Source organism: Chitinophaga solisilvae (assembly GCF_009928525.1).
Classification (GTDB): domain Bacteria; phylum Bacteroidota; class Bacteroidia; order Chitinophagales; family Chitinophagaceae; genus Chitinophaga; species Chitinophaga solisilvae.
This window is the reverse complement of record NZ_JAABOK010000011.1, coordinates 1-115,343: the sequence shown is the minus strand read 5'-3', so window position 1 is coordinate 115,343 and position 115,343 is coordinate 1. Positions and strand designations below refer to the sequence as shown.

The 115,343-nt window shown below is 49.1% G+C and carries 107 protein-coding genes and 1 tRNA gene (1 of these 108 running past the window's edge); 57 read left to right on the top strand and 51 right to left on the bottom strand.

Features of this window, described 5'->3' with window-relative positions; all coding sequences use genetic code 11:
* The 4 genes from GWG06_RS21960 to GWG06_RS21945 form a co-directional block, all read right to left on the bottom strand.
* On the bottom strand, positions 1-816 hold the beginning of the coding sequence (locus GWG06_RS21960; RefSeq protein ID WP_160716014.1) for a glycosyltransferase family 117 protein. The gene continues 2,412 nt to the left of window position 1, outside the view; only the first 816 of its 3,228 coding nucleotides appear in the window; its start codon is at positions 814-816; its stop codon lies off the left edge, out of view.
* 215 nt (positions 817-1,031) lie between these two features.
* Entirely contained in the window at positions 1,032-1,325 is a 294-nt protein-coding gene (locus GWG06_RS21955; RefSeq protein WP_160716012.1) for a putative quinol monooxygenase, read from the bottom strand.
* Entirely contained in the window at positions 1,322-2,149 is an 828-nt protein-coding gene (locus GWG06_RS21950) for an SAM hydrolase/SAM-dependent halogenase family protein (protein ID WP_127044316.1), read from the bottom strand. The genes GWG06_RS21955 and GWG06_RS21950 overlap by 4 nt, the downstream gene beginning before the upstream one ends.
* 255 nt (positions 2,150-2,404) lie before the next feature.
* Positions 2,405-3,217, bottom strand: coding sequence for an SDR family oxidoreductase (locus tag GWG06_RS21945; RefSeq protein WP_173962652.1), 813 nt, complete (start codon positions 3,215-3,217; stop codon positions 2,405-2,407).
* 221 nt (positions 3,218-3,438) lie between these two features.
* Here GWG06_RS21945 and GWG06_RS21940 point away from each other — a divergent pair.
* From GWG06_RS21940 to GWG06_RS21905, 8 genes are all read left to right on the top strand, one after another.
* Positions 3,439-3,511 (top strand) — tRNA-Lys (locus tag GWG06_RS21940).
* Between the two features lie 324 nt (positions 3,512-3,835).
* Complete coding sequence (locus tag GWG06_RS21935; RefSeq protein WP_160716010.1) at positions 3,836-6,952, top strand: RHS repeat domain-containing protein; 3,117 nt, start codon at positions 3,836-3,838, stop codon at positions 6,950-6,952.
* Between the two features lie 27 nt (positions 6,953-6,979).
* Positions 6,980-11,380 (top strand): DUF6443 domain-containing protein, encoded by a 4,401-nt coding sequence (locus tag GWG06_RS21930; RefSeq protein WP_160716008.1) that lies wholly within the window; start codon positions 6,980-6,982, stop codon positions 11,378-11,380.
* Between the two features lie 16 nt (positions 11,381-11,396).
* Positions 11,397-11,810 (top strand): hypothetical protein, encoded by a 414-nt coding sequence (locus tag GWG06_RS21925; RefSeq protein ID WP_160716006.1) that lies wholly within the window; start codon positions 11,397-11,399, stop codon positions 11,808-11,810.
* A gap of 71 nt (positions 11,811-11,881) precedes the next feature.
* Complete coding sequence (locus tag GWG06_RS21920) at positions 11,882-12,076, top strand: hypothetical protein (protein ID WP_160716004.1); 195 nt, start codon at positions 11,882-11,884, stop codon at positions 12,074-12,076.
* 251 nt (positions 12,077-12,327) lie between these two features.
* Positions 12,328-13,095, top strand: coding sequence for an RHS repeat-associated core domain-containing protein (locus tag GWG06_RS21915; RefSeq protein ID WP_160716002.1), 768 nt, complete (start codon positions 12,328-12,330; stop codon positions 13,093-13,095).
* Between the two features lie 85 nt (positions 13,096-13,180).
* Positions 13,181-13,597, top strand: a complete 417-nt coding sequence (locus GWG06_RS21910) for a hypothetical protein (RefSeq protein ID WP_160716000.1) — start codon at positions 13,181-13,183, stop codon at positions 13,595-13,597.
* A gap of 365 nt (positions 13,598-13,962) precedes the next feature.
* On the top strand, positions 13,963-14,550 hold the full coding sequence (locus GWG06_RS21905) for a hypothetical protein (protein WP_160715998.1): 588 nt from the start codon (positions 13,963-13,965) through the stop codon (positions 14,548-14,550).
* Positions 14,551-14,637: 87 nt separating this feature from the next.
* Here GWG06_RS21905 and GWG06_RS21900 read toward each other — a convergent pair whose 3' ends face one another.
* Positions 14,638-15,486 (bottom strand): CPBP family intramembrane glutamic endopeptidase, encoded by an 849-nt coding sequence (locus GWG06_RS21900; RefSeq protein ID WP_160715996.1) that lies wholly within the window; start codon positions 15,484-15,486, stop codon positions 14,638-14,640.
* 379 nt (positions 15,487-15,865) lie between these two features.
* Between GWG06_RS21900 and GWG06_RS21895 the strand changes: the two genes are divergently transcribed.
* Positions 15,866-16,687, top strand: a complete 822-nt coding sequence (locus GWG06_RS21895) for a helix-turn-helix domain-containing protein (protein ID WP_160715994.1) — start codon at positions 15,866-15,868, stop codon at positions 16,685-16,687.
* Positions 16,688-16,727: 40 nt separating this feature from the next.
* Positions 16,728-18,302 (top strand): FAD-dependent monooxygenase, encoded by a 1,575-nt coding sequence (locus tag GWG06_RS21890; protein WP_160715992.1) that lies wholly within the window; start codon positions 16,728-16,730, stop codon positions 18,300-18,302.
* Between the two features lie 24 nt (positions 18,303-18,326).
* On the opposite strand, the gene GWG06_RS21885 is transcribed toward GWG06_RS21890, so the two are convergent.
* A complete protein-coding gene (locus tag GWG06_RS21885) occupies positions 18,327-19,259 on the bottom strand; it encodes a LysR family transcriptional regulator (RefSeq protein ID WP_160715990.1) in 933 nt (310 codons plus the stop codon).
* Positions 19,260-19,356: 97 nt separating this feature from the next.
* Here GWG06_RS21885 and GWG06_RS21880 point away from each other — a divergent pair, with 97 nt between their 5' ends.
* From GWG06_RS21880 to GWG06_RS21865, 4 genes are read left to right on the top strand one after another with little or no spacing between them, the layout of a single operon-like run.
* Complete coding sequence (locus GWG06_RS21880) at positions 19,357-19,968, top strand: NAD(P)H-dependent oxidoreductase (protein WP_160715988.1); 612 nt, start codon at positions 19,357-19,359, stop codon at positions 19,966-19,968.
* Positions 19,965-20,252 carry a putative quinol monooxygenase gene (locus GWG06_RS21875; RefSeq protein WP_127041906.1) on the top strand — a complete coding sequence of 96 codons (288 nt, stop codon included), beginning with the start codon at positions 19,965-19,967 and terminating at the stop codon, positions 20,250-20,252. Before GWG06_RS21880 ends, GWG06_RS21875 begins: the two co-directional genes overlap by 4 nt.
* Positions 20,253-20,257: 5 nt before the next feature.
* Positions 20,258-21,241, top strand: a complete 984-nt coding sequence (locus GWG06_RS21870) for an aldo/keto reductase (RefSeq protein WP_160715986.1) — start codon at positions 20,258-20,260, stop codon at positions 21,239-21,241.
* A 4-nt stretch (positions 21,242-21,245) separates the two neighbouring features.
* Positions 21,246-22,223, top strand: a complete 978-nt coding sequence (locus GWG06_RS21865; RefSeq protein WP_127041910.1) for a cyclase family protein — start codon at positions 21,246-21,248, stop codon at positions 22,221-22,223.
* Between the two features lie 157 nt (positions 22,224-22,380).
* Here the strand turns inward: GWG06_RS21865 and GWG06_RS21860 are convergent, their stop codons facing one another.
* The gene (locus GWG06_RS21860; protein ID WP_160715984.1) at positions 22,381-22,530 is read right to left on the bottom strand and encodes a hypothetical protein; all 150 of its coding nucleotides are present in this window, start codon (positions 22,528-22,530) and stop codon (positions 22,381-22,383) included.
* Positions 22,531-22,738: 208 nt separating this feature from the next.
* Here GWG06_RS21860 and GWG06_RS21855 point away from each other — a divergent pair, with 208 nt between their 5' ends.
* From GWG06_RS21855 to GWG06_RS21840, 4 genes are all read left to right on the top strand, one after another.
* Positions 22,739-23,149, top strand: coding sequence for a hypothetical protein (locus GWG06_RS21855; RefSeq protein WP_160715982.1), 411 nt, complete (start codon positions 22,739-22,741; stop codon positions 23,147-23,149).
* Between the two features lie 510 nt (positions 23,150-23,659).
* Entirely contained in the window at positions 23,660-25,066 is a 1,407-nt protein-coding gene (locus GWG06_RS21850) for a TolC family protein (protein WP_160715980.1), read from the top strand.
* 46 nt (positions 25,067-25,112) lie between these two features.
* Entirely contained in the window at positions 25,113-26,069 is a 957-nt protein-coding gene (locus tag GWG06_RS21845) for an HlyD family secretion protein (RefSeq protein ID WP_127041916.1), read from the top strand.
* A 6-nt stretch (positions 26,070-26,075) separates the two neighbouring features.
* Positions 26,076-27,233: an ABC transporter permease gene (locus tag GWG06_RS21840; protein ID WP_160715978.1), complete on the top strand. Its 1,158-nt coding sequence runs from the start codon at positions 26,076-26,078 to the stop codon at positions 27,231-27,233.
* Positions 27,234-27,386: 153 nt separating this feature from the next.
* Here GWG06_RS21840 and GWG06_RS21835 read toward each other — a convergent pair whose 3' ends face one another.
* Complete coding sequence (locus GWG06_RS21835; RefSeq protein WP_160715976.1) at positions 27,387-27,779, bottom strand: cytidine deaminase family protein; 393 nt, start codon at positions 27,777-27,779, stop codon at positions 27,387-27,389.
* Between the two features lie 23 nt (positions 27,780-27,802).
* Positions 27,803-28,711: a GNAT family N-acetyltransferase gene (locus tag GWG06_RS21830; RefSeq protein ID WP_160715974.1), complete on the bottom strand. Its 909-nt coding sequence runs from the start codon at positions 28,709-28,711 to the stop codon at positions 27,803-27,805.
* A gap of 247 nt (positions 28,712-28,958) precedes the next feature.
* On the opposite strand from GWG06_RS21830, the gene GWG06_RS21825 reads away from it, so the two are divergent.
* Positions 28,959-30,536: a Na+/H+ antiporter gene (locus GWG06_RS21825; protein WP_160715972.1), complete on the top strand. Its 1,578-nt coding sequence runs from the start codon at positions 28,959-28,961 to the stop codon at positions 30,534-30,536.
* Positions 30,536-31,579, top strand: a complete 1,044-nt coding sequence (locus GWG06_RS21820) for an MBL fold metallo-hydrolase (RefSeq protein ID WP_160715971.1) — start codon at positions 30,536-30,538, stop codon at positions 31,577-31,579. Before GWG06_RS21825 ends, GWG06_RS21820 begins: the two co-directional genes overlap by 1 nt.
* Before the next feature lie 125 nt (positions 31,580-31,704).
* On the opposite strand, the gene GWG06_RS21815 is transcribed toward GWG06_RS21820, so the two are convergent.
* The 3 genes from GWG06_RS21815 to GWG06_RS21805 form a co-directional block, all read right to left on the bottom strand.
* Positions 31,705-34,137: an ABC transporter permease gene (locus tag GWG06_RS21815; protein ID WP_160715970.1), complete on the bottom strand. Its 2,433-nt coding sequence runs from the start codon at positions 34,135-34,137 to the stop codon at positions 31,705-31,707.
* A 266-nt stretch (positions 34,138-34,403) separates the two neighbouring features.
* On the bottom strand, positions 34,404-34,796 hold the full coding sequence (locus GWG06_RS21810; protein WP_160715969.1) for a RidA family protein: 393 nt from the start codon (positions 34,794-34,796) through the stop codon (positions 34,404-34,406).
* Positions 34,797-34,939: 143 nt separating this feature from the next.
* Positions 34,940-35,506, bottom strand: a complete 567-nt coding sequence (locus tag GWG06_RS21805; RefSeq protein ID WP_160715968.1) for a Crp/Fnr family transcriptional regulator — start codon at positions 35,504-35,506, stop codon at positions 34,940-34,942.
* A 163-nt stretch (positions 35,507-35,669) separates the two neighbouring features.
* On the opposite strand from GWG06_RS21805, the gene GWG06_RS21800 reads away from it, so the two are divergent.
* Positions 35,670-36,644: a DUF2268 domain-containing putative Zn-dependent protease gene (locus GWG06_RS21800; protein WP_160715967.1), complete on the top strand. Its 975-nt coding sequence runs from the start codon at positions 35,670-35,672 to the stop codon at positions 36,642-36,644.
* A gap of 148 nt (positions 36,645-36,792) precedes the next feature.
* On the opposite strand, the gene GWG06_RS21795 is transcribed toward GWG06_RS21800, so the two are convergent.
* Positions 36,793-36,987: a hypothetical protein gene (locus GWG06_RS21795; RefSeq protein ID WP_160715966.1), complete on the bottom strand. Its 195-nt coding sequence runs from the start codon at positions 36,985-36,987 to the stop codon at positions 36,793-36,795.
* A 337-nt stretch (positions 36,988-37,324) separates the two neighbouring features.
* Here GWG06_RS21795 and GWG06_RS21790 point away from each other — a divergent pair, with 337 nt between their 5' ends.
* From GWG06_RS21790 to GWG06_RS21780, 3 genes are all read left to right on the top strand, one after another.
* Positions 37,325-37,681, top strand: coding sequence for a DUF4180 domain-containing protein (locus tag GWG06_RS21790; RefSeq protein WP_160715965.1), 357 nt, complete (start codon positions 37,325-37,327; stop codon positions 37,679-37,681).
* 71 nt (positions 37,682-37,752) lie between these two features.
* Positions 37,753-37,968 (top strand): dodecin family protein, encoded by a 216-nt coding sequence (locus GWG06_RS21785; RefSeq protein WP_127041679.1) that lies wholly within the window; start codon positions 37,753-37,755, stop codon positions 37,966-37,968.
* Positions 37,969-38,117: 149 nt separating this feature from the next.
* Positions 38,118-38,783 carry an NAD-dependent epimerase/dehydratase family protein gene (locus tag GWG06_RS21780; RefSeq protein ID WP_160715964.1) on the top strand — a complete coding sequence of 222 codons (666 nt, stop codon included), beginning with the start codon at positions 38,118-38,120 and terminating at the stop codon, positions 38,781-38,783.
* A 1-nt stretch (position 38,784) separates the two neighbouring features.
* Here GWG06_RS21780 and GWG06_RS21775 read toward each other — a convergent pair whose 3' ends face one another.
* The 3 genes from GWG06_RS21775 to GWG06_RS30870 form a co-directional block, all read right to left on the bottom strand.
* Positions 38,785-39,921: a hypothetical protein gene (locus GWG06_RS21775; RefSeq protein ID WP_160715963.1), complete on the bottom strand. Its 1,137-nt coding sequence runs from the start codon at positions 39,919-39,921 to the stop codon at positions 38,785-38,787.
* Positions 39,922-39,985: 64 nt separating this feature from the next.
* On the bottom strand, positions 39,986-40,825 hold the full coding sequence (locus GWG06_RS21770; protein ID WP_160715962.1) for a glycoside hydrolase family 16 protein: 840 nt from the start codon (positions 40,823-40,825) through the stop codon (positions 39,986-39,988).
* A gap of 213 nt (positions 40,826-41,038) precedes the next feature.
* Complete coding sequence (locus GWG06_RS30870) at positions 41,039-41,206, bottom strand: class I lanthipeptide (RefSeq protein WP_202183089.1); 168 nt, start codon at positions 41,204-41,206, stop codon at positions 41,039-41,041.
* A 213-nt stretch (positions 41,207-41,419) separates the two neighbouring features.
* Here GWG06_RS30870 and GWG06_RS21765 point away from each other — a divergent pair, with 213 nt between their 5' ends.
* The 3 genes from GWG06_RS21765 to GWG06_RS21755 are packed head-to-tail and all read left to right on the top strand — an operon-like array spanning position 41,420 to position 42,827.
* Positions 41,420-41,755 (top strand): ArsR/SmtB family transcription factor, encoded by a 336-nt coding sequence (locus tag GWG06_RS21765; protein WP_338076701.1) that lies wholly within the window; start codon positions 41,420-41,422, stop codon positions 41,753-41,755.
* Positions 41,752-42,264 carry an SRPBCC family protein gene (locus GWG06_RS21760; RefSeq protein WP_127041669.1) on the top strand — a complete coding sequence of 171 codons (513 nt, stop codon included), beginning with the start codon at positions 41,752-41,754 and terminating at the stop codon, positions 42,262-42,264. Before GWG06_RS21765 ends, GWG06_RS21760 begins: the two co-directional genes overlap by 4 nt.
* Positions 42,261-42,827, top strand: a complete 567-nt coding sequence (locus tag GWG06_RS21755; RefSeq protein ID WP_160715958.1) for a dihydrofolate reductase family protein — start codon at positions 42,261-42,263, stop codon at positions 42,825-42,827. The genes GWG06_RS21760 and GWG06_RS21755 overlap by 4 nt, the downstream gene beginning before the upstream one ends.
* A gap of 178 nt (positions 42,828-43,005) precedes the next feature.
* Here the strand turns inward: GWG06_RS21755 and GWG06_RS21750 are convergent, their stop codons facing one another.
* Positions 43,006-43,554: a GNAT family N-acetyltransferase gene (locus tag GWG06_RS21750; RefSeq protein ID WP_127041665.1), complete on the bottom strand. Its 549-nt coding sequence runs from the start codon at positions 43,552-43,554 to the stop codon at positions 43,006-43,008.
* A 380-nt stretch (positions 43,555-43,934) separates the two neighbouring features.
* On the opposite strand from GWG06_RS21750, the gene GWG06_RS21745 reads away from it, so the two are divergent.
* On the top strand, positions 43,935-44,258 hold the full coding sequence (locus tag GWG06_RS21745) for a S24 family peptidase (RefSeq protein ID WP_127041663.1): 324 nt from the start codon (positions 43,935-43,937) through the stop codon (positions 44,256-44,258).
* Between the two features lie 21 nt (positions 44,259-44,279).
* Here GWG06_RS21745 and GWG06_RS21740 read toward each other — a convergent pair whose 3' ends face one another.
* From GWG06_RS21740 to GWG06_RS21730, 3 genes are all read right to left on the bottom strand, one after another.
* Positions 44,280-45,086: a helix-turn-helix domain-containing protein gene (locus GWG06_RS21740; protein WP_160715956.1), complete on the bottom strand. Its 807-nt coding sequence runs from the start codon at positions 45,084-45,086 to the stop codon at positions 44,280-44,282.
* A gap of 60 nt (positions 45,087-45,146) precedes the next feature.
* Positions 45,147-45,974, bottom strand: coding sequence for an oxidoreductase (locus GWG06_RS21735; protein ID WP_160715954.1), 828 nt, complete (start codon positions 45,972-45,974; stop codon positions 45,147-45,149).
* Positions 45,975-46,148: 174 nt separating this feature from the next.
* Positions 46,149-46,487: a YciI family protein gene (locus GWG06_RS21730; RefSeq protein ID WP_160715952.1), complete on the bottom strand. Its 339-nt coding sequence runs from the start codon at positions 46,485-46,487 to the stop codon at positions 46,149-46,151.
* A 120-nt stretch (positions 46,488-46,607) separates the two neighbouring features.
* Between GWG06_RS21730 and GWG06_RS21725 the strand changes: the two genes are divergently transcribed.
* Positions 46,608-46,988 (top strand): PH domain-containing protein, encoded by a 381-nt coding sequence (locus GWG06_RS21725; RefSeq protein WP_127041655.1) that lies wholly within the window; start codon positions 46,608-46,610, stop codon positions 46,986-46,988.
* On the opposite strand, the gene GWG06_RS21720 is transcribed toward GWG06_RS21725, so the two are convergent.
* Complete coding sequence (locus GWG06_RS21720) at positions 46,980-47,336, bottom strand: hypothetical protein (RefSeq protein ID WP_160715950.1); 357 nt, start codon at positions 47,334-47,336, stop codon at positions 46,980-46,982. The genes GWG06_RS21725 and GWG06_RS21720 overlap by 9 nt on opposite strands.
* 140 nt (positions 47,337-47,476) lie before the next feature.
* Here GWG06_RS21720 and GWG06_RS21715 point away from each other — a divergent pair, with 140 nt between their 5' ends.
* On the top strand, positions 47,477-47,743 hold the full coding sequence (locus GWG06_RS21715) for a hypothetical protein (protein WP_127041651.1): 267 nt from the start codon (positions 47,477-47,479) through the stop codon (positions 47,741-47,743).
* Between the two features lie 131 nt (positions 47,744-47,874).
* Positions 47,875-48,150, top strand: coding sequence for a hypothetical protein (locus GWG06_RS21710; RefSeq protein ID WP_127041649.1), 276 nt, complete (start codon positions 47,875-47,877; stop codon positions 48,148-48,150).
* A gap of 141 nt (positions 48,151-48,291) precedes the next feature.
* Here GWG06_RS21710 and GWG06_RS21705 read toward each other — a convergent pair whose 3' ends face one another.
* The gene (locus GWG06_RS21705; protein ID WP_160715948.1) at positions 48,292-49,179 is read right to left on the bottom strand and encodes an NmrA family NAD(P)-binding protein; all 888 of its coding nucleotides are present in this window, start codon (positions 49,177-49,179) and stop codon (positions 48,292-48,294) included.
* 82 nt (positions 49,180-49,261) lie between these two features.
* Here GWG06_RS21705 and GWG06_RS21700 point away from each other — a divergent pair, with 82 nt between their 5' ends.
* From GWG06_RS21700 to GWG06_RS21685, 4 genes are all read left to right on the top strand, one after another.
* Entirely contained in the window at positions 49,262-49,663 is a 402-nt protein-coding gene (locus tag GWG06_RS21700) for a winged helix-turn-helix transcriptional regulator (RefSeq protein ID WP_160715946.1), read from the top strand.
* 16 nt (positions 49,664-49,679) lie between these two features.
* The gene (locus GWG06_RS21695) at positions 49,680-50,162 is read left to right on the top strand and encodes a hypothetical protein (protein WP_160715944.1); all 483 of its coding nucleotides are present in this window, start codon (positions 49,680-49,682) and stop codon (positions 50,160-50,162) included.
* Positions 50,163-50,239: 77 nt separating this feature from the next.
* Positions 50,240-51,229, top strand: coding sequence for an energy transducer TonB (locus GWG06_RS21690; RefSeq protein WP_160715942.1), 990 nt, complete (start codon positions 50,240-50,242; stop codon positions 51,227-51,229).
* Positions 51,230-51,268: 39 nt separating this feature from the next.
* Positions 51,269-51,841 carry a Crp/Fnr family transcriptional regulator gene (locus GWG06_RS21685; protein ID WP_160715940.1) on the top strand — a complete coding sequence of 191 codons (573 nt, stop codon included), beginning with the start codon at positions 51,269-51,271 and terminating at the stop codon, positions 51,839-51,841.
* A gap of 23 nt (positions 51,842-51,864) precedes the next feature.
* On the opposite strand, the gene GWG06_RS21680 is transcribed toward GWG06_RS21685, so the two are convergent.
* Together GWG06_RS21680 and GWG06_RS21675 are read right to left on the bottom strand one after the other, a co-directional pair.
* A complete protein-coding gene (locus tag GWG06_RS21680) occupies positions 51,865-52,677 on the bottom strand; it encodes an SDR family NAD(P)-dependent oxidoreductase (RefSeq protein ID WP_160715938.1) in 813 nt (270 codons plus the stop codon).
* Positions 52,678-52,892: 215 nt separating this feature from the next.
* On the bottom strand, positions 52,893-53,651 hold the full coding sequence (locus GWG06_RS21675; protein WP_160715936.1) for an SDR family NAD(P)-dependent oxidoreductase: 759 nt from the start codon (positions 53,649-53,651) through the stop codon (positions 52,893-52,895).
* Between the two features lie 255 nt (positions 53,652-53,906).
* Between GWG06_RS21675 and GWG06_RS21670 the strand changes: the two genes are divergently transcribed.
* Positions 53,907-55,235, top strand: a complete 1,329-nt coding sequence (locus GWG06_RS21670; protein WP_160715934.1) for an amidohydrolase family protein — start codon at positions 53,907-53,909, stop codon at positions 55,233-55,235.
* Positions 55,236-55,256: 21 nt separating this feature from the next.
* Positions 55,257-55,940, top strand: a complete 684-nt coding sequence (locus tag GWG06_RS21665; protein ID WP_160715932.1) for a GNAT family N-acetyltransferase — start codon at positions 55,257-55,259, stop codon at positions 55,938-55,940.
* Between the two features lie 101 nt (positions 55,941-56,041).
* Here GWG06_RS21665 and GWG06_RS21660 read toward each other — a convergent pair whose 3' ends face one another.
* Positions 56,042-57,610 carry a discoidin domain-containing protein gene (locus tag GWG06_RS21660; RefSeq protein WP_160715930.1) on the bottom strand — a complete coding sequence of 523 codons (1,569 nt, stop codon included), beginning with the start codon at positions 57,608-57,610 and terminating at the stop codon, positions 56,042-56,044.
* Positions 57,611-57,929: 319 nt separating this feature from the next.
* Here GWG06_RS21660 and GWG06_RS21655 point away from each other — a divergent pair, with 319 nt between their 5' ends.
* Positions 57,930-60,323, top strand: a complete 2,394-nt coding sequence (locus tag GWG06_RS21655; RefSeq protein ID WP_160715928.1) for a glycoside hydrolase family 2 protein — start codon at positions 57,930-57,932, stop codon at positions 60,321-60,323.
* A gap of 141 nt (positions 60,324-60,464) precedes the next feature.
* Here the strand turns inward: GWG06_RS21655 and GWG06_RS21650 are convergent, their stop codons facing one another.
* Positions 60,465-60,974 (bottom strand): VOC family protein, encoded by a 510-nt coding sequence (locus GWG06_RS21650; RefSeq protein ID WP_160715926.1) that lies wholly within the window; start codon positions 60,972-60,974, stop codon positions 60,465-60,467.
* Between the two features lie 99 nt (positions 60,975-61,073).
* Positions 61,074-61,457 (bottom strand): winged helix-turn-helix transcriptional regulator, encoded by a 384-nt coding sequence (locus GWG06_RS21645; RefSeq protein WP_127042046.1) that lies wholly within the window; start codon positions 61,455-61,457, stop codon positions 61,074-61,076.
* Between the two features lie 246 nt (positions 61,458-61,703).
* Here GWG06_RS21645 and GWG06_RS21640 point away from each other — a divergent pair, with 246 nt between their 5' ends.
* Complete coding sequence (locus GWG06_RS21640; RefSeq protein WP_160715924.1) at positions 61,704-62,087, top strand: DoxX family protein; 384 nt, start codon at positions 61,704-61,706, stop codon at positions 62,085-62,087.
* 1 nt (position 62,088) lies between these two features.
* Here GWG06_RS21640 and GWG06_RS21635 read toward each other — a convergent pair whose 3' ends face one another.
* From GWG06_RS21635 to GWG06_RS21620, 4 genes are all read right to left on the bottom strand, one after another.
* Positions 62,089-63,150, bottom strand: coding sequence for a DUF5700 domain-containing putative Zn-dependent protease (locus GWG06_RS21635; RefSeq protein WP_160715922.1), 1,062 nt, complete (start codon positions 63,148-63,150; stop codon positions 62,089-62,091).
* Positions 63,151-63,206: 56 nt separating this feature from the next.
* On the bottom strand, positions 63,207-63,953 hold the full coding sequence (locus tag GWG06_RS21630; protein WP_160715920.1) for a DUF1223 domain-containing protein: 747 nt from the start codon (positions 63,951-63,953) through the stop codon (positions 63,207-63,209).
* Between the two features lie 345 nt (positions 63,954-64,298).
* Positions 64,299-64,949 (bottom strand): carboxypeptidase-like regulatory domain-containing protein, encoded by a 651-nt coding sequence (locus GWG06_RS21625; protein ID WP_160715918.1) that lies wholly within the window; start codon positions 64,947-64,949, stop codon positions 64,299-64,301.
* A gap of 155 nt (positions 64,950-65,104) precedes the next feature.
* The gene (locus tag GWG06_RS21620) at positions 65,105-65,815 is read right to left on the bottom strand and encodes a carboxypeptidase-like regulatory domain-containing protein (RefSeq protein ID WP_160715916.1); all 711 of its coding nucleotides are present in this window, start codon (positions 65,813-65,815) and stop codon (positions 65,105-65,107) included.
* A 102-nt stretch (positions 65,816-65,917) separates the two neighbouring features.
* On the opposite strand from GWG06_RS21620, the gene GWG06_RS21615 reads away from it, so the two are divergent.
* Both GWG06_RS21615 and GWG06_RS21610 read left to right on the top strand, forming a co-directional pair.
* Positions 65,918-66,475 carry a GNAT family N-acetyltransferase gene (locus tag GWG06_RS21615; protein WP_160715914.1) on the top strand — a complete coding sequence of 186 codons (558 nt, stop codon included), beginning with the start codon at positions 65,918-65,920 and terminating at the stop codon, positions 66,473-66,475.
* 3 nt (positions 66,476-66,478) lie between these two features.
* Positions 66,479-67,249 carry a nucleotidyltransferase family protein gene (locus GWG06_RS21610; protein ID WP_160715912.1) on the top strand — a complete coding sequence of 257 codons (771 nt, stop codon included), beginning with the start codon at positions 66,479-66,481 and terminating at the stop codon, positions 67,247-67,249.
* On the opposite strand, the gene GWG06_RS21605 is transcribed toward GWG06_RS21610, so the two are convergent.
* The 3 genes from GWG06_RS21605 to GWG06_RS21595 are packed head-to-tail and all read right to left on the bottom strand — an operon-like array spanning position 67,224 to position 69,122.
* On the bottom strand, positions 67,224-67,937 hold the full coding sequence (locus GWG06_RS21605; protein WP_160715910.1) for an alpha/beta fold hydrolase: 714 nt from the start codon (positions 67,935-67,937) through the stop codon (positions 67,224-67,226). The two genes, GWG06_RS21610 and GWG06_RS21605, sit on opposite strands and share 26 nt — an antisense overlap.
* Positions 67,938-67,985: 48 nt before the next feature.
* Positions 67,986-68,597, bottom strand: coding sequence for a Crp/Fnr family transcriptional regulator (locus GWG06_RS21600; RefSeq protein ID WP_202183088.1), 612 nt, complete (start codon positions 68,595-68,597; stop codon positions 67,986-67,988).
* Between the two features lie 45 nt (positions 68,598-68,642).
* Complete coding sequence (locus tag GWG06_RS21595; protein WP_160715908.1) at positions 68,643-69,122, bottom strand: nuclear transport factor 2 family protein; 480 nt, start codon at positions 69,120-69,122, stop codon at positions 68,643-68,645.
* 278 nt (positions 69,123-69,400) lie between these two features.
* Here GWG06_RS21595 and GWG06_RS21590 point away from each other — a divergent pair, with 278 nt between their 5' ends.
* Entirely contained in the window at positions 69,401-69,751 is a 351-nt protein-coding gene (locus GWG06_RS21590; RefSeq protein ID WP_160715906.1) for a DHCW motif cupin fold protein, read from the top strand.
* Positions 69,752-69,756: 5 nt separating this feature from the next.
* The gene (locus GWG06_RS21585) at positions 69,757-70,890 is read left to right on the top strand and encodes a lactonase family protein (RefSeq protein ID WP_160715904.1); all 1,134 of its coding nucleotides are present in this window, start codon (positions 69,757-69,759) and stop codon (positions 70,888-70,890) included.
* Here the strand turns inward: GWG06_RS21585 and GWG06_RS21580 are convergent.
* The 15 genes from GWG06_RS21580 to GWG06_RS21510 form a co-directional block, all read right to left on the bottom strand.
* A complete protein-coding gene (locus GWG06_RS21580) occupies positions 70,880-71,647 on the bottom strand; it encodes a 3-oxo-5-alpha-steroid 4-dehydrogenase (RefSeq protein ID WP_158631575.1) in 768 nt (255 codons plus the stop codon). The two genes, GWG06_RS21585 and GWG06_RS21580, sit on opposite strands and share 11 nt — an antisense overlap.
* The gene (locus GWG06_RS21575) at positions 71,644-72,618 is read right to left on the bottom strand and encodes an NAD-dependent epimerase/dehydratase family protein (RefSeq protein ID WP_160715902.1); all 975 of its coding nucleotides are present in this window, start codon (positions 72,616-72,618) and stop codon (positions 71,644-71,646) included. Before GWG06_RS21575 ends, GWG06_RS21580 begins: the two co-directional genes overlap by 4 nt.
* A 166-nt stretch (positions 72,619-72,784) precedes the next feature.
* Complete coding sequence (locus tag GWG06_RS21570; protein WP_160715900.1) at positions 72,785-74,938, bottom strand: multicopper oxidase domain-containing protein; 2,154 nt, start codon at positions 74,936-74,938, stop codon at positions 72,785-72,787.
* A gap of 87 nt (positions 74,939-75,025) precedes the next feature.
* Entirely contained in the window at positions 75,026-75,511 is a 486-nt protein-coding gene (locus GWG06_RS21565; RefSeq protein ID WP_127042076.1) for a DUF3347 domain-containing protein, read from the bottom strand.
* Between the two features lie 12 nt (positions 75,512-75,523).
* On the bottom strand, positions 75,524-75,736 hold the full coding sequence (locus tag GWG06_RS21560) for a heavy-metal-associated domain-containing protein (RefSeq protein ID WP_127042078.1): 213 nt from the start codon (positions 75,734-75,736) through the stop codon (positions 75,524-75,526).
* A gap of 108 nt (positions 75,737-75,844) precedes the next feature.
* Entirely contained in the window at positions 75,845-76,897 is a 1,053-nt protein-coding gene (locus tag GWG06_RS21555; protein ID WP_160715898.1) for a flavin reductase family protein, read from the bottom strand.
* A gap of 4 nt (positions 76,898-76,901) precedes the next feature.
* Positions 76,902-79,169, bottom strand: coding sequence for a heavy metal translocating P-type ATPase (locus GWG06_RS21550; protein ID WP_160715896.1), 2,268 nt, complete (start codon positions 79,167-79,169; stop codon positions 76,902-76,904).
* Positions 79,170-79,252: 83 nt separating this feature from the next.
* A complete protein-coding gene (locus GWG06_RS21545) occupies positions 79,253-79,633 on the bottom strand; it encodes a helix-turn-helix domain-containing protein (protein ID WP_127042084.1) in 381 nt (126 codons plus the stop codon).
* A 239-nt stretch (positions 79,634-79,872) separates the two neighbouring features.
* Positions 79,873-80,877, bottom strand: coding sequence for a c-type cytochrome (locus GWG06_RS21540; RefSeq protein WP_160715894.1), 1,005 nt, complete (start codon positions 80,875-80,877; stop codon positions 79,873-79,875).
* Positions 80,878-80,886: 9 nt separating this feature from the next.
* Positions 80,887-82,017: an aryl-sulfate sulfotransferase gene (locus GWG06_RS21535; protein WP_160715892.1), complete on the bottom strand. Its 1,131-nt coding sequence runs from the start codon at positions 82,015-82,017 to the stop codon at positions 80,887-80,889.
* A 139-nt stretch (positions 82,018-82,156) separates the two neighbouring features.
* Positions 82,157-83,797, bottom strand: coding sequence for a RagB/SusD family nutrient uptake outer membrane protein (locus GWG06_RS21530; protein ID WP_160715890.1), 1,641 nt, complete (start codon positions 83,795-83,797; stop codon positions 82,157-82,159).
* A gap of 21 nt (positions 83,798-83,818) precedes the next feature.
* Entirely contained in the window at positions 83,819-87,082 is a 3,264-nt protein-coding gene (locus GWG06_RS21525; RefSeq protein ID WP_160715888.1) for a TonB-dependent receptor, read from the bottom strand.
* A gap of 206 nt (positions 87,083-87,288) precedes the next feature.
* Complete coding sequence (locus tag GWG06_RS21520; RefSeq protein ID WP_160715886.1) at positions 87,289-88,470, bottom strand: FecR family protein; 1,182 nt, start codon at positions 88,468-88,470, stop codon at positions 87,289-87,291.
* 188 nt (positions 88,471-88,658) lie between these two features.
* Positions 88,659-89,249 carry an RNA polymerase sigma factor gene (locus GWG06_RS21515; protein WP_127041941.1) on the bottom strand — a complete coding sequence of 197 codons (591 nt, stop codon included), beginning with the start codon at positions 89,247-89,249 and terminating at the stop codon, positions 88,659-88,661.
* 208 nt (positions 89,250-89,457) lie between these two features.
* Positions 89,458-89,949: a hypothetical protein gene (locus GWG06_RS21510; protein WP_127041939.1), complete on the bottom strand. Its 492-nt coding sequence runs from the start codon at positions 89,947-89,949 to the stop codon at positions 89,458-89,460.
* Positions 89,950-90,034: 85 nt separating this feature from the next.
* On the opposite strand from GWG06_RS21510, the gene GWG06_RS21505 reads away from it, so the two are divergent.
* On the top strand, positions 90,035-90,958 hold the full coding sequence (locus tag GWG06_RS21505) for an alpha/beta fold hydrolase (protein WP_160715884.1): 924 nt from the start codon (positions 90,035-90,037) through the stop codon (positions 90,956-90,958).
* 140 nt (positions 90,959-91,098) lie between these two features.
* Here GWG06_RS21505 and GWG06_RS21500 read toward each other — a convergent pair whose 3' ends face one another.
* Positions 91,099-91,314, bottom strand: coding sequence for a hypothetical protein (locus GWG06_RS21500; protein WP_160715882.1), 216 nt, complete (start codon positions 91,312-91,314; stop codon positions 91,099-91,101).
* A gap of 675 nt (positions 91,315-91,989) precedes the next feature.
* Here GWG06_RS21500 and GWG06_RS21495 point away from each other — a divergent pair.
* Genes GWG06_RS21495 through GWG06_RS21485 form a run of 3 tightly spaced genes read left to right on the top strand, consistent with a single transcriptional unit; the run spans position 91,990 to position 98,661 of the window.
* The gene (locus tag GWG06_RS21495) at positions 91,990-95,247 is read left to right on the top strand and encodes a SusC/RagA family TonB-linked outer membrane protein (protein ID WP_160715880.1); all 3,258 of its coding nucleotides are present in this window, start codon (positions 91,990-91,992) and stop codon (positions 95,245-95,247) included.
* A 10-nt stretch (positions 95,248-95,257) separates the two neighbouring features.
* Positions 95,258-96,742: a RagB/SusD family nutrient uptake outer membrane protein gene (locus GWG06_RS21490; RefSeq protein ID WP_160715878.1), complete on the top strand. Its 1,485-nt coding sequence runs from the start codon at positions 95,258-95,260 to the stop codon at positions 96,740-96,742.
* Positions 96,743-96,762: 20 nt separating this feature from the next.
* On the top strand, positions 96,763-98,661 hold the full coding sequence (locus GWG06_RS21485; RefSeq protein ID WP_160715876.1) for a CocE/NonD family hydrolase: 1,899 nt from the start codon (positions 96,763-96,765) through the stop codon (positions 98,659-98,661).
* A 9-nt stretch (positions 98,662-98,670) separates the two neighbouring features.
* Here GWG06_RS21485 and GWG06_RS21480 read toward each other — a convergent pair whose 3' ends face one another.
* Entirely contained in the window at positions 98,671-99,186 is a 516-nt protein-coding gene (locus GWG06_RS21480; protein ID WP_160715874.1) for a GNAT family N-acetyltransferase, read from the bottom strand.
* A 204-nt stretch (positions 99,187-99,390) separates the two neighbouring features.
* Between GWG06_RS21480 and GWG06_RS21475 the strand changes: the two genes are divergently transcribed.
* From GWG06_RS21475 to GWG06_RS21430, 10 genes are all read left to right on the top strand, one after another.
* A complete protein-coding gene (locus GWG06_RS21475; protein ID WP_160715872.1) occupies positions 99,391-99,942 on the top strand; it encodes an RNA polymerase sigma-70 factor in 552 nt (183 codons plus the stop codon).
* An 84-nt stretch (positions 99,943-100,026) separates the two neighbouring features.
* A complete protein-coding gene (locus tag GWG06_RS21470; RefSeq protein WP_160715870.1) occupies positions 100,027-101,031 on the top strand; it encodes a FecR family protein in 1,005 nt (334 codons plus the stop codon).
* Positions 101,032-101,264: 233 nt separating this feature from the next.
* Positions 101,265-104,438 (top strand): TonB-dependent receptor, encoded by a 3,174-nt coding sequence (locus GWG06_RS21465; protein WP_160715868.1) that lies wholly within the window; start codon positions 101,265-101,267, stop codon positions 104,436-104,438.
* A 7-nt stretch (positions 104,439-104,445) separates the two neighbouring features.
* The gene (locus tag GWG06_RS21460; protein WP_160715866.1) at positions 104,446-105,942 is read left to right on the top strand and encodes a RagB/SusD family nutrient uptake outer membrane protein; all 1,497 of its coding nucleotides are present in this window, start codon (positions 104,446-104,448) and stop codon (positions 105,940-105,942) included.
* 222 nt (positions 105,943-106,164) lie between these two features.
* Positions 106,165-106,848 (top strand): hypothetical protein, encoded by a 684-nt coding sequence (locus GWG06_RS21455; RefSeq protein WP_160715864.1) that lies wholly within the window; start codon positions 106,165-106,167, stop codon positions 106,846-106,848.
* Positions 106,849-106,957: 109 nt separating this feature from the next.
* Positions 106,958-108,658 (top strand): aspartate-alanine antiporter, encoded by a 1,701-nt coding sequence (gene aspT / locus GWG06_RS21450; protein WP_160715862.1) that lies wholly within the window; start codon positions 106,958-106,960, stop codon positions 108,656-108,658.
* A gap of 49 nt (positions 108,659-108,707) precedes the next feature.
* Complete coding sequence (aspD, locus tag GWG06_RS21445) at positions 108,708-110,339, top strand: aspartate 4-decarboxylase (RefSeq protein WP_160715860.1); 1,632 nt, start codon at positions 108,708-108,710, stop codon at positions 110,337-110,339.
* A 30-nt stretch (positions 110,340-110,369) separates the two neighbouring features.
* Positions 110,370-111,419, top strand: a complete 1,050-nt coding sequence (locus GWG06_RS21440) for a type II asparaginase (RefSeq protein ID WP_127043097.1) — start codon at positions 110,370-110,372, stop codon at positions 111,417-111,419.
* Positions 111,420-111,543: 124 nt separating this feature from the next.
* The gene (locus GWG06_RS21435) at positions 111,544-113,919 is read left to right on the top strand and encodes an ABC transporter permease (protein ID WP_160715858.1); all 2,376 of its coding nucleotides are present in this window, start codon (positions 111,544-111,546) and stop codon (positions 113,917-113,919) included.
* Between the two features lie 63 nt (positions 113,920-113,982).
* Positions 113,983-115,131 (top strand): putative sensor domain DACNV-containing protein, encoded by a 1,149-nt coding sequence (locus tag GWG06_RS21430; protein WP_127043101.1) that lies wholly within the window; start codon positions 113,983-113,985, stop codon positions 115,129-115,131.
* The last annotated feature ends 212 nt before the right edge of the window (positions 115,132-115,343 follow it).

Below are 115,343 nucleotides of genomic sequence, written 5' to 3'. Positions count from 1 at the left end.
GACCAGTATCGCGATGATAGCAGCGAAATAGAAGATAAATCCGGAGAAATAGCCCATGCCGAGGTTATTCACGAAAAGCACGTCCATATAGCCGGATGCTTTAACGGTGTCCTGGATAAGATATTTCTGGATCATGCCGGTGAGGGCGCAGCCGATGAGGAAAGCCCAGAAGGTGCCCCAGCCGGTAACTTTGAAGCGGCGGAAGTAGTACACCATTACCATGGCCGGGATGGTAAGGAGGTTGAGCAGGTGCACGCCGATGGAGAGACCGAGCAGGTAGGCGATCAGTACAATCCAGCGGTCGGCGTAGGGTTCATCCGCTTCATGTTCCCATTTGAGGATGGCCCAGAATACGATAGCGGTGAAGAAGGAAGACATGCCATATACTTCACCTTCCACAGCAGAGAACCAGAATGAATCAGAAAAGGTATAGGCCAGTGCACCCACGGCGCCTGCGCCCATAATAGCGATCATTTTTTCACGGGAGATCTCTTCACCGGCTTTTACCATCAGACGACGGGCAAAGTGCGTAATTGTCCAGAAGAGGAACAGGATGGTGAAACCACTGGCCAGGGCGGTCATGGTATTTACGCCCAATGCAGCCTGAGATGGTGACAGGAACATGCTGAAGAGTCTTCCGAGCAAAACGAACAATGGTGCTCCGGGAGGGTGGGGGACCTGTACTTTATAAGCACTTGAAATAAACTCGCCGCAGTCCCATAAACTGCCCGTAGCCTCCATAGTCATGATGTAAACAAAGCAGGCTATGATGCAGATCACCCAGCCAACGATGTTGTTGGTCCTTTTAAAATTCATAAGGTTGTTTTAAGGTCCGACAAAAATATAAAAAGTAGCAAATTATGCTAATCTGTCGAACAGTTTTAACTTTTCGTAAATATCTTTTGTGTTGTCAGCTAACCCGCTGTTGTTCAATGGCCTGCCGGCGCGGGGTTTCCGGCCGGGGTGGTGAGGCGGCCTGCATCGAAAGTTTAATCTTTTTTTAATCTGGCAGGGCGCTATGGGCGCGGGTTTCAAAGGCTGGCGGCTACGTTGACCGACCAGGCTTCGGGTTTAGCGTTGAACAGTACTTTGGTGGCGGCCCAGGTTTCGCGGAACAGGTCTGAGTGCCGGTATATTTCCAGTTCTTCAGCCGTATTCCACTGGCTGAAGGTGAAGAAGGTATTTCCGGAGGCCGGGTGTTCCCACAGTTCGAGGTGGAGGCATCCGGGGAATTGCCTGATCTGCTGTTTTTGTTGGGCAAAGAGTTCCCTGAAGGAATTTACCTTGTCGGGGTGGAATTCCATTTTGACGAGTCGGTTGATCATTGAAAGATGATTCTTACAGTTTGGTAGTATGAAAGTTGCTGGTAGCCGGTGGGCTGGGTAAGTTGGTCCCGGCGGAATCCCTGGAGGCCAAAGAGTCCGGCAGCATTACCTTTATTGATAGCTATTTCCAGGTATCCGGCGGCGTTGAAGAGGGCCAGTTTCTGTCCTTCGGGCACATCGGCGTAGGTTTCGCTGATCTGGCTGATAACTTCGTTGCGGCGGAAGAATATCTGGAAGCGGCGGTTTTTGCACTGGGCATTGAACTGCTCGCGGGTGATGTTGACCACTACGTTTTCGAAGCTGTCTATATGGATGATCTGTCCTTCGATGAAATCGTCGCCTACGAGTGGCTGCAGGTTATTTTTCACATGGATCTGCTGCGTGAGGGGCGCAATTTCGCCGAGGGCTTTCCCGCGGCTAAGTTCGCGGGCGGCTCCTGCCAGCAGTTGTATCATGGTGAAGGTGTTTTTTGGTGCATCTTTCGGCAGTGATATTTTCACGACCTTTTCGGGCATTCCTCCGGCGATCATGGTGAGCAGGCCATTATCGGCGCAGCCGATGTATTGTCCGTTGTGTTCTGCTACCAGCACATGTTCCGGCTTGCGGTCAAATAAATTGATCAGTACAAAGTGGAAGGTGCCGAGCGGGAAGTAAGCGAAGGCGCTTTTACAGATATAGGTTGCCTGCGGCAGGTTGAAAGGGCTGATGTGATGGGTTATGTCCGTAACATGACATTCCGGGCAGTAATGCCAGAGCTGCCCTTTGATGGCACCTACCAGGTAATCCTGCATCCCTATGTCTGATGTTAATGTTATAATGGACATGCCAGAAAATCTAAATCCAAATCCCAATGCACTTAATACACATTTCAAATCCCATATGCGCTAACAGTTCCCGGTATCACATTCAAATGGCAAATTCATTGTTGTCGCTTTCCTTTCAAAAAAGATGCCATGGGGGTCAGCAATGCAATCTCATTGCAAATAAAGACAAAAATACCGATGGGATAGTAAATTAGGCGGAATTTTTTATTATCCTGTCATACTAACGTTAACGGCTAAGGCGAAACGATTGTTTAATCATCTGAGCGGAGATCCGGGTTCTTTTTTAAAGTGATTGTAAGCGATATGGTCCAGCCATGCCGGGAAAAGCTTGCTGAGTAATACAGTGAGTCTGCCTTGCCTCGTAAGCACCAGCGTACGTTTTCGGTTGACGATGGCTTTCACGATAGCAGCAGCGGCAGTTTCCGCGCTCATGAGTTTATCTTCATTCAGAGGTGTTTCACTCTGAGGGTGTCCGTGCGGATCCAGTGCGGTATTTCTGATATTGGAGGTGGTGAAGCCGGGGCATACCCACATCACGTTAACGCCTGTGTGCAGATTTTCTGTGCGCAGGGCTTCCAGAAATCCCTGCATGGCGAACTTGGAGGCAGAATAGCCGGTACGTGCGGGCAGTCCCCTGTATCCGGCAATGGAAGATATGCCGGCAATAGTGCCTTTGTTTGCCAGGATAGAGGCATATGCATACCTGGTGCAGTAGACAGTGCCCCAGAAATTGATATCCATCACGGATTTCACCACGCTCAGCTCCACCTCACTGAAAAGGGCGCGCATCGAAATACCTGCATTGTTGATCAGGATATCTATCTTGCCGAAACGGGCAATAACATTTTCAATAAAGGTTTTGCAGTCGCTTTCCACGCTTACATCCGCCGCTTCGATATACAGGGAGGGATGATTGATTTCATTTTTCAGTGCTTCCAGCGCAGGCAGCCTGCGGCCGCATACGGCGACAATGGCGCCCCGCCGCAGTATCTCTGTTACAAGCGCTTTCCCGATACCCGACGAGCCTCCGGTAATGACTACCGTTTTATGTTGCAGATCAGTTTTCATGGATGAAATTTATGCCCTGCAAAAATAGGTCAGAACAGGATAGTAACAGCAAATTATTATAGTACAGATACAGATGTGTATGGAGGTGTAAAGAAAAAATTTCCGCTGGAATGCTTTGTGGTGTTGGTTTTTATTAATGTGGTTTTCTTTTTTTGAATAAAAACTTGTTTAAAAATAAAATATTCCTATTTTTGCACCCGCTTAACAGCAATACAGTAAAGGATTCCGTAGCTCAGTTGGTAGAGCAATACACTTTTAATGTATGGGTCCTGGGTTCGAGTCCCAGCGGGATCACAAGGTGGGACAAGTCTTCGACAAGGCTTGTCCCATTTTTTTTTGAATAAATCTGAACTGTTAGAAGAGATGTTGCGGACAATCCGGCGATGGATAACCATGTACCTGTCAGGATAAGATCCGAAGCAGTAAATAATGAAATCTGATATTTTTTAAGTTACTTACATGTCAGAGAACAGCAATTGATTTAACCCGTTTTTATTATCACCTTACCGTATGAAAATTTTTCTTTCAAAAAGACGTAGTGTAGCTTTTTTTTGTTTGTTGTTGTTATGTAATGTTTTAAATTCCTTCGCACAGGCTGATCAGAAAAGTGACCTTCCGGTGTTTGTGCCACCATCACCCAATGCCGCTGCATTAGGGAAGTATGGAGATATTCCTGTTGGCTTATATACTGGCATTCCCAATATCAGCATCCCCCTTCATAGTATTAATGTGGGGAAATTCTCCATGCCGCTTTCTCTCAGCTATCATTCCAGCGGATTGAAGGTAGAAGAACTGGCCAGTAACGTAGGACTGGGCTGGTCAATGAATGCTGGAGGTGTTATTACACGTACGGTTCAGGGAAAACCGGATGAGTCTTCCATGGGATATTGGAAATATGGGAACCTGGATCCCAGAACACAGACAAGTTTCAACGTTCTTCTGTTCTGCAATGGCATATATGATACACAACCGGATATGTTTTATTTCAACTTCTGCGGACGCAGCGGGAAATTTGTGATAGACATGACACCTGAACACAAGGCACATATTATACCATTTCAGGATTTGCTGATTGAGCACGATCCTACCCTGAAAACATTCCAGGTGACAGATGAGAACGGAGTGAAGTATATTTTTGATCAGTCAGAAAGCACGATGGTGGAACCTGGCGGCCAGTCTGTCTATAACTACAAATCCAGCTGGTATCTGTCGAAGATTATTACCCAATCCGGCACTATTGAACTGAAATACGACCCTACGGAGGATTTAACTACTGTTGAACAGGAGTCAGCTGTAGATTATATACGTGACGCCGGGAATATTGGCAGATGTACTCCCCTTGAGAGAAGCAGCAGTACAACCGTTATCACTACCGGAAGTAAGGTGCTGACAGGTATTACTACTCCTCTTGAGAATGTTCGTTTCTTTTCATCCAGGAACAGACGGGATATTACTATGGCATCAAAGCTGGATTCGGTTGTTGTTTCAGACTACAACGGACAGGTGAAAAAGCGCTATAGACTTGCATACAGCTATTTTGGGAACAATATTGATGTATTCAGACTGAAGCTGGACACCGTTGCCCAACTTTCTGTAAAGAATAACAGCGCATTGCCATATATACTGGAGTACTACACGCCGGATAAAGTACCGGCCGTTAAATCATATTCGCAGGATTACTGGGGATTTTATAACGGAAAGTACAATACCAACCTGTTGCCGGAAGTTGATCCCCGGATATGGGGCAGAGGTTTTGATGCAAGCGGGGCGGATCGTGAGCCTGATCCGCAGGAAGCGCTGAGCGGTATGTTAGGAAAGATCAGGTATCCTACTGGCGGAACATCTGCTTTTATATACGAAGGGAATGATTATGGTTATAACCAGAGCGCACCATTGAATGAGAGGGCAGTATTGAATTTAACTGCCGCGACCTCCGCTTCAGCCATTTCAAAACGTAATACCCGACCATTTAAGATAGAATATAATCAGTCTGTAATTGCATTCACAAGCGGGGATTACAGCGGACCAGCTTCTCCGGAGGATGGCCCTTCTGTGTATCTGTCAAAAATCAATAATGATAGCAGCAGAACCGTTATCTTCTCAAGAGTGATGATAAAATCGAATGCCAAAACTTTATTAGAGCTTGATGCAGGCGATTATGAAATTACTGCTGCTGTAGATGGCGCCGGACAAAAATCAGGTATAACTATTGATTATACCGCCTTCAGGAATATTGGTGATGGAAAGGATTCTGTTAAATCCCTGCCGGCATGCGGGCTGAGAATAAAGCGTATCATTAATAGTGACAGCGTAACCAATATACATACCGTAAAGGAATTTATTTATAAAGATCTGGAAGACGCTATGAGGTCTTCCGGTAACCGGGTTTCTGCCTACAAATTTGTGGAATGGAAAGAAACGCATAGCAGGGATTGTAAATTTGTGCAACGGACCAGTTATTCCAGTAATTATCTGGGCGCCACACAGGGAAGCCCGATCGGGTATTCCCAGGTTACAGAACGTATTACGGGTACCACAAATGGTACAAAGACTTCCTATTTCACTAAATCTTCTAACACAGATGCCCAGTTGTACGCCATAGGCCCTCCCAATAGTGAAGGGTTATCAAATGTAAGGCTGAATGGAAGAACGGCTAAAGCGGTGACTGACATGGATATTTACAGGGGATATTTATCGGGGGAGAAATATTTTGACAGTAATAATAAGCTGGTGAAAGAAATAGCTACCGGCTATAATTTTGGTAGTGGTCCCGGGAAACCCAATTATTATGAACTGAATGTAAAACAACCTTTTTCATTCTACGTTTGCGGTAAGTTCTGTGGTAATTGCGATCCTACAGCTCCTCCCGGCTCTCTTCCCTGTGATGGCTGGACACTGAATAATTATTCCTTTGCAGAAAGCCGTATTATTTGCCCTTGGGTTTATAAATTATGGACAATGGAAACAACCTATGGTCCGGCGCAAGCTGATTTCATACAGAAAAGGGATACTTTTTATTATGATAATCCGCAACATGGACTCCCTACCCGTATTGTTACCACTTCCAGTACCGGGGATACACTGCTGACCCTGACCAGGTATCCGCAGGATAGTATTCCTGAACTGGAGCCATCCGCTATGGCTGCCAGGTATAAACTGGCTCAGTTACACTTTTCTGCTACCCTGCTGAAGCAGGCGTCTTACAGGAATAGCCGGCTGCTGCGTGAAACTTATACCAATTATAAAATATGGCCGTCAGCATTAATACTACCGGAAAATGTGGCGTCGCATGACCTTAATTATCCATTGGAGAAACGGTTGGTTTTTTCCGCTTACGATACCCTGGGGAATACATTGCAGCAAGCTAAGCATAACGATGTGCAGGAGGTCTACCTATGGGGGTATAAAGGACAGTATCCGGTTGCCAGGATAGTTGGGAGCGATTATAATACGGTAGTGTCAAAAATTAATACAGCAATACTTGACAACCCATCCGGAGATCAGGTGGTTCGTGATGAAATTAATAAGCTGCGTAATGCTTTTAAAGGAACGGAAGTATTAGTGAGTACTTTTACCTACTCTCCTTTGACAAGTGTAACCAGTGAAACAGATCCTGCGGGTAAAGTTACATACTATGAGTATGACGACTTTGGCAGATTATCAGTCATACGCGATACGAATGGCAAGATATTGAAATTGATTTCCTATAACTATCAGGTTCCACCGGCGCAATAAATGAGAACTTTTGTCAATCAGTATTGTATGTATATCCATCCCTATATAAAAAACGGCGTACTGTTAATCCTCGGCGCTTTTACCGCGCTGCACACTTCAGCACAGCTCAAACCTGATGGCAGTAGCATTCCTGCAGCTACCGCAGTGCCATTGCCAGCAGGCTATAATTCCCCGCAGATAAACTACATCCGTATATTTGAGCCATCGATGCCTGCAGCCGATCCGACGGCAGTTTCCGCTGCTACCGATGTGAAGGCCGTAAAACAAACCACACAGTATTTTGATGGACTGGGTCGTCTGATACAGACGGTGAACAAGGGCGCCAGCGGCGGCAGTACGTCGCGTGACCTGGTGACACCGGTGGTCTATGACAGCCTGGGGCAGGAACGGTATAAATACCTGCCGTATGTTTCTTCTGCTGCAGATGGAAAATTCAAGCAGCAGCCTTTTACGGAGCTGAATACTTTTGCCGGCAGCCAGTATCCCGGAGAGAAAATATTTTACTCAGAAACGGTATTTGAGGCTTCCCCGCTGAACAGGGTGTTGAAAACCATGGCTCCTGGCAACAGCTGGGCAGGCAACGGGCGGGGCGTTTCCAGCGATTATCAGATTAATACAACGGCAGATGCAGTGGTCATCTGGTCGGTACCTGTCAACGGTATTATTCCTGTTAAATCAGGCATGTATGCTGCCGGGCAACTGTTTAAAAATATCACGACAGATGAAACCGGCAACCGGGTCGTTGAGTTCAAGGATAAAGAAGGACTGATAGTACTCAAGAAGGTGGAACTTCTGTCCGGCTCCGCGGATGGGCATAATGGCTGGCTCTGTACCTATTATGTGTATGACGATTTAAACCTGCTGCGTTTTGTGATTCCACCTAAAGCCGTGGAGCTGATGAAGTCTAACTGGGTTGTTTCCCAGCAGATCGCTGATGAACTGTGTTTCCAGTATCAGTATGACGGCCGCAGGAGAATGATCACCAAAAGCGTTCCCGGCGCCCGTTACGCCACAGAGATGGTATACGACTTGCGTGACCGCCTGGTATTTACCCGTGATGCCAATCTCCGGACGCAGCAGCAACCACAATGGCTGGCTACCTTCTATGATAACCTGAACCGGCCGGTAATGACTGCGCTGTATAACTCCGCAGTTACCCGCGATGCGCTGCAGACAAGCATGAACGGCAGCACCGGCACACAGCAGGTGGCATATACTTTTCCCGGAACTGCAGATTTATATCTCAATCAGCATGATGGCAGCCCGGAATACAAGGCCACCAACAGCGTAAATCTGGAAGATGGCTTTGATACCGGTGCTTCCGGAACGACCGATGTGTTTACGGCGCCTGCGGCCAATGCCGGCAGTACTACTATTGCCGCTACTAATGCGCTGCCTGGCATTACCCCTTCCCAACTTACGCCGCTGACCTATACTTTTTACGACAAGTATAATTATACGGGGGCCCTTCCTGCGGTGATAGCTGATTTTTCAAAGCTGCAGGCAGGTAATAATCCGTATGCAGAACCGGTAAGCGCGGTGAGCAGCGCCACTACGGGACTGGTTACCGGTAATAAGGTACGTGTGCTGAATACAGACATCTGGCTGACGACCAGTATTTATTACGATGATAAAGGCCGCACTATACAGCTTGTCTCCGATAAAATGAATACTGGTAAGGAAGTTGTTTCCACGCTGTATGATTTTAACGGAAAAGCACTTAGCACCTATCAGTCTATCAATAATCCGAAAAGCAAGGTGGCAGCTGTCACCAGCCTGCTGACCGTAACGGACTACGATGCGATGGGCAGGGTGACCGGTATCCGCAAATCCCTGAATGGCACCCCGCTAAAGGACATGGTGCAGAACAGTTACGATGACCTGGGGCAGTTAAAAACAAAGACACTTAGTAATATAGAATCGTTGGATTATGATTATAACATCCGCGGGTGGCTGAAAGGGATCAACAAGGAGTTTGCAAAGGCCGGTGGGCAGGGGCATTTCTTCGGTACGGAACTGCATTACGATTACGGCTACACGCAATCGCAGTTCAACGGCAACATCTCCGGCATTACCTGGAGAAGTAAGAGCGACCAGCAGTGGCGTTCCTATGGCTACCGTTACGATGCGGCCAACCGCTTGCTGAAAGCAGATTTCACCCAGAACAACAGTGGCTGGAACACCAGCGCCGGCTATGATTTTACCGTTACCATGGGAGATGGCGCTACTGCAACATCTGCCTATGATGCTAATGGTAACATCCTTGCCATGATGCAGAAGGGAAGGAAAGGCGCAGGCAGCGCTGATATAGACAGATTGAGTTATACCTATCTGCCCAACAGCAACAAACTACAGGGTGTTATTGATAATGCAAATGATCCTTCCTCTGCACTAGGAGATTTTAAAGAGATCAATGGTCAGGGTAGCAATGACTACAATTACGACGACAACGGCAACCTCACACAGGATGATAACAAGAACATCAAAGCAGGCGGGATTAGTTACAACCATCTGAATCTGCCCAGGCAGGTAGCTATCAAGGGAAAAGGAACTATTGCCTATCAGTATGATGCTGCAGGGAACAAGTTGCGTAAAACAGTTACAGACAGCACTGCTTCCACACCCAAAGTGACAGTAACAGATTACATCAGCGGCCTGGTGTATCAGAATGATACATTGCAATTCATTCCTCATGAGGAGGGCCGTATCCGGGCTTTTGCGAAAGCAAATCAGCCGGTGACTTATTTCTATGATTACTTCGTAAAAGATCACCTGGGTAACGTGCGGATGGTGTTAACCGATCAGCAGGATACCAGCATTTATAGGGCTTCCATGGAAACCGCTGCTGCACCTGTAGAAAATGCCTTGTTCAGCAATGTGGACAACACCCGTTTCAACAAACCGGTAGGCTACCCCGCAGATCAGTCTTCCGAGCCTAATGAATTTGTAGCTAAGCTCAATGCAAAATCCGGCGGTCAGAAAATAGGTCCCTCTCTGGTACTGCGTGTAATGGCAGGGGATACCGTCTCCATCAACACGCAGGCGTTTTACAAATCCACCAGCCCTCAGCAGAACAACAAGTACCCGCTGGCAGAAGACATGGTTGCCGATCTGGCGCGGGCCTTCAGCAGTCCCGGTACTGATAACAGCGCCCACGGTATTACAGATGCAACCGGAACAACACCATTCAATACCAACTTCTACAACAATGATTACCGGAAATTACAGGAGAAGAACCAGGACCAGCCACAGGCAGATAAACCGAAGGCGTACCTGAATTTTGTTTTATTCGACGATCAGTTTAAATTAGTAGAAGAGAACAGTGGGGTGAAACAGGTGAAAGCCACTCCTGATGAACTGCAGCAGTTAGGCACGGAGAAAATGACAGTGGCGAAGAGCGGCTTCCTGTACGTATATACTAGCAATGAAACTCCGCAGGATGTGTTCTTTGATAACCTGGTAGTAGTGCAGAATGCAGGGCGGATGCTGGAGGAGACGCATTATTATCCGTTTGGGCTGACGATGGCGGAGATTAGTTCGAATGCGTTGAAGGGGAGTAACTATGCTGAAAACCGTTTGAAATACAATGGTAAAGAACTACAGTCAAAGGAGTTCGGAGATAATTCGGGGCTAGAATGGTATGACTATGGAGCGAGGATGTATGATCAGCAGTTAGGGCGGTTTGGTAAGATTGATAGATATGCAAGGCTGGCGGAAGATTTTTCTCCCTATCATTATGCTAATAATAATCCTCTTCTGTACATTGATATTAATGGTGATTCTACTGTACCGGTTAATCAGGTTAACTGGCCTAATTTTGATACCAAAAATAATGAGATTGGATTAAGTACGGTTACGATTACACCTAACTCCGGATCAGATCAGTCAAGTAGTAATACAACAAGCACTACGGCTTCTTCTTCAAATTCGAGTTGGTATACATGGGGTGGCAGGGGGAATTATGTGTATGGAAACACCACTTCTGTATTGGAAACGCTACCGGGTACATTTAGAATTACTAATGGCGTTCAAAGGCAATTTAGCCCTAAATATTATAATAGTGGTTGGATAGGAGGCAGTAAAGCAGGTATTAGAACCTATAAGGTAGCTAGGTGGGCAAAAGTAGGAGGAGTACTAAGTTTGGCAATAGGGACGGCTATGGATATTAAAGCTGTTAATAATTATTATAAGAAAGGAGCAGATGATCCGAACACAACACACCCTGCGAAAGCGGGATTGAATTTAGGTATGGGAGTTTATGGATTATATTATAATCCTCTGGCCGCAGGAGTTTATTTTGGTATGGATTCTTTTTATCCTGGTGGTTGGCCCGGTTATGCAAATGATTATGAACAGTTGCAGAATGCGAATCAGCAGATATTAGGAGACGGGTTTATAACAGCTCCGTTTGGAGCGTTAAAGCAATAATGGTTAATTTGAGTTTATGATGTTAAAAAAGGGGTATAGATATTTTTTTTATAAGATGTATAGATTTGCTGAAAATGCACCATCCAGATGGTGGAGTGAGTGGAAGGCAATGTTATCTGTAATTGTCCTTGAGATAATGCTTCTTATGACACTGGAAGGATATTTTTCAATTATATTTAAGCATGATATTGTTCCTGGATATGATAATTTAGTAACAATTATACAAGCAGTTGCAATTACAATTTTCAACTACTTTTTTTTTCTGCATAAAAACAAATGGAAGTTTTATATTAAAGAATTTGATAAGCAATCTAGAAAACAGCAGCTTATAGGAGGATTAGTTGTTTGGTCGCTAGTATTTTTAATTTTTATGAATTTGATTTTTATGTTTTATCTAATGAGTAGAATAGATTGGTCTTTGTATAGATAGGGCCATATAGTTTGCTGTAAAGCGTACTTATAAAGCCGCAGGTGTTCAGCACTTGCAGCTTTATAGATTATATGCTTTATGCGCTTTGTAATCGCGTAAGTAGGTATGCAAAAAGCGGTGGTCAGAAAATAGGTCCCTCTCTGGTACTGCGTGTAATGGCGGGGGATACCGTCTCCATCAACACGCAGGCGTTTTACAAATCCACCAGCCCTCAGCAGAACAACAAATCTCCGCTGGCAGAAGACATGGTTGCCGATCAGCGTTAGTACTATCGCACTTCCGTCCGGGGATAGTGGGGGAGGGCAGAACATAGGCTGAGCGATAGAACTATGGCCAAAATAAGAATATAAATTAGCATCAGTAACACATCAGCTATCCTCGGACGGTGACCTCGTTTTATGACCGGTTAGATTTTTTTTCTTTCATATGAAAAAGTAAAATCCATTATTTTTCGTGGGTAGAAGTTCTTTGAGCCCGTTGCTGGAAGAGGCACTATTATTATCCGTTTGGGTTAACAATGGCGGGGATTAGTTCGAATGCGCTCAAAGGGACGAATTACCCTACCAATAAGAATAAGTTCAATGCCATTGAACTAAATAGCGATCTGGATTTATATTCTTATGAGGCACACTACCGGAATTTAGATCCTCAATTGGGTAGATGGTGGCAAATAGATCCCAAGCCCAATGACGCAATATCACCTTATGCAGCTATGGAAAATAATCCGATTCGTTTTAGTGATTTTTTAGGTGACACTATTATATTTGATAAATCCACGACGAAAGAGTTTCAGCAAAATTTTAATAAAGCAATTGCCTTTCTTAAAGAGAATGGAGTTGGAGACTTTTATGACCAATTATCCTCTTCCAGTAAGATATATAGAGTAAAGGAGTTTGAAGGTACGAATGGCTCATTTCAAGGAGACTATACACGTGATGAATCTGGTAATATTGTAGGAGGAGGGAATGGTGGTACAATATCTTGGAATCCTTATAATGGGAAACAAACAGAAACGGATGCTTTTATCTCGCCTGCAACTGTACTTAATCATGAATTAGATCATGCGGCAGGATACGACACAAACCCTATGGAACAGCGGAATAATGTTAAAACACAAGATGCTGAATATGGTAATAAAGAAGAGAGAAGAGTGATAACCGGTAGTGAGCAGAAGACAGCAAAGGCGTTAGGAGAAACGAAACCAGGGCAGGTTACGGGAAAAGTCACCAGTTTAAAAATCAAATTATGGTGTCTGATCCAACTTCAAATAAGGGGCCAATTATAAGCCCTTACTATAATCTGGGCGGAGTAAATGTGACAGCACCAGCCATTAAGAAAAAGAAAAAAGACTAAAATCAAAATATAATAATATGCAGAATATAGTTATAAGTACAATTTTGATGATTTTTTTAAATACTTTTTTTACTATTTATGGTTACGGTCAATCTCAAAAGACGGTTACTGGAGCATTTATAGAGTATGAGGATTTTGGAACTAGTACTGTTGAGGATGTACATTGTGAGTTTTTTAAGGCAGCATTCACCGGAACAATTAGGCGCGTAGATGTAAAGGATAGCTTTGATCTTAAACGGCTTGCTGGTTACGTTAATAAATTTAAGGTGGCTAAACCCAGGTCTATAGATGTTCGGGTGTTATTTACCTTTTGCTATACAGGAACAAAAGAAGAGTATTGTATGGATCGTTGGGGGCTTTTTGTGAGTAAGAAAACAGGTAAGTATTATAATAATAAATTATTGACAGATTTTATCTTGAAAAGATGTCAATAGAGGAGTTTTACAAACGCAGAACAGCCGCAGGTATAGATCTGTGGCTTTCTTATTGCAATACATTTTTGATTTTTCTATTAGCAATGAAGAATCGAGGAGCTCATACACGAATATACAAAACCGATCTTCCAGGAAAAGAATTAGTTTTTTGACTTTACGACAAAGAATGCTAATGGATTGAACTATTCAAGATTTTTAGTTTTTTATAAAGGGAGGAAAGCTGGTATTTTAGAATTGCATAATAAAGTTGATCAGAGGTCGTTTTTGAAAATATCTAATCCAATTACAGCGTCTTTGGATTATTGAGATAAAAATGCGGGTAATAGAGGAGGTCCTTATATCAACTTAAGTAATTAATAAAAGTGATGTTAAGATTAGTAATAATTGCCATTTTGGTAGTAAGTTGTGGCAACCCATCTGCCAGTAATTGGCTTAAACTGCAAATGGGAGATAGAGATACATTATTATCTGATACTTTTAAGCGAAAAGAAGTTATTGCCTGCAGCTTAGTTACTGAAGAAGATTCTTTGTATAAGAATAGTATTTATTCTTATAAAGATATTATTGATAATAAAGTCCGGATATTAAGAAAGATAAATAAAAGGCTTGAAGGTTCTTCCGAAGCCGGAGAAGCTGTACTTTATCTGTCAGGAAAGGATACATTGAAAATGAATATTACCTTTTATGGTGAAACAGGGAAAAGTATATATGTATTTTATCTTAGAGATGGACATCCAGTTCTTTATATCGGCACTACAAACGTTTATAATGAGCCAGTCAATATATCTAAGGATGTAAAAGTAGACAGTACTACTATTGATAAAATAGCCCTTCGTAATAATGTTATTGTTAGCTGGATTCAAAATGGAAAAAAGGTTAATGATAACAACGAAGATAAAGGAAAAGAGGTAAGAGATCTTTATAACGAAATCAAAAATCTTCTGAGGCCATAGAATTTTTTACCGACACACTTTATGTAATACTACCCAGGCTGATATTCTACCGATCTCACTTATTCTCACCATAACAGATAACTTACATTACCGCTGCTCTGATAACTGCAATGGCGCCGCAGACCGCCGCTTCACTAACCGCTGCAGCAACCAGATCATAAACAGAATAACCACTACACTCACCGACTGTTTAACAATAAAGTAAAACCAGCTGCCGGAATCATAGGTAGTGATGTACAATGTTTTTTCGCCGGCAGTTTTACCAAAGATGAAAATGTCTGTCCAGTTCCATCCCAGGTGGATGCCCAGGGAAAGATACATGGAACCGCTGCGCAGCAGCGCTGTAGAGAACAGGAGATGTCCGAGGGTGATATAAACCAGGAAGATCATCATGACTACAGGCTGACCAAAAAGGTTTTTATTGACCCAGTGATATACTACAAAGAGGAGTGCGAATATGATCTGCGCTGTTCTGACATTGGTAATGGCTTTCGTTTTCATAAAGCAGTATCCGCGGAACACCAGTTCTTCCAGCAGTACAGATGCAAACAGCTGGTAAGCGCCCATCAGCAGGTAAAGCGTATTTACTTTCGGATCAGGGGATATGGAAAGCGGAGCGCCGGTGATAAGGCTGATCAGTATGATGGTAATACTGTAGAAGAGCAGGGAAAAGATAAAGCCCGCCGGGAAATAAAGCAGGTGTCTGACGCTGGGATTCAGACCCAGCGCTGAAAGCCCCCATCCATCCAGCCGGTATAAGCCCCAGGTGATGAACAGCATAATCAGCGGCATGGCATAGGGGAAAACAAAATTTCCGTTAGATAAGATCTCAATATATTTTGTGATAAGGCCGCTGATCGGAAAGGCTAAACCAAGACCAACGATGAATAGAATATATCTGCTGGCAGCATTAGATTTTTGGTTGAATTTCTGCATACGTTTTCTTAATGCGCGTTCTCGTGAAATGGTGTGTAGCGCTACAAATATAAGGAACGGTAATAAAGAAATATCAGGTAAAAGATTGAAAAATTCTTTTTTTGTTTTATACTTTTCATGTTCATGTATTTTACCTTTGAGTGTCAGGAAGCTCAGATAACTAAGGAGTATCAATTTAGCATCTGAGAAGGCGCCGGCATTACGTTAACGGTTATACGCAGATGAAAACTTTGTACCTGTTACAGGAGGTATGCGAAAATGTGCTGACAGCTATCATCCGTATTGCCGGCATGTCCTATTATATGGTTCAGGGCACTGAACCTCGGAAATTACCCTTTTCAGTTTTCCATCGTATCTTGCCTTCCATATCCGTTCCATCATGTACCACCAGGAATTTCCTCCTCCTGAAGCCCTCCGCGATACCATCAGATGCTTTTGGTACAACAGCCGGGACTTTGGAGAGCAGCCATCAGATTTTGAAGTGATGCCCGACGGCTACGCTGAAATCATCTTTCATTTCGGCAACCCGTGCTATATTGCCGTCAACGGACAACCGCAGTCTTTACCTCCGCTGTTTATGATGGGACTCCTCAATCAGCCGGTGATATTAACTACCAGCGGCCGTTTCGAAATTATTGCTGTCAGATGCTACCCCTGGACCGTATTCGATTTACTCGGACTCACTTCGGGTAATGACAGTGTACGCATATTTGAACATCCTGTTGCCGGTCTGTATCCGGTATTAAATACCCTGGTGGCTTCCGGTAAGATAGCAGAAGCAATAACACATGTACAGGAATATTTCCTGCAGGCGCGCTCGCAGGTGGCTATGGACAGCATGCTGTTCAGGGCTGGTGTAGCCATGCGGAAAGCCAATGGCGCCATGCCTGTCAGCGAAGTGGCTGCGGCTGCACATGCTACCATGCGTACACTGGAACGGCGTTTCAGGAAATCGTCCGGCTATACCGTGAAAGATGTGTCCGGCCTGATGCGCTTTGAACAGGTACGTAACCATCTGTGGCTTCACCCTGATACCCGCCTGGCCGGACTGGCGCATGAACTGGGATATACAGACCAGGCTCACCTGAGCCGGGAATTTAAACGTTACAGCGGCACTACGCCGGCGGCATTTGCACGGAAAGCAAGGAAAAGCAGACTGCATACCAGTAACAATAATTTTGTCGCGTTTATACAAGCCTGAGGAAACAGCATGACCGAATTTTGTGCTACAATCATGCTTTATGAAAACGACACCATCAGGCGGACAATCCGCACAAAATCATGCATACGATGTTATCATCTCCGGCGCAGGACCCGTTGGGCTGTGGCTGGCCTGTGAACTGGCGCTGGCAGGATGTTCCGTATTAATACTGGAAAAGGCGGAAAGCCCTGACTCACCGTTGAAACGTATGCCTTTCGGTATGCGCGGCCTCAATGCTCCTACCGTCGACGCCCTTTACCGCCGCGGTCTGCTGAACGAATTTAAAATACATCAGCACCTCAAAAATCCACACAGCGTCTCTGCACCGGCGCCTCGCCGCCAGGCAGGCCACTTCGCCGGCATACCATTTTATTTCGATGATGTGGATGCTGCTCAATGGAAATACCGGCTGCCCGGTACTATCAATAACCACCTGTTATCCGAAATGGAAGAAGTGGAATCAGTGCTGACCCGCCGCGCTGAAACCCTTGGCGTATCGATACTGCGCGGCCTGGGCGTGACCGACTTCCGGCAGACCGCCACCGGGGTAACTGTTGAAGCAGGCGATCGTTCCTTCACGGGTAAATGGCTCGCAGGCTGTGACGGCGCGCGTAGTGTGATCCGCAAGAAAGGAGCGTTTGATTTCGCCGGGACAGAACCGGAGTTTACCGGCTACTCCCTGCTGGTGGATATTGCCGATCCCGGAAAACTCAAACCCGGCCGCAATAAAATGGCGACCGGTATGTATCTGCAATCGCAGCCTGGATACCTCATCATGCAGGACTTTGACGGCGGTGCATTCCGCAATGCGGATAAACCGGTTACACTTGAACATGTGCAGCAGCTGCTGCGCCGCATTTCTGAAACAGATGTGACTGTCACCGCGCTGCACCTCGCAACGACATGGACAGACAGAACCCGGCAGGCTACCAGCTACCGCAACGGCCGGGTGTTTTTAGCCGGAGACGCCGCACATATCCATTCGCCACTGGGCGGCCAGGGGCTGAACCTGGGGCTGGGCGATGCCATGAACCTGGGATGGAAACTCGCTGCTGTCATCAACGGGAAAGCGCCTGAAGATCTGCTGGACACCTATACTGCCGAACGGCACCCGGTCGGAGTACAGGTACTGGACTGGTCGCGCGCACAGGTAGCCATCATGAAACCTGATGCTGCTTCCAATGCATTGTACAATATTATCGCTGACCTCATGCATACCCGCAATGGCGCTACCTACATGGCGGAACGCGTGTGGGGCGTAAACATGCACTACCCGCCCGGTAATCATCCGATGACCGGTTACAGCGTTCCTGATTTTGAACTGGAAGATGGCACGAAGCTCGGCGCATTCATGCAGGAAGGGCATGGGATACTGCTTGATTTTGAAGGCAATGCCACCCTGAAAACATGGGCGGCTGCCTATAGTAACAGCATCAGGTATATTGCCCGCAGCGCCAAAGAGCAGCTGGGTGTGAGCGCCCTGCTGGTACGCCCTGATGGTATCGTTGCCTGGGCGGCTGATCAGGTGGCAGACGACAATAATCTCCGCGAGGTTGCCGCCCGCTGGTTTGTTCCTGACCAGGATCAGGTAACAGCCCTGATCAGAACAGTATAAATAAATGCAGATGCCTTCAGCTGACTATCGCTGAAGGCTTTCTTCTTCCGTTACCGTCAGTTCCCACTTCTCCCGTAACAACTGCTCCAGCTGCGCAATTTCTTTCTGATACATCGTCTTTTTTCTGGTCCCGAAGTAAAGCACATTCTCCAGCGGATGAGTACCTTCCCACACCGCTTTTATCTTTCCCGATTTAATATATTCTGTACAAAGAAAATCAGGCACTATCGAAAACCCGGTGCTGTCGCTCAGACAACGGATAATAGAACTGATGTTCGGCACTATATAATTAGGACTGAAATCAGGATGCTCCCCGAAATGCGTGAGCCAGAAGTTTTTCAGATGCTCCATATCCGCAGCTGTACTATACCAGAGCTGCTGCTTCAGTAACCGTGTAGCTTCCTTCAGCTTACCCTGCTGAAACAAATCTTCCAGTCCGGCTGTTTCTGTTTTACAACCGGCTATCAACACAATCCTTTCCTTGGAAAACGGGAGGTACTGCAGATTCTGCTGATTGCCCTTTTGCGGCGTAATAATCAGGTCCAGCAGGCCATTATCGAGATCCTGCTGCATCTGGGGATATTCGCCGAATTTAATGATGAGGTTAAACGGCAGACTGGCAATATGTTCTTCCAGGGTGTATTGAAATGTCTCAAAGCACATCCCCACGCTGATCGTTACCCGCTCATCCTTCGAGCGCTTGTGAAAATGCTGTTCCCCTGTTTCCAGTTTCTTCAGCGGTTCAAATATGTAGTTGTACAAAATTTTACCCTTTTCTGTCGGGACCATTTTTCTGGCTGAGCGGTCAAACAGCTTATACCCGGTAAAGGCTTCGAGCGAGTTTAAGTGAAGGCTCACTCCCGGCTGGGATACAGAAAGTTCCTGCGCCGCAGCAGATAAGGTACCGGTTTCATATATGGCTTTGAATGTCCGGAGCCACTCTAAGTTCCATCGCATAACTATAATTTTTCTGATATAAAGGTGCAATTTAAGTTATTTGTGTGATATATAAAAATGATAGAATTTTGCATTATCAATAATTAAAATTATAGAAATGAAGATATTTATCATTAACGCAGGACAGGTTTTCGCACATTCAGGCGGGAAGTTCAACGAAATGCTGACAGGCTGGACAACCTCCTTCCTGAAAAGAAAAGGACTGGAATACCGCGTAGCCAATATCAACAATGATTTTGACGCTATGGAAGAGGTAGAAAACTTTAAATGGGCTGACATGGTCATCTATCATACGCCTGTCTGGTGGTTCCAGGTGCCGGGCCGCTTAAAGAAATATATCGATGACGTGTTTACCGCCGGCCACCAGAACGGGATGTACGCCAGTGACGGCAGAAGCCGCCTGAACCCGGCTATCAATTACGGAACCGGCGGACTCATGCAGGGGAAAAAATACATGGTCACCACCACCTGGAATGCCCCTGATACCGCATTTACTCTCCCCGGAGAGTTTTTTGACCAACGGCCTGTCGATGACGGCGTACTGTTCGGCTTTCATAAAATGAACCAGTTCGTTGGCATGACCCGAACGGAAGGCTTCCATTTCCATGACCTGGAGAAAAACGCAACTGAAGAGCGCATTGTCAATTACCGCCGCAATTATCTCAGTCATCTGGAAGAAATATTCACCCTTGAAAAACAATTATCATGAACATCTGGCTGACGGCTGTCATCAAAACAAAACCGGAATACCGCGAAGAAGTACTGGCTGTACTGCAACATATGGTACAGGAAACCAGAAAGGAAGAAGCGTGCCTCCTGTACGACCTTCATCAGGGAACAACAGATAAAGACCTCTTTGTTTTCTATGAAATATGGAAGAACCAGGAAGGACTGGATGCACATAACAGGCAACCATACATCGCGGCATTCGCCGCACTGGCGGCCGGCAAGCTGGCGGAAGCCCCGCAGATTTATCTCACAGAAAAAATATAAAAACAATGGAATACAGAATATTGGGCAATGCAGATCTGAAATTATCAGCTATCACCTACGGCGCATTTGCCATCGGAGGCAACATGTGGGGCGGTAACGAAAGAAAGGATTCCATAGCATCCGTAAAGGCATCGCTGGACAATGGCGTTACAACCCTTGACACGGCCCCGTTCTACGGATTCGGACTGAGCGAAGAAATGATCGGCGAAGCCATCAAAGGATACGACAGAAGCAATATTCAGCTGCTGACCAAATTTGGCCTCGTCTGGGATGGAAGCAATAGTGGCAAAGGTGAATTTTTCTTTGACGCGGAAGAAGCCGGAAAGAAAATACCTGTCTATAAGTACGCTGCCAAAGCCAGTGTGATCAAAGAAGTGGAAGATAGCCTGAAGCGGCTGCAAACGGACTATATCGATCTGTTACAGATTCACTGGCCTGACAGCACCACGCCGGTCAGCGAAACCATGGAAGCATTGGAATTACTGCAGCAGCAGGGAAAGATCCGGGCTGCCGGTGTGAGCAACTACAGTGTGGAACTGGTGGAAGCAGCCCGGAAAAACCTGCAGATCGCCAGCAACCAGGTAGGTTACAGTATGCTGAACCGCGGTATTGAAAAGGATCTTGTACCATACGCCCTGGAACATCAGCTGGGCATCATTGTATACAGCCCGATGGAAAGAGGACTGTTAACCGGTAAATATTTTAAAGATGGTAAACTGAAAGAAGACGATCACCGCAACGGATACTTCGGACAGTTTGACCTTGCCAAAGTGAAAACATTTTTAGATACAATTACGCCGCTGGCAGAAGCCAAAAACGCTACACTTTCCCAATTGGTATTACGCTGGACCATGCTGCAACCTGCTATCACCATAGTGCTCGCAGGAGCGAGAAATGCCGCACAGGCTACAGCCAATGCCCGGGCAGCAGATATTGATATTACCCCGGAAGAAATGCAGTTCATCCATTCAGCGCTTTCAAAAATTTAAAGTCATGAAAAGAAATATTATCAGCAAGGTACTGCTGTCAGGAATGTTGCTGTCAGCCGCCTTCCAGGCAAATGCACAACAGCAGAAGCTCTCCGTAAATCCAAAAGATACCGGCTGGTACCATGCGCCTTACGGCCGTAACGATGAAATAGGCGCCGCCAATTTAATAACACCGGAACTGGTGCTGCAGTCTTTAAAGCTCGTCAGGCAAGGAAAAACCCTGCCGCTGGCGGTGCCAATAGATAAACACCTGCCGGCTTTCCGGCATCGCAGTTTTCATCTCTACAATATCCAGCCGGGAGAACAGGGAGGCCGCACGCTGGGACCTAATAAATTCAGCTTTAACGATGAACTGGTGAACGGCTGGACCGGTGTGGGTACACAGCTGAACGGCATTGGGCACATCGGTATTGATAACGTGTATTATAACGGAAACAAGGCCACGGATTTTGTGACGGTGGAAGGCGTGAAAAAACTGGGAATAGAAAAGGTGCCGCCCATTGTTACCCGCGCGGTTTTACTGGATATGACAGCCTGGTACGGGAAGAAAATTGTTCCGGGAGGAACCGTGTTTACCGTAGCTGATATTGAGTCAGTGCTTAAAAAGGAAGGCCTTACCCTGAGAAAGGGAGATGTGATACTATTTAACACCGGATGGCTGGAGCTGATCGGAAAGGATAACAACCAGTTCCTGGAAACAGAACCCGGTATCGGTATGGAAGCCGCGCAGTGGCTGGCAGATAAGGGCATAGTCGCCTTCGGCGGCGATACCTGGGCCACGGAAGTGTATCCCAATCCCGGTAGCGGGGAAGAATTTCCGGTCAACCAGTTTATGCTGGCCAAGAAAGGTATTTACAACCTGGAACTGATTGATACCAGACCGCTGGTGAAGGAAAAGGTTTGGGAATTTTTATTTGTGCTGGGGCAACCGTTGTACGTAGGTTCTACACAGGTAAATATCAACCCCGTGGCGATCTGGTAAGTTTACGAAACTTAATAGTATCCGGATTCACATGTACGGGTTACTGCAGCAATAATGCAAAAGCCGCATGCACAGTGCTATGCGGCTTTTGTCATGGCGTCCGGCACTGCCTTCTGCCATTATGAGTGAACAGTCAGGGAAAATCAGTTGGATCTGCTTAACAGCTAAACTCTACCGAAGCACAGGTCCGCAACGTAAATTCACAGGTCCAGTCGCCTACTGTAGGGCGCTTTGCTGATTCAACCTGCTTATTCAGTCTGGCTACTACCACTTTGCTCAGTTTTAATTTTCTGGTTTCTTTTTTCATAACGCTTCTTTTTAGGGTGATGTAAATGGTGACACTTACCAAATATAACCAATAATTACCGCCGGAAATATCCCGTAAAACCGGTAATATGCAGCGATCTCTGCTGCTGTCAGCGCCTAGCCGGTATTAATTTCCCATGATTTTCTGCGGTAGCATTACCAGTATACCGCCGGGTGCATTACCTTCGCACTTATATCCCCCCGATGCTATGAACCGGACAACGTTTCCCCATACCGCTGTAAAAGTTATGCTGATCCTGCTGGCAGCTATTATCCTTTTTCATATAGCCGTTACCGTAAAGCTGATACCGTATGATATTGTCTGGGGCGGCCGCATTACCAGCAATGAACAGCTGCTGACCGCTGAAATCATCTCCATTACCATCAACCTGCTGCTGATAGCCGTACTGCTCCTGAAGGCAGATTATATCCGTCATACTTTACCGCAACGCTGGCTGAATATCATACTGTGGGCGTATGTGGTATTGTTTGCCCTCAATACTGCCGGTAACCTGATGGCCGAAAATCAGCTGGAGAAAATTATGTTCACGCCGGTAACCCTGTTGTTTGTAATCCTGCTGATACGTATCGCGGTAGCAACACCTGAAAAAAGGAGATAGTCTTAGCATTTTGTTAAAATGAGCAGATAGCCGTATAGGCGTGTATGCTGCTAAAATCTGCTGTGGTAAGAGGTTGTATCGGTTGTGTGTAATTTTCTGTACTGCTTTCTAATGTCGTTTTAATCCATTTCTTACCGTTTTATAACCAATTTTGTGTTGGTTTGCGATAATTCCGGCCGGTTTTCTCGCGGCCTTTCCTGTTTCTGCCCTGATCTGTACCTGTCTGTGCTTGTCCTGCGTGTGTCCGGTGGCGTTATACCGCCGGCATCTTCCCGTAAAAAAGACGGCAACAATTGTTTTTGTCAGCAGCAGCTGATAAAAATCTGTTTTGAAAAGATGTGGCGGAGCAACATCATTTTAAATAAATAAACATTAATTTACTTTATATGTTAATTAAAAGAAATACTGATGAATGATCGATAGGATACCTTACCCCCAGGAAGAATGATATTGTCATCCCCGCGGAATCTGAACGAAAGATATTATCTGGATTAAAACATTTTTTTATCAATGAAGAATAAGCTGTTTTTTCTGCTCCTGTCACTTATATTCTATCACTACGGTAACGCACAAACGGCGCCTGCTTTTAAAGAGCTGCTGGACAGTGCCATGGTGAAGGATGCAGACCTCAGAGCGCAACTGGCTAAAAATAAACTGACCAGCCTGGATCAGCATAAACTGAAAGATGTTTATCTGCCTACGCTGGAAGTGAGTGGTATGGCGGGTTATCTGAATGCCACGGCAAGAATCATTTCTCCTGAATTAAATCTGCAGCCGTTCCTGAATATTCCGGAAGGTAAGTATAATAACAACATCAATGCATCAGGTTTCTCCGGGCTGGCAAAGGCAGACGCCAAAATGCTGCTGTATTCCGGCGGGAAGGTGAAACAGCTGGGCAAAGCACTGGCAGAGAAAAAGCTGTCGGAAAATGTACTGCTGGAGAAAACGGCAGATGATGTGGCCGCCACCATTTCCCGCGCATACGACCAGCTGGCCCTGGTACATCAGTCAAAAAAGGTGCTGGACGAAGGGAAAAGAAGACTGGATGCCAATCGTAAAACGGCCGACAAAGCCCTGGGATATGGGCTTATCACACCATATGACCATAAGAAGATAGAGCTGGCCCAGGCCACCCTGGATGCTAAAGTAGCAGAATATGAAGGGAAGAAGGAATTGCTGCTGACGCAACTGGAAGTACTTACCGGTATCGGCAAGGACAGGCTGCGTCTGATAGAACCCGCGCTGGTGGCTGTAGCGCCGGCAGTGCTGCAGCGAACCATTGAAGAACGTGCAGAGATACGCGCCCTGAATCATGGCATTAACGCATCCGGCTATAAGATTAAGGCAGAACAGACCTGGTGGATTCCAAAAGTACAGCTCATGGCTTCGTCTTTCTATGTCGGCCTGTACGGTACCCGGATTAAATCATCGGATAATATCATCCCCGAAATTCCGGCTATAGGATACCCTGGCCGTAAGCTGGACTGGCGGCCTACCAACCTGAACATCTTTCCTTCGGTCATGGCCGGCATCGGATTTAAATGGGAGATTTTTGACGGCAGGGAAGGGAAGCATGCCATAGAAACAGCCCGCATAGACCGCGAGCTGCTGCAGAACCAGAAATATGACGCACTGCGCAAACTCACGCTGAATCAGGCTAACAACCAATCCAACTTTGAAATTGCGAATGCACAGATTGCGCTGAAGAGAAAGCAGAAGGAGATGGCCGCCAGCGCCCTGGTACAGGCGGAAAAGGAATTCCGCTACGGCATGAGTAAATCCACCCAGCTGATAGAAGCCGAAAATGACCTGGAAGCGGCAGAACTGGACTATCAGAATGCCGTGTTCAATCAGCGCCGTGCAGCCATAGAACTGATGCGCTCCACACAGGAGCTGGATATCAGCAAACTGTATTAACGCATACCTGTTCTGAATCACCATTACTAAAATTAACAGCTATAAAATGAGAATTACTACCTGCATATCACTGATGATTTTACTGGCACTGGCGGGCTGCAGTCCCCGGAAACGGGATGCAGACAGGTTTGAGGGCAAAGCCAAAAAGGATGTTGTGTCTTTTGCCCCGAAGGTGACCGGCAGAATACTGAAAATTTTTGTGGCAGAAGGGCAGACCGTAAAAAAAGGAGATACTCTGGCATTACTGGATGTTCCGGAAGTATCAGCTAAAATTGCACAGGCCCAGGGAGCCGTCAACGCCGCTACCGCGCAGGAACAGATGGCGCGCAACGGCGCTACCCCCGACCAGATGAAACAGCTGCAGGCCAAATACAAAGGACTGAAAGAACAGTACGAGTTTGCAAAGAAATCGTATGCCCGGGCCACCAATATGTTCAACGACAGCCTCATGGCGCCGCAGGCATACGATGAAATTTACGCTAAGCTGCAGGGCGCAAAAGCGCAATACGATGCAGTGGTAGCGGAACTGGATGACGTGAAAAGAGGCACCCGTGTGGAAAAGGTGAATATGGCCGCCGGTCAGGCCTCCCAGGCGAAAGGCGCGCTGCAGGAAGCCAACGTGGCTTATTCAGAAAGATATGTCATCGCTACAAACGATATGGATATTGAAACCATCAGCCTGAACCCCGGAGAACTCGCCACCGCCGGCTTTGCGCTCTTCAACGGATATATCCCCGGCAGCACGTATTTCCGGTTCACCGTACCGGAAAGTAAAATATCGCGCTACAAAAAAGGACAGGAGGTAAAGTTGCAGCTCCTGTATAACAAAGAGGAAGTAGACGGTACTATTGCCTACATCAAGCAGCTGACCCGCTATGCCGATATCACCACCGCCTATCCTGACTACCAGGTGCAGGATGCCGTGTATGAAATTAAGGTACAGCCAAAAGATATGAGCAAGGCAAAAGATGTACTGGTAAATGCGAGTGTTATCCTGAAATAATTAGGCATGAAAGAATTTATCCGATTGTTGAAACGTGAGTTCAAGCTGTTCATTGGCAATGCTACCCTGCGCACGGTATTTTTCCTGGCGCCGGTATTTTATGCCACCCTGCTGGGCTTTGTATATAAAAGCGGGAAAGTAGAGAATACACCTGTTATCGTGATTGATAAGGATAACACGCCGTTATCCAATCAGCTCGTGGAAATGCTGGGTGATAACAAGAGCATCCGCATACTGAAATACCTGCAGGAACCTGCCAGTATCAATGACGAAGTAATCAGAAAAGAGGCAGCGGCTGTCGTAATGATCCCTTCCCGCTTTGAGGCGGACCTGCTGCAGAAAAAGTATCCGGAAGTCAATGTATATGTCAACACCGGAAACGTATTAACGGCCAATTTCGCTTCCAAGGCTTTACAAATGACGATAGGCACCTTTTCTGCCGGCGTTTCCATTAAAGGCCTGCAGAAGATGGGGATGCCCGCTTCCCGGGCGGTGACACAGTACGAACCGTTTAAAACCAATTACATTACACTTTTCAATACCACCAGCAACTACCTCATTTTTATGTGGCCGGCCATGCTGGCAGTAGTATTACAGCAGGTGATCCTGCTCGCCATGGCAGTCAGCTTTGCGGCCGAATTCCAGCGTGGTTCCTTCACGGAAGAGTACCGCTCTATGCGTCGCTGGGCATTCCCGACTATGCTCATCAAAGTTATTCCCATCTGGATATTTTCTATCCTGATCGTATCTGTCTATTACCTGATGCATATCCTTTTCCGCGTACCATTGCCGGAAAGCATCCTGAGCTTTATCTGGCTGACCACTTTCTTCGTGGGGTCAGCTTCCTTTATGGGGGTATTTGTCAGCATCCTCATTCCCGATGCGCTGAAAGCTACCCAGATACTGATGGTCATTGCTTCGCCGGCCTTCATCATCAGTGGTTTTACCTGGCCGCTCAACGCCATGCCTGCATTTGTACAGTTCATGGCCAACATCATCCCTTTAACACCTTTCCTGCAGGCATTTAAAATTCTGCTGATCCAGAAAGGCACCGTAGACCTGACATATCCATTTATCAGGCACCTGAGCGTTTTGCTGATCGTATACGCCTTACTGGGATGGCTGGCGTTGAAGATAAAAATGTGGAGAATGTTTAAAAAATAATTGCGAATTACGAATTGCGAATTACGAATGAGGAGCGAAGAACTAAACGAATATTTAAGGTGATAACTATCAAATATCCTCCTTAAATCTACGTTTAGTTCTTCGCTCCTCATTCGTAATTCGCAATTCGCAATTCGTAATTAATCTAAACCATTACCATTCCCTTCCCAACCCCTCTTTCCAATCATACGGCAGTAATGCCTCCAGCTTCACCAGCACACCGTTTCTCACTTCTATTGTGGCCTGCAGGTTCTCCCTGGATAGTTGGCTCATCAGTTCCCGGCAACGTCCGCAGGGGGGCACGGCATCGCCGTTGGCATCTATGGCTACCACTGCTTTTATCAGGTGTTCGCCGTGCTTGAGCATGTCGGCAATGGCGCTGTGTTCTGCGCAGAAGCCCATGGAACAGGCGGTATCGATGCTGATGCCGGTGTATATATTACCGGCAGCTGTTTCTATGGCAGCAGATACGCCGGCATATTCTATAAAGTCATTCAGTTTTTTAGGTCTGGCCCATGTATGGGCTATCTCTCTTAAAGGTGTCATGCTGTTCGTTTTTATAGGCTGTATCAGGTATGAGAGAGGACAGGTATCATATAGCGATGTTCCCGGAACAGCGGCAGCAGTTCCGGTGATACAAACAAGGTCAGGTCTTCTTCCTTGTGTTCCCGGTAGCTAAAGCCGTTTTCTGCAGGTGCAAAGCCCAGGGCTACGGTGTGTATGGTGTCGTCTGCAAAGGCGGCAATAACATCATCCAGCGCTATGGCGGTGGGAGCGCAGATTTCCAGGATATGCAGCGTATCATCTTCCTGCTGCGCTACTACGGCTGCCTGCAGTGATTCGATATAATAAACGGAATCCCTGAAGCCGAATTTCGGATAGGCGTAACAGTAGAAAAACAACAGGCTGTAGTTCTGCACCGGCAATACAGTATGATACATCGCATGCTTAGCCAGGTTTTCCATCAGCTGTAAATCGGCTGCATTGTCCATGTTCAGCCTGCGTTTGGCTGCAGTATCGGCTTTACGGGGTGTTGTCTTTTTAAATGCCTGGTATTCTTTTACCGGAACAAAACCGAAGCGGGGATAAAAATCAAGTACGGTATCGTTGGCAAATAAAAACATACCATATACCTGGTCTTTGTATTCGCGGGCAATATACTCCATCAGCCACCGGCTCAGGCCCTGCCGCTGATACGCCTTGTCTGTCATCACGGTGCCCTGTTGCAGCAATGTAACAGGCCGGCTGCTGATGAAGCTCCGGAACAGGCTCACCGTCACATGCGATACGGCTTTGTCTCCGTCGAAAAGGGTGTGCAGGATACACGTTTCATCCCAATAGCCGCACTGGTAATAGTTTTCAAAGTCAAAGCCCCAGGTGGCGTGCATCAGGCGGTTAAACTCCTGGCGCCTGCTTTCGTCCTGCTGATAGCCGCTATGCAGCTGAAATGTCTGGTTGTTGATTACTACAGTCTTCATTTGAACATATATTTTTTCTGATAGCCCTGCCCGAATGTACCGAAACTGCCAGAATTCTTCTTCCGGAATGGCGGACAAAATGCTATTTTTATCATGTGTGTGTGGTGTGGAAAAGCGAAGAAAGATGAAGGTATGCTGTCGGAGCTGTATAAGGTAGCATATGATGAATTTCAGAAAGCGCTTAAATGCCGGGAAATTTGCAAATTGTGCAGGATTTAACATCAAACCATAACAACTAAGATCTGATATGCTGGAACACTTCCCCTTTTATTTAGGACTGATAGTCCTGATTATTCTGCTGATAATGCTGGGCAACAGGATCAGGGTAGCTTACCCTGTATTGCTGGTGCTGGCCGGCCTGGGTATCAGTTTTATTCCCGGTATACCTGCGCTCAAAATAGATCCTGAACTGATTTTCATTATTTTCCTGCCACCGTTATTGTATGAAGCCGCCTGGGCAAATTCCTGGAAGGAATTGTGGTTCTGGCGCAGGATCATCGGCAGTTTTGCCTTTGTAGTTGTATTTCTGACAGCTATTTCGGTTGCGCTGGCGGCCAATGCTTTCATTCCGGGGTTCTCGCTGGCACTGGGTTTCCTGCTGGGCGGCATTGTTTCTCCGCCGGATGCGGTAAGTGCCAGCGCCATCCTGAAGTTTGTGAAGGTACCGAAAAGAATGTCTTCCATCCTGGAAGGAGAAAGTCTGCTGAACGACGCTTCCTCCCTGATTATTTTCCGTTTTGCCGCTATCGCCGTATCTACCGGGCAGTTCATCTGGTATAATGCTGCGCTGAGTTTTGTCTGGATGGTGATTGGTGGTATCCTCATCGGTCTGGCAGTGGGATTTGTTTTTCTCAAGGCGCACAAGTGGCTGCCGACAGACGTGAATATGGACATTATCCTTACCCTGGTAACGCCTTACGCCATGTATATTGCAGCAGAGGAAGTACATGCTTCCGGTGTGCTGGCTGTAGTCAGCGGTGGCCTTTTTCTCTCTTATCACCGGCATCGTTTCCTGGGCAGCTCCTCCCGTTTAAGAGGAGAGAATGTCTGGCAGAGCTTTGTCTTTTTGTTAAACGGCCTGGTATTTATGTTGATCGGGTTAGATCTTCCTGAAATTACTTCCGCCCTGAAGCAGGAAGGCATTGGCTTTTATGAGGCAACGGGATACGGGCTGCTGATTACAGCAGTGTTGATTTTAGGCAGAATGCTGGCAGGCTTCGGGGCATTGATTGTTACCCGGATTGCGAGTTATTTTATTACGGTGGCAGATAAGAATCCGGGGGCCAGAGCGCCGCTCATTATGGGCTGGACAGGCATGCGCGGCGTGGTTTCGCTGGCAGCGGCGTTGTCGGTTCCTGTTATCACCAGCAGCGGAGCGGCCTTCCCGCACCGGAATCTGGTATTGTACATCACCTTCATCGTTATCCTGGTAACGCTGGTATTGCAGGGGTTAACGCTGCCACTGCTGATCAGGAAAGTGAAGCTGCCGGCATTCAACGACCATATGCCGGAGGAAGAAACGGCTGCCCTGCTCCGGGAAGAGCTGGCAAAAGTATCGCTGGCTATGCTCCGGGCAGATCATCAGGAGGAACTGTCGCACAGCTTCCATCTGCAGAAATTATCACGGCTGTGGCAGAACCAGCTGGAATCTGATGAAACAGTAAATGTTCCTGCAAATATTAAATCTATCTATAAAAAAATTCTTGACAGGCAACGTCAGCTGTTATTGCAGATGAACAAGGAAGAACAGCGTATTGATGAAGAAATTGTCAGGAAATTTCTTCACCAGATAGACCTGGAAGAAGAAAAACTAAAACTGGAATAATGGCTTTAAGTAAGAAATATGGCCGGTTCCCCGATGCCGGACGGAAAGCATATTTTAATACGCTTTCCAATTATAAAAGCGGGCAGTTTCAGAACCTGATCCCTACACCAGCACTGGTGGAAGGAGAGAATATGATGAAGGTGCTGTGGCAGTTTTTCGGGAAGCATACAGATACCGAGCCATCGCGTCCGCTGCCTTCCGTGAAAACGGATCTGAAAAGCCTGGCGCCGGAAGAAAATGTACTGGTATGGTTCGGACACAGTTCCTACTTCATCCAGGCCGAGGGCCTGAAACTCCTGGTAGACCCTGTATTCAGCGGTAATGCATCGCCCATCCGGGGATCGGTAAAAGCATTTCCCGGTGCAGATATTTACCATGCGGATGATATGCCGGAGATAGATGTGCTCCTTATTTCCCATGACCATTGGGATCATCTGGATTATCCTACCATGCAGCTGCTGAAGCAAAAAGTGAAAAAGGTGATCTGCGGACTGGGAGTAGCGCAGCATTTTGAGTACTGGGCCTGGGACAAAAATAAACTTGTTGAAAAGAACTGGTATCAGACGGAAACATTGGGCGCCGGTAATACGATAACGTTAACGCCTGCACGGCATTTTTCCGGCAGGCTGCTGCACCGCAATATTTCACTATGGACCTCCTTTGTATGGCAAACGCCAGCCAGGAAATTATTCCTGGGCGGCGACAGTGGCTATGGTCCGCATTTTAAGAGTATAGGCGCACAATTCGGACCTTTTGATCTGGCCATCCTGGAATGCGGGCAATACAATGAGAAATGGCCCTACATCCATTCCCTGCCAAATGAAGTGGTAACAGAAGCCAGGGAGCTGCAGGCAAAGAACCTGATGCCGGTGCATCATTCTAAATTCAAGCTGGCCCAACATCCCTGGTATGAACCTTTACAATGGGTGACCTCACTGGCCGAAGCGGCCGGCGTGCCGGTTATCACGCCACTGATCGGCGAAAAGGTAAACCTGGACCAGCCCGGCAAAACCTGGAACAAATGGTGGGAGCAGGTAAAGTAGTCAGATCTCCCAACGCAACACAAACAACAGGAAAAGTAATGGCAGTAAAACAATTTAATCATCAAACCACACCACACAAACGGCAGGAAAAAATAACCAAATCTCAAATAAAAAAAATAATAAAATCACTCCGCTTTTAACGATTTCACCGGGTTCATCAATGCTGCCTTCACTGACTGGAAGGAAACGGTAATCAGTGCGATGGTGACTGCCATCATACCGGCCACCACAAATACTGTCCAGCCGATGTTAACATGATAGGCAAAATTCTCCAGCCAGCGGTTCATGCCGTACCATACCAGCGGAACAGCCACGATAATGGCAATGAGTACCAGCCGCAGGAAATCCTTTGATAATAATATCACTACCTGTTGTACACTGGCGCCCAGTACTTTGCGCACACCTATTTCCCGCGTGCGTTGTTCTGCAATAAAGGCGGAAAGGCCCAGTAATCCCAGACAGGCCACCGTAACAGCCAGGATCGCAAAAGTGGTGAATATGCGTCCGGCCTGCTGTACATCTTCATACATGCGGGCAAAGGTTTCATCCATAAAAGTATAGCGTATCGGTTGATGCGGTGCAAAGCTCTTCCACACGCTATTGACGGATGCCAGCACCTGCGGCAGGTCCGGCGATTGTATTTTAACAGCTACCATATCCGGATAGCCACCGAGCCTGAGGCAAAGCGGACCTATTTCCTGTTTCATAGATTCATAGTGGAAATTTTCCAGCACACCGATGACGGTAAAGGTTTGTCCGGAGTTGGAAACGCGTTTTTCCAGCGGGTTTTTCAGGTTCAGCCGGCGGGCCATCGCCTGGTTGATAATCACCGCCTGTGAATCGGTAGGCATGGCAGCTGAAAAATTACGGCCCTCCGCGATATGCATGCCCAGTGTCTGGATATAATCCGGATCCACACTCCATATCTGAGCGCCGACAGCACTCTCTGATTCCCGTCTGCCTTCATTCCAGAAGGCATTCTGATCCCGCTGCGTGCCCTCCACCGGTAAGTAGCCGCTGATGGTAGCATGTGCAACGCCCGGTACCTGCAGCAAGGCTTTCTTAAAGGTCTGCGCCTGCTCTTTCAATGTACCGGCGCCCTGTATCAGCAACACCTGTTCTTTGTCAAAACCAGCCTTCTTATGCAGGATATATCCCATCTGCCGGTAGATAATCATAGTAGCCACAATGAGTATAACGGAAGCGGCAAACTGGAATACGACCAGTACGCTGCGCAGGGTGGCGCTTTTATTGCCGGCGGCAGCGCCGCCTTTGAGTACCTGCACCGGCTTCAGGGAGGACAGATAAAAGGCGGGATACAGCCCTGCCACTATGCCTACTATAATGATGGAAACCAGTATCCCTGGTGTAAACCACCAGGCGGCCCAGGGGATTGTCAGGGACCGGGAGGCGAGCGAATTGAAAAAAGGCAGCAGCAGATATGCCAGCAGGATGCCCAGGAGGAAGGAAAGAAAACTGTACAGCAAAGACTCCGCAAGGAACTGGCGTATCAGGCCGGAACGCGCTGCGCCGATTGCTTTTTTAAGTCCTATTTCCTTCGCTCTGCCGGCCGAACGGGCGGTAGTCAGGTTCATGAAATTGATGCAGGCAATCAGGAGAATGAATCCCGCCACAGCTCCAAAGAGCCATACCAGGCGTATGTCACCGTGATGTATACCGTCCTGTATACCGGCAGACCTGAGATGGATGTCTGCCACAGGTTGCAGCGTAATCTTTGCTTTTTCTGCCATGGTAGCGGCATTCACATCTCCGACTTCCTTCATGGCAGGAACATAGTACCCCCGGATGATGCCGGTGGTGATTTTGTTTTCCAGCGCCGCAACATCAGTACCGGCGCGCAGTTTAACATATGTAGTATAATTGGATGCTCTCCAGAATGTTTGTTCGCCGGGCCAGAATTCAACTCCTTTGAGCGTTATCAGAAAATCCTGCCGGAAGTGGGAGGTAGAAGGGAAATCAGCTATAACGCCGCCGATTTTATAAGGCTTATCTGTTTTATCGTTGAGGATAAGCAGTTTACCCACCGGGTTTTCTCCCGGGAAATACTTTGCTGCTTTACGTTGTGTGATGACAATGGTATTCGGCTCCGTCAGCGCCTGTGCAGGGTTACCGTAAATAAAAGGAGGCTGCAGTATATCCAGCAGTTCCTGATCTGCATATACCAGCCCTTCTTCATAGCTGTTGCCGGTGCGGTCTGCCCGCCTGACCTGACTGTTACCCGCACCGCTCCAGCCGGGGTTATCCAGGTATCTGCCGGTCTTCTCTACTTCCGGATAGTCTTTCTGCAGCGTGGCTGCCAGCGGCGCCGGCCACGCGCAGCCCTTCTCTGTCACCATCTTGTTATTGATGATGCCGATTACCCGGTAAATACGATCTGCCTGCGGAATGTGCCGGTCGAAGCTCAGCTCATTCATGATATATAAAAAGATCAGCAGGCACGAGGCAATGCCCAGTGCAAATCCGCATATCTTAATGGCTGCATACATTTTCTGTCTGGCCAGATTACGCCAGGCGATTTTGAAATAGCTGCTTAACATGTCCGGCTTTTTTCTCCCACCCGCTAACACAAGAATGCTGCCACCCCTGTAAATGCTGAAATATGGCTCTTTTACACGTTCCTGTATTGTTTGTTTGTCCGCATATGAACGCAGGCAGCGTCCGGATCCGGACAGCCATTTAATTATTTGAGATTTGGTTATTTGAGATTTTCTTCTCTGCAGTGTGTCTTCTTAAATACAGAGGGCATCTTGCCGGGAAGAAAATCTCAAATAACCAAATCTCAAATAATCACATCTCAAATGTCTCACGTTTTCACCACCGTGGCTTCCAGTTCTACCTTTAGTGTTTCAAAGAGGCTTTTAACTTCCAGCAGGGTGAGGGCCTGCTGTACGCCGTGCCTGGCGATCCATTCCCGGAAAATATCAAAACATTCCCACAGCTCAGCGGTGGCGGTAGTATAGATATTTAACCTTACAATGCCGCTGCAGGAGTAGCCGGCGGTATGGATAACTGTTTCCAGGTTTTCCAGGGCCTGGAGCAGCTGTGTTTTCATGTCGCTGTTGCTGGAAATGCCGTCAGTGCTGATAGCGGCCTGTCCTGAACAGTACAGGATGCTTTCCGGTTGTTTCACTTCAACGGCCTGCGCATAGCTGCGCTGATCCTGCCATTGCCAGGGATTGATTACTCGTTTTTCCATTTTTGTATGATAAATGTGTTGGCGCCAACGGGTAATAAAATCTATGCTGCAAAGATGATAACAACGATCGTTTTTTACGTGTGACAAATATCACAATTCAGGTAACGTTTCAGGCAGGATATGGAATATGATGGAGGTGCGGCTCATGAACGGCCAAGCCTGCTGAGGGTTTCCCGCGAAACGCCCAGGTAGGCGGCCAGCTGTGTTTTAGGTACTCTTTGAAGGAGGGAAGGATACCGGTGCAGCAACTGCTCATAGCGCTCCTTGGCATTGGAGGTGAGAAAGGATAATATCCGCTGCTGTGCGCCGATATTACCGTAGTTGGATTTATGCAGAAAGAACTGCTCCATCTTACGAAGACCGGCGCAGAGCTGCCGGTAATCTTCCAGGGTAAGACAAAATAAATCGGTAGCTTCTATGCATTGCAGGGACATGGTAGCGTTACGCTGCGTATAAAAGGCCAGGTAGTCGCTTTCCCACCAGTCTTCCATGGCAAAGGAAGCAATATGCTGTTTGCTGGAATCATCGTCATATACCAGCTTTAAAAGTCCGGATACAACAAAATAGGAATACTTTACCCGTTCTCCCTGCTGAAACAGAAACTCGCCCCTGGCGGCATGCCGGATGCTGAAATGAGCAGCGATAAAGGTAAACTCATCATCCGTGAGCGGTACTATCTTTTCAATATGTTGTCTTAATATTTCCTGCATACGCTGCATTTTATACCCGCTCAGATTAAATCTCAGATCATTAAATAATAAAATAACAAAATCTTCTCTGAAGTGACGGCCGAATTTTACTAATTTTACTTTTAAATCCTATGCCCGGAGGAATAATACAACCAATATCAACTGTCAAAAATTTCTGGATCAAATGAAAAAATTATGCTGCTCTTTGCGCAAAAACACGCGTGTGTATTTTGCTGCATTTGTATTTTCTCTGGTATGCCCGTTGTCCGCGTTTTCACAACATGAACCTGCCGCACTAACATCCGATATCGATCATTTCTGGGCTGCCTATGACAGCGTCCGGCCTTTGCAGGATAGAGAAAAACAGGTACAGCTGATGCAATCCATGTATATTGATAAAGGTACTGACGGATTAAAGGCATTCATGAAGCTCAGGAGATTTGATGCTGCCAGGCTGGTAGATGCGGTGAATAAATATCCCCGGTTCTGGAGTTCTATCCGTAGCAATACGTTTACGATTAAGGAAAAAATTCCGGCAATTGAAAAGCATATCCGGGATTTCAACGTGTTGTATCCTGAGTATCGCCCGGCAAAGATATTCTTTACTATCACTGCCATCCGCGCGGCGGGTACCACCAAAGATTCCATGGTGCTCATCGGATCTGAAATAACCATGGGCGATCCCGCTACCGATGTATCTGAGTTTCCGGATAAAAGACTGGCGAACTTCTTTCAGTCGCAGCAAACCAATAACATCATTCCGGTGGTGGTGCACGAGTACGTACACACGCAGCAGAAGAGCGAAGGCAAAACCCTGCTGGGACAGTCCCTCTGTGAAGGGGCCTGCGACTTTATCACAGAACTGGTGCTGCGGCAACCGCTGCAGAATGCCTACCTGCGTTATGGCAGAGAAAATGAAAAGGCGCTGAAAGAAGCATTCAAAAAGGAAATGATGGGAGAAGATTATTCCAACTGGCTGTATAACGGAACAGTAACAAAGACAATGGGCGACCTGGGGTATTTTATGGGATATACTATCTGCAAGTCTTATTACAAGCGGGCGAAAGACAAGCAACAGGCAGTGAAGGATATTATCACCCTGAATTATGCAGACCAGGCGGCCATTACGGCTTTCCTGTCAGCTTCCGCATATTACTGAGTATCCTGACAGCTCATGGTAAAGGCGTACGACAGTACGCCTTTACCATTTATAGCAGCAGCATATCAGCCGGTGATCTGTTCCTGGTAATGGGAGGCAATAAAATCCCATTTGCCAAATAATGTCAGCCTGGCTGCATGCGCCAGCCTTACGGATGCTTCATTGTCCAGCTGGCAGCGGTTTTCAGCGTCATGAGGCCTTCCGGAAGATCCGGCTTTGTGGTGATGCAGCAGGTGGCATCGCTATATAATAAAGTGCCGTTGCTGAAAATAGCCTTCCAGTAATCTGTCGCGGTTGATGAAAAACCGGTGCTGCTGCTGAGCCATGTCGTGTAATCCGTCATAAGTGCCTGTTTATTATACCTTCTGATCTACATCGATTTTGAATGTCTGTGGGATAAATTCATGAACTTGTCGAGATAGCAAGACCTCCTTTTTCCATGCAACCAATGGCGGTGCGGGCCGTCTTTCTCTAAACAGCGATGGCAACCGGGAACAATCCGCCGGTATGCTGCTGAACAGGCAGCGCAGCCTGCCAGTCACTGGTAAATAACGGGCATTGGCCTGTTCGTACAATAAAACACAACGAGGTAACGCCGGCGCCTGACTCACAGGTGCTGGCTTTTGTCGTTATTCATCCCGGATTACCTTATTTTGCAGCATATTTGAGCCAGATAACCCATGGAAATTATTACCCATCAAAACGGAAACAACCGCATAGCAGAAGTAACATCAGGGAAAATCCTGATCCGGCAGGCAGATGATGCCCTGCAGTTATTTATGGACCTGTACTATCAGGATTTCAACGGTATTATACTGCATGAACACAACATTACCCCGGAATTCTTTGATCTGAAGACCGGCCTCGCCGGTGAAGTATTGCAAAAATGCTCCACCTACCAGGTACGGCTGGCCATTGTCGGGGATTTCTCCGGATACCCCGGTAAAAGTCTGCGTGACTTCATCTATGAAAGCAATAAAGGCAGGCTGGTGAATTTCCTGGATACTGTGGAAGCCGCTGTCAGCAAGGCCCGGTAAATGTCCGGCTATGGCAGACCCTTTTACTGAACATTATCCGCCGACAGATTGTATACCTTAAAACATTTGTTATGGCTATTGTAAAAGTAATCGAGGTAATTGCCTCCTCTGAAAAAGGTATCGAAGATGCGCTGAATAATGCGGTGACCGAAGTATCAAAAACGATTCATAACATTGATTCTGTTTATGTGAAAGATATTAAAGCGCATGTGAAGGATGGGAAGATAACTACCTACGGACTGATATGTAAAGTATCCTTCCGTATAGATGAAAATACGCGCCACTAGGCCCTGATGTGCTATCCCTGAAATACCCCGGCAGCCTGCTGAAACATGGCCGTCAGGGTTTGCTTTGGTTGCAGGTAAGCTCTTTCCTTCGTATATTCGTTGACGTATATTGCAGCCGGAAGTGATCCGGAATACCATAATTCATTGCCATGAAAATCAAAGCTATTATTACAGGCGCTACCGGTATGGTGGGAGAGGGCGTGTTGCTGGAATGCCTGGAACACCCTGATGTGGAGGAAGTGCTGGTTATCAGCCGGAAAGCCAGTGGTTTGTCGCATCCCAGAATGAAGGAAATCATCCATCGTGATTTTTTTGATCTCACCCCGATAGTGCCGCAGCTAAGTGGCTATAATGCCTGCTTTTTCTGCCTGGGTATTTCTTCCGTTGGTGTCAGCCAGGAAGAGTATAGGCATATTACCTATGATCTTACCATGAATATGGCGGATACGCTGGCGCTGGTAAATCCGGATCTGACTTTCTGTTATGTTACCGGTGCCGGAACAGACAGCTCTGAACAGGGCCGTGTAGCGTGGGCGCGGGTGAAAGGCGCCACCGAAAATGCCCTCCTGAAGGTGTTTAAAAATGCGTACATGTTCAGGCCGGCGTTTATGAAACCCAGTGCCGGACAACGCAATGTTAAGAAACTCTTTTACCTCATCAGCTGGATGTATCCTGTTGGCAGAGCGCTGTTTCCCGGCGGTTTCTGCACCATCCGGGAAGTGGCGCTGGCCATGATTCACGTAGCGCAGCGCGGGCATTCCAGACCGGTGCTGGATGTAAAGGATATTGTAAAGCTGGCAGCGGAGAAACAGTAAGTTAACTGCTTTTCTTTGCCTCGATGTAAGGAAGATCCTGCAGTGAATTAGGTTTCAGGTATATCACATGATGCTGGAAATCCAGCAGGGTGTTGAACCGTTTTAATACTTCGTTACCCAGTATATGCGTTTTGAACCTGGCAGGGTTGGCGGTGGCCATCAGCTGTACCGGGATATTATACAGCGGCAGGGCGCCCAGCATCAGTTTTTCATTGTTGACGGTTATCACCGGTATTTCTTCTCCCTGCCCGTTTTTCATCACTACTTTCCGGATTATCTCCAGGTCCTGCGGATACTGCTGCTCCCGCATAATAGTGGTATCCAGCATGATGGTACGCTGGTAGCCGTTATCGAACAGAAAGCGGCTGGTATATTTTTTACGCTGTACTTCCAGTGTTCCCTGTACACAGATGGAATAGTGAGTGTATTCGATGGGTAGTTTCGTATAGCCTTTACCGATGGCAGGCATACGCGAGTGTACCACGAAGATATGCCGGTCATAATCTATCTCTACTATCTTCCCGTCGAACAGATCCCAGCCAAAGCGGCCATCGGTGCCTTGTCCGGACAGCACCACCTCATATACGTGCAGGCTGTCCCAGCTCAGGTTGCCTATCTGCAGCCGGTTGTGCAGGATATCGGGCGTCTGTATTTTCCGCTGCAGGATATCGTTGGTCAGCAGCAGCCCTGTAGCGCCGGAGTCGAACTTCAGGTATATGGTATCTTTCCCGTTGATGACCGCTTTTATTTTTATGTTATTCCAGGCCGTCAGCTCAAAGGGGATCGTGTCGCGGGTAACCGGCATATTTGCGTAATGCTGCAGCGGCGGACTTTCCAGCCTGGTATAACAGCTGTCTTTTCCGTTGAGCAGCACGATAAAGTCGAAGGCAGCTCCCGGTTTAAGTTTAACGCGGATAGAATCCCGGTCGGTATAAAAGCGGATCCATTTCGGTGCAGTGATTTTTGTGGTAGTGTGTACATCCGGTTTGGCAGCCGGAGTGATATGCCAGTTATACCGGTCTTCATCACCTTCCACAATTACGGCCTCCGCTGAGCCGGCATGGATTACAGGAAGTGGCTTCTGTGCTGCGGCTGCAGCCGTTATCAGTAAAACCGGCATCAGCAGGAAATATTTCATATAAGGCATAAGTTTTATCAGGGATGATGTTGTTGTTGTACAAAATAGAAAAATATACCGGCTGTTACTGGTATACTTTCACCCAGTCAATAATCATTTGTACGGGTAATGTTTCCGGTTGAACCTTGCCCACCCAGCTGCCGCCCAGCTGCTGATCTATGAGCAGGTAGAAGGGCTGGTCGTAGGGCCACTGGGTAATATCGGCGCCCGGTACATAGGGATAGGTGAAGGTTTCTTTACCGTTGAGGTAGAAGACGATCTTATCAGGATACCAGCGGATACCGAAAATATTATATTCGCCGGGATTGAAATGTGCAGTGCCGGAATGTGGCGGATTGTTTGTCTGCTTCAGTTCAAGGGTATACCAGGAGTGGGTGGTCTGATAGATAATGCTGTCATAGTTGAGATGTTCCATGATATCTATCTCTCCGTTTTTCGGGTAGGCGCCGTATTTGTCTGTTTCGGCGAGCATCCAGATGGCGGGCCAGGCTCCCCGGGCAGATTCAAGGCGGGCGCGGATTTCCACCATACCGTATTGAAACGCAAATTTCCCTTTGCTGTAAATGCCGGCCGTCAGGAACGGGCGATGATCCTTGCTGGTATCCGGATTTACCATGCCGCGCAGGTAAAGTTTACCGCTATCCAGTTTATAGCAGCGCGGATCATTGGTCATATGCCGGCCCCAGTCTGCATTGTTGGGGGGTATCAGTGTCCACTTGGAAGTATCCAGTGCCGGACTGTTGAAGTTGTCTTCCCACACCAGCTGCCAGGACTTGTTTTCCCTGCCGGCTGCCTGTATGTACAAATGTTTTTTTCTGACAGTTACTTTTCCTGTATTGCAGGCAGATAAGACTACCAGGCACAGCAGCCATACTGCCGCCGGTTTGTAAGGCATTCCTTTCATAAAGCATTTCATTGTCCGCAACGAAAGTAACCAATCAGATTAAAAACAGGAAGGAATTTGTAAGGAAGGTCCGCAATAAAAGAGGCAAAACAATCTTATGTATAAAAAAATCTCTGCTCATCTCTCCGCACTTCATCCGCTATTTGTAAATCGCCATCCGTAATTCATCAAAACCCTGTAGCAGGGCCACTTACCCTGCTACAAGGCAATCATTTAATCACACCAGCATGTTCTCCATTCTGAGTATGGAATACAGCTTTGTTTGCAGGAGTAACTAATGGGAGTTCCGGCGCCACCTTTTACCTGAAGTTGGCTGGTAGCATCCAGGCTGGCTACCTTAATCTTGCCCAATGAGAGCTTTTTGGTTGTTACCTTTTTCATGGAATTACGGGTTTGGTTATAACGTTGAAAGATACGGACGCCGGTGTGACGGTTGAGCTTTTTTCCGGCGTGCCTCGTCGGAGGCAATTCGGTGTAAAAACGCCCATGACTCTTCTTTTCTTGTGCCCGGCAATTATTTTTTTAAAATTTCTCCGGAAAAAATTGCGCAAGTAAATGATTGCATATATATTTGCAATCAAATGCTTGCATATAATGGAAATCAGAAGAGATGTATTTCAGGCTATAGCGGATCCGACGAGAAGACAGATTATAGAAATGCTGATGAAGCAGCCGCTGAATCTGAACACGATAGCGGAGAACTTTGATGTAAGCCGGCAGGCAGTATCCCTGCACGTGAAAATACTGGCGGAATGCGGCCTGGTCATTATCACGCAGCAGGGGAGGGAGCGCTATTGCGAAGCGCAACCCGACAAGCTGAACGAGGTAGCCGCCTGGGTAGAGCACTGCCGCCGGTTCTGGACAACGCAATTCAAATCACTGGATAAATACCTGCATCAGGTGCAGACAAATAAAAAAAGTAAAAAATGAAAACACACACTACCGACCGCGAAGCAGACTTTTCCCTGGTACATGTATGTAACGCCCCCAGGAGCCTGGTATTTAAGGCTTTCAGTAATGCGGATGCCCTGAATGAGTGGTGGGGGCCGGTGGAAACCAATAACAGCGTTATCAGCCTGGATTTCAGACCAGGAGGTATTTTTCATTTCAGCATGGAAGCTGGCGGACATGTTTCCTACGGTCGTTTTTTGTTCCATCAGATTATACCGGATGAGCTGCTGGAGTTTACCAATGCTTTTGCAGATGAAAAGGCGCAGGTAGTAAAGCCGCCTTTTGACCTGGATTTTCCGCTGGAAATATTTTACCGGATTGTTTTTACGGAGGAGAAGGGGAAAACTACGCTCACCCTTACAGGTTATCCGGTAGATGCTACTCCGGAAGAAGCGGCCGGCTTCAGGTCTATCCGCGGCAGCATGGATCAGGGTTTCAGCGCTACCTTCGGGCAATTGTCCCGCTTTCTTGAAAAACAAGGTATATGAGAAAATTAATACTGCAAATGCAGATGTCAATCGACGGTTTTGTGTCTGCCGGTCCTGCGGATGACCAGCAATGGATTACCTGGGCCTGGGAGGAAATCCGCCCGCAGGTCAGCGCCCTGCTGGAAGGCTCGGATACTATTCTCATAGGCCGCAAGCTGGCGGAAGATTACATTCCTTACTGGATGGATGTGGCCACACAGCCGGATCATGAAATGTATGAAACAGGCCTGCGTATTGCAGCAGCCAGGAAGGTGGTTTTCACTAAAACGTACGCAGCTTCCATTTGGGAGAACACAGCGTTGGCCACCGGTGATCTGACGGAAGAAGTAAACCGTCTGAAACAACATCCGGGAAAAGACCTCATCGTATACGGCGGCACCAGCTTTGTGGCGGCGCTCATCAAAGCCGGTCTTATCGATGAATTCAACCTGTTTGTCAACCCTGTGGCATTGGGGCACGGCGATCCCGTTTTCCATCTGCTGAACAGACATCTGTCTCTGAAACTGAAGAACAGCATAGCCTATAACAGCGGTATTGTACTGCTGCAATATGGAAGTATATAACGTTAACGATTACACGTAAATAATTGATATCCTCACCTGTGCGCAGTTAAACCGTACTGCGCACCTTCCTTTTTTATCTCCGCTCATATCATCACCAAAAATCTCCGATCAAATCTTCTCCCAAAAAACTCCGCTCAAATCTCCGCTCACATTCGTAATTCGTAATTCGCAATTCCTCTCAATCCCAGTTCCAAACAACCACCTCCCAACTTCCCAGTTTATCCTCATAACGATGTATCGTACGGAAACCTGTTCGCTGGTGTGCGCGGAGTGAACGGTGATTAGCGACGGAAATTTCGGTCAGCAGGAAATCATAGCGGGCTGCATACAGTTTTTTGTGATGATCGTACAGCTGCTGGAACACACCTTTGCCGCGGTAGTCGGGATGCACGCATATCTGTCCCATGACATAGTAATGATAGCTGTTGAGTGGTTTGTCATTGTAGGTAATCTGTTCAAAATGCTGCAGCATTTCTTTCAGCGGCGGATAGATGTCTGCCGCTTCTTTGGTGAGCACAATGGCGTAGCCGGCAACGGTATCACCGTCTTTTACAATGACCGGTGGTGTTAACCGGTGTACCTGCTGCAGAATTTCCATGTTGTAGGACCAGGTAACAAAGCCTTCTTTTGCTTTTTCTGCTGCTGTGAGCAGGGCTGTGTTATTGGCCTGTGAGAGGGCGGCTATCTGTTCCAGTTCCTGATCGTTTGTTACTATTGTTGCATGCATATGTTATCCGTTCTCGTTAATTAGAATGACTTAAAGATAAGGTAGTTTAACAGAAAATGGTGCAGCTGCCGTTACCCGTTTTTTCGTAGGGGCGGTTCCGTGAGTGATTTTTTTTCGGGAGAAAATAAGCAGTTGGCAGAAATTTGTTATTTTTGCACAGATAAAACCCATAACCTGGTCCAGCCACAGGTTAGTATTTTAGTCGGACTGAATAGTCAGGTTGCCTTTGTTTCCCCGCGCCCCGTCAAAGCAGCACAGATTTTTATTCCAGACAACAAATGAGGTGAATGTATAATGCCGCCTGCGGCAGATGTCTTGCAGCGTCCTTTCCGGATATCCGGAAACAGGGCTGTTATTTTAAAAATTTAAATAATGAACCTATGAACAAGTATGAAAGATTGAAACAGGACCTGGAAACCACGGGTACCGGAAAGATGAAAGCCTTTGGCACCTCCATGTTACCTATCCTGAAAAGTGGCACCCTGCTTACTTTTGAAAAAGCGGAAGAATATGTTACCGGTGATATAGTCTGCTGTAAAGTGAAGGGCCGTTATATAGATGCGCATAAAATTGTGAAGAAGGACAGCCACAAAGGTTTCCTGATAGCCAATAATCACGGATTTGAAAACGGGTGGACGCGCACTGTTTACGGAAGGGTAGTAACCGGCGAGTATGAGAATAAAGTTATCTACCGCCGCCGTTAGCGCCCCGGTCTTGCGCCGCTGTCAGATTCTGGTCGGCGAAGCCCCGTACATCTTTTTAAAGGCGAAAGAAAAATGAGAGAGATCTTCAAAGCCCACTTCAATATATACGTCCGACGCTGACGCGCCTTTCTCCCTTATCAGATAATATGCTTCCTGTAATCTTCGCTGCTGCAGCCATTTTCCCGGCGGCATGCCGAAGGTTTTTTCAAAATCGCGCTTGAAGGTAGACAAGCTCCTGCCTGTGAGATAGGCAAAGCGGTTCAGCGAAGTATTGAAATGAAAATTCTGCTGCATGAAAGCCTCCAGGTCTATTCTGCCGGGAGCGGCAAAATCGAACAGTACATCCTTCAGGGTAGCATTGCTTTGAAGCAGTATGCCGATGGCTTCCTGCTGTTTGAGTGACAGCAGTACTTCATTGCCTTCCTGTATCAGTTCATCATAGGGTTTCAGCGAATCAAAGTAAGCCTTTACAAATGGTGTGGCATGGATGGGTATTACCGGTGGCTGCTCCTGCTGCGGGTTGGCGGTAAAGCCGTATGTTTTGCTGAAACGCTGTAGCGTAGCCTGGTCCAGGTAAACGGAGATATTCAGAAATGGCGCCGTTGCCGCGGGTTGTTTCACGAATTTCATCAGGTTGTTCCGGCGGGTGAGCCGGCAGCTGCCTTCCGTGAAAGTATATTCCCGGACACCGTCATGCATGGTAATGCTGCCGGAGAGCTGGTAGCTGAAAACATGTTCCGGAATAAACTGTTCGCCTTCCCTGACCCTGCTGGTATAGCAGGAAAGGGAAATCTGCTTTTGCTGTATGTGAGGTGTTGCTGCATTCATGGAAAATAAAGTTACCAATAAAGGGCGTAGCCGCAAAGACAGGCTGCGCCCTTTAATGTGTCAGGAGGCATCTGTGGAAAGACTTACCGGCAGCCATTTTTCAAACTCTGCCTGGCGGATGGCTTCCGATTGTTGCAGTACGGATACAGCATCGCTGCCGAGGATGAGATGTACCGGCGGTTCCGGATTATCGGCCAGGGCCATCAGCACCTGCGCCATTTTTTCCGGGCTGCCTTTGCCTTTGAAGCTGCCGTTTCTGAAGGCGGCAACACGCTGGTCAACCGTTGTATCATAACCTTCCACGGCGGGCGCGTATCCCATGGAATCGCCGCCCCAGTCTGTCAGGATGCCGCCCGGTTCCACAGCAGTGACTTTAATACCCAGCGGCGCTACTTCTTTAGCCAGGGCTTCACTGAAGCCGGATAACCCGAATTTGGCGCTCTGGTAAAGGGAGAGGCCGATGCTGGTGATGCGTCCGCCGACAGAGCTGATCTGCAGAATATGACCGCTGCGTCTGGACCGCATGTGAGGCAGTACCGCACGGGTAACGGCAACCGGGGCATACAGGTTTACGGCATACTGACTGCGGACCTGTTCTTCTGTATATGCTTCCGCTGCGCCGGCGATGCCGGAGCCGGCATTATTAACGAGTACGTCTATACGTCCGAAATGTGCGATAGTAGTTGTAACCGCCTGCTGTATCTGTTCGGGATCGGTAACATCCAGCTGAACGGGCAGCAGTTGTTCCGGGTAGGCGGCGGCGAGGTCCTGCAGCTGTTCAGGGTTACGTGCTGTGGCAGCTACCAGATCTCCTTTAGCGAGGGCAGCAGCGGTGATACTTCTTCCTAATCCCCTGGCGCTGCCGGTAATAAACCAGACTTTTTTCATAGCAATGATTTTTTATGATGGTACAAAGTTGCACCATCAGCGGGGAGACTGCTTTGTTGTGGAGTTCAATGTTACTTTGTTGGAAAGGTCAGGCTGCGGGGGAGGAATGGAATAACAAAACAGGCGTGGTTCGCCTGTTGCAGACGAACCACGCATATCATCATCGGTAATGGTTTATATTGCCCAGATCTCCCTGACTTCCACATTGCCGCCGCCGGCAAAAACAGGGCATTCTCTTGTCAGTTCTACAGCTTCTTCCAGGGAGGAGGCTTTGATGATGGTGAATCCGCCAACAGCCTCTTTGAGTTCCATATAGGGACCGTCAGTTACGATATGCTGTGGTCTGACCACTTTACCGTGCGGGTACAGTCGTTGTCCGCTGTCTACCAGGTTGTTGCCGGCGGCCAGTTTGCTGATCCAGTCCATCCATTGCTGCATGTTGGTCTGTGCCTGTTCCTGAGTACGTTGCGGTGCATTCAGGTCTACTCTGAATACTAAAAGAAAATTTTTCATGACTGATAATTTTGTTGTTATAATCAGATGACAATCTGTTCAACGAAAAATGGACAGGAAAGGCAAAAAATTTTTTGATAGCTAATTTGATAGCTTTGCCGTCAAATGTAACTATTCATTATGGGATTTTTTTCAGGGCTCCTGGGCAATGCAGGAGCGGTAGACCGGGAGCAGCTTACCAAAGAGTACGGCAGGTTGCTGATAGATACCGAAACGATAGAGCTGGGCTTCCGGCTGATCCGGGATACGTTTATTTTCACGAACAAGCGCCTGATTCTGGTAGATAAGCAGGGGCTTACCGGCAGTAAAACGGAATACCGCAGTATTTCCTACAGAAGTATTTCCCGTTTCAGCGTAGAAACCGCCGGTACATTTGACCTGGAGGCGGAGCTGAAAATATGGATCTCCGGTGAGTCGCAACCCAGTATTACCCGGCAGTTTACCAAGTCGGTAGATGTATACGAAGTGCAGAAGGTGCTTGCCTGGTATGTGTTAGGCTGATAACCTGCACAGAAGGTATACCGCCGCAAACAGCAGCATCAGTACCGCTGCCAGGATTACTGTTTCCAGTATAAACAGACGGTCGGATGTGCTGCTGTTATTATATGGCAGGAAAGCATCTGCGATGCCTTCTACATAGGTATCGGTATAATAGGTTTCAATGGTGACATATTCCTGGTCGGCTATCAACTGATACTGCAGGGTGTACATGCCGCCCTGCCGGTTAAATGCTGTAAGGGCCAGGATGCCCATCAGCAGTGATATGGCGGGTTCGGGGGTGGTGAATTTTTTAACATGCATTTCCTTTACCGGGTATTGGGTGGTTTTAAAAACAATTCTGCAATCCATTAAGAAATCTGTTTGAGAGAAAAATTCATTTATGTGATAAATGTATTCAATTTTAAGATAGATAATTGTGTTTTTGTGATATTTTATTACACCAAAATGATTGCATTATTATCTTTCTGATATAAAAAGATTTGGTGCATATGAAAAAAGCTAAAATTGCCTCCAGGGCAGCTATAGGAGAGATGGTTTCGATGGGTAAAATTACCAGTATGGACGACCTGCTGGAGATAATCCCCCTGAAACAGATTTGCGAAAGTACGGGCATGCATTATTCCACCATGCACCGGAAAGCCAGAAATCCTGGTTTGCTGAAAATAGAAGAATGCAGATTACTGGCCGCATTCCTGCAAATACCGCCGGTTGATGTCGTAAATATGGTGCTCCGGCATAATCCTGCCGTTCTCTGATAAATTTATGGGAAATTATTCAATTTTGTGATATTTTTATTCACAAATAAGATATATGATTATCAAATTGAGTTAATTTATTACAGTATGCTTTCCCACTTACTAATTTTCTGAAAAGAAAAAAGATAGTAATGGCGAAAGTAAAAGATACGAGGATAGAAGCGGTGAAGTCGCTGGTGGAAGCTAATAAGCTCACCAGCCTGCAGGGTGTATTTGATATCATCCCTTTTACCGCTGTCAGCACCGCTACCGGCATACATTATTCTACCCTCCACAAAAAAGTACATACGCCCGGATTACTGAAAATAGACGAATGCATCCTGCTGGCAGAATACTTCGGTATTACGCCGGATAGTATATTGCAGCTGGCGCTGAATGATATGAAATACAGGCAGTCCAGGAAGTAAAGAGACTTTTTTTATAGAATTACGAATTACGAATTGCGAATTACGAATGTAAAAGCGAAGAACGAAGCAAAGCTCAAATATGAGATCCGCTTCGTTCTTCGCTTTTACATTCGTAATTCGCAATTCGTAATTCGTAATTCTTTACGCCATATATGTTTTTGCGAATTCCTCCGCAAATGCTGAAAACCTGATCTCTCCGTACGCCTGCTCCCGGTATTGGCGGAAATGGCTAAGCAGGGTATTGTTGCGGAGGGCAATACCGATTTCAATCATATATACCATGGCCATTTCTTCAGAGAAGCCGTTCTGTTGCAGGGAAGCCAGGAGGGCTTCATCGGAAAAGGCAGTCCAGGAGAGGTGGGGCATGGCAATAGCAGCTCCCAGTATACTGGCCAGTTCATCGCCGGTTTTTACATCGCTGACAACGTATTGTACCTGTTTGCCGGTAAAGAGACGGTTCATGGCCTTGGCTGCGGCAGCGGCGATATCTGCGGGATGTGTGAGCGCCATTTCCACGTCGCCGCTGAAATTGTTACCGAGCAGCTGCTGGTATTTTATCAGGGGAATAGCGCCGTAGAAATTGCTGTAGAACATACCCGGACGTAAATGGAGTGTGTGCGTGTCCGCTAGTGTGTTCAGCATGGCTTCCACATCATGACTTGCCCCTGCAGGCCCTGCACCCGCTGCATCGTGCGCACCTACTGCACTGAGATTCACCACATATTTTACGCCTGCCTGTGCAATGGCCGCTGCATAATTTTCGCCGGTAGCCCGGATATACGCCCGCAGATCCCGCGCAGCATAATCCGGTGGTATCATGGTGTATACAATGTCCGCTCCGGTAAATGCCTGTTGGAGAAATACGCGGTCTTTCACGGAGCCGATGGCAGCAGTTGCACCCAGTGCCGTCATCGCAGCTGCGCGCTCCGGCTGCTGGCTGATAACTGTTACCTGGTGGCCTGCCGTTACCAGCTGAGGTATGAGATATTGATTGATGTTGCCTAATGATCCTGTTAATGTAATCTTCATAAAAATGTGGTTTGTTTTTTTCTTTGTCAAAGGTAGATTTGCACTTACTTTTGTACAAGTACTTACCCTAAAGTAGGTTGCTATGACAGCGATTAAAGAAAGTTCAGCCATACAGGCCAACAAACAGGCAGCCTTCCAGGAATGCCCTGTTACCTATGTCATGGAAAAGATCGGTGGATACTGGAAGCCGATTATTCTTTTCCATCTGCTGGGAGGCCCCCGGCGCTACAGTGATCTCCGCAAATCCATTCCTGCCATCTCGGAAAAGGTATTAATACAGCAGCTGAAACAACTGGAAGCAGATGGACTGCTCCTGCGTCAGGTGATGCAGGTGGTGCCGCCGCATGTCACTTACAGCCTGACGGAAGCAGGCAGAAGACTGCATGCCGTACTTTACGCCATGGCTGCCTGGGCGGTGGAAGACAGTAAAGAAAACGCTGAAACCTTTACCCGTAATCTGCAGCACTTTCCTGGTATCTCCTGACTAATTCCCGTTGCCTGTGTCCCGTAAACGCCTGCTGCCCTGGATCCTGATCGTAGCCCTGTCCGGGCTGGTATATCTGCTGACTATGCTGATTCCGGATACCTTTTTATATTATTTCTTCCGGGATTATTCCCGGCTGCGGCTATCTTTTGAGAATAAAATTCCCTTCCACGGTGAATATTTCATATATGCGTTACCGTTTCTTATTATGATGGCTAACGTATATGAGCTATGCAGCAGGCCGGACGATGTACCGCTGTACAGATGGGCGCGATCGTGGCTGACACTGGGATTAAGTTTCGTGGCTGCGGGACTGATATATCTCTGCCTGGGTAAACCGCAAATCTGGAACCTCTTCTACAGCCATCGTGGTATTCCGGCCGTTGCATTCAGTATGCTGGCGGCGGTACTTACTTTCGGATGGCTGCTCTGCGTGGAAGGTGTGCGGCTGGTAATCGCCATAACCAGATGGGTAAAGGCCCGCCGGCAATCAAAATAATTTCCGGTAAATTATCAGCGGCAACCACCGTATTCAGCGGTTTAAATATTACATTTGATAAAATCATCTCCCCGGATATGAAACTGATTTTATCCCTGTGCTGTTGCTGCTTCCTTTGGCAGGCAGCCTCCTCCCAGACTTACCGGTTTAATGACTCCACCTTCCTGATATTTCTCAATGACCAGCAATGTGAAGTGGAGAAAAAGGAAGACGCGGCTTCTTTCCGTTTAATCTACGGTATTCATCAGGCCCGTGCACGCTACGACGTAAAAGACTTTTACGTGACCGGAGAGCTGAAGATGGCCGGTGGCAGTACTTCTAAAGAAAGACTGATCAGAGACGGAGAATTTGCCTGGTACAGAAAGGGGGAGAAGCGGCCTTACCAGACCGGCAATTATTCACGGAATGGCAAGACCGGCGTCTGGTTTGAGTATTATCCCAATGGAAAAGTCAGACAGCAGTCCGTCGCTTACCTCCAATCAGAGCGGGAAAAGCGGAGAATTGATAACCGCATTAATACCGATGAAATTATCAACAGCTGGGACAGCACCGGCATACAGGAAGTGAAGGAAGGTAACGGAGCGTATTCCCTGCGCAACGATCAATACAAGGTGATAGCTGCCGGCCTTATCAAAAACGGCTGGAAGGAAGGCGCCTGGGAATATTTTGACTCTACCGGAAAGAAGCTGCGGACGGAAGAATACAGCCATGGTGTATTACAGAAAGGCATCAATTTTAAGGATGGGCAGGAACTGACTTATACCATACAAAGAGTGTTGCCCGTATTTCCCGGAGGTACCGGCGCCCTGGGCTCCTTTATCAGTACAAAGCTGGTCTATCCCCGTGCAGCCATCAGCAAAAGCATTCAGGGCACCGTACTGGTGAGGTTCACCGTAACGACCGACGGAACGCTGCGTGATATTACGATTTGTCAGAAGGTAGAACCTTCCATGGACAAGGAGGCCTTACGTGTGGTAAGTATAATGCCTCCCTGGACACCGGGCGAAACCTACGGTGCAAAGCAGGATGAGGTGTTTATTCTGCCAGTCCGGTTTGTACTGGAGTAACGGCAATAATCTGTAACTTAGGGTATATAACGTTTCCGCATGAACGATTTCTGGTCCAATGCCGATAAATACTACAAGCTGACCGATAGTTCCAAAGCGCTGATCGGTCCGTTGCTGCAGCGGAAAATGCTTGCCAGACAGGAAATATTTCTGCATGAAGGAGCGGTGCCCCGCAATGTGGCTTTTATTGAAAGCGGCCTCCTGGCATATTACTACACGGATAATACCGGTAACAGAATCATTAAGCGTTTTTTTAAGGAACAGGAGTTTGTCAGCTCCCTGGCTGCCAGCATCACCGGAAAGCCGGGAGCCTTTACTATTGAAGCCCTGGAAGATACGGTGCTGTACCAGTTTCCGTTCACCTCCTTCAAAGCGCTCGTCAACACCCACTTTGACGTAGCGTTGCTGTACATTCACTATCTCGAAAAAAACTGGGTGACCGATAAGGAACCGATGGAGATTATCCTGAAGCACCAGACTGCCAGGCAACGGTACCTGGATTTCATGAAGGAACATGCTTCCCTGGCGGCGCGCCTGAAGCAGCATCATATTGCCTCCTACCTCGGCATTACGCCTACGCAGCTGTCGCGCATCAGGGCAGAAGAACACTGACTACGGCGCCGGATATACGAATATCAGGCGCTTACCAGCGGGATATCTGCTATCCGGTAGTTAATGCCGGTAGTGGTGCCTGCGGTCACATCAATGGTAACACCGGTAATCTTTCCGGCCATCGGCGACGCCAGGAAAACAGCGACATTGGCGATATCTTCCATAGCAGGCAATGCCTTGAGCATGGTATCATCCTTCAGCTTATTGAGGAACCAGGTACCCATCTCCTGGTCTGCTGCCATCGCTTCCATAAAGGGTCTGGAATCCGGTGAACCGGCTGACCGGATGTTCACCACTCTCACGCCGAACTGTCCCATTTCACTGGCAAAGTTCCTGGAGAAGCCTTCTACCGCGCAGCAGGCGGGCCCGAAGCCTCCTGTCATCGGATATCCGATACCGCCAGGCGTAGCCGTCAGCGATAATATCACGCCGGACTGCTGCTGTTTCATTACTCTTCCTGCAGCCGTTCCGGTCAGGAACTGTGTTGTCATAGCCACATTGAGCGGCCGTAGAAAGTCATCCGGCTCCATCTCCGTCAGCGGCATATTCTGTACATCTCTCCAGCCAATGGCATTGAAGGAAATATCCACGCTGCCAGCCTGTCTGACAACCGACTCCATATGCTGATCCACTGCACGTTTATCCAGCGCATCCACTACTGCCTGCGATGCATTGCCGCCTGCAGCAATAATACCTTCTGCCGTTTCCCGGACATTGTGCTCATGAAGTCCGCTAAGAAATACCTGTGCGCCGGCCGCCGCAAATGCGCGCGCTACTGCGCCCCCCAACGATCCGCCTGCACCATAGATTACTGCATTTTTTCCCTGAAGCAACATAAAATGATTTTGTACAAACGTACAATAATCAGGAGGTAAGAAGTAGGGGGAGACGCGACAAAGTGAGGGGAAAATACGACAGGACCCCTTCGGGGGAAATTATGAATTATGAATTAAGAATTATGAGTTAACGTGAAGATATATGCGAATAGCAAAATTTTACTATTCGCATATATCTTCACGTTAACTCATAATTCATAATTCTTAATTCATAATTATTTCGCCGATGATCCTCCGTCAATCACATATTGCGCTCCCGTAATAAACTGGCTGTCATCGGAGCCGAGGAAAAGTACGAGTCTGGCAACTTCCAGCGGTTGTGCGTATCGGCCCAGCGGGATGCCGGCGGCAAATGTTTTACGCATGGCTTCTGCCTGGCCGGGCTGGTAGCCTTCTTCGACGGCGCGCATCATGCGGTTGTCGACAGGGGAAGGGTGGATGGTGTTCACGCGTATGTTGCGGGGGGCGGCTTCCAGCGCAGCTGTTTTCATGATGCCCAGGGTGGCATGTTTGCTGGTGGTATAGGCCACAAAATTGGGAGAGGCGCCCAGTCCTGCTACGGAGGAGGTGATAATCATGCTGCCGCCGTCGTTCATCTGCGGCAGTACGTATTTACATCCCAGGAATACGCCTTTTACGTTTACCGCCATCACTTTGTCGAATACATCTTCCGGAAATTCGGTAATGGGTTTAACACTGCCTTCAATACCGGCGTTGTTGAAGAAGATATCTATCTTACCGAATTTTTTTACAGCCTCCTGTGCGTACCTTTCTACATCTGCGGAGACGGTGACGTTGGCTGTTACATAGGCGGCATTATTGCCGAGCGAGGCAGTCACTTCTTTCAGCGCTGCTTCGTCCAGGTCTACCAGCACTACTTTGGCGCCTTCTTCAATGAATAACTCCGCTGTTGTTTTTCCGATGCTGCCGGCGCCACCTGTAATCAGGGCTACTTTGTTTTCCAGTTTTTTCATGGCTCGATATTTTAGTGTGATGCAATACAATTACGAATTGCGAATGACGAATTGCGAATGAGGAGCGAAGACATCAGCGAATAAAAATATTCATCCGCTCCTATCTTCGCTCCTCATTCGTAATTCGCAATTTGTAATTCGTAATTATAATTGTGTTGTGCGCAGGTTTTAACGTTTTGGTAAGATATAGAAAAAATGTTGCTGTAAAGCCTCCGTCTGTTTAAATGCATTATCTTGTTATTTCAAAGGAAGAGGATGAAACAACTACAGGTGACTTTCATAGCCGCTTTGCTGCTGATGACTGCCGGTGCGCATGCACAGCAGCCCACGCTGGTGATCCGAAACATCCGTGTGATACCCATGACCACCGATACTATCCTGCAGGACCGGGATGTATGGATTGCCAACGAAAAAATTATACGTATTACACCGGCTGCCGGGAAACGCGCATTCAGAAAGAAGGGCTTCCGGCAGATCAACGGAACGGGAAAATACCTGATTCCTGGTCTGACAGACAGCCACGTGCATTACAAAAACTATGTGTCTGTTTTCCATGAATGCGACAGCCTCTATCTACGCTATGGCATAACCGGCGTGCTGGCCCTGAACGGCCGGCCGGAGCTGCTGCGTCACCGCGACAGCATCCGTCGCGGACTGCTGCAGGGCCCGGATATTGTATGTGCCAGTCCGCCGATGAATGATTCCACTATGACTGCCGAACAGGCCGTCGCCAAACTGGATACCTTCCGGCAGGCAGGATACGATTTTGTGAAGATATACTCAGACCTGTCGAAGGAAGGATTCAACGCTTTCAGCCAACATGCAGCCGCATACGGTCTGCGGCTTGCCGGACATATCCCGCAGCGTGTTACCACCATGGGAGTGCTGCACAGCCGGCAGGAACTGATCGCACATGCGGAGGAGTATTTATACAGCCCGCCGGTGAATTATTTTATGGGCAACATAGAAACGCCTGTGCTGCCGGATACTTCGCTGATTCCTATGCTGGCAAAGGCTACCGCTGATGCGCACAAGGCGGTTTCTCCCACGTTGATTACCTTTTATTCCATCTGGCAGACGGCGGAAGATGTAAACAGCTACCTGTCTGCCATGCCACTGCCGGCCATTGATCCGGTAGCGGTCACCTGGGACTGGATGAACAGCGGTATTCCGCAGAAGTTCGCCGCTCCCCGCGGCAGACAGAGAATGCAGGCGGCCTTTGATTTTCAGCTGCAGCTGGTGAAAGCGTTCAATGACCGGAAGGTATTGCTGCTGGCTGGTACAGACGCACCTACTATGCCCGGACTGGTACCGGGATATTCCCTGCACCTGGAGTTGCAGCTGCTGCACAAGGCAGGGCTGTCTAATTACGAAGCGCTGAAAACGGCTACCGTCAACGCAGCGGAGTTCCTGCATACGGCAGACCGGTACGGTACCATCAGCGAAGGCAAGGAAGCTACGCTCATCATCCTGGATCAGAACCCGTTTACTGATATACAACACACCTTGTCTGTCAACACGGTTTTACTGAAAGGGAAAATAGTGTCAGCCGGACAGCCATCACGCGGACGCAGGCTTTTTTAACAGATAAAAGAAACGATAGTTATGAACGAGAACGTATTGGATAATCCCGCCTGGGCGGCGCTGACAACAGCGCAGGCTCATTTTGCGGAAGGCGGTGAAGATGCAAAAAGATACCAGGAAAGCATATTGCCCTTTGCAGCAATTCGTACAGCCGTTGACGGTAGTGCAGTTGCTTTGGATGCTTTCATCAACAAGGGAGAGGCTTTTTTTCTTATCGGGGAAGTACCGGCATTACCGGCTTCGTGGACCAAAGTGCTGGAGCTGCCGTGTGCGCAGATGGTATTGCGCCGGGAACCGCCGGCCAGCAGTAAGGAACCGGTGGATATTTCCCTGCTGGGAGAAGCAGATGCGGATGATATGCTGGCATTGGTCAACCTGGTGCAACCCGGATATTACAGAAGAGATTCCAGGATGCTCGGTAATTATTATGGTATCCGTCAGGAAGGCCGGCTGGTGGCAATAGCGGGAGAGCGCATGCGCCCTGCCGGATTCAGTGAGCTGAGCGCCATTTGTACACATCCGGAATATACCGGTCGCGGATATGCGCAACAGCTGATGGTACAGATATGCCGCCGGCATGCAGCTGAGGGCATTGTTTCATTTCTGCATGTAGCGTTGACAAATGAGCGGGCTATCAGGTTATATGAGCATATGGGGTTTGAGCAGCGCAGGGTTATCAATTTTCATAAGTTTGTGAAGGAGTAAAATGATGAATGAGGAATAGGAGCGCAGACAGGCAGCGCGCTTTTGTCAGAATAGAAAGATCCTCGCCGGTTCCTGATTGCAGGAACCGGCGAGGATCTTTTTTAGTTGCTGAAAGCGCCTAATTCCGACAGTACGGCATAATGAGAGCCGTTGTAGTTGGAAGCAGTAACTATCTTGATATACCTCGCACTGATGGCGGAAGCAAAGGTGATGTACTGTTTGCTGTTTACATTGGCCAGTGTATAACTACCGCGGGAAGTATAACTGATGTTATTGGTACTGGTATATACGGTAATACCTTTCAGTGAACCGTTGAGGTTTTCACGCTGCAGGAAGGCAAGCCCCTTGATGGTTTGTGTAGTATTCATTTTTACCACTACGGTATGCGGATGCGCCGGCTGTACGGACTTCCACTGGGTATGCCATACGGTAGCCTGGTTGTTGTCCAGCAGATTGGCAGCAGGTCCGTCATCTTCCTGGCTGCTGACAGAGGAGATGCTCCAGCCGGATTTATTCAGTTCGTCTTTGGTACTGAAATTAATTACCGGCTCATTATTAACAAAAGAGTACGGGTAAGAAATTTCACTGGAAGAACCGTTTGTATACAGGAAGCTGATACGCAGGTCGTAGTTGCCGGTCGTATTATGCAGCTCGCTGACAGGCATACTGATGCTGAAGCTGTCGCCTGCAGGCGTGGCAACCCACGGAACGGCATCATAATCGTCGCCACCTTCCGGATCATTGTAGATATTCACCCGGTTGACCGTCCGGTTGGAAGTAAATTTGACTTTCAGTTCGATGTTGCCGCCGGTATAGCTGCCTTTAATCAGGCTGATGGTAGTATTGCCGCCGTTATAGAGTCCGGTGCCGGTAGTGGTGCGGAAAGTCTGGCTATTGTTGAGGATAGCGGCGCTGGCGGCGGTCAGGAAAGTAGGCGATTTGCCATAGGTGTAATTGCCGCTTCCCATGAGCGCCGTGCCTTTGGCGGGGTCTGCCAGTTCAGATACTTTTTCCTTGTTGTGTGGCAGGTTCAGGCCATGGCCGAGTTCATGCATGAGTCCTCCGATCCATTTGGTAGCCCGGTTGCCCAGGGTGGTGTTTTGTCCGAGATAGCTGGTATCCATTTCGGCATAATCCAGTGCAAAGCACCAGCGTCCGAGGCCGTAGAAAGGCACGCCGCCGGGGTCGCCGTCTGCCGCATAGGTACTGGCCGGCATGATGACAAGCGTATGCTCACTCCGCTTTTCAGCAGGGTGGGAGGAGAACCAGGTGTTCAGCTCATCGATAACTGTGTTGCCACCGCCTTCGTAGGGGTAGTTGTCTTTGGTAAGCGCGCCCCTGACTACATTGACCTTTACCTGCCCGGAAGATTCCAGGGCCAGACCAAACGAGCGGTCGCCATACCCATAATAGTTCATCCATTTACCATAAAAACGCTGTCCCTGTTTCAGGATACCGTTTAGCCGTGCCCGGTAGTTGGTAATGGTGTCATTGTCTGACGGTACAAAATAGATGACATTCAGCTGGTAGGCGCTGGTTAGAAGCTCAGTGGCAGCTTTCGGATCGCCGGAAGGAGTGGGCTGATCAGATACCACTTTCTTGCTGCATGCCATGGCGGCGGATAATAACAATGCTCCTGCCAGCATGGAATACGGGGTGTGTTTTTTCATTGTTCAGTTTTTAGATGAAATAAAACGGGAATCGTACAGATTTTAGCTGTAAATATTTGGTTGTAATGACAGATGCTGGTGAAGGTTTTTCAAGTTCACATTTCGTGTTAACAAGATAAGTAAAAAATACATTTCTCCCAACGGCTGTTAAAAAATGTATCTGTTAACCCGGTGTTATGCAATCCTGCAACATGGGAATGATGTATATTTTACCCTCGGCCGATTGTTTTAAAGACCCCCCTGAAAGGAATTCACCCGGATGAATAGGACTAAGTAGCTTATATCACGTTATAATACCAACACAAATACTGTATCAACCATGTTAAGAAGAACAACAAAGCAGGTGTGGCTGACTGCTGCGGTGGTATTTTCCCTCGCCGGACCCGTGGCAGCGCAGGATACCTGGCGTATGCAACCGGTTGCCATCCGGAGCAGGTGGGCAAAGGAAGTAACCCCGCAGAACGCACTGACTGCTTATCCGCGCCCGCAGATGGAAAGAAGGGACTGGCAGAATCTGAACGGCCTGTGGGACTATGCCATCACCGGAGATGAAAAAAAGTTACCCGCGAAGTACGACGGACAGATACTGGTGCCTTATCCCCTGGAATCTGCGCTGTCAGGCGTTAAAAAAGCGTTGCGCCCCGATCAGTACCTCTGGTACAGAAAAGTGGTGAATGTACCGGAAACAGGAGGAAACAGGCTGCTGCTTCACTTCGGTGCGGTAGACTGGCAATGCGTGGTATTTGTCAATGGTAAGGAAGCAGGTGGTCACACCGGCGGCTATACGAACTTTACCATCGATATTACAGACGCAGTAAAGCCGGGTGATAATACTATCCAGGTAAAAGTATATGATCCTTCCGACCGTGGCGCCGGCCCCCATGGCAAGCAGGTGCTCAACCCGGCTGATATTTACTATACGCCCAGCTCAGGCATCTGGCAGACAGTATGGCTGGAAAAGGTACCTCAAGACTATATCAGCGGGTTGTATTTTACTCCGGATATAGATAAGGGGGTACTGAACATTACCGTGAAGGCTCCGGCAGGATATACCGTTGAAGTCAGCGCGCTGAAAGACGGGGCCGTGGCAGGTACCGTTAAAGGCGCGGCAGGCGCCGCCCTGAAGCTGCCCGTGACGCAGCCGGTACTGTGGTCGCCCGCCAGCCCCTTCCTCTATGACCTGCAGGTACGCCTGATGAAAGGCAGCAAACAGGCCGATGAAGTGAAAAGCTACTTCGGGATGCGTAAGATCACTGTAGAGAAAGATGATAAAGGCGTGGAACGCATCTTCCTGAACAATAAACCTTATTTCAATCTCGGCACACTTGATCAGGGGTTCTGGCCGGAGGGCATCTATACAGCGCCCACAGATGAAGCGCTGGCATTTGATATCAAAGCCATCAAGGCGATGGGCTTTAACACCATCCGTAAACATATCAAAGTAGAACCCGCCCGCTGGTACTATTGGGCCGATAAGCTGGGGATGCTCGTATGGCAGGATATGGTAAACCCCAATCAGCGCCTGCCGGAAGGCTCAAAACCGCTCTTTGAGCAGCAATGTAAGGAAACCCTCGCACAACTGCATAACAACCCCTGTATCACTACCTGGGTGCTGTTTAACGAGAAGTGGGGAAGGTTTGATCAGCAACGGCTGACGGAATGGATTAAAAAAACAGATCCTTCCCGCCTGGTAAACGGTCACTCCGGAGAAATACTGTATGTGAATGAAAAACTCCGCAGCCCAAGCCCTAACGCTTACGTCAGCGCTGATATGACAGACGTGCACAGTTACCCCGATCCCATGAATGCGATGAAACTACCCGGCAAAGCCCGTGTACTGGGAGAGTTCGGGGGTATCGGCGTATTTATTCCGGACCATCAGTGGAATACCAGCAGCGCCTGGGGCTATATCATGGAGAAGCCCGCCGCCCTGAAATCCAAGTACGCCATCATGAATCAGCACCTGCAGCTCCTGCAGCGGGAAGGGCTTTCCGGCAGCATCTACACGCAGCCGTTCGATGTGGAAGGAGAACAAAACGGCCTGATCACCTACGACAGGGAAGTGGTGAAAATACCTTTCGCCGCGTTACGTAAAATACATGCGCCGCTGAACAGCGATATCGGTACTATTCCTGAAGTAACTGCCGCTGATGCAGACCTGACAGATCCTTCCGAAACCTACAGCGCCCTGCTGCAGCAATATGTTGATGGAGACAGGAAGCCGGATTTCCTTCGCAAACTGGCGATGATGGCATCACAGACCGGCGACAAGACCGGTGCTGCCCGTATCAGCGGCGACTACTTCGCTATGCTGAAACCTCCCTACGCCGCGGAAGATCTTAACTACGTGATGACCGTAACCCGCAACACAAAGGATACCGGTTTCAGTATCATCCGCGATAACATCGCAGCAATTGACACCGCTTTAGGGCCCCGTCAGGCAGAAGTGAAAATGATGTCGCTGATTTTTCAGGACCTCATCGCTCCCTATGTAGCAGACCCGAACGCTTCCCCGGACTGGAACAGCATCTACACTACCGTTAAGCCCTACGGCGCACCCGGTGAAGAAATCTTTCTGCGCGCCAAAACCATTCACCTGCTCAACAAGCAGGACAAGGCCGGCTATAAACCAGTTGCCAGAGAATACCTGGAGAAATACGGACAGTACGTGAAAGCAGAAGAGAAGAAAAAACTCGAAGCATTTATGAATTGAGTGGACCCCCTCCAATATTGGAGATTTTATTATTTTTTTATTTGAGATTTTGAAGCTGATCCTGGTTTTCGTTTGTACTGATAAGTGCAGCAGTAAACCTGGATCAGCTTCAAAATCTCAAATAAAAAAATAATAAAATAACTAAATCCCGCCGTGGGCCTTGCGTAACTCCCCGATGTCGAGTTTTTTCATTTTGAATATGGCATTGGTAACGCGTGATACGCGGGCGGTATCCTTGTCCTGGAGCAGGTCTGTCAGTTCGGTAGGTACCACCTGCCAGGATACGCCGAATTTATCTTTGAGCCATCCGCACATCTGTGCATTGGGATCACCGCCTTCGCTGAGTTTATTCCAGTAATAATCGACTTCTTCCTGGGAGCTGCAATTGACAACAAAGGAGATGGCTTCGTTGAAAGTGAATACCGGTCCGGCGTTCAGGGCAACAAATTCCTGCCCTTCAATCTGAAATTCCATTGTCATGACTGTGCCTTCCGGCATCTGATGTATCTCGAATCCTTCTTTTGTATAGTGGGTCACTCTGCCTATCCTGGAATCCTGGAAGATAGATACGTAGAATTTAACGGCTTCTTCCCCGTTTTTATCGAACCATAAGTTGGGCGTTATTTTCTGAACGGTGAGTTTCTTTTCCATAGTTAAAATTTTGTAAGATGGTAACTACTTCAAAGGTATACCAGGGAATTTGTTCAGATAGGGGGAGGGCACGACAATCTGAGGGGTAAATCCGACATGTTATGTTTTACGTGCCTTCCTGCTGTCTTTCCTGATTTTCTCCCGGTGCATATGTCCCCATTCCACCAGTGACTGCAGCACCTTTTCTAAGGTATCACTGTAATCTGTCAGTTCATACTCAATAATTACCGGCGTGGAATCGTAGACATTCCTTTTAATAAATCCGTTAAGTTCCAGGTCCTTCAGTTCATTGGATAATACCCTTGCAGAGATGCCTGCCACCATCCGCTGCAATTCGTTGAAACGGATGGTACGCGCCTCCCGCAGCGCAATAATGATTTTCAGTTTCCACTTGCCGCCAATCACATACAGTGCATCTTCCAGCACTCCCAGCTCCGACATGCACCGGTCATAGCTATGTGTATCGTGTTCATGTTTCTTCATAAGATGATAAATATAAAGATTTTCGGATTTTCGGATTTTTTGATGTTGGAATTTAAAAATGCAGCGGATATACTCGCTAAGATCTTCCTGATTTTATCCGCTGCATTTTTAAATTTCAAAATTCCAAAATCCGTAAATCAGTAAATCCTGTCAGTAGCTAACCCAAAGGTTACTGCTAACCCAAAGTATACTACTTACTTTTTACAAGCGAATGTACCTAGTTTTGATTTGTCAAAAATCTAATATATGAAAACACTGAAAATTGCTTATTGGGTGAGTACCGGTATTATCGTGCTGGTGATGCTGTACTCCGGTTTTGCTTATCTGACGCAACCTGCGCTGCAGCAGGGATTCCAGCATCTTGGCTATCCGGGATATTTCCGGGTGGAGCTGGGTATTGCGAAACTTATCGGTGCGGTATTGCTGGTAGTACCGGTATCCGCGCGGGTACGGGAATGGGTGTACGCAGGGTTTGCGTTTACGTTTATATCAGCTTTTATTGCGCATGCGGCTTCCGGTGATCCGATTGGCAATAAAATCGGGCCGGTGATTTTCCTGGCAATACTGGGCGTGTCTTATGCGGCCTGGGTGAAACGCAGTGTGACAGAGCAACGCACGCAGGTAGCATAAATCATTTAACAGGAAGTATCAGTTTTTGCTGAAGGCGCTGCAGATAAGCGGCGCTTTCTGTTGAAAACTTTCCCTGCTTCCGGCTGGCAGCACGCTGATATAGCAGCATAAAAGCCAGCGGATCATCTGCCTGCTGCAGGAGTTCCTGCCACCGCCCGGACTGCCGTATGATGCTGCACATATACCTGCCGGGGATATGACCGCCATTGACGGCATAGCCATTGAACATATCCTGGTAGCTGATGTCAATGGTGTGTGTGGCGGCCTGTTGCAGCAGGCTGTCGAGCTGCCGGATACATTGCCGGGACTGTCTGGCTTCATCATGGTAAAGGTCCTGCCAGGCGTCATATACAGGTGAGCTGCGTTGCAGTAATACGGGTTTATCTATCTGATCGGCGATACCTTCCTGTGATACATTACTGAGAAATAAAAGCAGGTACTGTTCCTGCGGAGTGGCTATGGTGGCGTTGAAGCGGCTGCCATGAAAAGACCTGCCGGTAATGCTGTGAAAGGCTTCATGTGCAGCGAGCAGCCCGGGTGCATAGGTATGCAGCTGGCAGGCCAGCAGCATGTCCATGATAACAAACTGCTGTACGCTGGTAGCATCGCTGAAACCCATAAAGGTATATATCAGTGTGGGCAGCAGGGTATCCTGGCGAAGGCGGGGCGGCAGGCAGGGATACAATGCTTTTTTCATGGCTGTTCTTACCGCCGGTTGTTCCAGCCCGGGAGCGGTGGCTTTTATCCAGGCGGCCTTCTTCCGGTATTCCAGGTGATAGGCCGCGCTTTCGGAAAGCGTGCCGGTATCGCTACCGGGCATGTATATACGAAACATATCCTGTACAAAGGTGACGCTGTCGATATGCCCGGTGCCTGTCAGCCACCTGCCGATACCGTCATCGAACCAGGTGTGCCATAACGCGGAGGATGGCTTTCTGCCTGCCTGCAGGGTATCTGCCAGCTGCCAGTAGTGGCCGGTAGTATTATAAAAGGCGGGCTGTTGCCGGGATACGGCGGAAAGGTGCAATAACAGAGCGGTTGACAGCAGCAGGATTATCTTCATCAGGAATTGTTCACTTATCCGAAAGATAGTGACTTTTGAGAGATGTGCTGCCGGTATCAATGATTTTTTCCGGCAGCAATGATTTCCCCTGTTTTACTTTGCTGTACAAATCCTATTACATCACAGCCTGCAGCGGTTACCCCTTCCGGTAGTGCTATCGTATAGCTGCCGGCAGACGTTTCTTTCAGGTCAATGTTTTCCAGTTTCCTGACAACGTTGATATGGGTAAGTTCCCTTCCGTTGTTTTCTCCTGCGGTGATGCGGCTGACAGCCTTCCGCTGTACCAGGGTGAGGAGCAGGTTGTTTCTTCTGGTTTTACCGTTATAGGCATAGCGGACCTGCAGCGCGCTGTCGCCGGCAGGGAGTACGCTCAGCGTCAGCTCTCCTCCGGGCGTGGCCTGCAGCCCCTCCTGTATGGCTGCCCGTAACAGCGGTTCCTGTGACCGTTTAAATACTGTTTTACCGTTAAGTATCAGTTGCGGCGTATATACGGTAGGGATGCTGAGTAATTCCCGGTAATGCCTTTGCCGGAAAGAGAAGTCCGGGCTGCTGAAAGGATCTTTCCATCCCAGGCGGTTCCAGTAATCTACATGGAAAGCGAGGATATACACAGCCTTATCCTGTTGCTCAGCGGCAATCTGCGCTACCAGGTCTTCCGCGGCGGGGCAGCTGGAGCAGCCTTCGGAGGTGAATAGCTCCACCACTGCAAAGCCGTTGGCCGCCTTCGGCGGGGCGAATGAAAGGGAAACGGCCAGCAGGGTCAGGGTACCGGCCAGGAAGATGCCGGCAGGAAGTAATTTCATAGCAAAAGCGTTTACCGGATAAAGGTACTGCAGGTGGTAACAACGGCGATAAATATTCTATGAACAGCAATTTCCGCCGGCCGGATGACTGCCATCAGGGTAACTACTGAAATTTTATCCCCGGGGATTTTCCCTGAGGTCTGGTGCAATATTAAAGCGTAACTTTGTACGGATGTTTCCGCTTATCCATACGATCTCCGCTTTTTTTAAATAGTAGGCCGTCTCTTTACCGGGGCGGCTTTTTTATGCTTCCTGTGGGCGTGGTGGCATCAATAAATCCGCTACCGGCAGGTGTTGCAGGAATCTATCAAAGTATAATAAAGACATCTTACAGGCAGTCCTGCCTTAATGCCGGCGCCTGAAAATCTGATACCATTTTCTGCGGTGATAGCCGGTAATAACTACTTCTCCTGCCAATACCTCCCCGGGCGGAAGGTAAAGCGTATTGACAGCAGGGAAGGGATATGGGATGATAACCGTATGTATCTGATAACCGATCGCGTTTAATTGCAGTGTTATTGCCTGATGCGCGATTTCATCAGGAATGCGGAGCCGGAAATTTCCGTTATTATCAACATGTGTACCCCGCCCGGTTCCTGCAATTAACACGGTAGCACCGTAGACCGGCGTTCCGTTGGCACTGTCTCTCACTGCACCTGTGAGGAAGGTTGCAGCAGTGGTATCATTACTGCCGGCCGGTTGCCCGGGCAGCTTTGTATCTGTCTGCATGGTTGGCATAACTGTCTGCTGCGCCCTGCTGCTGCCGGGCACTATCAGCGCCAGCAGGGAAGCCAGCAGCGCTGCCGTTCCCGACCTGCGTTTTACCGGTGGCGTTGCCATAATATGCCTGTTTACCTGCGAAGGGTGAAAGTTCCCGCACACAACACCGGAAGCTGTCTGCAGATAGGACAGTATTTCCCGGTCATTCATGGTAGAAAAATCCACCACCGTTTTCCGGCACCTGTCGCAGAAACGCCCCGGCCCAGCTGGCGTCATGTCATGCCAGGATTGTTGGCAAGGTTGAGGTACAGTGATGTACAGGGATTTTTTCATACGGGGAAGTTAGGGAAATATCAGGTACGGTAAATCAGTTCTGCTGACACGATAAACAGAGACATTGTAACGGTCATGTATAAACGACAAGTAGCTGTCTATGATTTTTTCCGCCACCAGAAAAGGAATTTACGTTTTACCGGTGTTTTGCAAAAGATAACTGTTTCAAAATTCCCGGTGACATGCAGGGAAAGGTAAATGTCTCTGTTAGCCGGCCATACCGGAGAGATAGTGATTTCCTGCTGTTCATATCCGATAAAGCTGACTACCAGTACAACAGGTTGCTGCTGTATCTTATCCGGCACCTGCAGGCGGTAATATCCTTTGGCATCTGTATGAACGGCGGTACTGGCGCCCTTAATGGTTATTTGTGCAGCCGGTACCGGTTCCCCGGTCTGATGGTCTTTTACAATACCCGAAATAACCGGTTCCGCTATGGTGTCGCCCGCCGGAGCAGGTAACTTCTCCTTGTTATCATGTACTGCAACGGGCAGTGTACGTGGCTGTGCTTTGCCGGCCGTAGGCAGCACAAGTGTCAGCAGGGAAGCCAGTAAGCCGGATACAACGTAGCGGCGCTTTGCAGGCTGCACAGGAGTAAGCGGTGTATTTAACTGTGACGCATGAAAATATCCGCAGGAGCTGCCGGCCGCCGTTTGCAGATAATCCAGTATTTCCCGGTGACTCATCATGGAAAAATCCACTACCGTTTTCCGGCAGCTGCTGCAGAAACGCCCGCCGGCCGCCGGCGTCATCGTATCCCATGACTGGCTGCAGGGCTTCGGAATATGTATCTGCAAGGATGTTTTCATAATACAATGATAAACAATTCTGCTGCATTCATGATTCATCTTTCGCAGTAATATCAGCAGGATAAGATCAATTATCTTATTTTTGACAACTAAATCAACAGGATGATAACGATTGCTCCGCTGACGCGGCTAACCAAGGCAGAAACAGACAGGATGGGCTTTCAGGGATATACTTCTGATAAGGTGTATAACGTTGACGTACAAACGAATGCTGCCGGCATGTCCATAACATTTACCCTGGCGCCGCTGGAAAAACCATATGTCAAATACTGGAAAATCACCGATGAAGATCTCTACGCATACCGGGATACCCTGCGGGCAGGCCATTCGTTCGGTGCTTTCGAGGAAGATACCTTAGTCGGCTTTGTGATCTGTGAACAACGGGACTGGAATAATACCATGTGGGTAGAAAGCTTGCTGGTAGCGGAAAGTGCGAGAGGTGCAGGCATAGGAAAATTGCTGCTGGCACAGGCTATCTCCCATGCTGCCGCCAGCGATTGCCGCCACCTGGAGCTGGAAACGCAGAACACCAACGTACCGGCCGTTACCTTTTACCTGAAAAACGGATTTGCGCTTACCGGTGTCAATACCACCCTGTACGATCCTTCCCAGGATAACAAGGAAATTGCTTTCTACCTGACGCATAACCTGAAAAAGTAAGATATGATTCATCAGCAATTTGTAAGACATATTATGGAAGTGATACAGTTCGATGAATCGATCGTCGGACTGGCAGTAGGCGGATCCTGGATCACTGATGAACTGGATGAATATTCAGACCTGGACCTGGTACTGGTTACACGGGAAAAAACGGGCGGTGACAGGGAGAAGATGATGGCTTATGCCGCCTCTTTCGGGGAGCTGCTCTCTGCCTTCACCGGCGAGCATGTGGGAGAACCGCGCCTGCTCATCTGCCTGTATGATAATCCGCTGCTGCATGTAGATATTAAATTTGTTACGCCGGAGGAATTTCATACCCGCGTGGAAAATCCTTTTATCGTGCTGGATACAGACGCAGAGCTGGATGAAATTGTCACCGGTACACCTGCGGCTTATCCGCCGCCAGACTACCAGTGGATAGAAGACCGTTTCTGGACCTGGGTGCATTATGCCCTCCAGAAAACCGGACGGGGTGAACTGATGGAAGCGCTGGATTTCTTCGGCTTCATCCGCAATGTGGTGACTGGTCCGCTGTTACAGGTGAAGAACGGATTATTGCCCAGAGGTGTCCGCAGAGTGGAAGAGAACCTGCCACCCGCGGACCTGGAAAAACTGGCCGCCACCATACCGGCGTACGACCGGGCTGCCATCCTCAAAGCCTTGCATCATACTGTTGCCCTGTACCGGGAACTGCGTCAGGCGGTGTTTCCAGAGGAAATACGCCTGCAGGCCGCCGCGGAAGAAAAAGTTATGCAACAGCTGGCAGCTTATTAAGAAATGCTTCCAGCAGCGCATTGAAGGCTGCCGGTTGTTCCATCATCGGCGCATGGCCGCATTGCGGTAACAGGATAAGCCTGGCATCCGGCAGGTGCTTTTTAAATTCGCGCGCCACTTCCGGTGGCGCAATTTTATCATCTTCTCCCCAGATCAGTAATACCGGTGTTTTTATTTCCGGCAGCAGATGCGCCACATAATTACGTTGCGCCGATTTGGCCATACGTACAATGCTAAGGCATTTGCGGGCATCCGTCGTGGTTTTGAAAACCTCTGCCACCAGGCTGTCTGTAGCAATTGCCGGATCATAAAAAGTATATTCCACACGCTCCCGGATATACGCATAATTTCCTCTTTTCGGAAAGCTGCCCATACCGAGATTTTCATGCAGCCCGGAGCTGCCGGTGAGTATAAGTTGTTTTACCTTATCCTGATTACGGTGCGTATACAGGATTGCTACATGGCCGCCGAGGGAATTGCCGACAAGTATCAGGTTATCCAGCTGCGCGCAGTGAACATAATCTTCCAGGAACTGAACCAGGTATTCCAGGTTATCACCCTTATGCTGATCGAAGATAGGCAGGGCAGGGATATGTATATCGTAGCCTGACCCGAAATGCGCAATCACTGCTTCCCAGTTGCTCAATCCGCCGAACAGGCCGTGTAATAAAATCATCTGCTGCTTCATGTGTTTTTTTTACAAAGCTATCAGATGTGTCACAAGGCGTCTGTGATCTCAGTCACAAAAGTTACGTGACTGGTCCAGCAGGTAGAGCCTGGCCCTGCTCAGGGCTTCGCGGCTGGTATAGAGATACCGCGCAATGTTGGTGAGCGATATTTTCTGGATAATGGCAGGACGGCGCTCCAGCAGGAATTTATAACGCTGCAGCGGACTTTTCAGGGAAAGAATATACTGGTGTTCGGATTGTTGTTCCAGCAGTTCCTGGTACAGTTGCAGGTTGACATGCAGCAGGTTCATATGCAGATCATACAATGGCTGCAGCTTTTTGATGTTGATACGCAGTATGGTGGCATCTTCCACGGCTATGATACTTACTGCGGAAGGCGCTTTTTTATTATAGCTTTCACAGTTGGCGAGGAAGTCATCCGCAAATCCGAACTTGACAATCTTCTCATTGCCTTCCTCATCCAGGATACAGAATTTGAACACACCTGATATTACAAATGCGGAATACCGGGCTACCTTCCCGTAACGCAGGAAACTATCGCCTTTCCGTATATGTTTTACTGTAGCAATACTATCCAGCAGCTGCCATTCTGCAGCTGTTACAACGGGATATTTTTTCATCAGCCGCTGGTAGTAAGATGGTAATTCGGATGTTATCATACCTGCAAAATAAAAAGAAAAATAAAAACGTGCATGGCAGGTTATTTATTTTGTCTGGCTGCGACGCTCTTCCACACAGCCGTCTTTCCGGCGGGTATCCATTACATGCTGGATTTTCCAGCCTTCCGGAAGTCTGACCAGCAGGAAGGAGTTGACGCCGCAGTGGTGGAACTGCTGTTTGAGGTAGAAGCGGTAGGGCGTCCATACGGAAGCCAGCGGGCCATCTATATGCAGGGCATCGAAGGTAATGCGTTCATCGGCGGTGCCGGCGGGCATTTTGCCGATAGCGGCCGCGAAACCGCTGATGGCGGTCGTCTGCACGCCCGGGTTACCATCTTTGTCTGTGCCGGCAGTCTGTATCACTGCACCGGGAGCAAAGCACTGCTGCAACGCAGCGGTATCTGCCTGCCGCATGGCGGTAAACAGGTTATTAATGACTGTTTTTACGGAATCTGCGGTGGATTGCGCCTGTACGGCGGCGGCCATCATCAGGAAGCCGGCAAGGGTGAGGGTTATTTTCTTCATAAAACTGTTTAACAGGGTAAACGGGTGAATAACTAAATGTATTTAAAATTCCGGTATATGGGAGATATTTAGTGACCGCCGGCGAATGGTCCGGATGTATTTTGAGCGAAAGGACTACCGTAATGAATGAGATATTATAATATTCAGGCAGATAACAGCTCCGGTTTGATACAATAGCTGTTCACCGGCAGCAGTAAGGCACTTATCTGTTGCCGGCTACATTTACGGGTTTTGATTTTCATGCTGCGTTATTACCTTTATACAAAACTCATTGTTTTATGGGGCCTGCTGAGATATTATTTGAAACAACCAACTGGGACGACCTACCGGTAACCACTCATCCGGGGGAATCGGGCACCGCCTGGTGGAAAACCTTACAATACGGAGATCTGAGGATAAGGATCGTGGAGTATTCCGCGGGTTACAAGGCAGATCATTGGTGCAGTAAGGGACATATTATCTATTGCCTGGAAGGGGAGATGATTTCCGAACTGGCAGATGGCAGCACTCATGTATTATCAAAGGGCATGTCGTATCAGGTATCGGACGGATGCAGCTCTCACCGGTCTGTCAGTGAACACGGCGTGAAGCTGTTTATTGTTGACGGCGGTTTTCTCGCCCGGAAATAAAGGACATGAAAAAACTACGGCATCTCTTCTGGCTGTTCCTGATGTACAGCAGCATGGCGCAGGCGCAAAACTACCTGTTTATCGGATCCTACAACTGGAATAAGGAAAAGGAAGGCATCTATGTATATCGTTTTGATACCGCCACAGGTGGACTGCAATTTGTATCCTCGTTAAGGGACGTACTGAATCCGGGTTATCTGGCATTGTCGCCGGACGGGCGTTACGTATACGCCTGTACGGAGGCCAGAACTCCCGGTGATGGCGGTATGAGCAGTTTTGCATTTGACAGTGTCCGTGGTGCGCTCACCTTTATCAGCCGTCAACCTGCCGGTAGTGAGAACCCTGTGTATACTGCGGTGCATAAAAGCGGCAAATGGCTGATCAACGCCTGTTATACCGGCGGCAGCGCCGCTGTATTCCCGTTGTCGGACAAGGGCGTCATCGGGCCGGCGGCCCAGGTGTTCCTGTTCCGGGATAGTAGTCTGACGGAGCGGCAGCGTAGCTCACATGTTCACAGCTCCGTCTTTTCCCTTGATCATCATCAGGTATTGCTGCCGGATCTGGGTGCAGACAAGATACGCTGTTTTACATTTACTGACAGCAGCAGCAGGCCGCTGCAAGCTGCCGCAGCGCCTTTTATCCGTACGGTTCCCGGGTCAGGGCCGCGGCATATTACTATCCATCCCAACCAACGGTTTGTATATTGTATAGAAGAAATGTCGGGTAACGTAGTCGCCTATACGTACCATAACGGTCAGCTGCAGGCACAGCAGACTATCAGGGCACATTTCCGGAAAGAGGGCAGTGATTTCAACAGTGCGGACATTCATCTTTCGCCGGATGGCCGTTTCCTGTATGCCTCTACCAGGGATCCGGAAAATATTATTGTCATCTTCCGTGTCAACAGCGCCAGCGGCCGGCTGACCAGTATTGGCCGGCAGCCGTCGGGCGGTAGTCATCCCCGTAATTTTGTCATTGATCCTTCCGGGAAATATTTGCTGGCAGCCAATCAGCTGAGCGGCAATGTGGTGGTGTTCCGTCGTAATATGCGCACCGGGCGTCTCCGCAAAACAGGCATTTCCATACAGGCGCCGGGGGCTTCCTGTCTGCAGCTGCGCAGCTACCATGTTACCAGATAAAAGGCAGCAGGGCTCTGCGTTGCACCGGAAAGTCCGGGAACTGCCGCTGGTACCATTGCTGGTTAGCGATGGCGCGCGGTATCAGGTTGGCGCAGGTCCAGATAAAGAATGCCAGCGCCGGAAAGCTCCAGGTGAGCAGGGCGTAGCCTCCCCATTCAATGATTTCACCCAGTAAATTAGGAGAAGACACATAGCGGAACATGCCGCCAAAGGGAATCTTATAGCCTGTCTCATGTATTTTCCGGAGGCGGATTAACCGGTAGTCTGCATCCAGGTTGATGGCCATTCCCGTAAAGAACAGCAGCGTACCTGCCAGAAATGCAGGTGTGGTAAGCCATTCTACGGAGTAGTCTGCAAACCGCGCAAACCAGATGCCCAGCAGGGAACCGTTTACCGTATTGAAAAGCACCGCCGACAGCATAATCACCAGCGGCATCTTTTTCCCGCGGGTACGTATCATAAACGGATATACGAAACTGCGATGCAGGTAGTGCAGCAGGAAGAAGACGACCATCAGACCTGCCGGCGTACGCCACTGGAAGCTGCGCAGCGGCATCCAGGCGAAAAAGGATACCAGCACGGTAGCTTCCATCAGTATCCAGCCGATTTTGTTGGAGATCAGCGGACCCCAGTTTTCCGAAGTATAGCGGCCATAGGGGGCCGCCCTTTTCAGGAGATAAATGCCTGCGCCTATACCGATGGCTGACCAGCAGCCGATAAACCAATAATATTGTGCCGGTGAAAATTGCCAGTTCATGATAGCTTGCCTGTTTGTTTGAACCATTGAATAGTGTCTGCCAGCGTAACGCTGACAGGACGGGGGCGGAACTGGAGGGCAGTGCGCGCCTTATTATTACTGATTTTTCTGTTGCTGCGGATCAGGTTATAGACAGACTGACGGGTATAATAGGGTGCTCCGCCGGTGAGCCCCGCCCATACATTCACCAACGGCAACGCACCCATGATCAGCCATACAGGTAATACGGGAAGGGATATACGTTTCCCGCGGATATTGCCGATATGTGCCGCCAGCGCGCTGAGCGTCAGCCACTCGCCGCTGAGGATATATGCTTCTCCCGGTGTGCCCTTCGTCAATGCCTGTACAATCGCATCCGACACATCTCTTACATCCACAAAATCAACGCCGCCGGGAAACAACGCCGGTATCTTGCCCCGGTACATATTGAGCACCGCTTTCCCGATAAGGGAAGGCCGGTGGTCATAAGGGCCGGCCACTGCTGTAGGCGCCAGTACCAGCACCTCCAGCCCGTCCAGGTTGTTTTGCAGCGCCATTTCCTGCGCCACCGCCTTAGAATGATCATACCCGAAGGGCAGGTTATCGGATGGTCCGCGTAATTCATCCAGCACCTCGTCATAGGGAGCCTGACAGTATGCCGTAATAGAACTTACAAATATAAAACGTTTTACGCCGGCAGCCCTGGATGCCGCTATCAGCAATCGCGTACTTTCGGTATTCACATGAAATAATTCCTTCTCCGGCCTGTCGCTGACAGAAATCATTGCCGCCATATGAATAGTTACATCCGCCCCTTTCACCAACTCATCCAGCACCAGCGTATCTAACAGTTCCCCATATACGAAAACAACTCCGGGCACCGCCTCCGTTTTTTTTCTTGTCAGCAACCGCAACTGGTGCCCCTGCTCCAGCAACATAGGGATAAGCACGGCGCCGAGAAACCCGGTGGAGCCGGTAATAGCTATAGTCATGGATGTGAAATTACAAAGTAATACTTTGAATTACGAATTGCGAATTGCGAATTACGAATGTAGCGAAGATTAGAGCGCAGATTTAAGAAGAGATCAAATGGCTCACCTTCTTAAATCCGCGCTCTAATCTTCGCTACATTCGTAATTCGCAATTCGTAATTCGTAATTAATACGAAAGCGTTATACCTGCTCCCAGTCCCATATCACTATCATAATGGGTGGAGAGGGAGAAGTTTTTGGTGACAACATAGCGGAAGCCGGCCATGTATTCCTTGTCGGTGTTGACCATGAAGTTGAAGCGGAGGCGCCTGGTGATGGGAACGTCTTCGCGGGTAAGTTGTATGCGCAGCCTGCCGTCGGTGTCGAGGGAGGCGTCTGCAACGATGAGCATAGGGAGCGTGTAGGACAGGCCCAGATGTAGTACCTGCCGGAAGTCTTTGGTGCTTTTTTGTCCGAACAGGTTTTTTTCGTCGTCATCCATTTTGCGGTAGCGTACATCCCAGCCGATGTAGGCGAAGAGCCATTGCATTTTCCCGAGGTATCTGCCGAAGTGGCTTTCGCTTTCGTAGCCGTGTTTATCGTTGAGGCCTACACGCCATTCGGTGGAGAGGCGGTAGCGGGTGTTGGCAACCATAATTTCTCCGTCGCTGCCGGTGCTTTCCAGGCCAATGCGCGCCATGGGGTGCAGCATGCGGTCATCTCTTTTCACCATGCGGTAGGCTTTTTTGGGATCGGGTACTTCGGGATTGGGTGGGGAGTCTTCATAGCTGAAAACGCGTCCCATGCCGCTCATCATGTGATAGAGGATATGGCAGTGGAAGAACCAGTCTCCACCCGGTTCGGTGGCTGCAAATTCGATAGTGTCCGTTTCCATGGGCATGATGTCCAGCACTGTCTTGAGCGGAGCGTATTCGCCCTGCCCGTTCAGTACGCGGAAGAAGTGGCCGTGCAAGTGCATGGGATGACGCATCATGGTATTGTTATAGAGAATGATGCGGATGTTTTCTCCTTTTTTGATAAGTATTTTATCTGTTTCTGAAACCGCTTTGTTGTTGATGGTCCATACGTAGCGGTTCATGTTGCCGCTGAGCTCGAATTTCAGTTCCCTGACCGGCGCTTCCGGCAGTGTGGTGGGTTGCGGTGCGCGCAGCATGCCGTAGTTGAGGGTAACGATATCCGGACTGTTAGCCGGCGGATCCACTATTTCAGGGTACATGACGGTGTTCATGTCCATGGTCTGGTTGGTCATCTGCATACCGTCGCTGGTGTCGAGGTCGCCGTTCATCTTCATCATGCCGTTCATCATCTTCATGCCTTCAAAATATTTGAGTTTAGGCAGTGGTGTGGCGGGTACTTTTTCTCCGTTGCCCAGCCATACGGAGGTAGAACCGGTTCTGTCTTCGGCGGTGGCCAGCAGCTGATATTTTTTATCTTCCGGAATGGTGACGATAACATCGTAGGTTTCAGATACGCCGACGATGAAGCGATCCACATCCACGGGTGTTACATCAGCGCCGTCGTTGGCCACTACGCTCATTTTTCCGCCGCTGTAGGTCAGCCAGAAATAGGTAGAGGAGCTGCCGTTGATGATCCGCAGCCGTACCTTTTCTCCGGCTTTGAATACCGGCTTTTCATCTGTATGCCGGCCGTTGGAAAGAAAGCGTTCGTAGTATACATCGCTGACATCCATAGCGGTCATACGTTTCCATTCATTGGTCACTTTGGTATTGAGATAGCCCTTTTTAACAGCTTCCGCATAGCTTTGGGTGGAACCTTTTTTAATGGCGAACCAGTCGTTTGCATTATGCAGGTAGCGGTTTACCTGGTGCGGGTTCATGTCGGTCCAGTCGCTCAGCAGTACGGTATATTCCCTGATGGGGTCAGGTTTTCTTTCATGGAAGATGAGCGCGCCGTATTCACCGCTTTGTTCCTGGAACATGGTATGGCTGTGATACCAGTAGGTACCGTGTTGCACAACGGGAAACCGGAACAGGTGTGTCTGGTGCCCTTTGATGGGTTGTGTAGTGAGGTAGGGAACACCATCGTACTGGTTGGGGAGTATAACGCCATGCCAGTGGATAGACGTTTCGTGGTGCATGGTGTTGTGGACATAAATTTCTGCGGTATCACCCTCTGTGAAATGCAGTTCCGGTCCGGGGATGCTGCCGTTGACAGCAATGGCATGCCGTGTTTTTCCGGAATAGCTGACGGTAGTGTCGCTTACATATAAGTCATAGCGTACGGTTTTGGGAGCGGCTGTTTGCGCGGCCGCAAAGCCATATATCGCCATAAACGTTATATACAGTAAAATCTTTTTCATAAAAAATGATTGGTGGGAGGGGGATTGGTTTTCCGCAGGAAGAAGGGGCTGTACCAGGTGATGGTACAGCCCTGATATGGTAATATGTTATTTAATGGTATCGGTTACTTTACCGCAGGTGAGCATCTGTGCGCCGTAGTACGGATTTTTGATACCGGAAGCGCTGCTCAGCCAGGATGCTTTTTTCATCGGGCAGTATTCCTGGTAAACAGGCGTTGCGGAGAGCTTCACTTCTTTGGCGAGCTGATAGATGTTATCAGAAAGCGTTTTAAAGTATTCGCGTTGTCTGGCGATATCTTTTGTTGCAGAAATATTGTTGGCATCTGACAGCAATTGCTCCTGCAGTTTCATGTAGGCGGTATGTGCGGCAGGGCTCATCGCTTTCATGTCTGCGGCTTTGGCGGCTTTTACAAAATCAGCGGCAGAGCCGGCAGCGTTGGCGGCATTGCTGCTCACGAGCGCATCTTTGATGTTGTAGTAAGATGTCAGGAGCGGAGAGAGCTGTGCTTCCTGTGCGTAGGTACGGGCAAATGGCGCAGCAAACAGGGCGGTTAAGAACATTAACTTTTTCATGTCTGAATATTTTTAGGCTACTTTTTCTGCTTTATAACCAGCTGCTTCTACAGCGGCTTTTACTTTATCTGCATCTACCAGGTCGGCGGAGATAGTCAGGATTTTATCGGGTGACTGCAGGTCAACTTCCCAGTTGTCTGCGCCCGCAGTTTCGTTGAGTCCGGGTGTTACGGTAGCGATGCATCCTGAGCATTTGATATTGGTTTTGAACTGTACTGTTTCCATGGTCGTTATTTTTTCTTTTTTGTTATTGTTGATGATGTAAAATTACACCCGGTGTCATGCTTTTCTGTTATACAATTATGCTTTCCTTTTATAAAATTTCCGGGGTGATTATCCGTCTACTTCCACGGTTACCTGGCTATCCAGCGGGTAGCTCCTGCAGAGGAGTATGAGGCCTGCGTCGAGGTCTTCCTGGCGGAGCGCATAATTTTCCAGGAGCTGTACTTTTCCGCTGCTGAGGCGGGCGGCGCATTTGCCGCAGGTGCCGCCGCGGCAGGAATAGGGCAGCGGTATTTTGTCTTCCAGCGCCGCGTCGAGGATGGTCATACCCGGCTTCACTTCCAGCAGGTTGGTCTGTTCATAGAGGTGCAGCAGTACTTCCTGCGTGGTATCCGGTAGGGTAATGCCGGTAACGGCTTCCGGCGCATACCACTCTTTTCGTATATGCGTTTCCGGTACCCCGACAGATGTCAGTGCTTCTTCATGCATTTTCATCAGCTCCGCCGGTCCGCAGATAAAATAGTGCGCATTGTTGTCTGTCGCAGCGATGGCCTGTTTTACCAATTTCTTCGCAATGATCCTGTTGATCCTGCCGGCGATGATATTATTTTCTGCTGCAGCTTCCCCGGCCGGATGTCTGGATAAAACATAATGGATGCGGATATTGTTTGGTTGCTGTTGCTGCCATTGATCCAGCTGTGTTTTGAAGATGGTGTCAGCCGCGGTGCTGCTGGAATACAGCAAGGTAACCTGCAGGCCGGGATGTTGCTGTATGGCGGATCTGGCGATAGCGTAAAGCGGGGTGATACCGCTGCCGCCGCCCAGCAGTACCAGATGCCGGCAGGCGGCTTCCCGGAGGGTGAAGGCGCCGAGCGGACCTTCTATCTGCCATTCGCCAATGGTGGAGGCCATGTTGAAAATATGGTTGCTCATAAGGCCACCAGGGATTCTTTTGACGGTAATCGCCGGATATACATCTGTATCCGGCGATGAGCTGAGGGAGTAAGACCGCGTGACCGGCTGGCCGTCGATAACCAGGGTTACCTGTATGAACTGGCCGGCTTCGTAGCGGAAAGGCACTCCCCGGGTATCAAAAACGATGGTCACGGAATCAGGTGTTTCAGGGATCACCGTTTTTGTATACCAGGTATAGTGTGAAGACATTCAATTACAATTTAGCTGTTTTTAAACGGAGACTGTTGGTGACAACGCTGACAGAACTGAGGGCCATTGCGGCTCCTGCAATCATCGGGTCCAGGAGGAAGCCGTTGAACGGATACAGCAGGCCTGCCGCTACCGGTATACCGATGATGTTGTAGATAAAGGCCCAGAAAAGATTCTGCTTGATGGTGCTTACCGTTTTACCGGACAGCTTCAGCGCTTTGGGTATACTGTTGAGGTCAGAGGTAATCAACGTCATCTTGGCCACATCCATCGCGATGTCGGAGCCTTTACCCATGGCGATGCTTACATCTGCCTGCGCCAGCGCCTGGGAGTCGTTGATACCATCGCCGACCATGGCTACCACTTTGCCTTGTGCCTGCAGTTCTTTTACAAAGGTGGCCTTGTAGGAAGGCATTACTTCTGCCTTAAACTGACGGATACCTACTTTACCTGCAACCGCTGCAGCAGTCTGCTGATTATCGCCGGTGAGCATGTATACTTCAATGCCCTGGCGCTGCAAGGCTGCTACGGCAGCGGCAGAGGTGTCTTTGATCTTGTCTGCGATGGCAATGACAGCCACCACTTTTTTGTCGCGTGCAAAATAGATAACTGTTTTAGCTTCATCCTGCAGCTGACTGGCTTTGGCGTTGGTAATGGCGTCCGGTACTATGCCGTTTTCTGTCATCAGTTTTTTGTTACCCACAAACCAGTGATGTTGCCCGTAACTACCTTTTACTCCCTGGCCGGTAACACTACTGAAAGAAGGCAATTGTACCGGGCTGACGCCGGTGTCTTTCAGGTGATTCACCACAGCTGCTGCCAGCGGGTGTTCTGACTGTTGTTCGAGAGAGAACAGTACTGCTGTAAGCAGGTTTTTATCTTCGTTGTCTGCCTGCCACAACAGGTCTGTTACTTCCGGTTTACCAGCTGTGATGGTACCGGTTTTATCAAGAATAACAGCATTCACTTTATGTGCCAGCTCCAGGCTTTCCGCATCCTTGATAAGGATATTATTTTCTGCGCCTTTACCAACGCCTACCATAATGGCGGTAGGAGTAGCGAGGCCCAGCGCACAGGGGCAGGCAATAACCAGTACGGTCACAGACGTGAGCAGTGCGTGGGTGAAGGCATTATCGCCGCCGGCAATCATCCATACCACGAAAGTGAGGATAGCAATACCGATGACAACAGGTACAAATATACCGGCGATTTTATCTACCAGTTTTTGTACCGGTGCTTTACTGCCCTGTGCTTCCTGCACCATTTTGATAATCTGCGCCAGCAGGGTATCAGTACCAACTTTATCGGCCTTGAACTGGAAGCTGCCCTTCTGGTTGATGGTGCCGGCAAATACCGGTTCACCTGCCTGTTTCAGCACGGGCACCGGTTCGCCGGTAATCATACTTTCATCAACATAAGAGTCGCCGCCGGTAAGGGTTCCGTCTACCGGAATTTTTTCTCCCGGCTTCACCATCAGGATATCATTCACTTTCACCTCTGCGATGGAGATCTCCCGGGTATGGCCGGCAGCATCTACCAGCAGCACTGTTTTAGGCTGCAGCCCGATCAGCTTTTTGATGGCAGAAGAAGTATTGGATTTGGCTTTTTCTTCCAGCAGCTTACCCAGGGAGATAAAAGCAATGACCACTGCGGCGGCCTCAAAGTATACGTGGGCATGTAATCCGCGCTGGTGCCAGAATTCAGGATAGATAGTGTTAAAGGCACTGAACACCCAGGCAATACCGGTACTCAATGCTACCAGCGTATCCATATTGGCTTTACCATGCCTGGCCTGCTTCCAGGCATTCACAAAAAAGCTGCGGCCCAGGAAAAACACGACCGGCGTGGCTAATGCCATCATGATCCAGTTGCCGTATGGCATATTCATAAAGAACATCCCGATGATGACGATCGGCAGCGATAATACAGAAGCCCAGATAGTGCGCTGCTTTACAGCTTTATAGTGTTTCTGCTGTGCCGCTTCTTTCACTTCTTCCTGGTTTTCTTTCTCAATAACAATGTCATATCCGACGGATCTGACAGCATTACGCAATATTTCAGGAGAGGCTTCTGACGGATTATATTCCACCCATGCGCTCTGATTGGCGAAATTTACGCCTGCATCTGTTACGCCGGGTACTGACTTTAACATGGATTCAACGCTGACAGCACATGCTGCGCAGGTCATTTCCAGTACAGGAAAGGTTTCTTTAATACCGGTTGTAGCTTTATGCTTCGCGGTGGCTTTATCTAAGATAGTAGTTGCTGACATATGGTGGATCGTTTTAGTAATGCAAAGGTACTTTGCTGTGAAGGGGGGAATGTTATACTATTCAGGGTCTTTTATATATAATTTTAAGGTTGGCGGAAAGGCATATCCCTGATAGCCGCCTTGGATTTCCGTATCTCCCGGAAATGGCCGGGAAGCAGCCCTGTTACTGACCTGAACCGGGCCGCCATCTGCCGCGCATCCCTGAAACCGAGCCGCGTGGCAATTTCCTGGCGGGAAGCATCCGAATACACCAGCCACTCCTTGATCTTCTCTACCCGATACCGTAATATATAATGATCCAGCGTACTGCCGCTGTCTTCCAGAAATACCAGACAGAGCTGCGCATACTCCTGCCGCAATACTCCGCTGATATAGGCGGCAAAATCAAATGCTGCCGGGAATACAAAATCCCCCGCATACACTGCTGCCACCACCGCTTTTATATCATCCATGATCTGTTGCATAAATAAGGATTTAGAACAGCTACAAAGTTGACGGGTAAAGCGGGAAATGGGCTTATACAATTATCGGAAAGACTTATATAATTTTTAATTGCGAATTACGAATTACGAATTGCGAATGTAGAAGCGAAGATTAAATCGGAGATGAAAAGAGATATCTAATAGTTATCTCCTTAAATCTCCGATTTAATCTTCGCTTCTACATTCGCAATTCGTAATTCGTAATTCGTAATTAATTCCAATCAGTAGCTGGCTTTCATCCCTCTTTTCTCATAGTAGTCTGTAATCGGCAAATAGGGACCATACTTATGCTGGGTTGCCGGAAACGTATCTGCATAGGGGCCTTTATCATAGTCGATGGCTTTTTCTGCAGGGTGGGGGTAGTCGTAGTTTTTGATATCCGGGCGTGGGTGGCGGCTGTCGTCATTGACGAAGGCGGCGATGTCCATGGCTTCGGCGTCGGAGAGGAAGGGGCGGTTCCAGGTGGCTTTGTCGTAGGGCATGTTGGCTTTGAGCCATTGGGCCTGTTTGATGATGCGGTGCATGCTGGAGCCGGGCTGGTATCCGTATTTGCCCCAAAGGGGAGGATAGGTGTAGGTGATGTTGTCCGGCCGGAGCTGCCCTTCTCCGCTGTTGCCATGGCAGCGGGCGCAATGTTGCTGGTAGAGGGCTTCGCCGCGTACCGGGCTGGCAGCGATGTCGGGGAAGGTGACAGGCAGATTTTTACTTCCTTTATGCGGTTGTGTTTTGGGCACGAAGCTGTTGATCCAGCGGAAGTAGGCGAGGAAGGCTACCATCTCTTTGCTGTTCAGCGGTAATGGCCGCCCGTTGTGCGGGCGTGTAACGCAGTTGTTGACGCGTTCTGCGAGGGTGAGTACCTGGCCTTCGCGGGCGCGGTATTGCGGATAATTTTCATGGGATAACATCAGGTTGAAAGAGAAAGGTTTGGTACCCGCATCCTGGTGGCAGTTGGTGCAGTTCATGCGGTTGCCGAGGTATTTGCCGCTGGTGCCGTCAGGACCAATATAATAAGCGGTGTTGAGCATCAGGGCACGGCCGTAGCGGACAGCTTCGCCATATTTATCGTCCGGAATGGCGGTGGTATCCACGTGTAGCAGTACGGCTGCCGGCGCGGCAGGAACCGGCGCCTGTTCCCTGGCGTTGGTGGCGGTATTGCAGGACCATACTATCACTGCTGCGATGGCGGAAAAAGCGCAGCTATTGCGGATGACGGAAGTTCTTTTCATATCGTGGCGTTAGTTAAAGATGTAGGGTAGCAGTTGCTCCCTGGAAATAAATTCCGCGCGGTACGGAATAAAAGTGCATCGCATTGTCCACAGTGGTGTGCCCTCGCGGTTACCCAGCACAAGGGTATTCCGTTTGGAACTGCATTGCAGGATGCTGTTATTGTCGGTCAGATAAGCGCTGCCCATGCGTTCATTGAAAAGATAAGCCGGCAGTACGGCTTTTATTTTCACGGTAGCGCGGCGGTGACGGAGATCCAGGTGGAAAGCCAGCGTTTGGGACTGCTGACGGGAGACACCGTTATCGAACAGCATCAGATCACCATCAGCATTGAGGTGCACGGCATGTCCCATATCGAAGCCGGCAGAATCAGGATAGCTGAAATCACCGCCCCTGCCGAATTTCCAGTGTACCTTGCCGGTTTTTGCATCCAGCTTCCATATCTGCCCGTTGTTATAAAAGGAGATCAGGTAGTTGCTGTCTTTGTCAAAGCTCAGGCTGTTGGCATGCATCCAGTCGCTGCGGGTATGCAGTATGTCTTTATCGGCCGCAGGGTCCAGCACATCGAACACGCTCCACTGCCATATCTTTTTCCCGTGCCGGTCTGTTACCAGGATGCCGTCGCTTTTAACCGTATCCCTTTCTCCGCCGCCCTGCGCGCGGAGATCAGCAATTTTCTCCGTGCTGGTCAGCATCACCACATGATCGTCTGCTGTCAGCAATACTTCATGATGTACATTACTGGTAAAATCGCCCGTTCCCTTCTTCAGGTGCAGCAGGGTATCGCCGGTCAGGCTGATTTCCAGGATCTCGTTACCGTAGCTGGTAGGATATGTTTTATCTCCCAGTATGCACAGGATAGTTTTGCGGTGTGTGAAATGCGCACTCTTGCATCCTGTTCCCTTCACCTGATGGTACCATACAATGTGTCCGGCGGCATCTGTGATCAGCATACTCCCCGGATCATCCCGCTGATTCATCAATATATATCCATCAGCAAAAACAGCAGGGATCTTATCCGGTTGCTGTACGGAAACACTGAGCTGATCCTGCATCCAGGAAGGAGCATTCATGCTGACATTTATTTTCGCAGTCCTGCTGCAACTGCATAAAAACAGGAAAAGGGGGAGGAGTTTTTTCATGGTCCAACTTTTTTTATTTGATTATTTGATTATTTGAGATTTGGTCATTTAAAATGCAGCGGAGATTCTCCCGAAAATCTCCGCTGCATTTTAAATGACTAAATCTCAAATAATCAAATAACCAAATCTCAAATAAATGTTATCGCCACAACTCGCTCTGCGTTGCCTTAGGGTTGGAATTCAACTCCCTGGCGGGTATCGGCAGAACATAATGTTTGGCGGCAAATGTATTGGCGCCTTGTTTTTGCCGGTTGCGGAAGAGTGATTGTAACTGGGCGGCAGATTTATTCCATCTTCTCAGATCATAGATCCTGTTTTGTTCAAAGAATAATTCCAGGAGTTTCTGGTGGTCTATTTCGGCGAGCAGCTGATCCGGGCCGGGGAGCTGGGCGGATGTTTTAGGATCCAGGCCGGCTCTTTTGCGGATCAGGTTGATGTCGTCGAGGGCCGGGCCGGCATGGCCGTTGCGTGCAGCTGCTTCTGCGCGCAGGAGCAATACTTCTGCGAAACGCATCACGCGGTAGTTGGCGGTGGAAGGTGTAGCGCCCCAGTAGTTATCAGCATCTGCGACCTTGCGCCAGGCGCCTGTATATTTTTTAATCAGGAAACGTCCGTTGGTAGTGGTGTCCAGCTTAGTGTCGGGATACAGGCGCTTAATCTTCAGCAGCGAGGAATTCCACAGCTCGTCGAAGGTTTTGCTGTTGTACCAGGTGTTATCCGTTTCGCCGAAGAAAGAATATTTCCACATGAGGGAGGCATACATTCTTTTGTCGAACCGCGTAGAGGAGCCTTTCGGACGTTCTTCCCGGATGAATTCACTCACGATGTAGTTGGAAGGTACATACTTGAACCAGCCGCCGCCAGCTACCGGGCCGATAAACTGCGGGAGGTAGTTGAACATAGGCGAGTTGGCGGTTTCTGCGCCCCAGGGTCCGTAGGGATCGCCGAGCGGTGCGCAGTTCCACTCGAAGATGGATTCCGTATTGAACTCGTTCGCATCAGTGAAGTTGTCTTCGTAATTATCTACCAGCGCATAGTTATACGGCGCCTTCGAAAGGAGGCTGAGGGTAGCTTCTGCTTCAGGGTATTTCTCCATGAACAGGTAGCTCTTGCCCAGGAATGCTATGGCAGCTCCGCTGGTAACGCGGCCTTTTTCCTTGCTGTCGCGGATGACGGGCAGTTTGTCTTTAGCGGCGGAGAGGTCGCTCACTACCTGCGCCCATACCTCTTCTTTACTGTTGCAGGGCGCTGCATAGGCGTTGGTGGTTTCTACCGGCGCTGTTCTTACCGGCACGCTGCCCCAGTTGGAGGCGAGTATGTAGTAGGAGAGGCCTCGCAGGAATTTTGCTTCGGCGATATACTGTTCTTTTTTGGCAGCATCCATAGGGATGTTGTCAATCCTTGCCAGGATGAGGTTACAGCGATGTATGCACTGGTAGGTTCTGTCGAAGATATCGGCGGCGTCGCTGTTATTTTCGTCGTTGGTATACGATGCGATAGCCCAGGTAGATGGCTCTTCGCCGGGAAGCGTAAATACATCGTCGCCCATGGCGTTGATGTCCTGTACGCCGGTGAAAGCGCCCCAGTACCCGTACAGCGGGAGGCGCAGCGGGCTGTAAGCTGCTGCCAGCGCCATACTGATGCTGTTTTCATCTTTCCAGAAATTATTTTCAATCACCCTGTTAGGATCATCCTGCTTCAGGAAATCCCTTTCGTTGCAGCTGCCGGCCAGCATCATCGCGATGGCCATAGCGCTTATATATCTGACTGATTTTTTCATGTTACAATGCGGTTTTGACAATTAGAAGGTAAGGTTAAGACCGAAGAGGAGGGTGCGTGACAGCGGATAGGCATCCCAGGAGTTATCCATTCCTCTGGAGAGGGTGCCGGTGCGGGAGTCCTGCCCCAGGTCCGGATTGTAACCTTTGTATCCGGTGATGGTGAAGAGGTTTTCTGCAGAAACAAAGGCGCGGAGTTTTTCAATACCCCAGGCGCCGGTTAATTTGCGCGGCAGGCTGTACCCCAGCTCAAAGCGCTTGAAACGCAGATAGGATCCATCTTCCAGCCAGCGGTCGCTGTTCTCGCGCTTGTTGTTGTTCGGATCAGATAAGGTAAAGCGCGGGAAGTCAGTATGATTTTGCGGTGTCCAGGCATTGAGTACGGAAGTAGAGAGGTTGGTCACCTCTGTCATTTTCTCCATCCATTGTCTTCTGCCGTTATAGATTTTATTGCCGGTGATGGCTTCCAGGAAGATGTTCAGGTCAAAGCCTTTCCACGAGAAGTTGCCGGACAGGCCCATGGTAAAGGTAGGAAAGGGGCTGCCCAGGTTCTGTACATCGCCGTTGTCAATTTTACCGTCGCCGTTGAAGTCCACGAAGCGGATATCGCCGGGCTGTGCATTGGGCTGAACAGGTACGCCATTTTTGCTGTATGCCTGAATTTCTTCAACGGTATTGAAGATACCATCGGTTTTAATGAGGAAGAAGGAGCCGATAGGTGCGCCCACTCTGGCCCTGGAGATGTCTCCGAACTCCTGTCTGCCTGAACCGATGGTGATGGCCGTCATTTCATTTTTGGTATGTGCGAGGTTGAAACCAACCCGGTAGTTGAAATCGCCGCTTTTGTCAGCATACTCGATGGAGGCTTCGTAACCTTTGTTCTGGATAACGCCGGCATTCAGTGTAGGCGATCCCGTTTTACCGACAGACAGCGGGAAGGGTACATCGAGTAATACGCCGGTAGTTTTTTTATGGAATACATCGAAGATGAAGAAGAGCCTGTTGTCGAGGAAGCCTGCATCTACGCCCACGTTGGTGATTTTTGTTTCTTCCCAGGAGAGGTCGGTGGGAGAAGCGTAGGAGCTGACTGTAGCGCCGGGCCACAGTTCATTGCCCTGTACATAGTTGATGCCATTGGTGATAGCTGCCTGGGTCAGGTAGTTACCGATTTCCTGGTTACCCAGCACACCCCAGCTGCCGCGCAGTTTCAGGTTGCTGACAATATTTCTGATACCGGAGAAAAAGTTTTCATTGTGCATGTTCCAGCCGGCGGAGAAAGACGGGAAGGAGCCGAACTGATAGTCATTTGCAAAGCGGGAAGATCCGTCTCTTCTCACAGATGCGGTGAACAGGTAGCGGGAGTCGTAGGAATACATCACGCGGCCGAAGTAAGAGAGGATAGCGTTCACGCTGGCGCTGCCGCCGTTTTTCTGTGAGTTGGCAGTACCTGTGTTCAGTACGGTAGTACCTGTGGCGAGGTCGTTGCGGGAAGCGTTGAAGCCGGAAGTGGTATTTTTCTGTGCGGTGTATCCGGCTAATACATCGAGGTTATGTTTACCGAGTTTTTTGTTGTAGTTAAGGGTGTTTTCTACCAGCCACGAGTTGGTGGTAGATGTATTTTCCTGCAGGTCGGGCATCTGGTTGCCGGTATTACCGTCATGATAGATGCCGGTGAAGGTGCGGCCGTTGTTCTGTGCTTCAGTCAGACCAACATTGAATTTATATTTCAGTCCTTCGATAAGTTTTACTTCTACAAAGGCGTTGGCCAGCAGGGAGAGATCTTTGGAGCTTCTGTTGATCATTTCCAGGCGGGCCACCGGGTTGGAGAGGTTCTTCATGTAGATGGGCCTTCTGCCGTAACCGCCGAGATCCTGGGTAGGATCAAATACCGGAACGGTGGAGGGCATGACGAGGGCGCTGCCGACGAGGCTGTGTGTCTGGTCGCCGCCGTCAGGCGCCAGGCGGGTAACGCCTCTTTTGATGATAACGGTTTCGCCTACTTTAAATATGCCTTTTTCGTATTGTGTTTTCACACGGAAGTTGGCGGCAGCATAGTCGGTATTAATCATGGTGCCGTTTTCCTTGAGGTATCCGCCGGAAACGTTGTAGGTAAAGTTTTTGGAGCCGCCGCTGAGATTAAGGTTGGTTCTGGTGATGGTGGCCTGACGGAAGATAGCATCCTGCCAGTCGGTATTGATGCCATTGTATGCGGGGATGCCGGTAATGTTGTCGCTCATGAGTTTGGTCCATTGTTCCCCGTTGAGGAGGCTCATTCTTTTGGGGATGGATTGTACGCCGAACCAGGAATCAATTTCTACTTTCGGAGGCGCTTCTTTTCTGCCGCCTTTGGTTGTAACGATGACTACGCCGTTGGCTGCGCGGGAGCCGTAGATGCTGGCGGTGGCTGCATCTTTCAGTACTTCGATGGATTCCACATCGTTGGGGCTTACGCCGTCGATGCTGTTGACGAAGATACCATCCACGATGTAGAGGGGTGCGTTGTTGCCGAGGGTGCTTAACCCGCGGATGGTGATGTTGAGGCCGGAGCCGGGCGCGCCGCTGGATGCTTCCACGGAAACACCGGGTACGCGGCCCTGGATGGCGCTGCTGATATTTTTGGATACGTTGGCGCTGAGGGTGCTCATTCGGACAGAAGAAACGGAGCCGGTCACATTTCCTCTTTTCTGGGTGCCATAGCCTACTACTACCAGTTCTTCTGTTTGTACGGCTTTCGGTTTGAGGGTGATGTTCAGTTCGCCCGCCTGTGATACGTTGCGTTCGATGGTTTCATAGCCGATGAAGGAGATCACCAGTATACCGCCGCCATCGGGCAGCTGCAGGGAGAAGTTCCCTTTAGCATCTGTGGTGACGCCTTTGGTGGTGCCTTTCAATTTTACGGAGGCGCCGGTCAGCGGTTCGCTGGTGAGGGCGTCGGTGATTTTACCGAATACGGATATGTTGGCAACGGGCTGCGGCTGTTCGTCAGCGCTGCCGGTGGCTTTTGCGGAGAGGATGATGGTGTTGTCCAGTATGCTGTAGTTCAGCCTGGCACTGTTGAGGCATTTGCCCAGCACTTCTTCCAGGCCTGCCTGCTCTGCCTGTATGGATACCTTTGCCTGTTTCAGCATTTCGGTATTGTAGAAGAAAGTGTATCCCGTTTGTTTCCTGATTTCCTTCAGGACCTTTGCCAGCGGTACATTCCGCATGTCAAGGGTGAGTTTTTGGGAATAGCCGGTTGCACTTACCTGGAGGGCAATGACCAGCAGCAAAAAGGCAGTTAGTTTCATAACTTTCAGCATTTGCGCGCACGCCGGCCTGTGCCGGTGTTTGACGGCATTTCTAAATGGCATAACTTTGTTACGTTTTTTGGTGAGCAATAAGCTTTACGACAATAATTGTTTACATGCTTTACCAGACAATGCCTTCCGGGGACGTGGCGACGTCTCCGGATTTTTTTTTGCCTGATAAATTATTTTGATTGATCTGTGATAATTTATTCTGACTGGTTTGCGGTGATAATAATTTTCCGGTCCTGAACGGTGTACCGTATGCCGGCTGTTTTCAGAATGCGTAAGGCTTGTGACAAAGTGGATTGTTTGCGGATGGAGCCGGAATAATGCATGTCAGGTATACGGCCGGTATAGGCTACCTCTACATCATACCATCTGGCGAGCTGCCGCATAATGGCGGGCAGGTCATCATCTTCAAACTCGAACATACCTGTTTTCCAGGCAGTGACTTTATCTGTATCTGCTTCACTGACAGTCAGCTGCTGATTGTTCCCGGCAAGTACTGCCTGCTGGGAAGGAGCCAGCAATACTGCGTTCCCGGCGGGTGGTGTGACTTTAACCTTACCGCTGACGAGGGTGGTGTTAATGGTGGTTTCATCTGCATAATTCATAACGTTGAAGGCGGTGCCCAGCACGCTTATCTTTAGTCCGTTGTCCAGCGCCACGTGGAATGGCTGCCGGTCGTCAGGTGTAATTTCAAAATAGGCTTCCCCTTTCAGGTACACGGTGCGTTCGTTGCCGGCAAAGCGGGTAGGGAAGCGCAGGGAAGTAGCGGCGTTGAGCCATACTTTACTGCCGTCGGGCAGCACTACCTGGTATTCGCCGCCACGGGGCGTAGTAAGGGTATTAAAGACAATCTTCTCCTGGTTTTTTCCGGCAGCGCCGTATACCAGCCGGCCGTTATCTTCATGGATGAGGGTACCGTCCTTTTCCTGGTGGTTGCTGCGACCGCTGGTATCCAGGGTAACGGTGGCGCCGTCGCCGAGGGTGAGCACAGCTTTGGTATGGCCGGGCAGTATATCTGATGGTACCTGCTGCGCCACTTTTTGTGGCGGCCGCGTGTAAAAGCGGACAGCGGTACCGGCTGTCAGCATCAGTACAGCCGCTGCAGCAGCCTGCCACCAGCGGATATTTCGTACAGGCTTTTCCGTTGCCCGCTCCTGCAGTAGCTGCCTGAACTGGCTGACGGCGGCATTGAGCTGCCCCTGCTGCCCGTTGATGACTTCAAATATCTCTTTGGCGCTGGCCACCAGATCATGTTGCTCCGGATGCGCTGCCAGCCAGCCTTCCCAGGCTGCGATAGCTTCCTCATCTGTTCCCATGCAATACTGCAGGAAAGAATCGTCCTGTAATAAGTCTTCCGGTGTGTTGAATAGCTGGTTCATGATCTGTGCTGCTGATATATAGTGTAAGCAATGCCTGGTTATTCCCAAGAAAACAGAAAATATTTTTTATTTTTTTTCCTGCCTGTGGCAGATGGCCGGTCAGCATCTCTTAAAAATGGCTACAGTTGCCGGCCTGGCTTTTTGTGGTAAATGTAATCCGTTCACTGGCAGAAGGACGGCAGTGCCGGTCAGTGGCGCAGTAATAACAACAGGAGGAGAGAGAATTCCGCTGAAAGTATTTTCAGGGCGCTGCCGAGCGTATTGTAGGCTGTTTTGGTGGTGATGCCGGTACGGCGCGCCACTTCTTCCATAGGGAGGCCGTCAAAATAGCGCAGCTCCACCAGCTCTTTCTGGCGGGGAGTGAGGCGGGCGATCGCCCGGAGTACCTTCTGCCTGGTTTCTTCCGAGGTTTGTACGGCTACGATCCGTGCTTCGTAGGACAGTTCTTCTATCGCGCCGGTGGCATAGGCGCTGGCTGCCAGCTGGGTTTTGTGGTTCCTGCGGATGCCGGCCATAATTTTGCGCCGCAGGTAGGTATACAGGTAGGATGGCACGTTGGTAACTGCCGGCAGGCGGCCGCGCTGATCCCATATCTCCAGGAAAACATCATTGATGGTATCTTTGGAAAGTTCTGCATCTCCGCAGATACGTATGCCGTAGCTGACCAGCGGGAAATACATTTTTTCGTACAGGCTTACCAGTGATTCCTGGTCACCGTTACGCAGCATGTCCCATAGTTGTATATTGGTGGCGGCATCAGGCGCCGTATCGTGCTTCATCTCGCCGGAAAATTATACAGGTACAATATTATATTCCATGGCCCTGGCCGGGAATCATTCATGTTCACTTTTCTTTAGTTCAGAAGGAAGGCTGCGGTCCATGTTGGTTGTCATGAGCGCTGTAATGATGGTATACTGTCTGTCTTCTGACCGGGTAAGATAGGTCAATTTCCGAACTTTCCGCGGGAATTTTACCTGCCTGGAAAGATTATTTCAGGCTGCCGGCAATATAGGCGCAATAGTCCCTGTACTTTTCCTGATCGGCCGGCGGATAGGTGATCATAATGGTCTGGAATACATCTGTCGGGTCTTCGCCCATGTACTTGATATTGCGCTTAACGGTTTTGCAGTAAACGGTGTTGCCGGACTTATCTGTTCCGGAGAAGATGAACCAGTTGGGCTTAATGACTTTGTATACGACCTTATAACCGCTGCTGGCTGTCCTGAAGCGGTCCTGCACAATATCGCCTTCCACGTCGGTGTCATCTGCCAGGGCGCCGAAGATCAGTATTACCGCTTTGCCGTCTGCGGAAGTAAACGTTTGTCCGTCACCGTTGGCCGATTCTCCCTTGCCCGTAAATCCTTTCGGATATCCGGCACAGAATCCGAACCTCGCGTTGCAGTACTCTGAACGCTGCAGGGTGAAGGAACTGAACACACAAGTCAGTATAACGGCGGCAATACTCAATTTTATCTTCATAGTTACAAAAATACAAATCTATATTTCCTGCGGTTACATTGCTGTGATTTTTTTAATTTTAAAAATTAAATACTGATACTCCCTGATGAGAACATTGCTGATAGCCGCATTAATGCTGGCATCCCTGTACACACAAGCGCAAACCCTTTATACGAAAGCGTTTGGCAACCCAAAAGACAAAGCGGTAATTTTCCTGCACGGCGGCCCCGGATATAACGCCGTTAATTTCGAGGTAACTGCTGCGCAACAGCTGGCAGACAAAGGCTTCTATGTAATCGTATACGACCGGCGCGGAGAAGGGCGTTCTGTGGATTCGGCTGCCCGTTTTACCTTCGCGCAGACGTTCGACGATCTTGCCGGCATCTATAAAACCTATGGCCTGAAAAAAGCCATCCTGATGGGGCACAGCTTCGGCGGGGTAGTGGCAGCCCTGTATGCCGCGCAACATCCCGCTGCCACAGCAGCTGTAGTGATGGTGAGCGCTCCTGTATCCATGCAGGAATCATTCCGTACCATTCTGCAACATGTGAAGGAAATCTATACCGCCCGCAAAGACAGCACCAACCTGAACTATATCAGCATGATCGAAAATATGGACACGGCGTCCATCCAGTACAGCTCCTATACTTTAGGCCACGCCATGCTTAACGGCTTCTATGCTCCGAAACATCCTTCCGCAGCGGCCAAAGCCATCTATAAGGAAGCGGCGGCAGACAAAACCCTGCAGAAATACGGCAATCTGATGCAACCCCTCGCCGCCCGCGGCTTCTGGGAACATGAAAAGTATACCACCCTCAGCCTCACCGCCACCCTGGAAAAGCTGATCGCCAACAAAACAAGGCTCTACGGCATCTACGGCAAGGAAGATGGCCTGTATTCACCACAACAGGTCGCATCCCTGGAGAAAATGACCGGAACCACCCGTGTATTTTACCTGGAGAATGCCGCACATAATGTATTTGCGGATCAGAGAGAGGAGTTTGTGAGGATAATAGAGGAGATAAAATAATTACGAATTACGAATTGCGAATTACGAATGTAGAAGCGAAGATTAAAGCGAAGATTAAAAGAGATCTAATAGTTGTCTCCTTAAACCTTCGCTTTAATCTTTTCTACATTCGTAATTCGTAATTCGCAATTCGTAATTATTTATTTCAACTTGCTTCCAATCATCTCTTCCACCTCCTCCATACTCTCCACATTACTGAGGGAGGCAAATTCCATTGGAATAGGAGAGGCCAGCCATTGGTCGCCTTTTTGCACCACTCCGAATGCCGCACCGTTGATGTCAATTCTGTAGGATCGTTTAACCTGCTGAAATACAAAGCCGTATTCCAGTAATGTTTCATGATTGATGGCGGTCATTATATTTGTGTTTATACAAATATAAATATTATTTTATGAGATAGCCGGGAAATAAAAAAGCCACACCGTTACAGGTGTGGCCCAGACGCGTCCGCGTCACAGTTTCTTGAATGGACTAACCCGGTTAGGCGATACCAACCGCTGGTTTCCATGAATATACTGTAGATAACATGAATACCTCCTTTTCTTTGATGAACTATCAATTTACAACTTTTCCCTAAACACAACATTGTTTTTTACCACCCATAATTTAGGGGGCCGTTAAGAATAAAGGTTTATGTAATTTAAAAATTACGAATTACGAATGATGAATTGCGAGTGATGAGCGAAGAGCTGAGCGGGTCCGGGATTTGAGATTTAGTTATTTGAGATTTTATAGCCATGCTGGTTTTCCCTGGACATATAGATACAAAAGAATACCATGAGCAGAGGCTAAATCTCAAATAGCTAAATCTCAAATAGTAACATCTTAAATAGCTAAATCTCAAATCCCGGATCCGCTCAGCTCTTCGCTCATCATTCGTAATTCGCAATTCGTAATTCGTAATTCCTGACTACTTTAGTCTATAAATTTGGTGGACTAAAAACAACTTATTACTTTTAACTGTCAATTTCACTGCACGCGGACTACAAACAGGGTACGGGTGCATGTATCAACCGGATCAAAAATTACCTATGGACTCATTCTCCCGCAGCACATCCCGGATGGGAAGAACTGCCACATGGCTGCTGCTATTACTGACAGCTCCGCTATGGTTACTGGCGCAACAACGTATAAGCGTTAACGGTAGTGTGCGTAATGAACGCAAGGAATCATTGCCAGGCGTATCTGTAACTGCTACCAACGAAAGCTCCGGTACCAGCGTATCGGTGCAGTCAGATGCCGGCGGCAATTTCAGGTTTCTAAACCTGCCCGCCGGAAATTATAATTTCCGCTTCACCTCAATAGGGCTGGAGCCGTTACTGCTGCCGGGATACCGGATACAGACAGACGCCCCGCTGCAACTCAGCGCCGTCATGAAAGAATCTACCTCCTCCCTCAACCAGGTGGTAGTGGTAGGCTACGGCGTGCAACGCAGGAAAGAAATCACCGGCGCTGTGGCCTCTATCCGCGCCGCCGATCTCAAAGATCAGCCGGTATCCAGCTTTGAACAGGCCATCGCAGGCAAAGTAGCCGGGGTTCAGGTAATACAGAACACCGGTGCACCAGGTGGCAGCATCAGCGTACGTATCAGAGGACTCAACTCCATCTCCGCCGGCATAGACCCGCTCTATGTGGTAGATGGCTTCCCGCTCTCCAACGACCTTAAAAACCTCCAGGGCACAACAGATGTGGTCAACATCACCGGACAGGCTTCCTTCCAGAAATCCCCTGACCCGCTCAGTACCCTCAACAGCGACGATATTGCTTCCATCGAAATACTGAAAGATGCTTCCGCGGCATCTATCTACGGCTCCCGGGCCTCCAACGGCGTAGTCCTTATCTCTACCAAAAGAGGAAAGTCCGCCGGACCGCCTTCCTTCAGCTATAACGCCTACGCCGGTGTGCAGCAGGTAAGTAAAAAAATAAAAATGCTGGATGCCTACGAATGGGCACGCCTCAGCTACGACGCTAAAAATAATGCCTACCTCGACGCATTCCCCAACCGGTCCATCAACGATGACAACGCCACCCGCGGCAACTCCAACTACCAGATACCACCGGAAATACTGCCCTACCTGAAAGGCGAACCCGGGTTGACCAATACCGACTGGCAGGACGCCGTTTTCAGAACAGCTCCCGTGCAGAACCATACGCTGTCCGCCTCCGGCGGCGATGATAAATTCCAGTACTACATCTCCGGCAACTACCTGGACCAGCAAGGTATCATCACCGGCTCCGGATACAAACGTTACGGCGTCCGTGCCAACCTCACCGCACAGCTCACCTCCAGGTTAAAAGTAGGGATACACCTGAACCCTACCTTCGATCAGTATAATCTTATCAACAGCGAAGGCCCCTGGACATTCGACGGTATCCTCAGCAATGCGCTGAAAGCCTCGCCCATCTTCCCGGTATATAATCCGGACGGGTCGCTGGCCACCAATAAACAGAACACCTGGGCCTACGGCTATTCCGGCGGTGAAAACCCGGTAGCGCTGGCCACACAGATTGAAGATAAACTGCGGCATGTACGTAATCTCGGTAACATCTACGGAGAATATCAGATCATCGAGGGGCTAACCTTCAAAACTTTCTTCGGAACGGATATTAATTACTTCGGCAGAAACTATTACCGGCCTTCTACACTGGGCAGCTACAAGCCTATACAGCAGGGCGCTCCCACCATCCCTAAAGGATCGGAACAAACTGCGTTGTCTACCAACTGGCTCTGGGAAAATACCCTGAACTACCGCTTTGCGCTGCACAAGCACCGGTTCGATGTACTGGCAGGTTATACCTCCCAGAAGAATACGACCCGTGCCAATGAAACAACAGGTACCGGATTTCCCAACGATGCCGTGCATACCATCAACGCAGCTACCATTACCAGTGGCATTTCCAACACCTCGCAGTGGTCGCTGTTATCTTACCTGGGCAGGGTGAACTATAACTATGACGATAAGTATTTCCTCAGTGCCAGCCTGCGCAGCGACGGCTCCTCCCGCTTCGGCGCCAATAACAAATGGGGGTATTTTCCTTCTGTATCCGGCGGCTGGCTCATCAGCAACGAATCATTTTTTAAAGTGCCCGTTATCTCCGAGCTGAAGGCGCGTATAAGCTATGGTACCTCCGGTAATTTCCAGATTGCCAACTATGCTTCCTATGACCTGCTGGCGTCCAATAACTATATCCTCGGTACAGGTAACGGCGCCGTCGTAAACGGCGCAGGGCTGGCGCAGCCGGCAAATCCTGATCTTACCTGGGAAAAAACAAAACAGCTGAATGCAGGCATCGACCTGGGTTTCTTTGATAACCGCATTTATCTCAATGCAGATTATTATAAAACCACTACCTCTAACCTGCTGCTGAATGTGCCGGTGCCTTTCAGCTCCGGTTTTGCCACCGCACTCAAGAATGTGGGAAAGGTGCAGAACAGCGGTGTGGAATTCGGGCTGACTACCCGGAATTTAACCGGTGCATTTGTATGGAATACCAGCTTCAATATCTCCGCCAATAAAAACAAGGTGCTGGAACTCGGCGCCGGCGGCGCACCGATCCTGTCTGACGGCGGCAACGGCACTATCTCCCAGCTGTTCATCACACAGGTGGGGCAGCCTATCGGCAGCTACTACGGTTACGTGAATGGCGGTGTATTCCGCAACCAGGAAGAAATTGCGGCCTACCCCCACTATGCTGTCGCCAAACCCGGCGACCGCAGGTTCCTCGATGTCAACAATGATAAGAAGATAGATGCAAATGACAGAACCGCCATCGGCAGCTATTTCCCGGACTATATCTGGGGAATGACCAACGAATTCCGCTACCGGGGATTTGATTTGTCTGTATCCCTCCAGGGCGTGCAGGGCAATGAAATCCTCAACCTGCAGCGTCGCTTTATCTTCAATATGGAAGGTAATGCCAACCAGATGGCGGAAGCTGCCGGCAGCTGGAAATCGCCCGATAATCCCGGCAGCGGCGACGTGATGCGCGCCAACCGTGTGACCAATGCCAACAGCGCCCAGATCAGCTCCTTCCATGTGGAAGACGGTTCGTTTGTGCGTTTACGTAATCTCACCATCGGCTATACGTTTTCTGATAAACTGCTGCGGAAGAAAATCAATTCGCTGCGGTTGTATGTATCCGGACAAAACCTCTATACCTGGACGAAGTACACCGGATATAACCCGGAAGTGAACGCAAGGCCCGACAGTCCGCTGTCACAGGGCGAAGACTATGGCACCTATCCGCTGGCAAGAACTTTTATTGCCGGCGTAAATCTTTCATTCTAAAAAAGATCTTATGAAGATCAATAGCATAAAATATTTCATCGGAGCAGTACTGTTAGTGGCAACCACTTCCTGCGGCAAGGATTTTATCAACCTGACGCCGCCATCCAATCAGACTACCGCCACCTTTTTCAAAACATCCGCCGACTTCCAGCAGGGCGTTAACGCCATATACGACGGGCTGCAGAGCACGCAGGCATATGGCAAAGCGTACTACTACCTCATGGAAGTGCGCAGTGACAACACGGATATATGGGACCGCGGCGCACTGGCCGGGGTGGCCTCGCAGCTGGACTTCTTCACGGAAGCTACCACCAATCCGTTTGTGAGCGACGGCTATGCCGGCAGTTATATCATCATCGCCAGAGCCAATGCCGTGCTCGATCAGATAGATGGCTCCGCCATACCTGATACCGACAAGAAACAATTCAGGGGAGAAGCCCTGTACCTGCGCGGGCTGACTTATTTCAACCTGGTGCGCCTCTATGGTAATGTGCCGCTGGTAACGAAAACGGAAACTACCTCGCAGGCACTGAACCACCGCCGGAACCCGGTTACAGAAGTATATGCACAGATAGAAAGCGATCTGCAGACTGCCGCCTCGTTGCTGCCTGTCAGTTATACTAACGCCAACGACTATGGGAGAGCCACCGCAGGCAGTGCCTATGGCCTGCTGGCAAAGGCGCTGGTGACGCAGAAAAAATGGAGCGACGCACTGGCAGCCATCACAAATGTAAAGGGATACAGCCTGCTGCCCGATTATGCTGACCTCTACAAACCGGCTAACATCATCAACCCCGAAGTACTCTTTGCCGTACGCTACCGGAAAGGGCTGAACCCTTCCGAAGGCAACAACTACTTCGCCGATATGGTGCCGGTATCTTTTTACTACAATGGTATACTGTACGGAGGTTCCAACAACAACCGGCCTACAAAAGACCTGGTGGCCGCCTACGGGCCCGGCGACAAGCGCCTGGGTATTTCGCTGGATACTGTTTACTATAACAGTCCGGTTAACCTCATGAAAGGAAACTATGTAAAGAAATACCTGGATGCACCCGGCGCTACCAACGACGCCGGCAGCAGCTTTATCGTACAGCGTTATGCAGACGTACTGCTGCTGGCAGCAGAAGCGCTCAACGAACAGGGATACAGCAGCGCCACCGGCGCAGGCACCGCCTTCGGCTACCTGAACCAGGTGAGGGAGAGAGCGGGGCTGCTGCCCAGGAAGCCCACCGAACTGCCTGACCAGCAAAGTTTCCGGGCAGCCGTGTTCCAGGAAAGACGCGTTGAACTCGCCTTTGAAAATGACCGCTGGTTCGATCTGGCACGTACAGCCGCCACCGGTGTCAGCATCTTACAGCAATACCTTAAAAATGAATACAATCTTGTAGCGCCGGTATTAACCACCGACCGGCTCCTGTTCCCTATACCGCAAAGCGAAATCAATATTCATAACGATCCGGCCAGCTTCCCGCAGAACAAGGGATATAATTAGCGGCCGCTAAACAAGGGACCATGAAACATATTATCACAGGCGTACTGGGCCTGCTGCTGACTATTTCAGCTGCTGCCCGGTCCGCCGCGGACTCCGTATGGGTACATGCCAGCTACAGTAAGAAAGAAACGTATATCCGTATGCGTGACGGGGTAAGACTATTCACTACCATCTATTCCCCGAAAGATAATACCGGGAAGCATCCCATACTTCTCTCCCGTACACCTTACTCCAGCGCTCCTTACGGAGAGGCCCTGATGCCGGCACTCTGGAACAGTTACTGGATTACGTATGCCCGTGAAGGTTATATCATCGTTGTGCAGGACGTGCGCGGCAGGTGGATGAGTGAGGGGCAGTTTGCAGATATACGGCCGTTTAATCCGGCCAAGCAGGGAACAGATATAGACGAGGCCAGTGATACCTACGATACCATCGACTGGCTGGTACATCAGGTGCCGCACAACAACGGACGTGTAGGCATGTGCGGTATATCGTATCCCGGTTTTTACGCCACCATGGGCGCGCTGAGCGGGCATCCGGCATTGAAGGCGGTAAGTCCGCAAGCGCCGGTGACCGATTGGTTTCATGGCGATGACTTTCATCATAACGGCGCCTTTTTCCTGATGGACTGCTTCGGTTTTTACACCAAAGGATTCGGTTACCCGCATCCGCAGCCGGTATGCCAGCCGCCGGTACAGGCACTGAAGCTACCTGCAGCAGATAATTACAACACCTTTCTGAAGATCGGCACCATCCGTAACTTCACCCGGCTCACCGGCGACAGCCTGGCATTCTGGAAGGAAATTATTGCGCACGCCAACTATGACGACTGGTGGAAGGCACGTGACCCCCGCCGCCATGTTGCAGGTATTAAACCGGCCATGCTGGTAGTAGGCGGGTTGTTTGATGCAGAAGATTGCTACGGGGCATGGAACCTGTATAAATCGCTGGAGCAGCAGAACCCTGCCACCCACTTCAATAAACTCGTGATGGGGCCCTGGTATCACGGGCAGTGGGCCGCTACCGACGGCTCCCGGCTGGGGCATATCCGTTTTGATACCAATACGGCTACGTGGTACCAGGAAAATATTGAGACACGCTTCTTTAATCATTACCTGAAAGATAAAGGAGATGTTAACGACCTGGCAGAAGCAACGGTCTTCTTTACCGGAGAAAACAAATGGAGGGAATATCCCCGCTGGCCGGCTGCAGCCGTACAGTACAGAAAGCTGTACCTGCAGCCCGGCGGCAGACTGAACTGGCAACCGCCTGTGGCTAACGGTCATGAATACACGGAATATATCAGCGATCCTGCCCATCCGGTGCCATATACAGCAGATGTACACTACATCCGCACGCGTGACTATATGACGGACGATCAGCGGTTTGCAGCCAGGAGAGCCGATGTGCTGAGCTTTCAGACAGACACGCTCACGCAGGACCTGACCCTGGGAGGGCCGGTGACAGCAGCGCTGCATGTCAGCATAAGTGGTACTGATGCCGACTTTGTGGTAAAGCTGATTGATGTGTTCCCGGATAATTTCTGTTACACCGGCGCACCACCGCCCAACAAAACCCGTGATGCCGGAGGGCCTTATCCCATGGGGGGCTATCAGATGCTGATACGCGGAGATATATTCCGGGGACGCTACCGTCGCAGCTTCTCCCATCCGGAGGCATTCGTGCCGGGCAAACCAGACACCGTGCAGTTTCAGCTGCCGGATGTAGCGCATACCTTCCGCAAGGGCCACCGTATTATGATACAGATACAAAGCAGCTGGTTTCCGCTGGCAGACAGGAATCCGCAGCAGTTCGTGAATATTTATGAAGCAACGGAGAATGATTTTAAAAAGGCTGCCATCAGCATATATCATAATGCAGTGAACAGCTCCGGTATTATTCTTCCGGTATTACCATAGCCGTCAACGTTATACGGATTTCTTCATTAAGATATCTTTCTGCTGGTCTTCTCCCAATACAAAAATATGCGTGTCAAACGCCACAAAGCCATGCCTCTCATAAAAGGTAATGGCTTTGCTGTTTTTCTCCCAGACACCCAGCCATACATAGGGCGCGCGAATATCCGCCCCCGCGGCCATCGCCTTTTCTATCAGCGCATGCCCTGCCTTAACGCCCTGGTACGCTTTCAGCACATATATCCGTTCTATCTCCAGCGCCTTCATCTCCGCGTGTTCTGTCTGCTTTACACCGGTATTGAGTTTTATATAACCGATCTTCTCCCCGTTATACTCCGCAAAATAAAAGAAACAGTCTTCCTCCTGCAGCTGCGCTGACAGCCGCTCTGTTGTAAAATGCCGCGACAGGTATTCCTGCATATCCGCCTCCGTATTATGTTCAGCATAGGTATCTATAAAAGTAGTCGTGCACAAATCCTTTAAAACGGCTACATCCCCAATGGTGGCGCGGGTAATATTAATCTGCATAGCATGGGTTTTGAATAAAAATACAGATTCATTTTATTATTTGGTTATTTGAGATTTGGTTATTTAAAATGCAGCGGAGAACCAAACGAAAATTTTTGGTAACTACCGCTTAGTTCTCCGCTGCATTTTAAATAACCAAATCTCAAATAACCAAATAATAAAATGAATCTGTATTTTGGGTAAGTAGACCTTTTAAAATGTTGTATGGGGGAAGCTGAATTAAAGTCTGCGTGGATGCTGGTTTGCCAGGATGATGATCAGCCGTCGTTCCGGATGTTGTTTGATTTTTTTTACAGCCGGCTGGTGCTTTTTGCAGCGGACGTGGCCGGCAGCCGTGAGGCGGCGGAGGAGGTGGTGTCGGATGTTTTTGTGCAGTTGTGGAAGAACAGGAAGACGGCCGGTATAAAGCAGCTGAAAACATACTTGTATACTGCTGTACGGCATCGTTGTTATAATTATGTGCGCGATGGCAGGCGGCATCAGGTGCTGCCACTGGAGGCGGCAGCATCTGCGGCTGCGCCTGTTTTGCCGGCGCTGGAGTGGAAAGAGCTGCAGCAGCAGCTGGACGATGCCATGACGCAGTTGTCGCCGCAGGGCCGTACTATTTTCAGGATGATCCGGGAAGAAGGCTTTAAGTATAAGGAGGTGGCGGCTATCCTCGATATTTCGCCGCGCACAGTAGAAACCCAGCTGGTGCGGGCCATAAACCGGTTGCAGCAGGTGTTGCGGCAGGCCGGCAGTGAAGTGCGTCCATGATGCGGCGGCTTCCTGAATTTTTTTTTAACCCCTGTAGGTAATTCCTTTCTTTTTGGTGTCTGTGATAGCGGGAGAAGATATTTTATGGGCACATCTCAACATCGGCTGGACATACTGATTGCCGGCAAGCTAAGCGGTCACCTCGACGAGGCCGGAGAAGCGGAGCTGCAGACCTTACTGCAACGTTATCCTGAACGGGCTGCAGAGCTGGCTGTGCTGCAACAGTACTGGCATGTTCCGAAGGTGGAAGAAGCGCCTCCCGCTGCGGCTTTTGACCGTATGATGGCGGTAGCCCTGACGGATGCATCTCCCGCAAAAAAAATCATACGCCTGCGGCAGCACTGGCTGAAATGGGGAGCTGCCGCGCTGGTAGCCGGATTGATCGTGTCGTTGTTCTATCTGCCGTATAACAGGCCGGCGCAGCTGATAACAACTGCTGACGGAGAGCGGCGTAACTTCCGGCTGCCCGATGGCAGCATCATTCATCTCAATGGCGGCAGCCGCCTGACCAGCCATATGGATGCCCATCGCCGCGAGCTATGGCTGGAAGGAGAGGCATACTTTGAAGTTGCGCCCGATGCCGCCCGCCCTTTCACCGTACATGCGGCAGACATGCACATCAGGGCATTGGGGACAGCGTTTAACGTGAAAGCATATCCGGAAGAAGGCCGTTGTGAAACCACCCTGCTGCAGGGCGCCGTAGAAGTGTATGCAGACAAAGCCCCTGCCGGTAAAATACGGTTACGACCCTACGAAAAAATAGCTTTTATCAGTAAAACCGGAAAAACGGATATGGCGCCACTGCAACCCATATCTGTAAAACAGCCGGCAGCGGTGGCAGACAGCGCACTGCAGGAAACGGCCTGGCTGAATAACCGCCTGCAGTTCGACGCGATGAATTTTGAAGAACTGGCCCGGCTGCTGCAACGCTGGTATGGTATCCGTATCGAATTCCGTAATGAAAAAGTGAAACAATATATTTTCAGCGGCTCCTTTGCCGGCGAATCCGTCATGCAGGCACTGCACGCGCTGCAGGTGACGGAAGATTTCCAGGCTGACAGCAGCGGGAATCTGATAACCATATATTAATTGTCACCATAAACCCGGAACGTTATGAAACCTTAAACAGTAGAACAAACAGAAAAAGAACAGGAAATGCTACGAACATTTCCTGTGTCCAGGCAATCAACAATGCAATATCACCTTTGTCCGGGCGGTAATGGCATTGCTATTTTCTCACCTTTCATCACAAATCTATGCAAAATGTCAACCAATTGTGCCGTTGCCGGCGAAAGGCAGCGGTACTAAAGCCGCTTATCATCATGAAGCTAACTTTCTTTATTGTTTTACTTTCCTGTCTGCAGGTGGCGGCCAATGGCTATTCCCAGCGGCGTATATCCCTGAAGGTGAAGGACACGGAGATAAAAAAGGTGCTGGACAACATCTCCGGGCAGGCAGATGTCCGTTTCCTGTACAGCAACCGCAAGGTGGACCTGCACAAACGGGTAAGCCTGCAGGCAGAAGATGCGCCGCTCCATTCTCTGCTGGATCAGCTGCTGACAGGCACCGGGTTCACCTGGAAAGAGCTGGAAGGCAGGCTGATAGTCATTATACCAGAGAACACCGACTGGCAGAACATCCGTGTAAAAGGTAAGGTAACCGGCGCTGATGATCATACGCCGTTGCCGGGTGTTACCGTACAGGTGAAAGGCACCGCCATCGGAACACTGACCGACGAAAACGGGAACTTCTCTCTGGATGCACCTTCAGGCGGTGTGCTGCTATTCCGCTACGTAGGCTACGAACAGCTGGAACTGCCGGTGAAGGCTGCTATGGAGGTGGCGTTAAAGAAATCTTCCAGCGCCCTCACCGAAGTAGTAGTGGTAGGTTACGGTGTTACACAGAAAAAAGACCTGACAGGTTCGGTTGTCAGCGTTACCCCCAAAGACTTTAACAAGGGTATTATCAGCAACCCGGTACAGGTGCTGCAGGGAAAGGTGGCGGGGCTTGTCATCAGCAAACCCGGCGGCAACCCCAACGGGAAGGTGAGTATACGCCTGCGTGGCGCGTCCTCCCTGTCCGCCAGCAGTCAGCCTTTATTTGTGGTAGATGGTATACCCGGCATTGATATCAATGTGGTGCCACCGGATGATATTGTGTCCATCGATGTGCTGAAAGATGCTTCCGCCGCTGCCATCTATGGCTCCCGCGGCGCCAACGGTGTCATTATCGTTACCACCCGCCGCGGCCGCGAAGGCGCGCCGCAGGTATCCTACAGCGGTTATGTGGGCTTTGACCGTATCTCTAACACCTATGATGTGCTGGATGCCAGCCGGTACAGGAAATATTTAAAAGATAACAACATAGATGCATCGGCATTTGACTTCGGCGCTAATACCAACTGGCAGAAAGCCATTACCCGCACGGGACTCAGCCACAGCCACAACATTTCCATGGGCGGTGGTAAAGACCATACACGCTACAGTGCTTCTGTGAATTACCTCAATAATGAAGGCGTAGTACTCAACTCCGGCCTGGAACGTATCATTGGCCGTATCACCCTGGACCAGGGCATCTTCGATAACAAATTACGGATAGGGCTTTCCATGAACTTTGTTGGAGAGAAAAACAAATATGCCGGTCTTGACCCCGACGATCAGGGAGATAACCGCATCTGGGAACAATCTGTAGCCTATAACCCTACGGCCCCTGTCTATAACCCCGATGGCTCCTACTTTGAAAAACTGGATATCAACGATAACTACAATCCGGTGGCGCTTGCCAACCAGATCAAACATCAGCGCGCATTCAATAAATTTATAGGAGCTGCTAAAATTACATATGATATTACAAAAGATCTGACCTACGATCTGTTGCTGGGACTGGAAAGGGCCTCCAGCGACCGCGGGCTGTACTACTCCAAGAAGTCGCCCGTTATTGAAGGCGCCGGCAGCAACGGTTCTGCCACCCGCGAATCCAAAACGTGGGATAACAAAACGCTGGAAACCTATTTCACCTATGGCAAACAATGGCAGCACCATAACCTGAAGGTTACTGCCGGCTACTCCTGGCAGAATTTCTACAGCAATAATATGCGCGCCGGTAATACCCGTTTTGTATCCGATATCTTCGGCTATGACAATCTGGGGGCAGGGCAGGCAGATCAGCCTGCAGTCAGCTCCGGTGCAGGCGCCAACTCGCTCATCTCTTTTATAGGACGCGTGTTCTACAGCTACCACGATAAATACCTGCTTACCGGAACCATACGCCGCGACGGCTCTACCCGCTTCGGGAAAGATCAGAAATGGGGAACCTTTCCTTCTGCCTCCTTCGCCTGGCGCATGACGCAGGAACCTTTCCTGCAGGGCCACAGCTGGCTGGAAGACCTGAAACTGCGTGTAGGCTACGGCGTTACCGGTAACCAGGAAATCGATAACTACAAATCTCCGCTGACATACAGCCCCGGAGGTAAAGTACTGGACAACGGCCAGTGGGTTACTTCCTACGCCATTGGCCAGAATGAAAATCCTAACCTCCGCTGGGAGTCTACCGCACAATTCAATGCCGGCCTGGACTTCAGCATCTTCAAAGGAAGGATCACCGGTACCCTGGAGTATTACGACAAGCGTACCAAAGACCTGCTGTTTAACTACAACGTGCCTTCGCCGCCATACCTGTTCCCCACCATCCTCGCCAACGTCGGACAGATCAGCAACAAAGGCGTGGAGCTGTCGCTCAGCGCAGGCGTAATAGAGAAAAAGGATTTCAGCTGGAATGTATCTTTCAATATCTCCCGTAACTACAACGAAATACTTTCCATCGCCAACGACCAGTTCAAAAGCGATGCTATATACGCCGGGAAAGTAGGCGCACGCGGACTTACTGCCGTGGAAATCGTAAAAGTAGTGCCCGGCTATTCCATCGGCACCTTCTATATTCCGCAGTACGACGGCGTGGATGCCAACGGCAACCAGCAGTTCAAAGACCTGGATGGCAGCGGTTCTTTCGACTTCCGCAGCGACAGCCGCGTAGCAGGTAACGGGCTGCCTAAATACCAGGCCGGCCTCGCCAATACCTTCCGGTATAAAAACTTTGATCTCAACTTCCTGCTGCGCAGCCTGTTCGGCTACCAGATATTCAATGCCACAGAACTTGTGCTGAGCGACCGTTTCAGCCGGCTGCCCGGCAGAAACGCCATGGCGAAGTATGCTGACAGCAATATCCGCGGTACCTATGTATCCGACCGGTTCATAGAAAACGGCGCTTTCCTGCGGCTGGACAACCTCACGCTGGGCTATAACATCCCCGCCGGAAAAAGCAAGTACTTCGCCAATCCGCGTGTATACTTCTCCGGTCAGAACCTCTTTGTGATAACCGGCTACTCCGGACTGGATCCGGAACTGCCCATCGATGGCCTGGCGCCGGGCATTGATAACCGTAACGTATATCCGAAAACACGCTCGCTCGCCGTGGGCTTTACGGTCAACTTTAAATAACGATAACATGAAAACAAGCATCCTGAAATATATACTGATAGCCGGTTTCGCCTGCAGCCTCTGCAGCTGCACCAAACTTGATGAAACATTTTACGACAGGGGAACAGACGATAACTTCCTGAAAACAGAAGATGAGCTGAACGCCTTCGCCAACGGCGCCTACGCCAAATTGCGCAACTACCGCGACGCCTACTGGAAAATGAATGAAGTGACCACCGATGAAACCACGGTGCCCTCCCGCGGGGCAGACTGGAATGAAGGCGGTCTTTGGCGGGTACTCATCAGCCACCAGTTCCCGGTAACGCATCAATACATCAATGATATGTGGAACAGTATCTACCGCGATGGCGTGAACCCTGTAAATGCCATCCTGCAGAAGCTGGAAAACGGCGCGGTTCAGCTGCCGGGCAAGGCGCAGATCATCGCGCAGATGAAAGTACTGCGCGCATTCCATTACTATCTCGCTATGGACGCCTTCGGCAATATCCCGGTCGTGACCTCTTTCAGCCAGTCGGCTCCCCCCACAAACACGCCACGGGCGCAGGCCTTTGCCTTCATAGAAAAAGAAGTGCTGGATAATATTGCCACACTGCCGGCAGCCCTCAATACTAAAAACTATGGTAAAGTCAGCAAGGGTATGGGCTTCATGCTGCTGGCAAAACTATACGCCAATGCAGCCGTATATACAGGTACTGCGCGGTGGAATGACTGTATGCGTATGTGCGACTCCGTGAGTACCCTCGGCTACCAGCTGGAGGCAGACTACTTCGCCAACTTCTCCACACGCAACGAGGCTTCGCGGGAAAATATCTTCGTGGTGCCTTATGATGCCGTCAACGCTAAAGGCATGATGCTGCACTATCTCACACTGCATTATAATAACCGGTATACCTATGGTCTTCCCAGCTCGCCCTGGAACGGTTGGTGCACGCTGAAAGCGTTTTATGAATCATTCGCCGCGGAAGATAAAAGAAGAACCATGTTCCTGACAGGACAGCAGTACTCCCAGGATGGCACTCCGCTGAAAACAGAGCAGGGCGCGCCACTCAGCTTCACGCCGGAAATCAACGACCTCGCTAATGCCACCCAGACAGAAGGGGTGCGGATCGTGAAATATGAAATAGAAAAAAATACGCCGTACTCCGACCAGAACAACGACCTCGTCATCTTCCGCTATGCAGATGCGCTGATGCTGAAAGCGGAATGCCTGCTGCGCACCGGACAAACAGGCCCCGCTATTGCCCTGGTCAACCAGGTGCGCGCCCGTAACTTCGACCTGCCGAAACCACTGGCCACCCTCACCCTGGATGACCTGCTCGCAGAACGTGGCCGCGAATTCATCTGGGAAGGCTGCCGCCGCCAGGACCTGATACGCTTCGGCAAATGGAACAGCGCCTGGCAATTCCATACCCCCGACCAGGAGTTCAGGAAACTGTTTCCGATCCCGCAGGCGCAGCTGGATGCGAATCCGAACCTGAAACAGAATCCGGGGTATGTGCAGTAGGAATTACGAATTACAAATGGCGAATTAAGAATATGGCGCGGAGATTTTGGATGATGATCTGAGCGGATGATGCAGGAAGACCTGGGCGTATATGCTCAGGTCTTTGTTTTTTATGGATAGGGCTGACAAGACAAGTAGCCCCGAATCAGGCTATGCGGAAATGATTTCGATGTAATAAATTTGTATAGACGTATCTATACCATGAAAATTTCAGCACCAGCCATGCTTGCTCCTTTAGTATTTGCCGTTATCAGTATTTTGTATACGCTTTACCGTTATTTCATAAAGAGGAAAGAAACATACCCTTTACATTATGTTCCTTCAACACCAAGAACAATTCAACGTACCTGGACGGAGGAAGCACTGGCCGTTTTTGCCGGTAACTGGCAGCAGGTGATGGGATATACTGATTACCTGAGCCGTCATTTCGATGTAGAAAACGGAGATTATAAAAAGGTATTCAGGAAAACACCTTTTGCCTGGAATGGGGTAATATATGAGACGGTAAATGATCTGAGTGTTCATTTGAATGATGCATCAGATGTAGCGCAGATGCAGTTTTTTTTATCAGTAGCAGAGACGATGAGGAAGGAAGATACGTTGCATTATGCGCCAATGAAAACCGCTAAAGGGCGTATAGGCGTTTATGTGATAGATTTCTCACTGACGGATGGCGCAGCAGAGGATATAAGCAGGGGATATGTAGATGTATATGAGATGCCGCCATTAGACACATGGATTTATATTGATAGTATCCTTCACCTGCTTTACTTCTGGGTACCTGAGACATTCATTCCTGTTGTACAGGACGCTGCAGATGTTACCTGTTCAGAGAATATCTGCTGGCTGGAAGATAAGGAACCGGACCTGATTCCCCTGCTGAAGGACGCTGTGTTACATACCTGATATTTCTGCTGTTACCCCTTTCCGTTTCTTTGGTTATTAAACAAAAGATGGGTTTGCCTTGTTAAAGAAGCCTGAAGGTGAACCATTTCTTTACACTAAATAACCACTTATGCATTGGATTACGTCCGTATTGCAACAGTATCCTGAACTGGCCATTTTCCTCACACTGGCATTGGGTTTCGCCATTGGCCCGCTTAAAATAAAAACTTTCAGTCTGGGTACCGTAACAGCCGTGTTGCTGGTGGGCGTAGTAATCGGACAGCTAAAGATCGATATCTCTCCAACTGTAAAATCTGTTTTCTTCCTGATGTTTCTCTTTGCGGTAGGCTATAGTGTTGGCCCTCAGTTTTTTCGCGGACTGAAGAAGGATGGTTTGCCCCAGATGGGATTCGCGGTGCTGATGCTGATATCCTGCCTGGTGTTCCCATGGCTCTGTGCAAAGTTTATGGGATATAATATGGGGCAGGCGGCGGGTCTGCTGGCAGGATCCCAAACTATTTCTGCCGTAATCGGCGTAGCCGGCGATACGATCAGTGGGCTGCCGTTGACGGCAGCAGAGAAAACGGATTACACGAATGTTATTCCTGTATGCTATGCAGTAACCTACCTGTTTGGTACAGCAGGCTCCGCATGGTTGCTGGCCAGTGTGGCCCCTGCCATGCTGGGTGGCATCGAAAAGGTAAAGCAGGCATGCCGTGAGCTGGAAGCCAAAATGGGCGGCGGCAACGAAGCCGATCAGCCGGGAATGATATCTGCCGATGCAGTCATTGTTTTCAGGGCATATAAAGTAACGAACGATTGGTTCGGTGATGGCAAAACTGTGAAAGAACTGGAAGCATACCTCGCTTCAAAGGGATACCGCCTTTTCGTAGAGCGGCTCCGGCAGCAGAATAACCTGGTGGAAGCCGCACCGGATGTGCGTATCCGGAAAAACGACCTGGTGGTGTTAAGTGGCAGGAGAGAGAATATTATGAACGAAGATCAGTGGATAGGCCCTGAAGTACAGGACCATGAACTGCTTAACTTCCCGGCAGAAGTACTCTCCGTATTAATCAGCAAGAAAGAAATATCCGGTATAAAAGTCAGTGAGCTGAGAGCAAAACCCTTTATGCACGGCATTTTTATCCGCAGTATCAAACGTGCAGATATAGCCGTTCCCGTGATGGGAGATACTGTTATAGACAGGGGAGATACCATTGAACTGATAGGCCTGAAGAAAGAAGTAGATAAAGCCGCAGTACAGATAGGCTACGCAGACAGGCCCACCGAAAAAACCGATATGATGTTTGTGGGTATTGGCATTGTGCTGGGCGGCCTGCTCGGCGTGCTCACCATACATGTAAAGGGAGTGCCTATCAGTCTGAGTACCAGCGGCGGTGCGCTGATAGCCGGGCTGGTCTTTGGCTGGCTGCGCTCGCAGCATCCTACCTTCGGGCGTATTCCTGCTCCTGCCTTATGGATGATGAACAATGTGGGGCTGAATATGTTTATTGCTGTAGTAGGTATTACTGCAGGCCCCGGATTTGTGGATGGTTTCAAACAGGTAGGCGTCAGCCTTTTCCTGGTAGGCGCGGTGGCGACCGCGCTGCCCCTTATTACCGGCGTACTGCTCGGAAAATACATATTCAAATTTCATCCGGCCTTAATCCTGGGCTGCACTGCGGGAGCCAGAACCACTACCGCCGCCCTGGGCGCTATCCAGGATGCGGTGGAAAGCAAAACGCCTGCCCTGGGATATACTGTTACCTACGCAGTAGGCAATACCCTGCTGATTATCTGGGGAGTCGTGATTGTCCTGTTGATGCGATGACATCTTCCTCTATAGCTTTCTGACTGTTCATTATCTAAAATAGTTTTGTATGGCGCTGACAAAAATTAAAACCAGCAGAAAAAAAGAACATTTGCTGGAAGGGCTTAGCCCATTTCAACTGAAGGATAACCTGATTAAGCTGGCAGAAGAAGAAAGCCGTAAAAACTCTACGGTGATGTTGAATGCAGGCCGGGGTAATCCTAACTGGATTGCTACCATACCCAGAGAGGCTTTTTTAACGCTGGGGCTTTTTGGGATAGAAGAATGCAGAAGGGTAATGAATACGGCAGAAGGGCTGGCCGGTATTCCAGAAAAGAAAGGTATTGGCAGGCGTTTTGAAAAGTTCCTGTCCTCCAATAAAAATGCGCCGGGCATAGACCTGTTACAGAAAACCTATAGGTATGGCATTAAGCAGCATGGTTTCAATCCGGATGCATGGGCGCATGAGCTGGCAGAGAGCGTGATTGGTGACCAGTATCCGGTGCCGGACAGAATATTATCCCACATGGAGCCCATTATACATGATTACCTTATACAGGAAATGTGCAACAGTGAGTCGCCCAGAGGTAAGTTTGACCTGTTTGCCGTGGAGGGCGGTACGGCTGCCATGTGCTATATTTTTGATTCGCTGATGCAGAACCATCTGGTGAAAAAGGGCGATAAAATAGCGCTGATGGTACCCGTATTTACACCTTATATAGAGATACCGCAATTGGAGCGGTATTCCTTCAACGTAGTGAATATTGAGGCCTCTTCCATGAACAAGGATGGAAGGCATACCTGGCAGTACCCCGACAGTGAACTGAATAAACTGAAGGATCCCAGGATAAAGATATTGTTCACCGTCAACCCCAGTAATCCGCCTTCTGCTGCCCTGCATCCTGAAGCGATGAGGAAAATTGTGAATATCGTGAAAAAGGAAAATCCGAACCTGATGGTAGTAACGGATGATGTGTATGGCACGTTTGTTCCCGGATTTCATTCCCTGATGAAGACGATTCCCTACAATACCATCTGTGTGTATTCCTTCTCCAAATATTTCGGATGTACCGGCTGGCGGCTGGGCGCTATTGCCATTCATCAGAAGAATATTTTCGATGACAGGATCCGTAAGCTGCCGGCGGCCACGCAGAAGCTGCTGCATAAACGTTACGGCAGTATTACCCTTCATCCGGAGGAGCTGACTTTCATTGACAGAATGGTGGCGGACAGCAGGCAGGTAGCCCTCAATCACACCGCGGGCCTGTCACTGCCGCAGCAGACGCAGATGATGCTGTTTTCAGCATTTGCATTGCTGGATACAAAGAATAAGTATAAGAAAATTACCCAGGCGCTGGTGCAGAAGAGACTGAAACTTTTATGGGATGAGCTGGAAATACCGCTGATCAAAGATCCGCTTAATTCCGGGTACTACTCTGAAATAGATATTCAGATCTGGGCGAAGAAAATTTACGGAGATGATTTTGTGAAATGGCTGAAGAAAAATTTTGAACCGGTAGATATTTTATTCCGGCTGGCAGAAAGAACCGGCGTTGTATTACTCAATGGCGGCGGATTTGATGGGCCTGAATGGTCTATCCGCGTATCGCTGGCCAACCTGCCTACAGAGGCATATCCTGTAATAGGGAAACATATTACGGAACTGATGCAGGAATATGTACGCGCCTGGAAAAGCAAATAACAACATCATACACTAAAACCATCTATTGCTATGAAAAAGCTGACACTCATTGTATGTATATTATTTGTCTGTGCGGCAGCGAACGCACAGAAACTGCCGCGCGTTAAAATACTGGCTACCGGCGGCACTATCGCCGGGAAGGGTGCATCGGTAGACCGTGCGGCCTATACTGCCGGCTCGTTGCCCATCCAGGATCTGATAGATGCAGTGCCGGGTATTGACAAGGTAGCGGAGATCACCGGAGAACAGATTTCCAATGTGGGCAGCCAGGATATGTCAGTCGATATCTGGATGAAACTCAACAAACGTATCAACGAAATTTTTAAGAATAATGAGGCAGATGGTATTGTCATCACGCATGGTACCGATACCCAGGAAGAAACCGCTTATTTTCTGAGTCTGACTGTCCGCTATGACAACCCGGTAGTGCTGACCGGTTCTATGCGTCCGGCCACGGCTATGAGTGCAGACGGTCCCAAGAACCTCTACGACGCAGTGGTGGTAGCCGCCAGTCCCAACTCTAAAGGAAAAGGCGTGATGGTAGCTTTTAGCGAAGGTATCTTCGACGGCAGGGATGTGGTGAAAGTGAGCACCACGCATGTGGATGCGTTCAAATCTCCCAATACCGGCCCTATCGGCCAGGTGTATGACGGCAGGGTATCGTACTATATGGGCGAAAGAAGGAAATCTACCAAGGATACGCCTTTTGATATCACCGGTCTGACTAAGCTGCCCGAAGTAGCCGTGGTGGAACTGTTTGCGGATGCGCCGGGAACAGGTATCAATGCCTATACTGCTGCCGGTGTGGCCGGTATCGTTACCGGCGGACTGGGGAACGGCAACCTGAATAAGGCAAATACGGAAGCAGTAGTCAATGCCATTAAAAAAGGAGTTGTTGTATGCCGGGCTTCCCGCGTGGCTACCGGCAGGGTAACCCTCTTCGATGAAACAGACGATTCCAGGCTGGGGACCATTGTAGGGGATGACCTCAGTCCGCAGAAAGCACGTATCCTGCTAATGCTGGGACTAACACAAACCAAAGACAAGAAAAAATTACAGGAATATTTCTTCACTTACTGACCGCCCCCTGTTGTGTAATGAACAGCCGTTGTATCAAAACCGAACATATTTATTTTAAATAAATATGAAAGGGCCTGGATACAACGGCTTTTTATTTTGGCATTTTTCTTAGGTTGCATCTGGCATGATACGCAATTACTTGAAAGTCGCCTGGCGCAACATTGTTAACAGCAAAGGTTACAGCGCCATCAATATTTTTGGTTTATCGGCCGGTATGGCGGTAGCGATGTTGATAGCCCTGTGGGTAGTCAATGAATTTTCCTGGGACAAAAGTTACCCGGACTACCGGCAGCTGTACCAGGTAAAGCGCAACTTCAACAGCAACGGGGATACCCTTACCTTTAACTCCACCTCCCTGAAGCTGGCCAACGTATTACGTGCGGAGATACCTGAAATGGAATACGTATGTGAAGCCAGCTGGACAGGCCCCCACGGCCTGCTTAGCGGAGAACATAAATTGTTTGTGAGCGGTACCGGCGTAGACAAAAATTTCCTGAAGATGTTCGGGCTTCCGATGCTGGAAGGCGATCGTAACACTGCACTGAACGACCCGTATTCAATTGTGCTCAGCGAATCCATTGCTGTCAGCTTATTCGGAAAGGAGAGCCCGATCGGCAAAACCGTGAGAATGGATAACACGCATGATCTGCGCGTAACCGGGGTGATGAAGGATCTTCCCGCCACTTCTTCCTTCAGGTTTAAATATCTTTTTCCCTTCAGTTACCTGGAACAAACAGATGAGAACGTGCGTGCCAACCGTAACGGCAGTTTCGGCGCCAACGGTTACCAGCTGTATGTGAAACTGAAACCGGGTACCGCAGACCGTGTGGCGGCCAAAATCCTGAATATTGAAAAAACTGAGACGAAGAATGCCAATGCCATGAATTCCGCGGTGATTCTGCACCCGATTGCGGACACTCATCTTTACGGCAAATATGTAAACGGGAAGGTAACCGGCGGTTTTATAGACTATGTGCGTATCTTCAGCCTGATAGGTATCCTGGTACTGGCTATTGCCATTATCAACTTTGTGAACCTGACCACTGCCCGTTCAGAAAAGCGTAGTAAAGAAGTCGGCATCCGCAAGGCAGTAGGTTCTTACCGTAGTCATCTCATCATGCAGTTTCTGGCAGAAGCGTTGCTGCTGACCGGTATTGCATTTTGTTTCTGCCTGCTGATGGTATACCTGCTGCTGCCTGCCTTCAACCGGCTCACCCGCAATGAAATCAGTATTCCTTTTACAAATATTTACTTCTGGCTGATAACCGTGAGCGCTACCATACTCACTGGTATCTCCGCCGGACTGAAGCCCGCCTTTTACCTTTCTTCCTTTAACCCGGTTACTACGCTGAAAGGGACGATGAAAGTAGGACAGCGTGCGGTGTTTTCCCGCAAAGCGCTGGTAGTGGCGCAGTTCACCTGCTCTATTGCATTAATCATCAGTACGATTACCGTATACCGGCAAATGAAGCATGTGAAGGAAAGGCCTACCGGCTTTAATACTGACCTGTTGCTGCAAACGATCTCCAATAATGATGTCCGCCGGCATTATGAACCACTGAAGAATGAACTGCTGCAGAGCGGGCTGGTAACAGCGGTGGCCACTGCTTCCAGTTCAGCTACAGATGTAGACTGGCATACCGATATAGACTACTGGCCGGGTAAACTGGAAGGAGAGACGATAGAGATGGGGGCCATAGAGATCTCCAATGATTACTTTAAGACGATGGGAATGGAGTTGCTGTCCGGAAGAGATTTTTCAGCAGCAGCCGTGCCGGACAGTACCAATGTACTGCTGAACGAAGCGGCCGTAAAACGTATGCGCCTGAAAGACCCGCTGAACCAGACCCTGGTAGTGGATGGCAGAAAATACCATGTCATCGGTATTGTCAGAAATGCGTTGGTAGAATCGCCTTTCAGCGAAGTGGGGCCTGTGATGTTCCTGCGCAGCATGTATCCGGAGAGCATTATGCTGTACCGTATGGCCGCCGCTGCCAGTCCGCATGCCGCCATTGCGGGGCTTACAGAAATATTCAACCGGCATAGTGCAGCATTTCCGTTTACCTATAAATTCGTGAATGAAGAGTACGGCGCCAAATTCAGGCAGGAAGAGCTGATAGGACGGTTGTCCGGTATTTTCGCCTTGCTGGCGGTACTCATTTCCTGTCTTGGTTTACTGGGGCTGGCAGCCTATATGGCGGAGCAGCGGACGAAGGAAATAGGTGTCCGTAAAGTGCTGGGCGCTACTGTTGCGCAGATATGGTTCCTGTTATCACGTGATTTCATTACGCTGGTAATGCTGAGTAGTGTGATAGCTGCTCCGCTGGCCCTGTATTTCCTGCAGCGCTGGTTGCAGCAGTATGAGTACCGTATATCCATAGGTGCAGGCGTATTCTTTGTGGCGGCAGCCATTGCGCTGGTAATTACCTTATCCGTGATTAGCCTGCAGGCCATCAAAGCAGCCATTGCCAACCCGGTAAAGAGTTTGCGTTCAGAGTAGGCCGGATGTCTTTCACTCCGGCAGCTTTCGTATATTTATGCCTTAAATAAAGTGAACGGGCATATGGAACTAACGGGTGAATCAACATATCAGGCAGCTACGGCCGTAGCCGGAATAATAGAGTCGCATTTTATCAGACATTTAACAGCTGCAAAGGAAGACGGTGCGGAGAACCTGGCGACCGCTCCCACCGCGGGCATCGTAGAAAGAATTATTGATGTGGCTTTCTGGGCCAGTCTTCGGAGGGAGGAGGGAAACTCCACCCGGATGTCGCTGGCATTTGTAAGCCCGGCTCAGGCGGGCAAGCCTTTATTATTTGAGCAACCGCTTCCCCTCAATCCGCAGGTGCTGACCAAACTGGCTCCCGGCGTGGAAAGAGCCGGCGTGCATGTAGGCGTCTGGCATGACGGGGAAGAACTATATATCTGGGGGACCACCATCAAGCTCCCTAATTTCTGTTTTGTACTGGATGTATCAGAGCCGGGACTGCTGGTCGTGAAACACCGGCGCATCCTGGGGCTGGGCAAGTTTACCAATGTGGCTATGCTGAAGGGCGACCAGATAAAAGTAGTAGATGAGAACAGCGGCAATAATACCTGTAGTCCGGGTATCCTGAAATCCCTGCTGGGAATGGATTCATCTGCTTTATGGAATAACCCGGAGAATGTGCTGATACAGATTGCGGTTTCCATGCGTGCGCACAGGCGGGGAGGCATCCTGCTGGTAGTGCCTGATGGCAGCCATGCCTGGAAGGATTCTATTGTACAGCCGCTGCAATATCCGGTATATCCTGCCTTCTCCGGCGTAGCAGATTTATTGAGACAGGACAGCAGTACAGTCAGTGAAATATACTGGCAGAATGCCCTGCGGCGGGAGGTGGAGAATATGACCGGGCTTACCGCCGTAGACGGTGCTACCGTTATCAACGAACACCATGAATTACTCGCCTTCGGCGCCAAGATAACCCGTGCAGGCAGTTCCACGCCTGTAGAGAAAATAATTCTGATGGAGCCGGTAGTAGGTGGCCGCCCATCTTATGTACACCCTTCCAGCATAGGTGGTACCCGGCACCTGTCCGCCGCGCAGTTCGTGCACGACCAGCACGACGCCATCGCGCTGGTAGCCTCCCAGGACGGCTATTTCACCATCTTCTCCTGGTCGCCCGCGAAAGAAATGGTACAGGCGCATAAGGTAGATATATTGCTGTTGTGAATTACGAATTACAAATTACGAATTACGAATGAGGAACCCATTTGGGATAGAAAGACTATTGAATTAATTATGAATTAAGAATTATGAATCATTGGTGTCCGGTAAAAATCAGACCTACTACAAGAAAAAAGGGGGCAATTGCCCCCTTTTTTTGGTAGATTTAAGTTACCACACTTTAAAATACCATGAATAAAGGTACTTATTTTACCGGA

Coding starts and splice junctions, on each gene's coding strand:
- GWG06_RS21735 (WP_160715954.1), bottom strand. CDS start 45,974: ATGAAAAAAGTCTGGTTTATTACCGGCAGCGCCAGGGGATTAGGAAGA.
- GWG06_RS21945 (WP_173962652.1), bottom strand. CDS start 3,217: ATGAAAACTGATCTGCAACATAAAACGGTAGTCATTACCGGAGGCTCG.
- GWG06_RS21530 (WP_160715890.1), bottom strand. CDS start 83,797: ATGAAAAAATCAGTCAGATATATAAGCGCTATGGCCATCGCGATGATG.
- aspD (WP_160715860.1), top strand. CDS start 108,708: ATGGCGCTGACAAAAATTAAAACCAGCAGAAAAAAAGAACATTTGCTG.
- GWG06_RS21900 (WP_160715996.1), bottom strand. CDS start 15,486: ATGCAGAAATTCAACCAAAAATCTAATGCTGCCAGCAGATATATTCTA.
- GWG06_RS21495 (WP_160715880.1), top strand. CDS start 91,990: ATGGACTCATTCTCCCGCAGCACATCCCGGATGGGAAGAACTGCCACA.
- GWG06_RS21955 (WP_160716012.1), bottom strand. CDS start 1,325: ATGATCAACCGACTCGTCAAAATGGAATTCCACCCCGACAAGGTAAAT.
- GWG06_RS21645 (WP_127042046.1), bottom strand. CDS start 61,457: ATGAAGAAACATGAACACGATACACATAGCTATGACCGGTGCATGTCG.
- GWG06_RS21920 (WP_160716004.1), top strand. CDS start 11,882: ATGCTTTATGCGCTTTGTAATCGCGTAAGTAGGTATGCAAAAAGCGGT.
- GWG06_RS21730 (WP_160715952.1), bottom strand. CDS start 46,487: ATGAAAAATTTTCTTTTAGTATTCAGAGTAGACCTGAATGCACCGCAA.
- GWG06_RS21875 (WP_127041906.1), top strand. CDS start 19,965: ATGAACATCTGGCTGACGGCTGTCATCAAAACAAAACCGGAATACCGC.
- GWG06_RS21430 (WP_127043101.1), top strand. CDS start 113,983: ATGGAACTAACGGGTGAATCAACATATCAGGCAGCTACGGCCGTAGCC.
- GWG06_RS21805 (WP_160715968.1), bottom strand. CDS start 35,506: ATGCAGGAAATATTAAGACAACATATTGAAAAGATAGTACCGCTCACG.
- GWG06_RS21840 (WP_160715978.1), top strand. CDS start 26,076: ATGAAAGAATTTATCCGATTGTTGAAACGTGAGTTCAAGCTGTTCATT.
- GWG06_RS21600 (WP_202183088.1), bottom strand. CDS start 68,597: ATGATAACATCCGAATTACCATCTTACTACCAGCGGCTGATGAAAAAA.
- GWG06_RS21855 (WP_160715982.1), top strand. CDS start 22,739: ATGAACCGGACAACGTTTCCCCATACCGCTGTAAAAGTTATGCTGATC.
- GWG06_RS21675 (WP_160715936.1), bottom strand. CDS start 53,651: ATGAAAAAACTGGAAAACAAAGTAGCCCTGATTACAGGTGGCGCCGGC.
- GWG06_RS21625 (WP_160715918.1), bottom strand. CDS start 64,949: ATGACGCCAGCTGGGCCGGGGCGTTTCTGCGACAGGTGCCGGAAAACG.
- GWG06_RS21885 (WP_160715990.1), bottom strand. CDS start 19,259: ATGCGATGGAACTTAGAGTGGCTCCGGACATTCAAAGCCATATATGAA.
- GWG06_RS21810 (WP_160715969.1), bottom strand. CDS start 34,796: ATGGAAAAACGAGTAATCAATCCCTGGCAATGGCAGGATCAGCGCAGC.
- GWG06_RS21630 (WP_160715920.1), bottom strand. CDS start 63,953: ATGAAATTACTTCCTGCCGGCATCTTCCTGGCCGGTACCCTGACCCTG.
- GWG06_RS21650 (WP_160715926.1), bottom strand. CDS start 60,974: ATGGAAAAGAAACTCACCGTTCAGAAAATAACGCCCAACTTATGGTTC.
- GWG06_RS21490 (WP_160715878.1), top strand. CDS start 95,258: ATGAAGATCAATAGCATAAAATATTTCATCGGAGCAGTACTGTTAGTG.
- GWG06_RS21560 (WP_127042078.1), bottom strand. CDS start 75,736: ATGGAAACAGTACAGTTCAAAACCAATATCAAATGCTCAGGATGCATC.
- GWG06_RS21825 (WP_160715972.1), top strand. CDS start 28,959: ATGCTGGAACACTTCCCCTTTTATTTAGGACTGATAGTCCTGATTATT.
- GWG06_RS21690 (WP_160715942.1), top strand. CDS start 50,240: ATGAAACTGATTTTATCCCTGTGCTGTTGCTGCTTCCTTTGGCAGGCA.
- GWG06_RS21555 (WP_160715898.1), bottom strand. CDS start 76,897: ATGTCTTCACACTATACCTGGTATACAAAAACGGTGATCCCTGAAACA.
- GWG06_RS21755 (WP_160715958.1), top strand. CDS start 42,261: ATGAGAAAATTAATACTGCAAATGCAGATGTCAATCGACGGTTTTGTG.
- GWG06_RS21710 (WP_127041649.1), top strand. CDS start 47,875: ATGGCGAAAGTAAAAGATACGAGGATAGAAGCGGTGAAGTCGCTGGTG.
- GWG06_RS21435 (WP_160715858.1), top strand. CDS start 111,544: ATGATACGCAATTACTTGAAAGTCGCCTGGCGCAACATTGTTAACAGC.
- GWG06_RS21890 (WP_160715992.1), top strand. CDS start 16,728: ATGAAAACGACACCATCAGGCGGACAATCCGCACAAAATCATGCATAC.
- GWG06_RS21775 (WP_160715963.1), bottom strand. CDS start 39,921: ATGAAATATTTCCTGCTGATGCCGGTTTTACTGATAACGGCTGCAGCC.
- GWG06_RS21685 (WP_160715940.1), top strand. CDS start 51,269: ATGAACGATTTCTGGTCCAATGCCGATAAATACTACAAGCTGACCGAT.
- GWG06_RS21740 (WP_160715956.1), bottom strand. CDS start 45,086: ATGAATGCAGCAACACCTCACATACAGCAAAAGCAGATTTCCCTTTCC.
- GWG06_RS21915 (WP_160716002.1), top strand. CDS start 12,328: ATGGCGGGGATTAGTTCGAATGCGCTCAAAGGGACGAATTACCCTACC.
- GWG06_RS21800 (WP_160715967.1), top strand. CDS start 35,670: ATGAAAAAATTATGCTGCTCTTTGCGCAAAAACACGCGTGTGTATTTT.
- GWG06_RS21720 (WP_160715950.1), bottom strand. CDS start 47,336: ATGGATTGCAGAATTGTTTTTAAAACCACCCAATACCCGGTAAAGGAA.
- GWG06_RS30870 (WP_202183089.1), bottom strand. CDS start 41,206: ATGAAAAAGGTAACAACCAAAAAGCTCTCATTGGGCAAGATTAAGGTA.
- GWG06_RS21520 (WP_160715886.1), bottom strand. CDS start 88,470: ATGAACCAGCTATTCAACACACCGGAAGACTTATTACAGGACGATTCT.
- GWG06_RS21895 (WP_160715994.1), top strand. CDS start 15,866: ATGTACCACCAGGAATTTCCTCCTCCTGAAGCCCTCCGCGATACCATC.
- GWG06_RS21865 (WP_127041910.1), top strand. CDS start 21,246: ATGAAAAGAAATATTATCAGCAAGGTACTGCTGTCAGGAATGTTGCTG.
- GWG06_RS21950 (WP_127044316.1), bottom strand. CDS start 2,149: ATGTCCATTATAACATTAACATCAGACATAGGGATGCAGGATTACCTG.
- GWG06_RS21525 (WP_160715888.1), bottom strand. CDS start 87,082: ATGAAACTAACTGCCTTTTTGCTGCTGGTCATTGCCCTCCAGGTAAGT.
- GWG06_RS21760 (WP_127041669.1), top strand. CDS start 41,752: ATGAAAACACACACTACCGACCGCGAAGCAGACTTTTCCCTGGTACAT.
- GWG06_RS21925 (WP_160716006.1), top strand. CDS start 11,397: ATGATGTTAAAAAAGGGGTATAGATATTTTTTTTATAAGATGTATAGA.
- GWG06_RS21590 (WP_160715906.1), top strand. CDS start 69,401: ATGGGGCCTGCTGAGATATTATTTGAAACAACCAACTGGGACGACCTA.
- GWG06_RS21655 (WP_160715928.1), top strand. CDS start 57,930: ATGTTAAGAAGAACAACAAAGCAGGTGTGGCTGACTGCTGCGGTGGTA.
- GWG06_RS21480 (WP_160715874.1), bottom strand. CDS start 99,186: ATGCAGATTAATATTACCCGCGCCACCATTGGGGATGTAGCCGTTTTA.
- GWG06_RS21700 (WP_160715946.1), top strand. CDS start 49,262: ATGACAGCGATTAAAGAAAGTTCAGCCATACAGGCCAACAAACAGGCA.
- GWG06_RS21575 (WP_160715902.1), bottom strand. CDS start 72,618: ATGACTATAGCTATTACCGGCTCCACCGGGTTTCTCGGCGCCGTGCTT.
- GWG06_RS21605 (WP_160715910.1), bottom strand. CDS start 67,937: ATGAAGCAGCAGATGATTTTATTACACGGCCTGTTCGGCGGATTGAGC.
- GWG06_RS21665 (WP_160715932.1), top strand. CDS start 55,257: ATGAACGAGAACGTATTGGATAATCCCGCCTGGGCGGCGCTGACAACA.
- GWG06_RS21725 (WP_127041655.1), top strand. CDS start 46,608: ATGGGATTTTTTTCAGGGCTCCTGGGCAATGCAGGAGCGGTAGACCGG.
- GWG06_RS21785 (WP_127041679.1), top strand. CDS start 37,753: ATGGCTATTGTAAAAGTAATCGAGGTAATTGCCTCCTCTGAAAAAGGT.
- GWG06_RS21470 (WP_160715870.1), top strand. CDS start 100,027: ATGGGCACATCTCAACATCGGCTGGACATACTGATTGCCGGCAAGCTA.
- GWG06_RS21580 (WP_158631575.1), bottom strand. CDS start 71,647: ATGAACTGGCAATTTTCACCGGCACAATATTATTGGTTTATCGGCTGC.
- GWG06_RS21880 (WP_160715988.1), top strand. CDS start 19,357: ATGAAGATATTTATCATTAACGCAGGACAGGTTTTCGCACATTCAGGC.
- GWG06_RS21830 (WP_160715974.1), bottom strand. CDS start 28,711: ATGAAGACTGTAGTAATCAACAACCAGACATTTCAGCTGCATAGCGGC.
- GWG06_RS21585 (WP_160715904.1), top strand. CDS start 69,757: ATGAAAAAACTACGGCATCTCTTCTGGCTGTTCCTGATGTACAGCAGC.
- GWG06_RS21545 (WP_127042084.1), bottom strand. CDS start 79,633: ATGCAACAGATCATGGATGATATAAAAGCGGTGGTGGCAGCAGTGTAT.
- GWG06_RS21660 (WP_160715930.1), bottom strand. CDS start 57,610: ATGAAAAAACACACCCCGTATTCCATGCTGGCAGGAGCATTGTTATTA.
- GWG06_RS21705 (WP_160715948.1), bottom strand. CDS start 49,179: ATGAAGATTACATTAACAGGATCATTAGGCAACATCAATCAATATCTC.
- GWG06_RS21770 (WP_160715962.1), bottom strand. CDS start 40,825: ATGAAAGGAATGCCTTACAAACCGGCGGCAGTATGGCTGCTGTGCCTG.
- GWG06_RS21515 (WP_127041941.1), bottom strand. CDS start 89,249: ATGAAGCACGATACGGCGCCTGATGCCGCCACCAATATACAACTATGG.
- GWG06_RS21680 (WP_160715938.1), bottom strand. CDS start 52,677: ATGTTGCTTCAGGGAAAAAATGCAGTAATCTATGGTGCAGGCGGATCG.
- GWG06_RS21510 (WP_127041939.1), bottom strand. CDS start 89,949: ATGAAGATAAAATTGAGTATTGCCGCCGTTATACTGACTTGTGTGTTC.
- GWG06_RS21475 (WP_160715872.1), top strand. CDS start 99,391: ATGGGGGAAGCTGAATTAAAGTCTGCGTGGATGCTGGTTTGCCAGGAT.
- GWG06_RS21790 (WP_160715965.1), top strand. CDS start 37,325: ATGGAAATTATTACCCATCAAAACGGAAACAACCGCATAGCAGAAGTA.
- GWG06_RS21595 (WP_160715908.1), bottom strand. CDS start 69,122: ATGAAGAAAATAACCCTCACCCTTGCCGGCTTCCTGATGATGGCCGCC.
- GWG06_RS21540 (WP_160715894.1), bottom strand. CDS start 80,877: ATGAAAAGAACTTCCGTCATCCGCAATAGCTGCGCTTTTTCCGCCATC.
- GWG06_RS21715 (WP_127041651.1), top strand. CDS start 47,477: ATGAAAAAAGCTAAAATTGCCTCCAGGGCAGCTATAGGAGAGATGGTT.
- GWG06_RS21795 (WP_160715966.1), bottom strand. CDS start 36,987: ATGACGGATTACACGACATGGCTCAGCAGCAGCACCGGTTTTTCATCA.
- GWG06_RS21835 (WP_160715976.1), bottom strand. CDS start 27,779: ATGACACCTTTAAGAGAGATAGCCCATACATGGGCCAGACCTAAAAAA.
- GWG06_RS21500 (WP_160715882.1), bottom strand. CDS start 91,314: ATGACCGCCATCAATCATGAAACATTACTGGAATACGGCTTTGTATTT.
- GWG06_RS21455 (WP_160715864.1), top strand. CDS start 106,165: ATGCTTGCTCCTTTAGTATTTGCCGTTATCAGTATTTTGTATACGCTT.
- GWG06_RS21535 (WP_160715892.1), bottom strand. CDS start 82,017: ATGAAAAAACTCCTCCCCCTTTTCCTGTTTTTATGCAGTTGCAGCAGG.
- GWG06_RS21570 (WP_160715900.1), bottom strand. CDS start 74,938: ATGAAAAAGATTTTACTGTATATAACGTTTATGGCGATATATGGCTTT.
- GWG06_RS21870 (WP_160715986.1), top strand. CDS start 20,258: ATGGAATACAGAATATTGGGCAATGCAGATCTGAAATTATCAGCTATC.
- GWG06_RS21670 (WP_160715934.1), top strand. CDS start 53,907: ATGAAACAACTACAGGTGACTTTCATAGCCGCTTTGCTGCTGATGACT.
- GWG06_RS21765 (WP_338076701.1), top strand. CDS start 41,420: ATGGAAATCAGAAGAGATGTATTTCAGGCTATAGCGGATCCGACGAGA.
- GWG06_RS21905 (WP_160715998.1), top strand. CDS start 13,963: ATGTTAAGATTAGTAATAATTGCCATTTTGGTAGTAAGTTGTGGCAAC.
- GWG06_RS21460 (WP_160715866.1), top strand. CDS start 104,446: ATGAAAACAAGCATCCTGAAATATATACTGATAGCCGGTTTCGCCTGC.
- GWG06_RS21860 (WP_160715984.1), bottom strand. CDS start 22,530: ATGAAAAAAGAAACCAGAAAATTAAAACTGAGCAAAGTGGTAGTAGCC.
- GWG06_RS21565 (WP_127042076.1), bottom strand. CDS start 75,511: ATGAAAAAGTTAATGTTCTTAACCGCCCTGTTTGCTGCGCCATTTGCC.
- GWG06_RS21610 (WP_160715912.1), top strand. CDS start 66,479: ATGATTCATCAGCAATTTGTAAGACATATTATGGAAGTGATACAGTTC.
- GWG06_RS21780 (WP_160715964.1), top strand. CDS start 38,118: ATGAAAATCAAAGCTATTATTACAGGCGCTACCGGTATGGTGGGAGAG.
- GWG06_RS21550 (WP_160715896.1), bottom strand. CDS start 79,169: ATGTCAGCAACTACTATCTTAGATAAAGCCACCGCGAAGCATAAAGCT.
- GWG06_RS21820 (WP_160715971.1), top strand. CDS start 30,536: ATGGCTTTAAGTAAGAAATATGGCCGGTTCCCCGATGCCGGACGGAAA.
- GWG06_RS21505 (WP_160715884.1), top strand. CDS start 90,035: ATGAGAACATTGCTGATAGCCGCATTAATGCTGGCATCCCTGTACACA.
- aspT (WP_160715862.1), top strand. CDS start 106,958: ATGCATTGGATTACGTCCGTATTGCAACAGTATCCTGAACTGGCCATT.
- GWG06_RS21620 (WP_160715916.1), bottom strand. CDS start 65,815: ATGAAAACATCCTTGCAGATACATATTCCGAAGCCCTGCAGCCAGTCA.
- GWG06_RS21910 (WP_160716000.1), top strand. CDS start 13,181: ATGCAGAATATAGTTATAAGTACAATTTTGATGATTTTTTTAAATACT.
- GWG06_RS21815 (WP_160715970.1), bottom strand. CDS start 34,137: ATGTTAAGCAGCTATTTCAAAATCGCCTGGCGTAATCTGGCCAGACAG.
- GWG06_RS21640 (WP_160715924.1), top strand. CDS start 61,704: ATGAAAACACTGAAAATTGCTTATTGGGTGAGTACCGGTATTATCGTG.
- GWG06_RS21745 (WP_127041663.1), top strand. CDS start 43,935: ATGAACAAGTATGAAAGATTGAAACAGGACCTGGAAACCACGGGTACC.
- GWG06_RS21485 (WP_160715876.1), top strand. CDS start 96,763: ATGAAACATATTATCACAGGCGTACTGGGCCTGCTGCTGACTATTTCA.
- GWG06_RS21615 (WP_160715914.1), top strand. CDS start 65,918: ATGATAACGATTGCTCCGCTGACGCGGCTAACCAAGGCAGAAACAGAC.
- GWG06_RS21465 (WP_160715868.1), top strand. CDS start 101,265: ATGAAGCTAACTTTCTTTATTGTTTTACTTTCCTGTCTGCAGGTGGCG.
- GWG06_RS21850 (WP_160715980.1), top strand. CDS start 23,660: ATGAAGAATAAGCTGTTTTTTCTGCTCCTGTCACTTATATTCTATCAC.
- GWG06_RS21635 (WP_160715922.1), bottom strand. CDS start 63,150: ATGAAGATAATCCTGCTGCTGTCAACCGCTCTGTTATTGCACCTTTCC.
- GWG06_RS21930 (WP_160716008.1), top strand. CDS start 6,980: ATGTATATCCATCCCTATATAAAAAACGGCGTACTGTTAATCCTCGGC.
- GWG06_RS21750 (WP_127041665.1), bottom strand. CDS start 43,554: ATGCATGCAACAATAGTAACAAACGATCAGGAACTGGAACAGATAGCC.
- GWG06_RS21845 (WP_127041916.1), top strand. CDS start 25,113: ATGAGAATTACTACCTGCATATCACTGATGATTTTACTGGCACTGGCG.
- GWG06_RS21440 (WP_127043097.1), top strand. CDS start 110,370: ATGAAAAAGCTGACACTCATTGTATGTATATTATTTGTCTGTGCGGCA.